Raw genomic sequence first — 112,458 nt, 5'->3', positions numbered from 1 at the left:
AGGACGGTCACGCCGGGGATCCGCGCGCGGACGTCGTTCACCGAGTCCAGGCTGAACCGGCCGTGCACCGAGCAGTGGCCGCGCCAGAGGATCATCTTCGCGTCCCGCAGCTGCTCGGCGGTCAGCCCGCCGTTCGGCCTGTGCGGGTTGTAGACGACGCAGTCGTCCAGCGAGAAGCCCATGTCGCGCACCGCGGTGTTGCGGCCGAGGTGCTGGTCGGGCAGGAAGAGGACCTTCTCGCCCTGCTCGAACGCCCACTCCAGCGCGCGCTTGGCGTTGGAGGAGGTGCAGATGGTGCCGCCGTGCCGGCCGGTGAAGGCCTTGATGTCGGCGGAGGAGTTCATGTACGAGACCGGGACGGTCACGTCGGCTATGCCGGCGTCGGTCAGCGCGTCCCAGCACTCGGCGACCTGCTCGGCGGTGGCCATGTCGGCCATCGAGCAGCCGGCCGCGAGGTCCGGCAGGACGACCTGCTGGGCCTCGGTGGTGAGGATGTCCGCGGACTCGGCCATGAAGTGCACGCCGCAGAAGACGATGAACTCGGCCTCGGGGCGGGCCGCCGCGTCACGGGCGAGCTTGAAGGAGTCGCCGGTGACGTCGGCGAACTCGATCACCTCGTCGCGCTGGTAGTGGTGGCCGAGGATGAAGACGCGGTCGCCGAGTGCGGCCTTCGCCGCCCGGGCGCGCTCGACGAGGTTCGGGTCGGAGGCCGGGGGGAGGTCACCGGGGCAGTCGACGCCGCGCTCGCTGTTCGGGTCGGCCTCGCGGCCGAGCAGCAGCAGAGCGAGCGGCGTCGGAGTGGGGTCGACGCCGGAGGTCTCGGTGATGGTGGTGGTCACGGGCGGGTGCCCTTCTGTGCGGCCGATCGAGCGGTGAAGCCTTTTCGTCTAACTGACGCTATCTATGATAACCGGTTAGCGTCAGAGTGACGATGGCCATCCTGTCGATGTGACGAGAACCGCTCGACGAATCGGACCCCCGGCGGGGTCGGATGCCCGGTTTGGGGGAGTCCGGGCGTGGCCGAATCGATATTTCCAAGCTTCCGGGTATGGCTGAGCCATGAAAGCAATCGTGATCAACCGCTACGGCGGCCCCGAGGTGGTCGAGTACACCGATCTGCCCGATCCCAAGGTCGGCCCGGACTCGGTCCTGGTGGAGGTCCGGGCGGCCGGGGTGAACCCGGTGGACTGGAAGGTCCGGGACGGCGCCCTGGACGGCGTGCTCGACGCGCACTTCCCGATGATCATGGGCTGGGACGCGGCCGGCGTGGTCCGCGCGGTCGGCGGCGGCGTCACCGAGTTCGCCCCGGGCGACGAGGTGTACGGCTACGTCCGCAAGGACGCCGTCGAGCACGGCACCTACGCCGAGCTGGTCTCCGCCCCGGTCCGCACCCTCGCCCGCAAGCCGGCCGCGCTGGACTGGGTGCAGGCCGGCGGCCTGCCGCTGGCCGGGCTCACCGCGCTGCAGGGCCTCAGGGCGCTGCGGCTCGCCGAGGGGGAGACCGTCCTGGTGCACGCCGCGGCGGGCGGGGTCGGCCACCTGGCGGTGCAGCTCGCCCGGGCCTTCGGCGCCCGGGTGATCGGCACCGCGGCCGAGCACAACCACGATTACCTGCGCGGCCTCGGCGCCGAGCCGGTCAGCTACGGCGAGGGCCTGGCCGACCGGGTCCGCGCGCTGGCCCCCGACGGCGTGGACGCGGCCCTCGACCTGGTCGGCCGCGGCGCCGTCCAGGTCTCGGCGGGCCTGGTGGCCGACCCGGGCCGGATCGCCTCGATCACCGACTACGGGGTCAAGGCGCTCGGCGGCCGGTACGTCTGGGTCCGCCCGGACGCCGACGGCCTCGCCGAGCTGGCCGCGCTCGCCGACGACGGCCGGCTGACCGTGACCGTGGCCTCCACCTTTCCGCTGGCCCAGGCCGCCTCCGCCCAGGCGCTCAGCGCCGAGGGCCGTACCCGGGGAAAGATCGTCCTCCTGGTGGCGTGACGGCCTCCAGCCCGTCATCCGTCGGCGGTGACCTCGTTCAGGTCATCCGCCAGAATGGGTGGCGAACCGTTTCGGCAGTGACAGCCGCAGTGGCAGCCGCCGTGGCCGCCGCAGTGACAGTGGCAGCCCGCTGCCGCGACGCGCCGCCGAACCCTCGCACGACCCGTGGAGCCCCGCACCGATGAGCAGCAGCCGAGCGCACGAGGTGGTCGGGACCGACCTGGACGAGACCGACCGGCTCCTGCTCGCCCGGCTCGGCCGCGACGGCCGCGCCTCGTACGCCGAGATCGGCCTGCAGGTGAACCTCTCCGCCACCGCCGTGCGCCGCCGGATCGACCGGCTGCGGGCGCGCGGCGTGGTGCGGGGCTTCACCGTGGTGCTCGACCCCGCCGTCCTCGGCTGGCAGACCGAGGCCTTCGTCGAGGTCTACTGCCGCGAGCGCACCGCCCCCGAGGAGATCCTCGCCAGCCTGCGCCAGTTCCCCGAGGTCATCGCGGCCTGGACGGTCACCGGCGACCCGGACGCCCTGGTCCACCTCAGGGCGGCCGACATGCGCCATCTGGAGGCCGTCATCGAGCGGATCCGGCGCGAGCCCGGAGTCCAGCGCAGCCGCTCCTCGGTGGTCCTCTCCCAGCTGATCGGCTGACGCCCGGGCGGTACGCAGGAATCCTGCGCGGACCCGCCCGAAGACGCTCGAAACCTGCCTGACCAGCCGCGTTCCGACGCGCGGCGAAGCACTCCGGCTGCCTACGCTGATCACGTCCGGTCGTCGCGGTGAAGCCCCCCGCCGACCGGGCCGGATCCACACCCCCCGACACCCCACAGCCGAGAGGGACCCGCCGTGTCCGCAGCCTCCGACCGCATGCACCGGCCCGACAACGAACTGGTCGACCTGGTTTTCGACTACATGCGGGAGCGGCTGCAGTACGACCCCGTCCCGCTCGACCACCCCGGTGACGGCGAGCACCTGCGTACCCAGCTGGCCGGCCTGCTGAACCAGGACGGCAACAACCCGGCCGACGTGCTCAAGCTCTACGACCACGAGCTGTCCCGCGCGGTCATCTCCGCCGACAGCCCGCGCTACCTGTCCTTCATCCCGTGCGCCCCGACCAAGGCCGCGCTGCTGTTCGACATGGTGGTCTCCTGCGCTTCGCTGCAGGGCATCTCCTGGCTGGAGGCGGCCGGCGCGATCGCCGCCGAGAACCAGGTGCTGCGCCTGATCGCCGACCGCGCGGGCATGCCCCAGTCGGCCGGCGGCACCTTCGTCTCCGGCGGCTCGGCGGGCAACCTCTCCGCCCTCGTGGTCGCCCGCGACACCGCCCGCCGCCGCCTCGCCGAGCAGGGTCGTCCCAGCGGTCCGGAGGTGCGGCTGCGGATAGCCGTCGCCGACCAGGTGCACTCCTCGGTCAAGAACACCTTCAACATCATCGGCGTCGAGGCCTTCATGGTCCCGACCGTGAACCGGCAGTTCACCGGCGAGGCCCTGCGCGCCGCGCTGGCCGCCGACCCGAACCCGGAGACGGTGATCGCCGTCGTCGGCACCGGCGGCACCACCAACGAGGGCATCATCGACGACCTCGCGGGCCTGGCCGAGGTCGCCCGCGAGCGCGACCTGTGGTTCCACGTGGACGGCGCCTACGGCGGCGCGGGCCTCTTCGCGCCCTCGGTGCGCGAGCGCTACAACGGCATCGAGCACGCCGACTCCTTCGTGGTCGACCCGCACAAGTGGCTGTTCGCCCCCTTCGACTGCGCCGCGCTGATCTACCGCAACCCGCAGCTCGCCCGCGCCGTGCACACCCAGGACGCCTCGTACCTGGACGTCCTGCACACCGAGGGCGACGAGTGGAACCCCACCGACTACGCCTACCACCTGACCCGGCGCGCCCGCGGCCTGCCGCTCTGGTTCTCGCTGGCCGTGCACGGCGTCCAGGCCTACACCGACGCCATCGAGACCGGCCTCACGCTGGCCCGGGAGACCGCGCAGCTGATCCGCGAGACCGACCACCTGGAGCTGCTGTTCGACCCGCAGCTCTCGGCGGTCTGCTTCAAGCGCACGGGGTGGACCAGTGACGACTACTACCGCTGGTCGCAGCAGCTGCTCGCGGACCAGATCGGCTTCGTCACCCCCACCGGCTGGGACGGCGAGACGGTCGCCCGCTTCGCCTTCCTGCACCCGGGCACCACCATGGAGATGGTCAGGGAGATCCTGGACACCATGGTCTGACCGGGGCCCCGAGGCTCCCGCGCACGGCCCCACCGGGCTCCCGGTGGGGCCTTCGCGCGTTCCCGACCGCCGCTACAGGAACGCCCCGCTCGGCAGGTACGGCATCGGCGGCCGCATCCCGCGCGCCCCGACGAACCCGGCCGCCCGCGGGGTCAGCCCGACCTCCAGCCCGACGTCCAGCGCCCACTCCTGCTCCGCGGTCAGGAACTCCACCCTCGCCTCGACCCCGTCCGGCACCCGGGCCAGCGCCTCGCGCAGCAGCCGGGCGGCGATCCGCTTGCTGGTGGCCGCCAGCAGCCGCACCGCGCCGCCGTCCCGGTAGCAGTAGCCGCTGCCGGCCAGCGCGTCGGCGATCAGCAGCTCCTCGAAGTGCCCCAGCATCAGCTCGTGGTCGGGCCCGTGTGCGGACCCGCGCAGCCGCCGGTCCACCGAGTCCAGCAGGTGCAGGTGGGTGGCGTTGCCGCGGTGCACCGGAATGTCCCCGGGGTCGATCAGCCCGTTCCGGTCCACCCGCCCGGCCAGCCGCATCGCCGGGTGCAGGGTGAACCCGGCCAGCCGGTAGCGGCGCGCCGCGGCGGGGGAGTCCGAGGCGCAGACCATCCCTCGCAGGCAGCCCCGCGCGTGCGTCGCCGCCCGCTCGAGCAGCAGCCGCCCGATGCCCTTGCCCTGCGCGGACGGCCGGACCGCGTACAGGGACGGCGTCCACAGGCCCTCCCGGCGCATCGACAGCACCACCCCGACCGGCTCCCCGCCGATCGACGCCAGCCAGCAGCCCCCGGGGTCGGTGCGCGCCAGGTGCCTGGTCCTGGCCAGCTGCAGGGGCGTCGGCCCCGGCGCCGGTCCGGCCTCGGCGGGGTCGGCGAACGCAGCGGCGGACAGCTCCTGGACGGCCTCCGCGTCCGCGGCGGTGTCCCTGACCGGGCGAAGGATCATGGGCACCATCCTGGCGTCCGACGGGCCGCCGCGGGGCCGGTTCAGCCGGATCCGGGGCTCGGGCGGTGACCGGTCCGGCCAGGGTTGTGCGAGCATGGGGAGCGTAGGGGACACGGGTGGTACACCCGGCCCACGGAAAATCCGCCGCGAAACAGGCCGAAGAAATCCATCGCCGCCCGGGAAATGAATCCGGACGGACGGTGGTTGGCACTGGCGGCAGAACCGTCGTCAAGACCGGGAGAAAGCAGATGACCGTCCAGGACGAGACCACCGTCGAGAGTGGCATCCTCCTTACCGATGCCGCCGCGGCCAAGGTCAAGGCCCTGCTGGAGCAGGAAGGCCGCGAGGACCTCGCGCTGCGCGTCGCCGTCCAGCCCGGTGGCTGCTCCGGCCTGCGTTACCAGCTGTTCTTCGACGAGCGCTCGCTCGACGGCGACGTGCTCAAGGATTTCGACGGTGTCAAGGTCGTCACCGACCGGATGAGCGCCCCGTACCTGGGCGGCGCCACCGTCGACTTCGTCGACACCATCGAGAAGCAGGGCTTCACGATCGACAACCCGAACGCCACGGGCTCCTGCGCCTGCGGCGACTCGTTCAGCTAAGTCGGCTGCGAAAAGGCGGCCCCGGGTGCTCCCGGGGCCGCCTCTTCGTTTTCCTGGCGCCGTAGGGCTCGTACGGCAGGGCTCCTACTGGCCGGCGACGTCCGGGGTCACCGGGTCCGGCCCGGAGTGCGGCTCGGCGTCCAGCGGCAGCTCCTGGCCGCTGGTCTTGTCGACCACCGTCCGCCCGGTCAGCGGCGAGCGCAGATCGGCCGACACCGACTGCCGCTTGGCCAGCGCGTTGCAGACCTGCCCGGGGCCCACCGTGGGCGGCCCCGACACCACGGTGACGTCCACCCGGCCCGGCTGCGACTCGTCCGCCTTCAGCGCGTACTTGGTGCAGACCCCGCCGAAGAAGTAGACGGTCAGCTTGGTGGTGCCGTCCACCCGGTAGGCCACCGGCGGGCGCGCGGGCGCGGCCGAGCCGTTCGGGTTCGGCTCGCCCGGCGCGATCCCGTTGACCGGCGGAGTGCCCGGCGTCGCCTGCCCGGGAGCGGGCGAGCCCAGGGTGGGGGAGAAACCGGTCGGCGGCGTCTGCGGCGGCGTCCCGGCGCCCGCGGGGCTCCCCGTCGGGGCCGCGGACGGGTCGCCGGAGGGCGTCGGGGCCTGCGGGGAGGCACTCGCCGAGGCGGAGCCGGTGGCCGCGCCGCTCGTCGCCGAGTCCGAGGCGGACTTGCCGTCCCCGTTGCACCCGGCCACCGTCACCACCGCCGCCAGCGCCAGACCCGCCAGGGCCATCGCCCGCCGACCGCGCCGGGGCATCGTCTCCAGATCCATCTGCACATCCTCCCGAGAGCTCAGCGGTGCCGCCTCCTCGGCCGCTCCGCGCGGATGTGACGTGCCCCGGACGGATCCGGTTCCGCTCCGATCCGGCCAGATTTCGATCCGGTCCCGCTGTGGTCCGGTCCCGCTGTGGTCCGGCCGGGTCTCGATCCGGCTCCGGCTCAGAAGCCGTACTCGGCCATCCCGGCGACCACCCGCTGCGCCCCGGACGGGACCCGGAAGCCGACGGACGCGGGGGCGGTGGGCTCCGGGCCGGCCGCCAGCAGCGGCCAGAACCGGCGCAGCCGCCGGGAGGAGTCCAGCAGGGCGTCGAGGGTCTCGCCGTCCTCGGCCCGCAGGCCAGGCAACGGGGAGTGTTCGGTCTTCATCGGGCATCGCTCCGATCCAGAGCCGTGGCCGCGCTGCCACGGTCGACGTCGGGGCCCACCCGCGCGGCGGGCCTCCTGGGGCCGACCCTAGGCCGGGCCTCGTCCCGCCCACCAGTGCTACCCGGAGGTAGTACACGTTCGACGGCGACGGGTGCCACCATGGCCGTACGGGCGGCAACTTTCGGCACTCTTGCGGGGGCACCTCCCGGGGCCCGGTACCGTGAGTGGGTTCATCCGCGCCTGCCCGCTGGCCCCACAGCCACCCTGAGGAGACCTTCCGTGCGTATCGCCGTCGCCGGCTCGATCGCCACCGACCATCTGATGACGTTTCCCGGTCGGTTCGCCGACCAGCTCGTCGCCGAGCAGTTGCACACCGTGTCGCTGTCCTTCCTGGTCGACACCCTGGACATCCGCCGGGGCGGGGTCGCCCCGAACATCGCCTTCGGCATGGGTGTGCTGGGGCTGCGCCCGATCCTGGTCGGCGCCGCCGGCGCGGACTTCGCCGAGTACCGCAGCTGGCTGGAGCGCAACAACGTGGACTGCGACTCCGTCCACATCTCCGAGACCCGGCACACGGCCCGCTTCATGTGCACCACGGACCAGGACCACAACCAGATCGCCTCGTTCTACACCGGCGCCATGGCCGAGGCCCGCAGTATCGAGCTGAAGCCGATCGCCGACCGCGTCGGCGGCCTGGACCTCGTCCTGATCGGCGCCGACGACCCGCAGGGCATGGTCCGCCACACCCAGGAGTGCCGCACCCGCGGCTACGCCTTCGCCGCCGACCCCTCCCAGCAGCTGGCCCGCCTGGAGGGCGACGACATCCGCGACATCGTGGACGGCGCCGCGTACCTCTTCACCAACGAGTACGAGGCCGCGCTGATCGAGACCAAGACCGGCTGGAACGCCGAGGAGCTGCTCACCCGCGTCGGCACCCGGATCACCACCCTCGGCAGCAAGGGCGTCCGGATCGAGCGCAAGGGCGAGGCGCCGATCCTGGTCGGCTGCGCCAAGGAGGAGGCCAAGCTCGACCCGACCGGCGTCGGCGACGCCTTCCGGGCCGGCTTCCTCGCCGGTCTGTCCTGGGACCTCGACCTGGAGCGCTCCGCCCAGCTCGGCTGCATGCTCGCCACCCTGGTCATCGAGACCGTCGGCACCCAGGAGTACGAGCTGCGCCCGGCCGGCTTCCTGAAGCGCTTCGAGGACACCTACGGCGCCGAGGCGGCCGCCGAGATCCGCGCGCACCTGGTCAAGTAGTGCGCCGCACGACGAGGTAGGCCGAGCCCCGGTCGCCGCCGTACTCGGCGGCCGGGGCCTCGCCCGCGTACTCCTGCCCGCGCATCTCGCACCAGGCCGGGATGTCCAGCCGGGCCGCCTCGTCGTCCGCCAGCACGGCGACCGTGCCGCCCGGCGGCACCTCGCCGATCCGCTTCGCCAGCTCGATCACCGGCAGCGGGCACCGCTTGCCCAGCGCGTCGATCACCAGCAGCGTGCCCGCCGGGGCGGCCTCGGGCGCCGGCAGGTCCAGCCCGAGCGGTGCCCGGACCCCGGCCACCAGCTCCGGCAGCACCGCGAGGAAGCGCTCCACGTCCGCCTCGGCCGTCCCGTACGGCAGCGAGATCCGGACGTTTCCCTCGGTGAGCACCCCCATGGCCGCCAGCACATGGCTGGGCGTCAGTGTGGAGGAGGTGCAGGAGGAGCCGGAGGAGACCGCGAAGCCCGCCCGGTCCAGCTCGGTCAGCAGCACCTCGCCGTCCACGTACAGGCAGGAGAAGGTGACGATGTGCGGCAGCCGCCGCACCGGGTCGCCGACCACCTCGACCTCGGGCACCAGCCGCGGCACCCGGGCCCGGATCCGCTCCACCAGGGCGTGCAGCCGGGCGTTCTCCTGCTCGGCCTCGGCCCGTACGGCGCGCAGCGAGGCGGCCGCGGCCACGATCGCCGGGACGTTGACGTAGCCGGGCACCCGGCCGCCCTCGCGCTCGTCGGCCGGCAGCGGCGAGGCGTACCGGACGCCCTTGCGCACCGCCAGCACCCCGACCCCGGGCGGGCCGCCCCACTTGTGCGCGCTCGCGGTCAGCAGCGACCAGCCCGCCGGGACGTCCACCCGCCCGGCGCTCTGCGCCGCGTCGACCAGCAGCGGGACGCCGGCCGCGGCGCACGATTCGGCGACCTCGCCGACCGGCTGGACCGTCCCCACCTCGTGGTTGGCGCTCTGCAACGCGGCCAGCGCGGTGTCCGGGCGCAGCAGCGCGCCGAAGGCCGCCGGGTCGACCCGTCCGCCCCGGTCCACCGGGACGACCGTGACCTCGCCCCCGCCCGCCTCGTGGCGCTCGGCGACGTGCAGCACGCTGGAGTGCTCCACCGCGGAGTGCACCAGGTGGCCGCCGCGCCGCCGGTTCCCGGCCAGGGCGCCGAGCAGGCCGAGTTGGACGGCCTGCGTCCCGCTCGCGGTGAAGGCGATCTCGTCGGCCCGCGCGCCCAGCACCGCGGCGACCGTCTCGCGGGCGGCGTCCAGCAGCATCCGGGCCTGCCGGCCGGAGCGGTACAGCCGGGCCGGATCGGCCCAGCCCTCGTCGAGGGCGGCGGTCAGCGCCTGTCGCGCGACGGGGTGCAGAGGGGCCGTCGAGGCCGCGTCGAAGTACACGGTCACATTTAACGACACACCCGGGCCCTTTCCGGTCCGATCGCACGGCTCACCCACCGTCAGTCGATCACCCCGAATGTCCGCTTCGTCCGCGTCCGACGGGTCGTCATGGACGTTGCCCGAGGTCATCCCCCGATCGGGCGTACGGAGCTCTAATGCCTACGATGACCTGCGACGCAGCCCCTTCCGGGCCTGATCGGGCGACCGGGCGGCGCGTTACCGGGGGCTGCCCGTCAGGAGCGCATAAGGCTGGAGTAGGGTTTGGCCCGCATAAGCATTCAAACCGTGCCCGTGGTCGGGTCGCCGGGGAGGCTCACAATCCTCCTCGGGGCGACGCGAAGGCGGGCGAGACTTCGGGAAGGCGCTACGTGAGTCCCAACGGCTCCGACCGCTCGCCGCGGCGCACGATGCGGCGGAAGCTGCCTCAGGCGCTGGCACTGGGCCTCGTCATCGCGACCGCCACCGGCTGCTCGGCCAACGACCTCCCCAGGCTTGGCCTCCCGAGCCCCGTCACCACGGAAGGGCCGTTGGTCCTCCGGATGTGGCAGGGGTCCTGGATCGCGGCGCTGGTGGTCGGCGTACTGATGTGGGGTCTGATCATCTGGAGCGTGATCTTCCACCGGCGCAAGCGCACCGGTGTGGAGGTCCCTCCGCAGACCCGGTACAACGTGCCCATCGAGGCGCTCTACACCGCGGTCCCCATCATCATCGTCTCGGTGCTCTTCTACTTCGTCGCCCGCGACGAGAACAAACTGACGCACGTCTCCGAGAAGCCGCAGCACTACGTCAACGTGGTCGGCTTCCAGTGGAGCTGGGCGTTCAACTACGAGAACACCGAGACTCCCGACCCGGCCAACAAGGACGCCGCGTACGACATCGGTACGCCCAAGGATGTTCCGACGCTCTGGCTGCCGGTCAACGAGACGGTGCAGTTCCGTCTCACCTCGCGTGACGTCATCCACGACTTCTGGCCCGTCAACTTCATGATGAAGATGGACGTCGTGCCGGGCGTGGTGAACAAGTTCGAGGTCACCCCGACCGTCAAGGGCGAGTACATGGGCAAGTGTGCCGAGCTCTGCGGTACCGACCACTCGCGCATGCTGTTCAACGTCAAGGTCGTCGACCGCGCCGACTACGACAAGCACCTGGCCGAGCTTCGCGCCAAGGGCCAGAACGGCTCGGTGCCCTCCGGCCTCATCGGCATGGGAAGTGAAGAGAAGTGACCATCCTCAACGAGCCCGCCGCGGCCGGCGGGGGCGCCGGTGCCGTCACGGTCGGGGCGCAGCGGACCCGGAAGCCGGGTTCGACCATCATCAAGTGGCTGACCACCACTGACCACAAGACGATCGGCACCCTGTACCTGGGCACGTCGTTCGCCTTCTTCCTGATCGGTGGCATCCTCGCCCTGGTCATGCGCGCCGAGCTGGCTCGTCCCGGGACCCAGATCCTGTCGAACGAGCAGTTCAACCAGGCGTTCACGATGCACGGCACGATCATGCTGCTGATGTTCGCGACGCCGCTGTTCGCGGGCTTCGCGAACTGGATCATGCCGCTGCAGATCGGCGCGCCGGACGTGGCGTTCCCGCGTCTGAACATGTTCGCGTACTGGCTGTACCTCTTCGGTTCGACCATCGCGGTGTCCGGCTTCCTGACCCCGAACGGTGCCGCCAACTTCGGTTGGTTCGCCTACTCCCCGCTGTCGGACGCGGTGCACTCGCCCGGCGTCGGCGGCGACATGTGGATCATGGGTCTGGCCTTCTCCGGCTTCGGCACGATCCTCGGTGCGGTCAACTTCATCACCACGATCATCTGCATGCGCGCCCCGGGCATGACGATGTTCCGGATGTCGATCTTCGTCTGGAACGTCCTGCTGACCTCGGTGCTGGTCCTGCTGGCCTTCCCGGTCCTGGCCGCCGCGCTGTTCGCCCTTGAGGCCGACCGGAAGTTCGGTGCCCACGTCTTCGACCCCGCCAACGGCGGGGCGATGCTGTGGCAGCACCTGTTCTGGTTCTTCGGCCACCCCGAGGTGTACATCATCGCGCTGCCGTTCTTCGGCATCGTGTCCGAGATCATCCCGGTCTTCAGCCGCAAGCCGATGTTCGGCTACTCCGGTCTGATCGCGGCCACCATCGCGATCGCCGGTCTGTCCGTGACGGTGTGGGCGCACCACATGTACGTCACCGGGCAGGTCCTGCTGCCGTTCTTCTCCTTCATGACCTTCCTGATCGCGGTCCCGACCGGTGTGAAGTTCTTCAACTGGGTCGGCACCATGTGGAAGGGCTCACTGAGCTTCGAGACCCCGATGCTCTGGACGGTCGGCTTCCTGGTCACCTTCCTCTTCGGCGGTCTGACCGGTGTCCTGCTGGCCTCCCCGCCGATCGACTTCCACGTCTCGGACTCGTACTTCGTCGTCGCCCACTTCCACTACGTGGTCTTCGGCACCGTCGTGTTCGCGATGTTCGCCGGCTTCCACTTCTGGTGGCCGAAGATGACCGGCAAGATGCTGGACGAGCGGCTCGGCCGGATCACCTTCTGGACGCTGTTCATCGGCTTCCACACGACGTTCCTGGTGCAGCACTGGCTCGGCGCGGAGGGCATGCCCCGCCGCTACGCCGACTACCTGGCGTCGGACGGCTTCACCACCCTGAACACCGTCTCGACCATCGGCTCCTTCGTGCTCGGCCTGTCGATCCTGCCGTTCCTCTACAACGTCTGGAAGACCGCCAAGTACGGCGAGAAGGTCACCGTGGACGACCCGTGGGGCTTCGGCCGCTCCCTCGAGTGGGCGACCTCCTGCCCGCCGCCGCGGCACAACTTCCTCACCCTGCCCCGGATCCGCTCCGAATCCCCGGCCTTCGACCTCCACCACCCGGAGATCGCCGCGCTGGACTACCTGGAGAACCACGGTGAGCCGGCCAAGCACCTCGCCGGTGTGACCCCGGCGAAGTACGACGCCCCGAAGCTGGGCAAGGGCAAGCAGGAGGGTGACGCCTGATGAAGGAACAGGGAAAGATCTTCCTGGGCCTGTCGGTCTTCGTGCTGGCCATGGCCATCACCTACGGCCTGTGGACCAACAACTCGGGCCCGGGCCTGGAGGCCGCCGGTACCACCGCGCTCTTCCTCGCCTTCGCCCTCTGTGCCTTCATCGGGTACTACCTGGCCTTCACCGCCCGCCGGGTGGACAGCGGCGCGGGTGACAACCCCGAGGCCGAGGTCACGGACGACGCCGGTGAGGTGGGCTTCTTCGCCCCGACCAGCTGGCAGCCGCTGTCGCTGGCGCTCGGTGGCGCGCTCGCCTTCATGGGCGTGATCTTCGGCTGGTGGCTGATGTTCTGGGCCGCCCCGATCATCGCGATCGGCATCTTCGGATGGGTCTTCGAGTTCTACCGGGGCGAGAACCAGAACCAGTAGGGTTCCGCATCCGACACCAGGGCCGGTCCCCCCGCACGGGGGGACCGGCCCTGCTGCGTCTCCGGGGTGACGGTCTCACTCTCCCGGGTCAACGGAGGGTCCCTCGGATGTCGCTCTGCCGGTAGGCGTTCCTACGATCTGATCAATCGTGCGAACCCCGGAGGCGGTCATGCCCGACAGGTGCGGAATCGCAGCTATAGGCAGCATCTCGCTGACCCTCGTAGTACTGGCCCCGCTGGCCGCCTGCTCGTCCGGCGACGACGAGTCCGCCGGGCCGCACCGGATCGACGCGGCCCCGCTGGTCCACCTCTCGGCGGACGGCAAGGTCGACCCGGCCCAGCCGGTCACCGTGACGGCCGTGCAGGGCAGCCGGCTCACCGACGTCACCGTGGTGGGCCCGGACGGCCGGGTGGTCGCGGGCGAACTCGCCGCCGACCAGCGCAGCTGGCGGACCACCGGCCGGCTGAAGGCCGCCACCACGTACTCCGTCCGCATCGCCGCCGACGACGGCAAGGGCGGCCGCGGCGACACCACCGAAGACTTCAGCACCCTCGCCGCCCAGCGCCTGCTCACCGCCAAGCTCGGCCCGGACTCCTCCGGCAGCGGCGTCTACGGGGTCGGCCAGCCGCTCACCGTGCAGCTCTCCGAGGCGGTGAAGGACCCGCAGGCCCGCCGGGAGGTCGAGCAGGCCCTGACCGTCACCTCCCAGCCCGCCGTCACCGGCGCCTGGTACTGGGTGGACGACAAGAACCTGCACTTCCGCCCGGAGGAGTACTGGCCGGCCGGGACGACCGTCACGCTGGCCTTCGACGACACCGGCAGCCGGATCGCGGACGGCCTCTACGGCGGCGACCGCAGCTCGCTGAAGCTGCGGATAGGCGAGCGGGTCGAGTCGGTGGTCGACGCGGCCGCCCACGAGCTCACCCTGAAGCGTGACGGCGAGGTCGTGCGGACCATCCCGGTCACCACCGGAAAGCCCGGCTTCGACACCCGCAACGGCATCAAGGTGGTGCTCGGCCAGGAGCGGTCCGTCCGGATGAGCGGCGAGACCATCGGCATAGCCGCCGGCAGCTCGGAGTCGTACAACCTCGACGTGCAGTGGGCCACCCGGGTGACCTGGAGCGGCGAGTACGTCCACGCGGCGCCCTGGTCGGTCGGCTCGCAGGGCGTGGAGAACGTCAGCCACGGCTGTACCGGCATGAGCACCGAGAACGCCAAGTGGTTCTACGAGAACACCCGGGTGGGGGACCTGGTGACGGTGGTGAACAGCCGCGGCGCCGGGATGGAGGCGTTCGGCAACGGCTTCGGGGACTGGAACGTCACCTGGACGGACTGGGTCAAGCACAGCGCCGTCGGACAGCCCCTCAGCACCACCGCACCGGCCGGCCAGGCCCCGGCCGCGGGGATGATCCGCCCGGAGGTCTGAGGGCCCGCGAAGCCCCCGCCGGGCCCCGCTGCCAGGCCCCACTGCCGAGCCTTGCTGCCGGGTCCCGTTGCTAGGCCTCGGGGTAGGCCAGCCCCAGCGCGGTGACCACCGCGGCCAGGGCGTCCGCGTGGGAGAGCCCGAGTCGGTCCGCGCGCTCGGCGTACTCGGTGGCGGCCGCGGCGGCCAGCCGGTGCGCGGTGTCCCCGGCGGCGGCGATCAGCGTGCCGCGCCGGCCGTGGGTCTCCACGATGCCGTCCGCCTCCAGCTCCCGGTAGGCCCGGGCGACGGTGCCGGCGGCCAGCCCCAGCTCCTCGGCCAGGGCCCGTACGGTGGGCAGCTTCAGCCCGGTCGGCAGGTCCCCGGTACGGGCCCGCTCCGCGATCTGGGCGCGGATCTGCTCGTACGGGGGAGTGGCGGACGCGGAGTCGACGGACAGCTGCACGGGAAGCTCCTGAGGGCGAGGGCGACGGCGGGTACGGAACCGGAGGATACGGAAAAGCCCGAGGGCCGCTGACCAGATGAACTCTGGTCAGCGGCCCTCGGGGTGACGCGGGTACGGGATCAGTGGTGGCCGTGGCCGCTGGTGATCTCGTGGTGCTCCTCGGCGGTCGGCTTGGGGATCTGGCTGCCCTCGCCGTAGAAGCCGCGGGACAGCTTGGCCCGGGTGCGGGTGACGACGCCGGCCTTGCGGGCCACGCCGTTCTCGTCCGTCTGGGCCGGCAGCTGGACCGGCTGGATCTGCTCGTGCGCGGTGAGCTTGTGCAGGTCCTTCTGCGGCAGCTGGGCGTGCACCTCGATGAACTCGCCGTGCGGCAGGCGCTTGATGACACCCGTCTCGCGGCCGTGCAGCACCTTCTCCTTGTCACGGCGCTGGAGGCCGAGGCACCAGCGCTTGGTGATGATGAAGACGATCACCGGGACGGCGAAGAAGCCGACGCGGACGAAGTAGGTGATCGCGTTGAGCGACAGGTGCAGGTGGGTGGCGAACAGGTCGTTGCCACCACCGATCAGCAGCACCAGGTACAGGCTGATCCAGGCGGCACCCAGGGCGGTGCGGACCGGGGCGTTGCGCGGACGGTCCAGGATGTGGTGCTCGCGCTTGTCACCGGTGATCCAGCCCTCGACGAACGGGTAGACCGCGATCGCGACCAGGACCAGCGGGAAGATCATCAGCGGGACGAACACACCCAGGTTCAGGGTGTGGCCCCACAGGCTGATCTCCCAGCCCGGCATGACACGGATCAGGCCCTCGGAGAAGCCCATGTACCAGTCCGGCTGGGCGTCGGTGGACACCTGGTCGGGACGGTACGGTCCGTACGCCCAGATCGGGTTGATCGAGGCGATCGCCGACATGGCGGCGATGATGCCGAACACCAGGAAGAAGAAGCCACCGGCCTTGGCCATGTAGACCGGCATCAGCGGCATGCCGACGACGTTCTTCTCGGTCTTGCCCGGGCCCGCCCACTGGGTGTGCTTGTGGTAGAAGACCAGGATCAGGTGCGCCACCAGCAGGCCGAGCATGATGCCCGGGATCAGCAGCACGTGGATCGTGAAGAACCGCGGGATGATGTCGGTGCCGGGGAACTCGCCCCCGTAAAGGAACATCTGGACGTAGGTGCCCACCAGCGGGACGGCGAGGATCGCGCCTTCCATGAAGCGGATACCGGTACCCGACAGCAGGTCGTCCGGCAGCGAGTAGCCGAAGAAGCCGTCGAACATGCCCAGGACCAGCAGCAGGAAGCCGAAGACCCAGTTGATCTCACGCGGCTTGCGGAACGCGCCGGTGAAGAACACGCGCATCATGTGCACGAGCATCGCGGCCACGAAGACCAGGGCGGCCCAGTGGTGGATCTGACGGATCAGCAGACCGCCGCGGACCTCGAAGCTGATGTTCATCGTCGAGGCGTACGCCTCGGACATCCCGATGCCCTTGAGCGGCACGTACGAGCCGTTGTAGACGACCTCGGCCATCGACGGCTTGAAGAACAGCGTCAGGTAGACACCGGTCAGGATGATGATGACGAACGTGTAGAGGCAGATCTCGCCCAGCATGAAGGACCAGTGGTCCGGGAAGATCTTCCGCAGGTTGGCCTTGGCGAGGGAGTAGATCCCCAGCCGGCCGTCCGTCCAGTCAGCCGCGGCTTCCCACTTGTTGGTGGGCTTGGCACGCGTACTGGAAGGCTTGGCGGCACCGGTGGTGGTGCTGCTCGCGCTACTCATCGAGCACGCTCCCAGAAGCTCGGGCCGACAGGCTTCGCGAAGTCGCCGGTGGCGACCAGGTTGCCCTTGTCGTCAGTGGTGATCTTCAGCTGCGGCAGGGGGTGACCGGCCGGGCCGAAGATGACGCGCGCGCCGTCCGCCAGGTCGAAGGTCGACTGGTGGCAGGGGCAGAGCGCGTGGTGGGTCTGCTGCTCGTACAGGCTGATCGGGCAGCCGACGTGGGTGCAGATCTTGGAGTAGGCGAGGATGCCCTCGAAGCCCAGCTCCCTGGACTTGTCGTCCTTGATGTCGTCCGGCGCGATGCGCACCAGCATCAGGGCGTCCTTGGCGATCCGCTGCTGGAAGTCCTCGTCGTGCGTGGACAGGCCCTCCGGCATGGCGAAGGTCAGCGAACCGATGGCGATGTCCTCGGGCTTCATCGGCTGCAGGGTGTTCATGTTGACGAGCGGCAGCGGCTTGGCCGGGGTCGCCTCCTTCCAGCCGGTCTCCTGGAGCTTCTTCTCCGGGAGCGGGCCGAGGTCGCGGAGCAGGACCACGCCGGAGAGCGGGACCAGCGCCATCGAACCGATGAGGGTGTTGCGGATCATCTTGCGGCGGCCGAAGCCGGACTCGGCGGCACCGGTCTTGAACTGGTCGATGACGTCCGCGCGGACCTCGTCGGAGGCCTCGATCGGGTGACGCTCGGCCGGCAGCTCGACGTCCGACATCAGGGTGCGGGCCCAGTGGACCGCGCCCGCGCCGATCATGAAGAGGGCGACGCCCAGGGTCAGGCCCAGCGCGAAGTTCATCGCGCTGACCTTGCCCAGCGGGAAGATGTAGACGATCTTGTCCGGGTCGATGGCCACGTACGAGGCGATGAAGCCGACGGTGGCGAGCATCGAGATCACGAACATCAGCGACACCTGGCGCTCGGCCCGCTGCGCGGCCCGCTCGTCGATGTCGGTGCGACGGGGCTCGTGGGCCGGCAGGCCCGGGTCGGCGAAGGGGTTGCCGTGGTCGGCGACCTCGCCGGCGGAGCCGTGCGACTCCGGGAGCTTCTCTTCTGACATGTCGTGGCTCATGACTTCTTGGCCTTGGTGGTGTGGGCGGCGACCCAGATCGCGACCGCGATGAGCGTGCCAAGACCGAAGATCCAGCCGAACAGGCCCTCGGTCACCGGACCGAGGCTGCCGAGCGTGAGACCGCCGGGGTTGGGCTCTTCGCTGGTGGTGTGGCGGACGAAGGCCACGATCTGCTTCTTCTGCTCCTCGGGCATGGTGGTGTCCGGGAACGACGGCATCTGCTGCGGGCCGGTCTGCATGGCCTCGTAGATGTGCTTGGCGTCCACGCCCTCCAGCGACGGGGCGTACTTGCCCTTGGTCAGGGCACCACCCTGGCCGGCGAAGTTGTGGCACTGGGCGCAGTTGGTGCGGAACAGCTCGCCACCCTTGGAGATGTCCTCCGGGTTGGTCGAGGTGTACTGCTCCTCCTTCGGGGTCACCGGGCCGGGACCGAGGGAGGCCACGAAGGCGGCGAGCTGGTCGATCTCGGCCTGCGTGTAGATGTTCTTCTTGCGCGGCACCTGGGCGCCGGGCTGCTGGGCCGGCATGCGGCCGGTACCGACCTGGAAGTCGACGGAGGCGGAGCCGACGCCGACCAGGCTAGGACCGTCACTGCCGCCCTGGCCGTTCAGGCCGTGACAGGAGGAGCAACCGACGGCGAAGAGCTTCTTGCCCTCATCGATCGCGAGCGACTGCGCGGCGACGTCGGCCTGCGCCTTGTCGGCGGGAGCGAACGCGGCGTACAGCCCCCCGGTTGCCGCCAGGGCGAGAAGTAGGACGACCAGCGCCGCCAATGGGTGGCGCCGTCGTGCGGAGAGCTTTTTCACGGAATAACCCCGGTGTCAGGATCTGGTCGACTGGTGGGTGCACCCGGCGGCCGGTCTGGCCGGCACGAGGCTGCCTGTCTAAGGGCTGCGCGCGCGGTCGGTCGGTGGGAGCGTCGGCACCGGCAGAAGCGGCCCGTCGCCGGTGAGGGCGGGGGCCGCAGCCGGTGGCCAGCGACCTGATCAGCTGGTTACTTGATCAGGTAGATGGTCGCGAACAGGCCGATCCACACGACGTCGACGAAGTGCCAGTAGTACGACACGACGATCGCGGCGGTGGCCTGCTCGTGCGTGAAGCGCTTGGCTGCGTACGTCCGTCCCAGGACCAGCAGGAAGGCGATCAGACCACCCGTCACGTGCAGGCCGTGGAAGCCGGTGGTCAGGTAGAACACCGTGCCGTACGGGTCGGAGGACAGCGACAGGCCGTCCTTCTTGACCAGCTCGGTGTACTCGAAGACCTGGCCGCCGATGAAGACCGCGCCCATCATGAACGTGATGATGAACCACATGCGGAGCTTCTTCACGTCACCGCGCTCGGCGGCGAACACGCCGAGCTGGCAGGTGAGTGAGGAGAGCACCAGGACGGTGGTGTTGACCGAGGAGAACGGCACGTTGAGGGCGTGAGCCTTCTCGGTCCAGAACTCGGCTCCCTTGACGGAGCGGAGCGTGAAGTACATCGCGAAGAGGGCCGCGAAGAACATCAACTCGGAACTGAGCCAGACGATCGTTCCGACGCTGACCATGTTCGGCCGGTTGACCGATCCGTGCGCGTGCCCGGTTTCTACTGCTGTTGCTGTCGCCACGACGGACATTATGTCGGTCCCTTATTCCGTCTTCACGCCGGGGGGTGTCCCTCGGAGTGTCCGGTGCGTGCGGTATGCCCGCTTGGGGGGCGACGGGGTGCCCGGATGGGGGCTGAGCAGCGGCGTGTCCCTTTTCTGACGGTTCCTCGGGGCAGCCTACGACCCCGTTGCCCGGCGCGTCGCCGCACGGTCGGAGTAGCCGCGGGAGGTAGGGGGGGAGAGGCCGGGGTCGGCCGTACGGGTGGACCGGGCGGGCCCGGGTGACGGGCCGTCCTCCAGGCGGGTGAGACCAGGGCGCGGCGCCTTGAGCAGGAACGTGCGCGAGGGGCCCTCGGCGGAGGGTGATCGGGAGTAGCATCCGGATCAGGCGAACGTGGTCCGGATCACACTTGAGGGAGCAGGGTCCATGGCGTACACGACCGATGAGACGCTCACCGTCCTCGTCTACAGCGACGATCGCAACACCCGCGAGCAGGTGCTGACGGCGCTCGGCCGCCGGCCTGCCGAGGATCTTCCCGAGCTGTCCTACCTGGAGTGCGCGACCACCCCCGCGGTGCTCAAGGCACTGGAGAAGGGCGGCGTGGACCTCTGCGTGCTGGACGGCGAGGCGGTCCCGGCCGGCGGGCTGGGGCTCGGGCGCCAGTTGAAGGACGAGATCTACGGCTGCCCGCCGGTGCTGGTGCTGATCGGCCGGCCGCAGGACTCCTGGCTCGCCGCCTGGAGCCGGGCCGATGCCGCGATCTCCCGACCGGTGGACCCGGTGGCGCTGGCCGAGGCGGTCGCCACCCTGCTGCGGGCACGGCTGGCGAAGCGGGCTCCGGCCGGCCGCTGAGCGGCGGTGTCTCAGTACTAGAGAAGACAGGGCCGTAGGCGCCCCGCCGCTGGATAGGCTGGCTCCCAACCGTACGGACGTCCCCCGGAGCGGGGGAACCGACAACAGCTGGAGTCAGCCATGGTGAACGTGAACCCTGCGAACGGCGGTAGCGACCCCGCGCAGGTGGTCCGCTCCTGGCCGGACATCCTGGCGGCGCTGTTGCGGGGGGAGGACCTCGACCGCTCGTCCACCGCGTGGGCGATGGACCGGATCATGAGCGGCGAGGCGTCCCCCGCCCAGGTGGCCGGCTTCATGATCGCGCTGCGGGCCAAGGGCGAGACGGTCGACGAGGTCACCGGTCTGGTGGACGCGATGTACGCGCACGCCGAACCGCTGGAGATCCCCGGCCCGGCGGTGGACATCGTCGGCACCGGCGGCGACCGGGCGAAGACCGTCAACATCTCCACGATGTCGGCGATCGTCGCGGCGGCCGCCGGCGCCAAGGTGGTCAAGCACGGCAACCGGGCCGCCTCCTCGTCCACCGGGTCCTCGGACGTGCTGGCGAAGCTCGGCGTGGCGCTGGACCTCTCCGCCCGGCGGGTCGCCCAGGTCGCCGAGGAGGTCGGACTCACCTTCTGCTTCGCGGCGAAGTTCCACCCCTCGATGCGGCACGCCGCCACCGCCCGGCGCGACCTCGGGGTGCCGACGGCCTTCAACATCCTCGGCCCGCTGACCAACCCGGCCAAGGTCACCTCCCACGCCATCGGCTGCTTCGACACCCGGCTGGCCGGGCTGATCGCCGGCGTGCTCGCCCGGCGCGGCTCGACGGCGCTGGTCTTCCGCGGCGACGACGGGCTGGACGAGCTGACCATCACCACCACCTCGCGGGTGTGGGTGGTGCGCGACGGGGTGGTCACCGAGACCTCCTTCGACCCGCGGGAGGTCGGCATCGAACTGGTCGGCATCGAGACGCTGCGCGGCGGGGACCCCGCCTACAACGCCGAGGTCGCGCGCCGGCTGCTGGCGGGCGAGCGCGGGCCGGTGCGGGACGCCGTCCTGCTGAACACGGCGGCGGCGCTGGTCGCGCTCGACCTGGGCGACGCGCCGCTGGCGGAGCAGCTCGCGGCGGGCATGGCGCGGGCGGCGGAGGCCATCGACTCGGGCGCCGCGCAGGACCTGCTGCGGCGCTGGTCGGAGGCCACCAGCCGGAGCTGAAGCGGTAGTTGGGAGCCCGCGCCGGTACGCCGGCGCGGGCTCCCCGGCTGTCCGGATGGTGGATGCCCGTTTGACCACCCGCTGGACCCGACCTAGAGTCTTCGGCAGGTCATGAGTGACAGCGCCAAAGCCCCAGCTTGCTGTCCGGCAACCCTCCGTCCGTGGCGGGGTGCCCTGGGTGAGGACCGGGTCGCCACGGCAAACCGTCCGTGCGGCAAGCGCGGACGCCCGACGATTTGGCACTCCCGGGGTCCCATACCCCCGAAGGAGTGCATCCTCATGTCTCTCTCCACCGAAATCGCCACCGAGATCGGCACCCCCCTCGCGGTCCTCGGCGCCGACGTCCAGGTCCCGCTCGCCAGCGGTGACAAGGTCGGCTACGCGGCGCTCGACTACGCGGCCAGCGCGCCGGCGCTGCAGCGGGTGTGGGACGACGTCGCCGCCTACGCGCCGTACTACGGCAGCGTGCACCGCGGGGCCGGGTACCTCTCGCAGCTGTCCACCGACCTCTTCGAGCAGAGCCGCCGCACCGTCGCCGAGTTCCTCGACCTGCGCGAGGGCGACCAGGTGGTCTTCACCCGGGCCACCACCGACTCGCTCAACCTGCTCGCCGGCGCCGTTCCGGCCGGCACCCGGGTGTTCGCCTTCGAGACCGAGCACCACGCCTCGCTGCTGCCCTGGGCGCACGCCGGACTGGGCGTCACCTACCTGCGCGCGCCGCGCTCGCGGGCCGAGGCGGTGGCCGCCCTGGACGCCGCGCTCACCGAGGCGCCCGAGGGGCCCAAGCTGCTCTGCGTCACCGGCGCCTCCAACGTGACCGGCGAGCTGTGGCCGGTCGCCGAGCTGACCGAGACCGCGCACCGGCACGGCGCCCGGGTGGTGCTGGACGCCGCCCAGCTGGCCCCGCACCACCGGGTCTCGGTGCGCGAGCTGGACGTCGACTGGATCGCCTTCTCCGGCCACAAGATCTACGCGCCGTTCGGCGCCGGGGTGCTGGCCGGCCGGGCGGACTGGCTGGACGCGGCCGAGCCGTACCTGGCCGGCGGCGGAGCAACCCGCACGGTGGCCCGGGAGACGGACGGCTCGGTGGCCGTGCAGTGGCACACCGGCCCGGCCCGGCACGAGGCCGGTTCGCCGAACGTCATCGGCGCCTACGCGATCGCCTCGGCCTGCCGGGCGCTGAGCGAGGCCGGCTTCGACGCGCTGGAGGCCCGCGAGCGGCAGCTGGTCGACCGGCTGACCGCGGGGCTGGCGCGGATCCCCCAGGTCAAGGTGCTGAACCTGTTCGGCGCCGGCTCCGCCCGGGTGGGCGTGCTGTCCTTCGTCGTCCGGGGCTGGAACAGCTCGCACTTCTCGGCCGCGCTGTCCGCCGAGTACGGCATCGGGGTGCGCGACGGCCTGTTCTGCGCCCACCCGCTGGTGCGGACCCTGCTCGGTGACGAGGACACCCCGCCGTCGGAGTGCGGTGCGCCGGAGCCCTCGCTGCCGGGCGAGCGCAGCCTGAACGCGATCCGGGTGAGTTTCGGCGCCGGGACGCCGGACGAGCACATCGACCGCTTCCTGACCGCCGTTCGGGAGCTGGTCACGGACGGCGCGGCCTGGAACTACCGCAACGAGGGCGGGCGTTGCGTCGTGGACACCCGCCGGGAGGGCTGAGGCCCCGGCCCCGCTACTCGTCCAGGCCGAGGGCGAAGGCGGCTTCCAGGTCGTGCTGGGAGTAGGTGCGGAAGGCGATCTGGGTCTCGGTGTGGGCCACGCCCGGGACCTTGTTGAGCCGGCCCGGGATGACCTCGGCCAGGTCGTCGTGGCGGCGCACCCGGACCATCGCCACCAGGTCGTATCCGCCGGTCACCGAGTAGACCTCGCTGACGCCCTCGATGGCGGCGATGGCCTCGGCGATCTCCGGGATGCGGTCGACACTGGTCTTGATCAGGACGATGGCGGTGATCACTGTTCGGGCTCCTTTGTGGGGTGCCGCCAGCGTATCGGGCGTCAGCCGGGTCGTCGCGAGGGGTGGCGAACCACCGTGCAGGTGTAGAGGAAGCCGGCCGAGAAGCCGATCACGTGGACCAGGTAGGCCACCCCGGGGCCCGCCGAATGCACCGACCACCACTGCAGGGCGAACCAGAGGCCGAGCACCAGCCAGGCCGGGAAGCGCAGCGGCAGGAAGAACAACAGCGGGACGAGGGTGGTCACCCGGGCGCGCGGGTGCAGGCGCAGATAGGCGCCCAGGACGGCCGAGATCGCGCCGGACGCTCCGATGAGCACCCGGGTGGAATCCGGCGCGTGCGCCTCGGCGAGCGCGAAGCCGTACGTGGCCAGGCTGCCGGCCGCCAGGTAGAAGACGGCGTACCGGGCCCGGCCCAGCCGCCGTTCGACGGCCGGGCCGAAGACGTGGAGGAAGAGCAGGTTGCCCAGCAGGTGCAGCCAGCCGGCGTGCAGGAAGAGGCCGGTGAGGGCGGACAGCGCCGGGTGCTTGCCCGGGGTCGGGGCGGCCGGGCAGCCGGGGACCGGGTCGGGGGCCTCCGTCAACTGCGCGGCGGTCAGCGGCCGCCCGGTCAGCAGTTCGGCCGGGACGGCGCCCCAGCGCTGCTCGTACCGCTGCTCCGCGCAGACCCGGGCCTGGCCGGTGCCGTACAGCGGATTGAGTCCGGCGGCCGGGCCGAGCAGGAAGACCAGGGTGTTGACCGCGATCAGGGCGTAGGTGACCGCCGGGGCGGCCGCCTCCGGCCGGCCGCCCCGCTCGGCGGTGTGGTCGGGGGCCGCGAGCGCCATGCGGCCAAGCATCCCTCCGGGCGCCGCAGGTGACACGGCGGTTTACGGCAGGTGGACTAGCCCCGCTATTCCGCTGACCGGTGGTCGCGATGGTTGCCCCAGGCAATAGGCTTGGGGCGGGCAATCCCGCCTCCCGCCGCCGATGCCGGGGCTCCGGGGGGAGCGCCTGGCCCACGCAGGGACCACCCGAGAGGACCCCCCGATGACCGTCCCCGCCCTGACCGCCGAGACGCGCTGGCGCTGCACGCTGTGCGGCAACCTCACCCGGTTCGATGTCACCCGCAGCGCGCGGGTCACCGAGTTCCTGCACTTCGACCTGGCCGGCGACTCCAAGGTCGAGGAGACCGAGGTGCTGAGCGAGACCATCGAGTCGGTGCGCTGCCGCTGGTGCAACGCCGTGGACCAGGTCGAGCTGGTGGCCCGCCCGGGTGCCGAGGGCGCGGAGGCCCCGACCGAGCAGGGCTGATCCCCGCCGGTGTGGTGGGCGGTGCGCCGCGCGCCCGTCCGCCGCACGGGACAATACAGACAAGACGCACGGAGCGTGACGACAGGGGGCGGTCGCGGCCGTACCCGCCGGAAACAGGATCGGAGCCGAGGACGTGGTGGACGCAGCGAAGGAGCCCGGCGAAGCGCAGGGGCTTCGGCCCGCTGCGCAGGAGCAGGTGCCGGACGCCGGGACGGGACCGGCGGAGAGCGCTGCGCCCGACACCCCAGACACCCCAGACACTCCAGACACCCCTGACACCTCTGAGTCCCCTGAGCCCTCCGAGTCCGCTGAGCCCGGGTCGGAGCACGTCGCCGAGAAGCTGGACCGGCCGCTGCCCGAGGGGGTGCGCCGACGCGTGGTCGGGCTGGCCTCGGACGCGCTGGGCGGACTGCCGCCGGGCGAGCTCCCGCAGAGCCTGCGTCAGTACGTGAAGTTCACCCCCGCGCGGCGCGCCAAGTACGCGGCCACCGCGCTGGCGGCCGCGCTGGAGGCGGAGCCGGCGTTCCGGGTGCGGATAGCGGAGCGGCTGCGGCTGGGGCAGCCGGACCTGGTGAGGGCGCTGGAGTCGGGCAGTGTCCCGGGCGCCGCCGATCCGATGGACGTCGCCGCCGCCGCCTACCTGGTGCGTTCGGCGGGCTGGAGCCGGCTGGTCGCCGAGGTCGGCGAGGAGGTCGAGCGGGCAGGCGCCGAGGACGCGGCCGCGGAGGCGGCCCGGCTCGCGGAGAAGCTGCAGGCCGAGCTGGCCGAGGTGCGGGCCGCCGCACGGGCGGACCTGGAGCGGCAGCGCGCGGAGTTCGAGGGCGTCCGGCGGGAGGCCGAGTCGCTGCGCAAGAAGGTGCGGTCGCTGGAGAGTGACACCCGCCGGGCGCAGGCCGAGGCGCGCCGCCTGGCCGGGGAGCTGGAGGCCGCGAAGGCGCAGGGCGCGGCCGAGCGCAGTGCGGCCGAGACCGAGGCGCGGCGGCTCAAGCACCGGGTCTCCGAGCTGGAGAACGCCGCCGAGCAGGGCCGCCGGTCGGCTCGCGAGGGACGCAGCGTCGAGGACATGCGGCTGCGGCTGCTGCTGGACACCGTGCTGCAGTCGGCCCAGGGGCTGCAGCGGGAGCTGGCGCTGCCGGTCTCCCAGATCCGCCCGGCGGACCTGGTGGAGGCGGTGGTGCCGGGGGCGGCCTCGCCGCACGACGTGGCGCGGCGCGGGCTGGCCGAGGACGACCCGGCGCTGCTGGACCAGCTGCTGGCGATCCCGCAGGTGCACCTGGTGGTGGACGGCTACAACGTGACCAAGACCGGCTATCCGACGCTGCCGCTGGAGCAGCAGCGGATCCGGTTGCTGGGCGGGCTGGCGATGCTGGCCCAGCGCACCCAGGCGGAGGTCACCTGTGTGTTCGACGGGCAGGACCTGGACGTTCCGGTGATCATGGCACCGCCGCGCGGGGTCCGGGTACGGTTCAGCCGGACCGGGGAGACCGCGGACGAGCTGATTCGCCGTCTGGTGCGGGCCGAGCCGCAGGGCCGTCCGGTGGTGGTGGTCTCCGCCGACCGGGAGGTCGCGGAGGGCGTGCGGAAGGCGGGCGCGCGCCCGGTCGCCTCGGTGCTGCTGCTGAACCGGCTGGCCCGGCCCTGAGCGCGGGCCGCGTAGGATGACTCCTGGTCAGCCTTGGGTCCGTGGTGGTGTGCGGGTCCGGTGAAGTCGGTGTGGGAAACAGAGTTCACGCCTTCGGGGGAGTGGCAAAGCGGATAGATCCGCACTAGGGTCTGGCGTCAAACCTATTTTCCGGAATCTCATCCAATCGGGTGAGTCCGTTGGAAGAAGGAGCCGGTCCCTTGGCCTCCCACCGCCGTCCCAAGCAGCCGAGCCGCGCGCGGGTCTCCGTGCTCACCGCGGCCGCTGCGACCGCGGTCGCACTCTCCGCCCAGGTAGCCGCGCACGCCGCGCCGCAGCCGAACAAAACGGACGTCAAGGCGCAGATCGACCAACTCCAGCAAGAGCAGGAGCAGGCGGCAGAGAAGTACAACGGCGCCACGGAGCGGGCCACGCAGCTGCGCAAGCAGGCCGACCAGCTGCAGGACCAGGTGGCCCGCGGCCAGGAGCAGATGACCCAGCTGCAGGCCGGCCTGGCCGAGGTGGCGGGCGAGCAGTACCGCACCGGCGGCATCGACCCGTCCGTCCAGCTGATGCTCTCCTCCGACCCGTCCGGCTACCTGGAGAAGGCCTCCACCGTCCAGCAGGCCAGCACCACCCAGGCGGAGGCGCTCAAGGGGCTGCTGGACCAGCAGCGCCGGCTGGACCAGGAGAAGACCGAGGCGGCCGCCGTGCTGGCCTCGCTCGACACCACCACCAAGGACCTGAACCAGGCCAAGGCGGACGTCAACACCAAGCTGAAGGCCGCCCAGGACCTGATGAACTCGCTGAGCGCCGCCGAGCGCACCGCGCTGAAGGCCCAGCAGGCGCAGGACGACCGGGCCTCGCGCGGCAGCGACCGGGTCGACCTGAGCAGCCTGCCGCCGGCCAGTGGCTACGCGGCCGTGGCCCTCGCCAAGGCGATGAGCAAGCAGGGCTCGCCGTACGTGTGGGGCGCCACCGGGTCGAGCACCTTCGACTGCTCGGGCCTGATGGTCTGGTCGTACGGCCAGGCCGGCGTCTCGCTGCCGCGCACCTCGCAGGAGCAGGGCCACTACGGCACCGCGGTGCCCGGACTGGCGGCGGCTCAGCCGGGCGACCTGGTCATCTACGGCCCCGACATGCACCACGTCGCGATGTACATCGGCAACGGCATGGTGGTCCACGCGCCGCACACCGGTGACGTGGTGAAGGTGATGAAGGCCGACGCGATGCCGATCAACACCATCCGCCGGGTCTGACGGCCCGACACGCCGAAGGGGTTCGCCCGAGCCCTGTGATCCGCGCCACCCCCGATCGGGGGTGGCGTTCGGGTTTTCGACCGTTTCGCGAGTATCGGGTGAGACCTGATCAGCCTTGCGTGGGGCGGCGGTTACCATCGGTCATTTTCACAAAAGAACTTGGGTAATCTTCCGTCTTTTTTCTGACAAGGATTTGAACCGATCACGGTTCAGTTACTAGGGTCATGCACCGAGCCATCGCAGTGTCGATCACCCAGCCGGGGTGGCGGCGGTGGCTACCGTCGAGTTCGCGAGGCAGCGGGGCAGGTCGAAGCGACTGCCCGACAGGGGAGCCCAGTAGTCGGGGGTGCTGCGCAGCGGAGCCGGGGAACCACGTTCCTCCGGGGTGAATCGGCGCCAGGTCGGCCGCTGGAACGGCCGTGAGGCGTCGTAGGGCATGCTTCCGGCCCGAACCCGTCAGCTCACCCGGTAGGCGGACGTAGGAAGAAGGAGCCCGCCTTCGTGGCGTCCCATCGTCGTCCCAAGCCAGCCGGCCGCGCCCGTGTCTCGATCCTGACCGGTGTCGCCGCCGCAGCCGTCGCCCTCTCCGCGCAGTCCGGCGCCCACGCCGACCCGCAGCCGACCAAGGACCAGGTCAAGGAGCAGGTCGACCAGCTCAACGAGCAGGCCGAGGTGGCGACCGAGCAGTACAACGCCGCCCAGGAGAAGCAGCAGACGCTGGAGAAGCAGGTCTCCGGCCTGCAGGACCAGGTGGCCCGTCAGCAGGACCAGGTGACCGACCTGCAGGGCGGCCTGGCCGAGATCGCCGGGGAGCAGTACCGCAACGGCGGCATATCCCCGACCGTGCAGCTGATGTTCTCGTCCAGCCCGGACAGCTTCCTCAACCAGGCCGGTGCGCTGAACCAGGCCGGCGACACCCAGAAGAACCAGCTGAAGGTGCTCCAGGAGCAGCAGCGCAAGCTCGACCAGGACCGCACCGAGGCCCAGGGCAAGCTCGCCGAGCTGGAGTCGACCACCCAGCAGCTGAAGGCCTCCAAGGACGAGGTCCAGAACAAGCTGAAGGCCGCCCAGGACCTGCTCAACACCCTGACCGAGCAGGAGCGCCAGGCGCTGCGCGCGGCCGAGGAGAAGGCCGCCGCCGACGCCAAGGCCCAGGCCGACGCCGCGGTGAAGGCCCAGCAGGCCGCCGACCGCGCCTCCCGCGACAACAGCCGCACCGACCTCTCCGCGGGCTCGGCCCCGGCCCCGGCCTCGCCGGTCGCCAAGCCGGTCGCCCCCGGCAGCTCGCGCGGTGCAGCCGCGCTCTCCGCCGCCGCCTCCAAGGTCGGCAGCCCGTACGTGTGGGGCGCCACCGGCGCGTCCTCCTTCGACTGCTCCGGCCTGATGGTCTGGGCGTTCAACCAGGTCGGCGTCTCGCTGCCGCGCACCTCGCAGGAGCAGGCGCACGCCGGCACCCGGATCGGCAGCGACCTGTCCCAGGCCCAGCCCGGCGACCTGCTGATCTTCTTCGGGGACGCCCACCACGTCGGCATCTACGCCGGCAACGGCCAGGTGCTGCACGCGCCCAAGCCGGGTGCCTCGGTCCGCTACGAGGCCGTCACCAACATGCCGCTGACCAGCATCGTGCGGGTCTGATCCGTACTCGGCGCTTCCAGGCCCGGTCTTCCTCCACGGAAGGCCGGGCCTGCGGCTTTTTCGGCGGCTCGGGCTGATGTCCGATTACGGGTCAAATATTCGGGTCCGGAGGGGTTTGGACTCGCTTGCCCGGACTCGCTAACGTCTGCCACCGGACTCCCGCTCGACGACCGCCCGCAGTGGGGCGGCGGCGGGGCCGCGCCGCAGGATTGGAGCCGCTGCCACCATGCCCGTGCACCGCCGTTCCCAACTGCTCGTCCGTGCGCTGGTGCTGACGGCGGCGGCCACCACCGCGCTCGGCATGGCGACCGGCGGCAGCGCCCACGCCGCCCCCGGCAGCCCGGACCCGGCCGACCGCAAGGACGTCAAGACACAGGTCGAGCAGCTCTACGACGAGGCCGAGCAGGCTTCGGAGAGGTACAACGCGGCCCAGGAGGCCCAGCGGCGGCTCCAGGGGGAGACCACGATCCTGCAGGGCGAGATCGCCGTCGCCCAGGACCAGCTCAACGAGCTGCGCGGCGACCTGGCGACCGTGGCCGGGGCCGAGTACCGCGGCGGCGGGATGACCCAGACCGCCCGGCTGATGCTGTCCCCCGACCCGGAGGACTACCTCGCCCGCGCCCGAACCATGGGCCAGGCGACGCAGCGGCAGCAGGAGACGCTGCACGAGCTGGTCACCCGCCAGCGCCGGCTCGACCAACGGCGCGCCGAGGCCGCCGGCAAGCTCGCCGAGCTGGACCAGACCCGCCGCTCGCTCGCCGACAGCAAGCAGCAGATCCAGCAGCGGCTGACCACGGCACAGAAGCTGCTCAACGGCCTGGGCGCCGTCGAGCGGGCCAGGATGACCGCCCAGGACGCCCGGGACGCCGAGCAGCGCGCCACCCGCGGCACCGACCGGCTGGACCTCGGCTCCGCCCCGCCCGCCTCCGAGCGCGGGGCCGCCGCGCTGGCGGCCGCGGTCCGGATGGTCGGCGCGCCGTACGTCTACGGGGCCACCGGGCCCCGTGCGTTCGACTGCTCCGGTCTGATGTACTACAGCTGGCGGCAGGCCGGAGTGACCCTGCCGCGCACCTCGCAGGCCCAGGCGTACGCCGGCCAGCGGATCAGCCTCTCCGAAGCGCGACCGGGAGACCTGGTGATCTTCTACCGGGACATGCACCACGTCGGCATGTACGCCGGCGGTGGCGTGATCGTGCACGCCCCCTACCCGGGCGCCAAGGTCCGCTACGAGAGCGTCAACGCCATGCCGGTCTCGGGGGTGGTCCGGCTCTGAGCGCGTCGCCGCCCGGCCCCCACGACCCCCACCCGATAGCGGGCCCCCACGACCCCCACCCGACGGACAGGACCCGCCGCACGCTGTCCCGGCGGGGTGCGCTGCTGCTCGCGGCCGGCGGGCTGGCCCAGCTGTCGCTGCCGCCGGTCGCCCCGGCGGCGGCACCGGCCCGCCAGGCGGCCGACCGGCGCGGCGAGGTGGCGGCGGTGCTGGCGGAGCGGGCGCGCTCGCTGCCGGCCCGGTCGGGGCTGCCGGTGGCCGAGGCGGCCTACCGCAACCTGGTGCTCGCCGCGGGCGGCGGGCCGGACCGGCTGACCGCCGCGGCCGACCTGGCGGTGCGGATCGCCGACTACGACGACTACCCCGTGGTGTACCCGCGCCGGATCGAGCTGGCCCGGGCCGGGGACGGCTGGCGGGTCGAGCGCGAGGAGAGCGCGAGCGGGCCGCCGGCGCCGTGGGACTTCGGCGCGGGGCGGTCGGCGGTCGGCGCGCGCTGCCTGGTGCTCGGGTCGGCCGACGGCCCCGACCCGGCCGGGCTGGTCGCGGTCGGGGACCGGGCGGTACCGGCCGTCGAGGAGGTCTGGGGCGGCGCCTGGCCCGGCCGGCTGCTGCTCGAACTGCCCGGTACCGAGGAGCGGTTCGCCCGGCTGCTGGAGGGCGACCCGGCGGGCTGGGCGGGCATGGCGGCGGTCACCGTGGCCGCCCCCGGCGCGCCCCGGCACACCCCGGCGGACCGGGTGCTGGTCAACCCCGAGGCGTACGGACGGCTCAGCGACTTCGGCCGACAGGTGGTCATCACGCACGAGGCCACCCACGTCGCGACCAGGTCCGACACCCGGGCCTGGACACCGCTGTGGCTCTCCGAGGGCGTCGCCGACTGGACCGCCTACCGCGACTCCGGCCGCGTCCCGCGGCAGATCGCCCCCGAGCTGGCCCGGGACGTCGCCGCCGGGCGGCTGCCCGCCGACCTGCCCGCCGACCGGGACTTCGCCGCCGGCGCCACCGGCATCGCCCAGGCCTACGAGCAGTCCTGGCTGGCCTGCGAGCTGATCGCGGGCCGCTACGGGCCGCAGCGGCTGGTCGCCTTCTATCGGGCGATCGGCGCGGCCGACGGGCAGGGCGAGGACCGCGAGCGCCGTACGGACCGGCTGCTGCGCGCCGAACTGGGTGTCGGCCTGGCCGAGTTCACCCGGCTCTGGCTGGACGAGGTGGCGGCGCTGAAGGACTGAGGCCCGGTGCCCCCCGGGGGGCGACGGCCCGCTCGGTGCCGAGCAGCGGCGCCGCTGCTCAGCGCCGCTGCTCGGCCGGCGTCCCCGGGTGGTCGATGCCGTCCAGCAGGTCCTGCTCGTACGCGATGCCCGGGCGCACCGGGTAGCCCGAGCCGGGCAGCGCGGCGGGCTCGCGGTCCAGCACCACGGTCGCGGGCAGCGGCGCCCCGCCGCGGGTGGAGCGCCAGAGCCGGACGCAGGAGAGCACGGCGGCGGACAGCAGCAGCAGGTTGCGCGCGGCCAGCACGGTGATCGCGCAGGGGTCGCTGGCCAGGACCTGGGTGAACATCGTCGGGAACTCGACCAGCGTCAGCGGGCAGGCGATCAGGATCAGCAGCGCCACGGGCCGCTGGCTGGTGCCGCGTACGGTCAGGCAGACCGCCGCGACGCCGATCAGCCAGACCAGGTACTGCGGGCTGATCACCCGGCTGGTCACCACGAAGATCAGCAGCGCGCACAGCGCCGCGTCGTACATGGTGGCCGCGTTGCGGCGCTTGGAGGTGAAGCGCCACAGCAGCAGCCAGAGGAACCCCAGCACGGTGCCGGCCATCATCACCTTGCTGATCACGCTGACCCACGGTCCGAGCATCTCGGGGGAGCCGTAGTTCATGGTGACCTTGCCGTCCCAGCCCCCGGCGATCCGGGCGAAGTGCAGCGGCAGCGCGCCGACCGACTCGACCTCGATGCCGCGGTCCTTCTGGAAGGCCAGGAAGTCGAAGGCGCCGTTCATGCCGGCCGCGAGCAGGAAGCCGATCGAGACGGCGGTGGCCCCCGCCAGCGTCCAGGAACGGCGGGTCCTGCGACCGGAGGGGGTGCCGATCAGGCCGAGCAGCGGCCAGACCTTGACGATGCCGCCTAGCCCCAGCAGCAGCCCGCCGACCGCCGGACGGCGGATCAGCGCCAGCAGGCCGGCCAGGGCGACCGCGGTGACGATCATGTCGAAGCGGTTGTAGATCATCGGGCCGAGCAGCGGAACGCCCACCACCCACATCCAGGCGCCGGTCAGCGCCCGGCCCCGGCGCAGGCCGGTCCGCACCAGCAGCGCGGCCGCGGCGGCGTCGGCGATCCCGCAGACCACCCAGAACGAGACCAGGTACGACCAGGGCAGCAGGCCCGGCAGCAGGATCACCAGGGCGGCGCCCGGCGGGTACTGCCAGGTCACGTCGTCGAACGGGAAGGTGCCGGTCTGCAGCACGCCGTACCAGGCGTGGTAGATCATCCACACGTCGGCGGTGACATCGCCGCCGGGTGACTTCAGCACGCCGGTGATCAGCAGCACCAGTACGGTGCGGGTGGCCAGCCAGGTCGCGCCGAGTGCGGCGAGCGCCCCGAGCGGGCGGCCGAGCCGGCCGCGCGAAGAACCGGGCTCGGTGGCCGGGGCCAATTCCACTGCGCTCCCTCGTTCGTCTCGGACGTCCTCACCGGAGGCGTCGTACTGACGGACGCCCGGGCCGTGGTGCACAGCGGCCTAGGTACTAGGACTGACCCGGGGGTCAAACGGTTGCCGTGCGCGGTTCCGTTCCCGGCGGGTCATGGTGTTGACCTATCGTACGGATCACCCAGCGGTACACCGAGCACCCCCCGACCGAGCGAGCCGTGGCCTGATGCACAGAACCTTGATCGTCACCAATGACTTCCCGCCCCGTCCGGGGGGTATCCAGGCCTTTGTCCACAACATGGCCGTCCGTCAGCCCGCGGGAAGCATCGTGGTGTACGCCTCGACCTGGCGCGACGGCAGCGAGGTGCGGCGCTTCGACGCCGAGCAGCCGTTCCCGGTGATCCGGGACCGGACGAAGGTGATGGTTCCCACACCCAGGGTCACCCGGCGGGCCGCCGAGATCCTGCGCGCCGAGAAATGCGACTCGGTCTGGTTCGGCGCCGCCGCCCCGCTCGGCCTGATGGCGCCCACCCTGCGCCGGGCCGGGGCCGGGCGGCTGCTCGGCATGACCCACGGGCACGAGGCCGCCTGGGCCCAGCTGCCGGGCTCCCGGCAGCTGCTGCGCCGGATCGGCGCGGGCACCGACGTGCTGACCTACCTGGGCGAGTACACCCGCTCCCGGATCGCCGCCGCGGTCGGGCCGCAGGCCGCGGCCCGGATGGTGCAGCTGCCGCCGGGCGTGGACGAGACGACCTTCCACCCGGGCTCCGGGGGCGCCGAGGTCCGCCGTCGGCTCGGGCTGGCGGACCGGCTGGTGGTGGTCTGCGTCTCCCGGCTGGTGCCGCGCAAGGGGCAGGACACCCTGATCGAGGCGATGCCGCAGATCCTGGCCGACGTGCCGGACGCGGTGCTGCTGATCGTCGGCGGCGGCCCGTACCGGGCGGACCTGGAGAAGCTGGCGGACGCCACGGGCGTACGGGACTCGGTGCGGTTCACCGGCTCGGTGCCCTGGGAGGAGCTGCCCGCCCACTACGGGGCCGGTGACGTCTTCGCGATGCCGTGTCGGACCCGGCGCGGGGGGCTGGACGTCGAGGGCCTGGGCATCGTCTACCTGGAGGCCTCGGCGACCGGCCTGCCGGTGGTCGCGGGGGACTCCGGGGGCGCGCCGGACGCGGTGCTGGAGGGCGAGACCGGGTACGTGGTGCCCGGCGGCTCGGCCCCGGCGGCGGCCGAGCGGATCGTGCGGCTGCTGCGCGACGAGGAGCTGCGGCGGCGGATGGGCGAGGCCGGGCGGCGGTGGGTGGAGCGCTCGTGGCGCTGGGACCTGCTGGCCGGGCGGCTGACCTCGCTGCTGGCGGTGTAGGGCCTGTCTTCGCACGACGCGGGGCCCGTCTCCTTCCGGGAGACGGGCCCCGCGTCTGCTTCAGGGTGGTTACCCGTCGGCGGTCACTTCTGGTAGAGCGCCTCGATGTCGGCCGCGTGGTCCTTCAGGACGAGGTTGCGCTTGAGCTTCAGCGAGGGCGTCAGGTGGCCGCTCTCCTCGGAGAACTCGGTGTCCAGCAGGCGGAACTTCTTGACCGCCTCGGCGTGCGAGACGGCCGCGTTGCCGTCGTCCACCGCGGACTGCAGGGCGGCCAGCAGGTCCGGGTCCTCGGCGAGGTCGGCGACGGTGGCGGCGGCGGGCTTGCCGTTGAGCTCCTTCCACTTGGGGAAGAAGTCCGGGTCGAGGGTGATCAGGCAGGCGATGAAGGGCTTGCGGTCGCCGACCACCATGACCTCGCCGACCAGGGCGTGGGCGCGGATCCGGTCCTCGATCACGGCCGGGGCGACGTTCTTGCCGCCGGCGGTGACGATGATCTCCTTCTTGCGGCCGGTGATGGTCAGGTAGCCCTCGGAGTCCAGCGAGCCGATGTCGCCGGTGGCCATCCAGCCGTCCCTGAGCGTGTCGGCGGTGGCCTGCGGGTTGTTCCAGTAGCCGGTGAAGACGTGCGGGCCCTTGAAGAAGACCTCGCCGTCCTCGGCGATCCGGACCGAGGCGCCGGGCACCGGCTGGCCGACCGTACCGATCTTCGGCTTGTCCCACGGGTTGAAGGCGGTGGCCGCGCAGGTCTCCGTCAGGCCGTAGCCCTCCAGGACGGTGAAGCCGATGCCCCGGTAGAAGTGGCCCAGGCGCTCGCCGAGCGGGGCGCCGCCGGAGATGGCGTGGGTGGCGCGGCCGCCGAGCGCGGCGCGCAGCTTGCTGTAGACCAGCTTGTCGAAGACCGCGTGCTTGATCCGCAGGACCAGGCCCGCGCCGCCCGCGTCCAGCGCCCGGCTGTAGGCGATCGCGGTCTCGGCGGCCTTGTCGAAGATCTTGCCCTTGCCGTCGGCCTGGGCCTTGGCACGCGCGGTGTTGTAGACCTTCTCGAAGACTCTGGGCACGCCCAGGATCAGGGTCGGCTTGAACGCGGCCAGCTCGGCGGTGACGTCCTTGATGTCGGAGACGTGGCCGAGGTTGATCGGGGCCATCGCCGGGGCGATCTCGGCGATCCGGCCGAGCACGTGGGCCAGCGGCAGGAAGAGCAGGACGGAGCTCTCGCCGGTGCGGAACAGCGGGGCCAGGCGCTCGACGATGTTGCCGCACTCGGCGAGGAAGTTGCCGTGCGTCAGCTGACAGCCCTTCGGGCGGCCGGTGGTGCCCGAGGTGTAGACGATGGTCGCGATCGAGTCGGAGTCGGCGGTCGAGCGGTGCTCGGCGACGGTCTCGTCGGAGACCTCGCGGCCGGCCTCGGCCAGCGCGGCGATCGCGCCCTGCTCGATCTGCCAGGTGTGCTTCAGCTCCGGGAGACGGCCGCGGACCTCCTCGACCACCTTGCGGTGCTGGTCGGTCTCGGTGAGCACGGCGACCGCGCCGGAGTCGCCGAGGATCCACTCCACCTGCTCGGGGGAGGAGGTCTCGTACACCGGCACGGTGATGGCGCCGGCCGACCAGATCGCGAAGTCCAGCAGCGTCCACTCGTACCGGGTCCGGGACATGATGGCCACGCGGTCGCCGGGGCGGATGCCGGTGGCGATCAGGCCCTTCGCGGCGGCGTGCACCTCGACCAGGAACTGGGCAGCGGTCAACTCCTGCCACTGGCCGTCCACCTTGCGGCTGAGGACCACGACGTCCGGGTGCCGCTCGGCGTTCTGGTGCACGAGGTCGGAGAGGTTACCGCCGCTCGGTACCTGGTAGAGGGCCGGAAGGCTGAAGTCGAGCAAGACTGCTCCTCGTTCGCGACGCTGCGGGACGGCAGGACGTTACTGCCCGGTAGGCAGCTTCGACCAGGGGGGTCGGCCCCGGTGTTCGAAGTGTCACACCCGGCCGGGTCCGACCAGGCCGTGACCGGGTCGTTCGAATGGCACCCTACGGCAGCCCCACGGTGACCGACCGGTAGCCCACCCGAGGCCCGGCGCCCGCCGACCCGCGGCCGCCCGCAGGACACCGCCCGCGCCGCCGACCGGATCCCCGGTCGCGATAGCCTGCTCCGGGCGGACCGGGCCGAGCGCGCCCCGGACGGACCGGCAGGCAGAGGGACGACGCGGAGGGCCATTCCATGGCGGAGCACACCAGGTCGAGCATCACCATCGACGCGACCCCGGCCACGGTCATGGCCGTGATCGCCGACTTCGCCGCCTACCCGGCCTGGACCGGCGAGGTCCAGGAGGTCGAGGTCCTGGAGACCGGCGAGGCCGGCCGCGCCGCCCAGGTCCGCCTGCTGCTCGACGCCGGCGCCATCCGCGACGAGCACGTCCTCGCCTACACCTGGGACGGCGACCGCGAGGTCAGCTGGACCCTCGTCCGCAGCCAGATGCTCCGCTCGCTGGACGGCTCGTACACCCTCGCCCCGCTGGCCGGCGGCCGTACCGAGGTGACCTACCAGCTCGCGGTGGACGTCAAGATCCCGATGCTCGGCATGATCAAGCGCAAGGCCGAGAAGGTCATCATCGACCGTGCGCTGGCCGGACTGAAGAAGCGCGTCGAGGGCTGACGAGCGGAACGGGGCCGACGGCATGACGGCGACACGCACCATCCTGGTCAGCGGCGACGCGGGCGCGCCCGCGGTGGCCGCCGCCACCGCCCTGCACGCCGCCCGGCGCGGCCACCGCACCTGGCTGCTGGCGGCCGACGACCCGCACCGCACGCTGGACGCCGTCCTCGGCACCCGGCTGGAGCCCGAACCGCTCGGCTACGCACCGGGCCTGACCGTCTCCAGGATCGACGAGCAGGCTGCCTTCCGCTACGCCGTCGGCGAGCTCACCGGCCGGCTCAAGCCCGCCCTCGACCTCCTCGGCGCCGAACAGCTCGACCCCGAGGAGCTCACCGCCCTCCCCGGCATCGCCCGGCTCGCCCTGCTGCGCGCCCTGCCCGCCGCCGACCAGGACGTCCTGGTCGTGCTCGCCCCGCCGCCCGCCGAGCTGATCGCCACCCTCGCCCTGCCCGAGCAGCTGGCGCGCTACCTGGACCGGCTCGTCCCCGAGCAGCGCCAGGCCGCCCGGGCGCTGCGTCCGCTGCTGGCCGGACTGGCCGGGGTCCCGATGCCCGCCGACTGGCTGTACGAGGGGCGCGGCAAGGCCGCCGCGGCGCTCGCCGAGTCCCGCGCCGCGCTCACCGACCCCGGCACCAGCGTCCGCCTGGTCGTCCCGGCCGACGGCCACCCGTACGAGGAACTGCGCCGGATCCGGGCCGGGCTCGCGCTGTACGGGCACCGGCCGGACGCCGTGGTCCTGCACGGCGCACTGCCCGAGGCCGCCGTCGCCTCGCCCGACCCGTGGCTGGCCGCGCTGGCCCGCCGACGGCAGGAGGAGCTGGCCGCCCTCGCCGCCGACACCGACGCCCCGGTCCTGGTCACCGGCCTGGCCGAGGCCACCCTGGAGGCCGTCGCCGACCGCCTGTACGGGGACGGCCCCGGGCCCGAGCGGCTCGACCCGGCGCCCTGGACGGTCGAGGACCGGCTCGCCGCGGACGGCCTGCTGATCTGGCACCTCGACCTGCCCGGTGCCGACCGGGCCGAGCTGGACCTGGTCCGCCGGGGCGACGACCTGGTGGTCGGCCTCGGCGCCCACCGCCGGGTGCTCGCCCTGCCCTCCGCGCTGCGCCGCTGCACGGTGGCCGGGGCCGGGCTGCTGGACGGGGTGCTCTCGGTGCGGTTCGCACCCGACCCTTCGCTCTGGCCGAAGGGCTGACGGGCCGCCCGCCCCTTTCCCGGGCCGGCGTTTGAGGACGGGTGCCGCGGTCGGTCCGGTAGCGTCGGGCCGGAGGGCCGCGGGGTGCGGCCACGGCTGAGGAGGCGCCCGCGATGACCAGCACCGACGACCGCACCGAGCCCGTCGGGGACCATGCCGAGGCGGGCGATCACGGCGGGGCGGGCGAGCAGGCCCACCCGTTCGGGCCGGAGCTCGGCCCGCTGGTGGACGAGGTGCGCCGGTTCGCCACCGCGTTCGGCGAGAAGGCCCAGGAGACCAGCGCCACCACCCTGATCACCCTCTCCGGCCTGGCCGACCGCCTGCGCACCCAGCAGCCTGAGGTGTACACCCACCTCGCCGCCGCCGGCTCCGGGCTGGCCGCCGCGGGCGCCGAGCTGCTGGCCGCCTACCGTGCCGCCGTGGCCGGGCACGAGCACCGCTGGACCGCCGGGCAGAGTGCGGCCGCCGAGAAGATCGACCTCGACGGGCCTGACGAACCGTCCGCCAAGCAGTGAAACCGTAGGTTTCGGAGGGTGATCACGGCGCTCTCGTGCGTCACGAAGAAGGAAATTCGATAAGACTTTTGAAGCATTGCGGCCCGGCTGTCCCAGGATTGTCTTCGGATAATGTATGCGAGGCTGTGTACGGGGACTGGGTTGGGCGGTACCGTTCCGTCCAGCGGGAACGAGTGAATAGCTGAGGGACACATGGCTCTGACCATCGGCGTCGATGTCGGCGGGACCAAGATCGCAGCAGGCGTGGTCGACGAGGCGGGCGAGATCCTGGCCCGGACCAGGGTGCCCACCCCGGCCGACCCGCAGTGGGCGGTCGACGCCATCGCGCAGGCCGTGCGCGAGCTCAAGGAGCAGCACCCCGACGTCACCGCCGTCGGCGTCGGCGCCCCCGGCTTCGTCGACAGCAACCGCTCCACGGTGATCTTCGCGCCCAACATCGACTGGGAGAACGAGCCGCTGCGCGGCCGGATCGAAGAGCTCACCGGGCTGTCCGCGGTGGTCGAGAACGACGCCAACTGCGCCGCCTGGGCCGAGTTCCGCTTCGGCGCGGCCGCCGACCACCAGGACATGGTGCTGATCACCGTCGGCACCGGCATCGGCGGCGGCATCGTCCTCGACGGCCGGCTGCACCGCGGCCGCTTCGGCGTGGCCGGCGAGATCGGCCACCTCAACATGGTGCCGGACGGCCTGCAGTGCGGCTGCGGCGGCAAGGGCTGCTGGGAGCAGTACGGCTCCGGGCGGGCGCTGCGCCGCTACGGCCGGGAGAAGGCTGCGGCCGACCCGGTGCGCGGCCGGCGCATGCTGGAGCTCAACGACGGCGTCGCCGAGACCATCCGCGGCATCCACATCACCGAGGCGGCCGAGGCGGGCGACCCGCTCGCCCTGGAGTGCTACGCCGAGCTGGCCGACTGGCTGGGCCGCGGCATGGCCGACCTCGCCGCACTCTTCGACCCGGGCGTCTTCGTGCTCGGCGGAGGCGTCTCCGACTCCGGCCGCCTGCTGCTCGACCCGGTCGCCAAGGCCTTCGAGTACTACCTGACCGGCGGCGTGCACCGCCCGCGCGCCGAGGTCGTGCTGGCCTCGATGGGCTCCGCCGCCGGCATCGTCGGCGCGGCCGACCTCGCCCGCGTCCCGTAACCGCCCCACCCCTCCCTCCCAGCCCGCCGGCGGCGGTGCGACCGGGCCCCGACCGATCCCGGACGCGCCGCCGCCGTCGCACGTCCCGGCGCCGCCGCGTACGGTCGGACCCAGCGACGACGCACCCGGTGACGACGTACAGGGGAGGGCCATGACCGCCGCGAGGGCGACCCGAAGGAGCGCGACCCAGGCGAGCGCGACCGGAGCGACCGGGACCGGCGCGAGCGCCACGAGTGCGGTGGGTGCCGCGGCCGTCGAACCGTTGCCGCCGGCCGGCCCGCGCCGGCTGCGCCTGCTCAGCTACAACATCCGCTCACTGCGGGACGACCGGCGCGCACTGGCCCGGGTGATCCGGGCCTGCGCGCCCGACCTGGTCTGCGTCCAGGAGTCACCGCGCTACTGGCGCCCCGAGGGCCAGGCCGGGTGGCTGGCCCGGCACACCGGGACGGTCGTCCTGGCCGGCGGCGGCCGCACCGCGGCCGGCCCGCTGCTGCTCGGGCGGCCCGGCGCGGTGGAGGTGCTGGGCGTGCACGACCGGCTGCTGCCCAAGACCCGCGGCCTGCACGCCCGGGGCTTCGCCACCGCGCTGCTGCGGCTGCCCGGCGCGGCGCCGTTCACCCTCACCAGCTGCCACCTGAGCCTGGAACCCGAGGAGCGGTACGGGCAGTTCGAGCTGCTGCTCGACCAGCTCGCGATCGCCGAACACGGCGTCGTGGCAGGGGACTTCAACGAGCACCCGGACGGGCCGGGCTGGCAGCTGCTGGCCTCCCGACTGCAGGACGGATACCCGACCGCGCCCTGGGGCGGCGAGTTCACGTCCGTCCCGGAGCGCCCCTACCAGCGGATCGACGCCGTCTTCGCCACCCCCGGGATCACCGTCCTCGGCTGCGGGGTGCCGCACGGACTGCCCGGCGTCACCGAGGCCGACCTGCGGGCCGCGACCGACCACCTGCCGGTGCTCGCGGTGCTCGAACTCCCCGAGAGCAAGGCGGGCTAGACCACGGCGCCGTGGTCCGGGTCCTCCGGCTCGTCCTCGTCGCGGTCCCGCATCCGGGCCACCAGGGTGACGAAGCCGCCGAGGAAGGCGGTGATCCCGACCCAGGCGGGCCAGCCGGAGATCTCCCGCCAGACCATGGCGTCGACCAGCAGCAGGGCGGGGCCGCCGAGCACGGCGAGCCAGGCGAACTTGGCGGTCACGTCGGCGGCGGGCAGCGGCGGGGGCTCCGGCGGGACGTAGTGGTCCTCGTCGCTCTCCTCGGCCAGCTCGTAGTCGCGCGGGCTCGGACCGGCGGCCGGTAGCACCGGCCGGCCGGAGCGGGGGCGGGGCTGCGGGGCGAGGTCGGACAGGTCGTCCTGGTCGTCGCGGCCGCTGCCGTTCTTGTAGCCGCCCTTGAGCTCGTTCTGCGCCCGGAGGTTCTCGACCTCGGGCCAGTCGGGGTTGTTGAGGTCGACGGGGTCGTCGAACTGGGCGACCAGGGCGGCGAAGATCTCGTCCTGCTCGGCCTGGCTGCGCTCGGGCGCGCGGCGCGGCCGGGGACCGGCGGGGGCCGCCGGTGCGGCGGCGTCCTCGGCGGAGCCCTTGGCGGCGGCGTCCTTCGCGGGTGCGGGTGTGGGTGCGGGCGTCACGGCGCCGTCCACGCCGGTGCGGTCCGTCGGCGCACCGCCCGGGGCGGCGTCGTTCGCCGCGCCGTCGTTCGCCGCGCCGTCGTTCGCCCCGCCGTCCTGCGCCCCGCCGTCGTTCGCTCCGCTGTTCTTCGTCGCGCCGTCCTCGCGGGGAGCTTCGTCCCCGCCGCCCGCCGTGCTGCTCTCGTGCACTTCCGGCCCTTCAGCCATGGTGATCGTCGGATTCGACCCGGGTTGCGCCCGCCGCGTGCGCGGGGGCCAGCTGTCGGATGAAGTCCTGGCTGGCCGCGAATATTTCCGCCGCGTCGTGGTCCAGCGTCGCGACGTGGAAGCTGCGTTGGCACAGCCGCTCCGTCACATCGGTCGAGGATATCCGGGCCAGCACCAGTTCCGAGTTGGCCGGAGAGACGACGTGGTCCTGCGGGCTGTGGAAGAGCAGCACCGGCTGGGTCACCTCGGGAAGGCGGTGCTGGACCTCCCGCCACAGCCGGCTCAGCGACCAGGCGGCGTGCAGTGGCGTCCGGTCGTAGCCGAGCTCGGTCGCGCCGGCCTTGGCGATGTCGTTCGCGATGCCGGGCGTGCTCGGGACGAGGTGGCGCAGCACCGGAAGCAGCACACTCGCGGGGGTGTCCGAGCGCACCGACGGGTTGACCAGCACCAGCCCGGACACCGTCGGGCCGTGCAGCGCGGCGAGCCGCAGCGCCAGCGCGCCGCCCATCGACAGCGCGCAGACGAAGACCTGTTCGCACTCGTCGGCGAGCGTCAGCAGCTCGCGTTCGACCGCGGCGTACCAGTCCTCCCAGCGGGTGAGCTGCATGTCCTGCCAGCGGGTGCCGTGCCCGGGCAGCAGCGGCAGCGAGACGGTGTACCCGGCTGCGGCCAGGTCCTCGGCCCACGGTCGCAGCGACTGCGGCGACCCGGTGAAACCGTGGCAGAGCAGCACTCCCACCGGTCCGCCACGGTGGCGGTACGGTTCTGCACCGGGCAGCAACGGCATGGCGGACTCCTTCGCGGGCGGGTGGCGCTGGGGGAGGGGACGCTGGAGGGGGAAGCTGCAGGAATCCGCATCGTCCCACGCTCCGCGCGGGGTCGTACACCCCCTTCGGCGGGGCCGGGCACAGCGGACGGCCGCGGGGCATTAGGATCGACCGGTCCGCATAACAGGAGGCCCCGGTTGTTCTACCGACTGATGAAGATGATCGTCGCGCCACTGCTTCGGATCTTCTTCCGGCCGTGGATCGAAGGTGAGGAGAACATCCCCACCGAGGGTGCGGCGATCATCGCGAGCAACCACCTGTCCTTCTCGGACTCGTTCTTCTTCCCCGCGCTGATCAAGCGCCGGGTGACCTTCATCGCGAAGGCCGAGTACTTCAACACCCCGGGCCTCAAGGGCCGGCTGACCGCCGCGTTCTTCAAGGGCGTCGGCCAGCTGCCGGTGGACCGCTCGGGCGCGCGCGGCGCCGGCGAGGCCGCGATCCGCAGCGCCATCGCCGTGCTGGAGCGCGGCGAGCTGTTCGGCGTCTACCCCGAGGGCACCCGCTCGCCCGACGGCAAGCTGTACCGCGGCAAGGTCGGCGGCCTGGCCCGGGTGGCGCTGGCCACCGGCGCCCCGGTGATCCCGGTCGCCATGATCGACACCGAGAAGGTGCAGCCGCCCGGCCAGGTGGTCCCGAACTTCGGCATCCGCCCGGGCATCCGGATCGGCCGCCCGCTGGACTTCTCCCGCTACCACGGCATGGAGAACGACCGCTTCATCCTCCGTTCGGTGACGGACGAGGTGATGTACGAGATCATGCGGCTCTCCGGCCAGGAGTACGTGGACATCTACGCGACCGCCGCCAAGCGGCAGATCTCCGACGACAAGAAGAAGGCCGACGCCGAGCGTCGCGCGGCGGCCAAGGCGGAGAAGGCGGAGGCAGCCGAGGCCGAGAAGGCAGCCGAGGCGGAGAAGGCGGCCGAAGCCGAGAAGGCGGCCGAGACGGACAAGGAGACCGGGTCGGCCTGACGGCCCGGCCGGGCCCGGGGGGAGGGGCGGATGACGGACGGCGGCAGAGCCGGCGCGGTGGGCGGTACGGTGGCGGCCGGCGGCATGTCCGTCGAACTCCCGTTGTGGAGGGCCATCTCCTACTTCCGGGTGCTGGCCCTGATCTACGCGTTGCTGCGGTACTTCAACTCGTACCTGCACTTCCTGCACCCCGTCGCCGGCTGGATCTTCCTCGGCGCGCTCACCCTCTGGACCCTCGCCACCACCCGGGCGTTCGCCAACCCGCAGCGCTGCACCTGGTACGTCCTGGGCGTCGACCTCACGCTCGCCGTCACCGGCATCGTGATGAGCGGACTGACCGACGCCCCGGCCCGGATCAGCCACGGCGCGCCCACCCTGCCCACCATCTGGGCCGCCGGTACCGTGCTCGGCTGCGCCGCGAAGGGCGGCTGGCGCCCGGCGGCGGCCGCGGGCTCGGTGATCGGCGTCGCCAACATCCTCGGCCACGGCGGGCCGACCGGCGACAACATCCACAACATCGTGCTGCTGATGGTCGCCGGGTGCGCGATCGGCTACGTGATCGAGCTGGCCCGGGGCAGTGAGGCCACGCTCACCCGGGCGCTCCAGGTCGAGGCGGCCACCCGGGAGCGGGAGCGGCTCTCCCGGGACATCCACGACGGCGTGCTGCAGGTGCTGGCGCTGGTCCAGCGGCGCGGCGCGGAGCTGGCCGCGGTGCCGGACGGCGGCACCTGCGGCACGGACTTCGCCGAGCTGGGCCGCCTGGCCGGCGAGCAGGAGCGCGCGCTGCGGACGCTGATGACCGGCGGCCCGATCCCGGCCCAGCGCCTGCCGCAGCCCGACGCCGCCCAGCCGCGCGACCTCACCGCGCTGCTGCGCCCGTACGCCGACGAGCGGATCACGTTCTCCGCCCCCGGCACCCCGGTGCTGCTGCCCGCCCCGGCGGCGGGCGAGCTCGCCGCGGCGGTCGGCGCGGCCGTGGACAACGTCCGCCGGCACGCCGGGGAGGAGGCCCGGGCCTGGATCCTGGTCGAGGACGAGCCGGAGGCGGTCACGGTCAGCATCCGCGACGACGGCCCCGGTTACGCCCCAGGCCGGCTCGGCGAGGCGGAGCGGGCCGGGCGGCTCGGTGTCTCCCAGTCCATCCGGGGCCGGCTGCTGGACCTCGGCGGCACGGCCGAGCTGTACTCGGCGCCCGGGGAGGGCGTCGAGGTCGAACTGCGTGTCCCGAGGAAGGGTGCTTGATGACCGATCAGCCGACCACCGACCGGCCGGTGCGGGTGATGGTGGTGGACGACCACCCGATGTGGCGCGACGCCGTCTCGCGTGACCTCGCCGAGTCCGGGCTGGACGTGGTGGCCACGGCGGGCGACGGCGAGGAGGCCGTCCGCCGCGCCCGCGCCTGCTCGCCGCAGGTCGTCGTGCTGGACCTCAACCTGCCCGGGCTGCCCGGTGCCGAGGTGTGCCGCCAGGTGGTCGCGCACGACCCGGCGGTGCGGGTGCTGGTGCTGTCGGCCAGCGGGGAGCACCAGGACGTGCTGGAGGCGGTGAAGTCCGGTGCGACCGGGTACCTGGTGAAGTCGGCCGGGCGGGAGGAGCTGCTGGACGCGGTGCGCCGTACGGCCGTCGGTGACGCGGTGTTCACCCCGGGCCTGGCCGGCCTGGTGCTCGGCGAGTTCCGCCGGCTGGCCGCCGAGCCGGCCCCGGCGTCGGCGCCGGCCGCCCCGCAGCTCACCACCCGGGAGACCGAGGTGCTGCGGCTGGTGGCCAAGGGCCTGTCGTACCGCCAGATCGCCGACCGGCTGGTGCTGTCGCACCGCACGGTGCAGAACCACGTGCAGAACACCCTCGGGAAGCTGCAGTTGCACAACCGGGTGGAGCTGGTCCGGTACGCGATCGAGCAGGGCCTGGACGACGAGATCTGACGGGCCCCGGGCGGTGCGTCCGCCCGGGGCCCGTCAACTCCTCACGTCCTCGACCCCTCAGCGCGGTACGGCCGCAGCCTCGCGCAGCAGGCCCGCCACGATGTCCACGCCCTCGCGGGTGAGCACCGACTCGGGGTGGAACTGGAGGCCGGCGAAGCCGGGCCCGCGCAGGGCGTGGACGTCGCCGGTGGCGGCGTCCCGGGCGACCTCGACGCCCGCGGCGGCGAGCCGGGCCGCGTCGGCCTCCGAGCAGCGCGCGGTGAAGGTGTTGTAGAAGCCGACCGTCCGCTTGCTGCCGAACAGGTCGATGCTCTCCTGCGCGCCCTGGTACGGGACGGCCTTGCGGCCCAGCGCCAGCCCGAGTTCGGCTGAGAGCAACTGGTGGCTGAGGCAGACCGCGAGCAGCGGCGCGGTCCGGGCACCGGACCGCGCGGCGGCCAGGGCGTCCGCGACGATCGGCCGCAGCACGGCCATCTTGGGGTCGTCGGCGACGGCCGGGTCGCCGGGGCCGGGGCCGAGCACCAGCGGGCCGCGGTGCGCCGCGACCAGCGCGCGCAGCCCGGGCTCGTCGTAGCGCACGACCGTCACCCGGTGGCCGAGCGAGCCGAGCAGGTGGGAGAGCATCGAGGTGAAGGTGTCCTCGCCGTCGACGACCAGCGTCGGCTCGGCCTCGGTGATCCGGGCCGGGGTCTGCATCCGCAGCCAGAACGGCGCGAGGCCGGCCCGGCGGGCGTCCAGCGCGGCCTGCACCCGGTGGTTGTCGGCGAGCCGGGGGCCGGTGGGGTGGGGCAGCCGGGCGGGCGCGGGCCGGGCACCGATCGCGGTGAGCACCCCGGCGGCCTTGGCGTGGGTCTCGGCGACCTCGGACTCCGGGACGGAGTGGCGCACCAGGGTGGCGCCGACCCGGACGACCAGCCGTCCGGTGGCCGGGTCGATGTCGGCGGTGCGGATGCAGATCGGCGAGTCCAGCAGCTGCCCGCCGCTGGCGGAGCGTCCGATCAGGGCGAGCGCGCCGGAGTAGTAGCCGCGCCCGGTGGGCTCGTAGCGGTTGATGACCCGGGTGGCGTTCTCGACCGGGCTGCCGGTGACGGTGGCGGCGAACATCGTCTCGCGGAGCACGTCGCGGACGTCCAGCGAGGTGCGCCCGCGCAGCTCGTACTCGGTGTGGGCGAGGTGGGCCATCTCCTTGAGCCGGGGCCCGAGCACCTGGCCGCCGAGGTCGCCGACCGTGCACATCATCTTCAGCTCCTCGTCCACGACCATGGTGAGCTCCTCCAACTCCTTGGGGTCGTGCAGGAATTGGAGCAGCGAATCGAGGTCGGAGCCGCCTGCCGGATAGCGGTAGGTGCCGGAGATCGGGTTCATCACGACGGTGCCGCCGCTCTGCCGGACGTGCACCTCGGGGGAGGCGCCGACCAGGACCCGGTCACCGGTGTGCACCAGGAAGGTCCAGTAGGCGCCGCGCTCCTGCTCCAGCAGCCGCCGGAACAGCGTCAGCGCGAGCGCGGGGCTGAAGTCCTCCAGCGTGGCGTGGAAGTCGCGCCGGATCACGAAGTTGGCGCCCTCGCCGTTGCCGATCTCCTCCTCGACCACCCGGCGGACGATCGAGGCGTACGAATCGTCGTCCACGTCGAACGCGCCACCGGCAAGCGAGACCGGCAACTGCGGTAGGGCGGAAGTGAATTCGGCCAACGGTAGAACGTGCTGCTCAGCCACCGTGAGGGCCTGCAGCGGGGTGCCGTCGTCGTGCGCCTCGAAGCCGCGCTCGCGGATCTGCCGGTACGGGACGAGCGCGAGCAGGTCGTGCACCGGGGTGCCGCCGGCCGGGGCACCGCTGCGCACCGGGAGGTCGGCGAGGCGCTCGTAGCTGTCGACGCTGCCCAGCAGCACCTCGACGGTGTCCGGGGCGAGTCGGGGGGTGCGGCGGTGCAGCAGGGCGAAGGCGGGGGCGCCGGGGGCGGTGAGACGGGTGAGCAGGTCGGTGATGGTGGTCACGGTGCGGCTTCCTTCCGGGTGGAGGGCGAGGGCGGTGCTGGATTCCGCTCCCGGAGGGCCGTCAGCTCAGACGCCGACGGCCGCCCCGAGGGGCGGCCGTCGTGTTCGTCTAGGAACGCGCGATCGGTGGGCCACCCTTGGGGGAGGCCCACCACCAGGAGTGGTTGTGGGGCGCGTGCATGGCTCGAGCGTAGCGGATCCGGCAGGACGGGTGAGCGAGGTCACTCCTTTGTCCGAGATGTGTCTCACCCCTCGGGCAATGGTCACGAATCGCTCGGGTCACCCCGTAGCCTTGGCGGTGTGACCGCTACGACTGAGACATCGAGGGCTGCCCACTCCTGGCAGTCCCTGCCCGCGGCGCAGCAGCCTGAATGGCCGGACCAAGAGGCTCTGCGCAAGACCCTTGCCGAGCTCGCCTCGTATCCGCCGCTCGTCTTCGCCGGCGAGTGCGACCAGCTGCGCGCCCGGCTCGGAGCCGTGGCGCGCGGGGAGGCCTTCCTCCTCCAGGGTGGTGACTGCGCCGAGGCCTTCGACGGTGTCTCGGCGGAGCACATCCGCAACAAGCTGAAGACCCTGCTGCAGATGGCCGCCGTGCTGACGTACGCGGCCTCGGTGCCGGTGGTGAAGGTCGGCCGGATCGCGGGCCAGTACTCCAAGCCGCGTTCCAAGTCGACCGAGACCCGCAACGGTGTGACCCTGCCGGTCTACCGGGGCGACTCGGTGAACGGCTTCGAGTTCACCCCCGAGTCCCGCAACCCGGACCCGGAGCGCCTGAAGCGGATGTACAACGCGTCCGCCGCGACGCTCAACCTGGTGCGCGCGTTCACCACCGGTGGCTACGCCGACCTGCGCCAGGTGCACGCCTGGAACCAGGACTTCGTCCGCAACTCGCCGGCCGGCCAGCGCTACGAGCAGCTCGCCCGGGAGATCGACAACGCCCTGGCGTTCATGAACGCCTGCGGTGTCGCGCCGGAGGAGTTCAAGACGGTCGAGTTCTTCTCCTCGCACGAGGCGCTGATCCTCGACTACGAGACCGCGCTGACCCGCGTGGACTCGCGCACCGGCGAGCTGTACGACGTCTCCGGCCACATGGTGTGGATCGGTGAGCGCACCCGGCAGCTGGACCAGGCGCACATCGAGTTCGCCTCGAAGATCCGCAACCCGATCGGCGTCAAGCTCGGCCCGACCACCTCCGTGGACGAGGCGCTCGCCCTGATCGAGAAGCTGGACCCGGAGCGCGAGCCCGGCCGCCTGACCTTCATCACCCGGATGGGCGCGGGCAAGATCCGCGAGCACCTGCCCGCCCTGGTGGAGAAGGTCACCGCCTCCGGCGCCAAGCCGGTGTGGATCTGCGACCCGATGCACGGCAACACCTTCGAGGCCTCCAGCGGCCACAAGACCCGCCGCTTCGACGACGTCCTGGACGAGGTCAAGGGCTTCTTCGAGGTGCACCGCGCGCTCGGCACCCACCCGGGCGGCATCCACGTGGAGCTGACCGGCGACGACGTCACCGAGTGCGTCGGCGGCGGCGACGAGGTCATGGTGGACGACCTGCACCAGCGCTACGAGACGGCCTGCGACCCGCGGCTCAACCGCAGCCAGTCGCTGGACCTGGCGTTCCTGGTGGCGGAGATGTACCGGGGGCAGTGAGCCCCGGGCACTGCCGGCCCCCGGCGGTGCCGGATGTGACGTAAGCCCCTCCGGATTCGGGATTCCCGAGCCCGGAGGGGCTTTTTCGTACCCGGATCGCCGGGTAAGGTGAGGCTTAGTGAACTAAGGCAAGCCTTAGTCAAGATCCACTCCGTACTTCACCCCGGGAGAGACCGCGATGTTCGTGTGCATGTGCCATGCGGTCACCGAGGACCAGGTGAAGAAGGCAATCGACGGGGGTGCCAACACCCCCCGCCAGATAGCGAAGGGCTGCAAGGCCGGCACCGACTGCGGGTCCTGCGTGCGCCGGATCCAGGCGCTGCTCGGCGAGCACGGCGCCCGGCCCTGCCCGACCGCTCGGCTGGCCGCGAAGCTCGGCCTCGCCGAATCGGAGCCGCAGCCCGCGCCCGACGCCATGCCGGCTGCCGCTGTGCCGGCCGCCGCCGTTGCTCCGGCGAGGCTTGCCGCGGGTCCGATCGCCCCGGTGGTCACGCTGCGCGTCGCCTGAGGCCGGATCCCCGGGGTCCAAGCCTGGCGTCTGAGGCCCGGCGCCTGAGGCCCGGCACCTGAGGGCCTCAGGACTCCGGCTGCTCGATGAGCTGGGCGATGTAGAGCGCCTCGCCGAGCTTCTCCAGGAGCTCCAGCTGGGTGTCGAGGTAGTCGATGTGGTGCTCCTCGTCGGCCAGGATGTCCTCGAAGATGTTCGCCGAGGTGACGTCGTTCTTGGCCCGCATCACCACGATCCCGCGCTTGAGCCGGTCGATCGCCTCGACCTCGATCTGCCGGTCGGCCTCGAACATCTCCTTGACCGTCTGGCCGATCCGGACGTGGAACAGCCGCTGGTAGTTGGGCAGCCCCTCCAGGAACAGGATCCGGTCGGTGAGCGTCTCGGCGTGCTTCATCTCGTCGAAGGACTCGTGCCGGGTGTACTTGGCGAGCTTCGTCCAGCCGAAGTTCTCCTGCATCTTGGCGTGCAGGAAGTACTGGTTGATCGCGGTCAGCTCGGCGGTGAGCTGTTCGTTGAGGAACTCGATGACCTCGGGATCGCCCTGCATGGCGGTGCCTCCTGCGCTCGTCCTGGAGTAAGTCCTGCGCTGGGCATCCTGGCACCGTAATGGGAAGTAATTCCAGTAAGTTCACACTCACTAGGACATGTGTCGGAATATCCGATTTGGCCGGAGTCGGCCGGTGGGCGATCGACGGTTGGCCCGTCCGGGCGGGGCGTGAATCCGCGCCAAGGGGCGCGCGTCGGCGTACGTCCGCCGTCTGTCACCATGGATCCATGGGTCAGTCCAAACACGAACCGCTGCCGCCGTCTGACCCGAGGCTCCCCCCGGGCCAGCGCGAACAGCGCGGCTGGCCCGCCCTGCACTACGGGCCGGTACCCCGCTTCAAGCCGCTGACCTGGGACCTCCAGGTGTTCGGCGCCACCGCCTCGGCGGAGAAGCACAGCTGGGACTTCGAGGGCTTCAACGCCCTGCCGCGTACCACCGTCGTCGCGGACCTGCACTGCGTGACCAAGTTCTCCGTGCTCGGCAACGAGTGGACGGGCGTGTCGGCCGCCGCCGTGCTCGACCTGGTGCCCCCGGCGCCCGGCGTCACCCATGTGATGGTCTGGGCCGAGTACGGCTACAGCGCCAACCTGCGGCTCGCCGACTTCGCCGACCCGCGCACCCTGCTCGCCACCCACCGCAACGGCGAGGCGCTGACCGCCGAGCACGGCTTCCCGGTCCGGCTCGTGGTGCCGCAGCTCTACGCCTGGAAGGGCCCCAAGTGGGTCCGCGCGGTGGAGTACATGCGGGCCGACCGGCGAGGCTTCTGGGAGGAACGCGGCTACCACAACCTCGCCGACCCCTGGGGCGAGCAGCGCTACTCCTACCAGGAGGAGCCGGGCGAGGGCCCGCTGCGCTGAGCCCGGCCGCAACGGCCGCAACGGCCGGGGCAGGGGTGCCTAGAAGAGCGAGAAGCGGACCGTCACCGCACTGTGCTGCGGCCGCCGCTCCCCGGCCGCCGGGGACTGGCCGTTCACCTTGACCGCGCCGAACACGTCCCAGCCGGTGGTCTGCATCGTGAAGCCCGCTGCCTGCAGCGCCTTCTGTGCCTCGTCCTTGGTCATCCCGGTGACGTTCGGGACCGGCACCATGCCCTTGCTGACCACCAACGAGACCGCGGCGTTCTCCTGCAGCTGCTGCCCGGCCGCCGGCGAGCTGCTGATCACCGAGCCCTCCGGGACGTTGTCGTCGTACGTCTCGGTCACGCTGCCCTTGGACAGCTGGGCGCCGGCCAGGGCCGCGGCGGCGTCGGCGGCGCTCTTGCCGACGAGGTCCGGCACCGCGACCCGCTTGGGCCCCTTGGAGACGGTGACGGTGATGCTGTCGCTCCGGCGGGTGCGCGCGCCCACCCCGGGGTCGGTGGAGATCACCTGTCCGGACGGGACGGACTCGCTGAACGCCTCGACGAACTTGCCGTGCAGACCCTCCTTGTCCAGGATCCGCTGCGCCTCGGCCCGGTCCTTGCCGAGCACCCCGGGCACCGAGCCGTACAGCCCCTCGGACAGTCCGTAGGTGGCACCGCCGACCGCCAGCACCAGCGCGGTCAGCACGGAGGCCCAGATCAGCGCCTTGCGGGGGATCCGGCGCAGCAGGCCGGGCCGGCGCTCGCGCGCCGGGGCCGGCTCGTCGTACGGGCGCGGCTCGGTGAGCAGCTGGTCCATCAGCTCCGGCGGCACGTCCAGCACGCTGGTGCGCTCCGGCGGCGGGGCGTCGGCGGGCCGCGGCAGCGGCTGGATCACCGAGGTCGGCTCGCTGGTCGGGTAGCGCGGGCTCGGCCGGGTGGAGGCCGGCGGCTCGGCGTCCAGCTCGGCCGGGGTGAGGGTGCGGCGGAGCCGCTGGAGCGCGGCGAGCAGCTCGACCGCGTCGTACGGGCGGGCGTCGGCGACCCGGGCGCAGGCGCCGGCCACTATGGCGTCCAGCTCCGGGCCGACCGCCGGGGCGACCAGGGAGGGGGCGGGGACGTTCTCGTGCAGGTGCTTGTACATGACCTGGACGGGGTTGTCGCCGGTGTGCGGGCGGCGGCCGGTGAGCATCTCGTAGAGCAGGATGCCGGCCGCGTAGACGTCGACCCGCTGGTCGGTGGGGGCGTCCGGGAGGATCTGCTCGGGGGCCAGGTAGGAGACGGTGCCCAGGACCGTGCCGCCGGTGGCGGTGCTGGTCGAGGTGGGCGCGCCGTCGGCGGCGCCGAGCACCCGGACCAGGCCGAAGTCGGCGACCTTGACCAGGCCGCTCTCGGTGATCAGCACGTTCTCCGGCTTGACGTCGCGGTGGACGAGCCCGGCCCGGTGGGCGGCGCCGAGGGCGGCGAGCACCGGCTCCAGGACGTCCAGCGCGGCCCGAACGGAGAGCGCGCCGCGGTCGCGCAGCAGGTCGCGCAGGGTGCGGCCGGGCACGTACTCCATGGCGAGGAAAACGTTTCCGCCGTCCGCGCCCTGGTCGAAGACGTTGACCACATTGGGGTGGGTGAGCTTGGCGACCGCCTTGGCCTCGCGGATGAAGCGGGTGGTGAAGGCCTCGTCCCCGGCCAGCGCGGGGTGCATCACCTTGAGGGCGACCACCCGGTCGAGCCGGGTGTCGGTGCCCTTGTAGACGGTGGACATCCCGCCGGTCGCGATGCGCTGCTCGACCCGGTACCGGTTGTCGAGCAGGGCGCCGATCAGCGGGTCGTGCAGTGCCATGTCCACCCGGCGAGTCTAGTGCCGGGCCGGGCGGCCGGACCCGGAGGACGCCGCCCCGGGGCCCGGCTGTGCCCGGCTTGTGACACGCCGGTGCTTCAGAAGGCAGGCCGCTCCCGGGTGTCCAGGTCGGCCCGGCCGGCCATCGCGGAGGAGGCCTCGGCGTGGAAGCGGCGCGGGATGCGCCCCGCCCGGTGGGCGAGCCGGCCCGCCTCGGCGCCGTGCCGCATCGCCTCGGCCATCAGCACCGGGTCCTGAGCCCGGGTCACCGCGGAGGCCAGCATCACCGCGGCGCAGCCCAGCTCCATCGCCAGCGCGACGTCGGAGGCGGTGCCGGCGCCCGCATCCAGGATCACCGGGACGCCCGCACTCTCCACGATCAACTGGAAGTTGTGCGGGTTGCGGATGCCGAGACCGGAGCCGATCGGCGAGCCCAGCGGCATGATCGCGGCGCAGCCGACGTCCTCCAGCTTGCGGGCCAGCACCGGGTCGTCGTTGGTGTACGGCAGCACCGTGAAGCCGTCGTCGACCAGGGTCTCGGCGGCGTCCAGCAGCTCGATCGGGTCCGGCAGGAGGGTTCGCTCGTCGGCGATCACCTCCAGCTTCACCCAGTCGGTGCCGAGCGCCTCGCGGGCCAGCCGGGCGGTCAGCACGGCCTCGCCGGCGGTGAAGCAGCCGGCCGTGTTGGGCAGCACGCGGATGCCGTTGCGGGTCAGCACGTCCAGGACGGAGCCCTGGGTGCCCGCGTCGACCCGGCGCATCGCGACGGTGGTCAGCTCGGTGCCGGAGGCGAGCAGCGCGCGCTCCAGCACCTCCAGGCTCGGCGCGCCGCCGGTGCCCATGATCAGCCGGGAGGAGAAGCTCGTCCCGGCGATGGTCAGCAGGTCGTCGGCCATCTCAGCCTCCCTGCACGGCGGTGAGGATCTCGACCCGGTCGCCCGCGGTCAGCGGCGTCTCGGACCACGAACTGCGGGGCACCACGGCCTCGTTGAGGGCGGCGGCGACGCCGGAGTTGGCCCGGCTGACGGTGGCCACCACCTCGGCGAGGGTCGTCGCGGCCGGCACCTCGCGGGGCTTGCCGTTGACGGTCAGTGCGATCTCGTCCGGACCGGTTTCGTTCGGTGCGGTCTCGTTCGGGCCGGTTTCGTTCGGTGCGATCTCGGTCATGCCAGGGCCTTCGTGGTGGGGCGAGCGGGGGCGGGGGAGAACCGGGTGGGGGTGAACGGCTGCGCCAGTTCGGGGAGTTCGCCGGTGGCCAGGTACTCGGAGAGCAGGTCGGCGGTCACCGGGGTGAGCAGCACGCCGTTGCGGTAGTGGCCGGTGGCGGCGACCAGCCCGGGCAGTGACGTCGGGCCGAGCAGCGGCGCGTTGTCGGGCGAGCCCGGGCGCAGACCGGCCGAGGTCTCCGCGAGCGGGAGTTCGGTGAGACCCGGGACCAACTCGTGCGCGTCGCGCAGGAGTTCGTACACCCCGCCGGCGGTGACCGTGGTGTCGTAGCCCTGCTCCTCGGTGGTCGCGCCGATCACCAGCTCGCCGTTCTCCCGCGGCACCAGGTAGATGTGCCGGCCGCGCACCACGGCGCGGACGTTGCGGGAGAGGAACGGCCGGTAGGCGTCGGGGACCCGTAGGCGCAGCACCTGCCCCTTCACCGGGCGGATCGCGGGCAGCACGCCCTCGGGCAGACCGGCCAGCCGGTGGCTGTGCGGGCCGGCGGCGAGCACGACCTGGTCGGCGGTCACGGTCTCGTGCGTGCTCAGGCGGGCGCCGACCGCGCGGCCGCCCTCGACCAGCAGCTCAACCGCCTCGGCGGCCCGGACGACGACGCCCGCGCGCTCCCCGGCCGACAGCAGCGCGGTGAGCATCCGCCGGCCGTCCACCTGGTGGTCGTCCGCGACGTGCAGGCCGCCGCGCACCCCGGGGGCGAGCATCGGCTCCAGCCTGCGGGCCTCCCGGCCGGTCAGCCAGGTCGAGTCCAGGCCCAGCCGCCGGTGGAAGGCGTGCAGTTCGCGCAGTTCCTCGCGGTCGTCGGAGTCCAGCGCGACGGCGATCGTGCCGCACTGGCGGTAGCCGGTGTCCTGGCCGCCGCTCGCCTCCGTGAGTTCGGCGACGAAGTCCGCGTACCGCTCGTTGGAGGCCATGCCGAGGCGCAGCAGCGGCTCCTCGCCGTACTGGAGCTCGGTGACCGGGGCGAGCATCCCGGCCGCGACCTTGCCCGCCCCGCCGCCGGGGGTGGGGTCGACCACGACGGTCCGCAGCCCTCGCTGCGCCGCCCGCCAGGCGACGGCGAGGCCGATGATGCCCCCGCCGATCACCAGGACGTCGGGTGGGGCGCCTGATGGCATGCGTGTCAAAGCTGCTCTTCTCCCTTCGCCGGTATGACCCGGATCAGGTTCGGACGGTCGCAGGCCGTGCCAGCCCGCCTCTCAGCCCGGTTCGCCGGGCTCCCGTGATGGTGTCCCCACCATAACGCCGGGGCCCGGCCCGGCCGAAGGGCCGGACGAAGGGTGGACAGGGGGAGGCGGAAGGGGGCCGCTCGGCGCGAGGCCGCGCCTGAACGAAGGGTGGACGGCCCGGAAGCGGTGGCGTCGCGCTGAGTACAGTGACGGGCGTGGCAGAGCTGAGCGGGACGGATCAGGTGGTCGTCGTCGGGGCCGGGCTGGCCGGGGCGCAGTGCGCCCTGAAGCTGCGGCAGGGCGGTTGGCGGGGGCGGATCACGCTGGTCGGCGAGGAGCCGCACGCGCCGTACGACCGGCCACCGCTCTCCAAGGACGTGCTGCTCGGCAAGAGCGACAGCACCACCCTGGACATCGACTACGCGAACCTCGGCATCGAGGTCCGCACCGGCCGCCGGGCCACCGGCCTCACCCCCGGCGTGCTGCACACCGACGACGGCGACCTCCCGTACGGCTCGCTGGTGATCGCCACCGGCGCCGTCCCGCGCGCCCTGCCCGGCGCCGAGCGGGCCCACCTGCTGCACACCCTGGACGACGCGCTGGCGCTGCGCGCGCTGCTGCGCCCCGGCCTGCGGCTGGTGCTGGTCGGCGCGGGCTGGATCGGCGCCGAGGTGTCCACCGCCGCCCGCGAGGCGGGCTGCGAGGTGACCGTGGTCGAGGCGGGCCCGGCGCCGCTGCCCGGCGCGCTGCCGACCGCGATCGGCTCGGCGATGGCCGCCTGGTACGCCGAGGCCGGCGTCGACCTGCGCTGCGGGGTCGGCGTGGCCGCCGTCGAGCCCGGCGCGGTGCTGCTGGCGGACGGCTCGCACCTGCCCGCCGACGAGGTGGTGGTCGGCATCGGCGCCCGGCCCGCGACCGAGTGGCTGGCCGGCTCCGGCGTCGAACTGGACGGGACCGGCGCCGTCGTGGTGGACGCGCGGCTGCGCACCAGCCTGCCCGGTGTCTTCGCGGCCGGGGACTGCGTCAGCTACCCCTCGGCCCGGGCCGGCGGCCGGCTGGCCGTCCAGCACTGGGACCACGCGCTGCAGTCCGGCGAGGCGGCGGCCGCCGCCGTCCTCGGTGCGGACGCGCCGCCGTACGACCCGGTGCCGTACTTCTGGTCGGAGCAGTTCGGGCGGATGGTCCAGTACGTGGGCCGGCACGCCGAGGGCGACGAGCCGCTGTGGCGCGGCAGCCCGCAGGACGGCTCCTGGGCGGTGCTCTGGCTGCGCGACGGGGTGCCGAGCGCGCTGCTGACCGTGGACCGGCCGCGCGACCTCACCCAGGGACGGAAGCTGATCGAACGCGGTGCGGCGCTGGACCCGGCCCGCGCGGCGGACCCCTCGGTTCCGCTGAAGTCGGCGGTCGCCGGGTAGCGGCTGGTGCGCGGCGGGCCGCGGAGGTGGCAGTCTGGTGGCGTGAGTGAGATCGAAAGCAAGATTGAAGCCCTGGTCGCCGAGTGGATGTACCTCCCCGACATCTCCGAGCAGTGGGGGGTGCGCGTCACCGAGGTGCGCGACCTGGTCCGCAGCGGCGGCCTGATCGCCGTCCGGCGGGGCCCGAACAAGTCGCTGCAGGTCCCTGCGGCGTTCATCGACGGCCAGGGGCTGGTCAAGCACCTGTCCGGCACCCTGACCGTGCTGCGCGACTGCGGGTACAACGACGTGGAGATCCTGGAGTGGCTCTTCACCGAGGACCCGTCGCTGCCCGGCAGCCCGATCCAGGCACTGCGGGAGAACCGCGGCACCGAGGTCAAGCGCCGCGCCCAGGCGATGCTGATCTGATGGCGGCGGACACGCCGCGCGCCCGCCTGGCGGACGCGCGCCTCTACCTGTGCACCGACGCCCGCCGCGAGCAGGGCGACCTCGCCGAGTTCCTCGACGCGGCGCTGGCGGGCGGGGTGGACATCGTCCAGCTGCGTGACAAGGGCCTGGAGGCCAAGCAGGAGCTGGCGGCCCTGGAGGTCTTCGCCGACGCCTGCCGTCGGCACGGCAAGCTGCTGTCCGTCAACGACCGCGCCGACGTCGCCCACGCGGCCCGGCCGGACGTGCTGCACCTCGGCCAGGACGACCTGCCGGTGCCGGCCGCCCGGGCGGTCCTCGGCGAGGACGTCCTGATCGGCCGGTCCTGCCACGCCGAGTCCGAGGTGGACGCGGCGGTCGCCGAACCCGGGGTGGACTACTTCTGCACCGGCCCGGTCTGGCCGACCCCGACCAAGCCGGGCCGCCCGGCGCCGGGCATCGGCCTGGTCTCGTACGCGGCGAAGCAGGCCACCGACCGGCCGTGGTTCGCCATCGGCGGGATCGACCTCGGCAACCTGGACGAGGTGCTGGCCGCCGGTGCCCGCCGGATCGTCGTGGTCCGGGCCATCACCGCCGCGGAGGACCCGCGGGCGGCCGCCGCCGAGCTGTCCCGCCGGGTGCGCGCGGCGCTCTGACCGCCGCCGAGGACCGCCTTTGAGGCCGTCGCCGTCCGCCAGTACTTGCGGACGGTGGCGGTCTCGGCCACGTCTTCAGTACTTGCGGATGGTGGCGGCTTCGGCCACGTCTTCAGTACTTGCGGATGGTGGCGGCTTCGGCCACGTCTTCAGTACTTGCGGATGGTGGCGGCTTCGGCCAGTGCCAGCAGCACCCCGCGGGCCCGTTCGTCCACCAGCGGGGCCGCCTGCAGCGCGGCCAGCGACTGCCGCATCAGCTCCTCGATCCGGTGCTCCACCAGCTCGGGCGCGCCGCTGCGGGCGACCAGTTCGCGCAGCCCGGCGACCTCCTCGGGTGCCAGGTCCGGCGCGCCGAGCCGCTCGTCCAGGTGCCGGGCGTCGGCGGTGGGCAGGCCGCGCATCGCGTGCGCGACCAGCAGGGTGCGCTTGCCCTCGCGCAGGTCGTCCCCGGCCGGCTTTCCGGTGACCGCCGGGTCCCCGAAGACGCCGAGCAGGTCGTCCCGCAGCTGGAACGCCTCGCCCAGTGGCAGCCCGAACGCCCCGAGGGCCTCGACCAGCTCGGGTCCGGCCCCGGCCAGCAGTGCTCCGACCTGCAGCGGGCGTTCGATCGTGTACTTCGCGGACTTGTAGTGCAGCACCGTCTGCGCCCGGTCCAGCGCGCCCTCGTCCGTCGAGTCGCCGGCCACCGGCTCCAGCACGTCCAGGTACTGGCCGAGCATGACCTCGGTGCGCATCAGGTCGAACACCGGCTTGGCGGCCAGCACGGCGGCCGGCTCCAGGCCGGAGCGCAGGAACAGCTCGTCGCACCAGATCAGCAGCAGGTCGCCGAGCAGCACCGCGGCCGAGGCGCCGTACTGCTCGCGGTCCCCGCGCCAGCCGCTGTCGCGGTGCAGCGCCTCGAAGCGGCGGTGGATCGAGGGCAGGCCGCGGCGGGTGTCGCTGCGGTCCATCAGGTCGTCGTGCACCAGGGCACTCGCCTGGAGCAGTTCCAGGGCGGCGGCCGCGTTGGCGATCCCGTCGCCCCCCGGGCTGGCCGGGCCGCCGGCGGCCCGCCAACCCCAGTAGCAAAAGGCCGGGCGCAGCCGCTTGCCGCCGTCGAGCAGGAAGTCGCGCAGCGCGTCGGACGCGGGGACCAGCTGGGGCGAGATCTTGCCGAGCAGCGCGGACTGGCCGTCCATGAACGCGGCGAGCGCGGCGTTGACGCGTGTGCGGACGTCCTCCACGTCAATGGGATTGGCCGGCCGGGTGCTGGACGAGGTCACGATGGGGCTCCGCTGGTTCTCTGGGGTGCAGCAAGCGTAGCTGGGCGGCTGGGAACGGGCGTGCGAGCAGCCCTGCGGGGTCAACCGGAATGCCGTCCACTAATTGTCTCAATCCGTGGAATCGGGTTGTCCGGCCTCCATGAGGGGCGGATAGCCTGCCAGCATGGCACTCGGTATCGCTTCCACGAGAACGGATCGCGCACTGACCGTCCGCGAACTCCTGGCGGCCGGCAAGCGCTCCTTCTCCTTCGAGTTCATGCCGCCGCGCACCGAGGTCGGTGAGCAGAAGCTCTGGGACGCCATCCGTCGACTCGAACCGCTCGACCCGAACTTCGTCTGTATGACGTACGGCGCGGGCGGCTCCTCGCGCGAGCGCACGGTCAACATGGTCGGCCGGATCGCCACCGAGACCACGCTGACCCCGGTCGCCCACCTGACCGCCGTCGACCACTCGATCGCGGAGCTGCGCAACATCATCGGCCAGTACGCCGACCAGGGCGTGCGGAACGTCCTCGCCGTCCGGGGTGACCCGCCGGGCGACCCGCTGGGCGAGTGGGTCAGCCACCCCGAGGGCGTCACCTACGCGTACGAGCTGGTGGAGCTGATCAAGGGCATCGGCGACTTCTGCGTCGGCGTCGCGGCCTCGCCGAACATGCACCCGCGTTCGAGCAACTGGGACGACGACATCCGGCACTTCGTGGCGAAGATCCGCTCCGGGGCCGACTACGCGATCACCCAGATGTTCTTCGAGGTGGACGACTACCTGCGGCTGCGCGACCGGGTGACCGCCGCCGGCTGCGAGACGCCGATCATCCCGGAGATCATGCCGGTCACCAACGCCAAGCAGCTGGAGCGTTTCCCGCAGCTCAGCGGCTCGCCCTTCCCCGCCGACCTGGAGGCCCGCCTGCGGGCGGCCATCGACGACCCGGCGGCGCTGCGGGCCGTCGGCATGGAGCACGCCACGGCGATGGCCGAACGGCTCCTGGCCGAGGGTGCGCCCGGTCTGCACTTCATCACGCTGAACCACTCGACGGCGACGCTGGAGATCTACCAGAACCTGGGGCTGCACAAGCGCTGAGCCGCGGCCCGCCGCCTGCGGGTGGTCCTGGCCCGACTGCCGTGCTGACGTCGGGTGTTCACGAGTCCGTCACCGTTCCGACGGGGACGGGCTCGGTCGTGTGCGGCCGGTTCCGGGTGCGGTGGGAACGCGATGCGGTACCCCGGCCGTTGAACCGGTACAGTCGCCGGACACGCGCGGCGTGGACGCGCGGGCACGCGACTGGAGGTAGCGGGCGGATGGGCATCGGATACCTGCTGCTGTACGCCGCGTTGGCGGTGGTGGCGCTCTGGCTGGTCGCCGAGGTGCTGCTGCAGAACCGGGCGCCGCTGCACTGGCGGGCCCTGGCCCTGGTCGGCTTCCTGGGCGTGGCCGCCGGGATGAACCTCGGGTCGGTCGTGGTGATCGGGGTCGGCGCGGTGCTGTTCGCGGTCGGCCAGACCTTCGTGACGCTCTCGGTCAAGCGCGGCTACCGGGACGGCTGGTCCCTGCGGAAGGCCGACGGCAGCCTGCCGGGCCCGCTCGCCAAGGTGCCGCTGCTCGGCGCCCTCACCGGCGGCGGTGCCGCGGTGGCGGCCGTCGCGGTCGCCAAGGAGCGGATCGGCGAGGTCAGCGCCGTCGAGGAGCCTCCGGCCGTCCAGCCGACGCCCGAGGAGCTGCCGGAGGTCGAGCAGACCGCCGCCTTCGCGATGCAGGAGCTTGCCCAGGACGGCATCTACGCCCCCGCGTACTACGAGCAGCAGCAGCAGCAGCCGCAGCAGCAGGCCCAGGACCCGTACGCCACCGCCTACCAGGGCGGCTACGACCAGCAGCAGTGGCAGACCCAGCAGCAGCCCGCCTTCGCCTACGACCAGTCCTACGGCGCCTACCCGCAGCAGCAGGACCCGCAGCAGATGCCGCAGCAGGACCCGTACGGCGCCTATCCGCAGCAGCAGAGCCAGCAGCAGATGCCGCAGCAGGACCAGTACGCGGGCTACCAGCAGCACCAGCAGGCCTGGGACCCGAACGCCCAGCAGCAGCACCAGCAGCACCAGCAGCAGCAGTGGCAGCCCCAGCCCGACCCGCAGACCCAGGGCATCCCGCCGCAGCCGGTCTACGACCAGAACTACGGCTACCAGCAGCAGAACACCTGGCACCAGGGCTGACGCGACCGGACAAGGCGAAAGGGGGCCGATATCGGCCCCCTTTCGCCTTGTCCGGGGCGCGCTTACGCCGGTCCCACCAGGTTGGCGGCGATGCAGGCCGACATGCCGACGCGGGCGAGCCCGCCGCCGGGGTGGGCGGTGCCGCCGATGAGGTACAGGCCGGGGACGGGGGACTCGTTGGCGGTCTTCAGCCAGTCGCCGTCGGTTCCGGCGAGGACGGGCAGGGCGACCGAGCCGCCCGGGGCGCCGGTCTCCCGGCGGGTGTCCTCCGGGGTGCGCACGACCCGCCACAGCACCCGCTCGCGCAGGCCCAGGCCGGCCGCGTCGACGTGGGCGAGCAGCCGGTCGGCGTAGCGCTCGGCGACACCGGGGGCGGTCCAGTCGACGACGCCCTGGGCCGGGACGGTCGCGGTCAGCACCACGCTCTCGTGCGCGTCGTCGGGGCGCAGCGCGGGGTCGTCCGGGCGCAGTACCTGCACGGTGGGGCGCTCGCAGAGCGGGGCCAGGCCGGTCAGGGCCCGCTCCTCGGCGGCGAGGTCGGCCGCGTGCACCACCGTGCGGTGCGCGGTGCCCTCCGGCCGGGGGCCGCGCAGCGCGAGCAGCACGCCGAACCGGCCGGGCGCCCCGGACGGCGTCCACGCCTCGGCGGGCTTCCCCGGCCACTCGGCCAGGCCGTGGCCGAACAGCGCGTCGGAGTCCATCGCCGAGAGCACCAGATCCGCGTCGATCCGGCCATCCGCCGTCTCGACGCCGCGCGCCCGGCCGTCCTCCACCACGACCCGGGTGACGGGCGTGGCGAAGCGGAAGTCGACCCTGCGCAGCTCGCAGCGCCGGTACACCGCCTCCGCCAGGGCGCGCAGGCCGCCCCGGACGTACCAGACGCCGAAGGACTGCTCCATGTACGGCAGCACGGTGGCCCCGGCGGGGGCCAGGCCCGGGGCGAAGCCGTACCGGACCGCGGACTCGAACAGCAGGGCGGTCAGGCCGGGGTGGCCGTCCAGTTGGCGCGCCGCCACGTCGTGCAGTGTCCACGGGACGGCGCGGCGCAGCCGGGCCAGGCCGGTGCGCGGCGGGACGGGGTACGGGTCGGTGCCCAGGAACGCCCGGTCGGCCGGGAGCGGCTCCTCCAGCAGCGGGCGGCGGGTGGCCTCCCAGACCGTCCGGCCGTGGTTCATCACCGCACTCCAGCGGGCGCCCGAGCCGGCCCCGAAGGCCGCGTCCAGGGCCTGGCTGACGCCGCCGCGGGAGGCGTTGGGCAGGGCGACGGCGGTGCCGTCGGGGAACAGGTGCCGGCTCTCCGGATCGACCGGGGCCAGCTCTACCAACTGTTCCAGCGGCTCCTTGCCGGTCTTCAGCGCGAGGTCGCGGTAGACGGCGGGGAGCGCGAGCAGCCCCGGCCCGGTGTCGAAGGCGAAGCCGTCGCGCTCGTAACGGCCGACCATGCCCCCGTACGTGCCGCTCGCTTCGCAGACCGTCACCCGGTGGCCGAGGGTCGCCAGCCGGGAGGCCGCCGCGAGCCCGCTCATTCCTGCGCCGATGATGACGATCCGTGCCATGGCACCCGATCCTAGGGCCCGGCTTCGGGCCCGCCGGTCAGGCCCCCGGCTGCCCGGCGTACGCGCTCCCCACGGCCCGGGCGGCCTTGCGCTCGCGGCGGCGGGCCCGGAAGGCGCGGATCTTGCTGATCGCCAGCCAGACCAGCAGCAGGCCGACGGCCAGGACCACGGCGGCGATCGACGCGGCCAGCCAGGGGTGGAAGATCGCCAGGGTGACCAGGCCGGCCACCGAGAGGTCCTCCGCCATGCTGACCACGATGTTGCTGGCCGGCTCGGGAGATGTGTTGACTGCCATCCGCAGCGAGGCCTTCACCAGGTGGCTGACCAGCGCCGTGGTCCCGCCCATCACACCGGCCGCGACCTCGCTCAGCGAGCCGGGGTCGTTGCTCGCGATCAGCACGCCCACGGTGGCCCCGGCGATCGGCCGGATCACGGTGTGCACGACGTCCCAGACGCTGTCCACGTACGGGATCTTGTCGGCCACCGCCTCCATCGCGAACAGCACGGCGGCCGCGATCAGCACGTCCGTGCGCTCCAGCGCGTGCGGCACCGACTGCGCGTCGGCGAACCGGCCCAGCAGCCCGAGCAGCAGCACCACCGCATAGGCGTTGATTCCGCTGGCCAGTCCGCTGGTGAAGATCAGCGGCAGGATCGTCATGGCCTCCCCCTCCTCGTGAACCCGGGCCGGTTCCGGCCGGCCCCGCCGTACCGTACCGGGACCCGGGACGCCGTGCGGACGTGTGTCGGTTCCGGCGCGGGGGGACTGAGTACGGATACTCAGATCCGCGGTTGAGTACGTGAGCGGATGGCCTGCGACCTGCGGAGACGGGAGAGTAGTGGCACCCGGGAGGAACGGCGCGTCGGGCGCCGCTCCACCCGGGTGGCGGATCCGTCCAACCCTCCGGCCGTGATGGCCAGGGGGACGACGGGGGAGATCCGCGACGGGGCTGGTCACGGTCCCCGCACCGCCGGCACGGGGCGGCGGAGCGGGCCGGGGGGAGACCGGCCACGGGGGAAGTTCGTCACCGCCGCCCATGGGGGGAACGGCGGAGCGACGGAACACGGCGGCGGCGCGGACCGGGGGAGGGTCCGCGCCCGCCGCCGATCCGCGTGTCCGGGGCCAGGCGCCGGAGCGGACGGATTGTCAGTGGTGCCGTTCACGATGGAGGAGCACGGACCACCCGGTCCGCGCGCTGCCTCGGAACGGGGGAGACCATGACCATCAGCCACCCTGAGCCCGTCACCGCCCGCCTCCACTCCGCCGCCCTCCCCGTCACCCCGGGCCCGTCGGGCGCACGCCCCGCGGGCCGGGACGTCCACCCCGTGCCGCGCCGGACCGCCGCGCCGCCGGCCGCCCTCGACCTGCTCGCCGACGCCCACCGCACCCTCGCGCGGGCCCGCGCCCTGGAAGACCCGCTCGAGCGCTACGCCACCGCCCACCTGGCCGCGCTGCGCACGGTGGCGGCCGTCCTGGCCGTGCGCGGCCGCCCGGAGAAGAACCCGCGGCGGCGCAAGGCCATCCGCAGTGCCTGGGAGGTGCTGCCCGAGGTGGCCCCGGAGCTCGCCGAATGGGCGCTCTTCTACGGCGTCGGCGCCCGCCGACGGGCCGCCGCGGAGGCCGGGATCCGGGGCGCCGCGTCGGCCCGCGACGCCGACGACCTGATCCGCAACACCGCCCTGTTCCTGCGTCTGGTCGAGCGGCTGCTGGGCCTGCGGGTGGTCCCGCCCGCGCCGCGGCTGCCGCTGGACGGCGACGAGCGGCCGGGGGTGGAGGGCCCGCGCGCCCGGCGGGCATGAACGCCCGGCGGGCATGAGCACCCGGCGGGCGTGAGCACCCGGCAGGCTTAAGGTGGAGGCATCCTGATCGAACTGCACGTGCCAAGGAGTCCCACCTTGTACCCGACGCGTCCCCGCAGTGCCCTGCGTACCGCCGTGGTGTGGGAGGTGGTGCGGGCAGCCCTGGAGAAGCGGGCGGCCGAGCTGGACCAGCCGGTGCTCGACGTGGTCGACACCGGGGGCGGCACCGGTAACTTCGCCGTGCCGGTGGCCAAGCTCGGCCACCGGGTCACTGTGGTCGACCCGAGCCCGGACGCGCTGTTCGCCCTGGAGCGCCGGGCCGCCGAGGCCGGCGTGACAGACCTGGTGCGCGCCGTCCAGGGCGACACCCAGACGCTGCCCGAGCTGGTCGCCCCCGGCACCGTGGACGCCGTGCTCTGCCACGGTGTGCTCGAGGTCGTGGACGACCCGGCGGAGGCGCTGGGCAGCCTGGCCGGCACCCTGCGCAAGGGCGGCCTGGTCAGCCTGCTGGCCGCCAACCGCAACGGCGCCGTGCTGGCCCGCGCGCTGGCCGGCCACTTCAACGAGGCCCGGACGGTGCTCTCCGCGACCGACGGCCGCTGGGGCGAGCAGGACCCGATGCCGCGCCGCTTCACCGGCGAGGAGCTGGGTCGGCTGGCCGAGGCCGCGGGCCTGCGGGTGGAGTCGGTGCACGGCGTCCGGGTCTTCGCCGACCTGGTCCCCGGGGTGCTGGTGGACACCGAGCCGGGCGCGCTGGAGGCGCTGCTGAAGCTGGAGGAGGCCGCCGCCGAGCAGCCCGCCTTCCACGCCGTGGCGACCCAGCTGCACCTGCTGGCCACCCTGGCCTGAGCCGTCCGTCACCGGGCCTTCGCGGCCTTCGCGAAGCCTTCGCGAGACCTACCGCCGCCGTACGGTTCGCGCACCGTACGGCGGCGGTTCGCGTTCCGGTCGCCCGCCGGTTGTCCGGCCCGGCTGTCCGGCCGGTTTCCGCGCTCCGGCGGCGGAGCTCCCCAGGTCCGGACCGATTCCATCGGGTCGGGCACTTGTCCGGGGCGTGGCGCGTTGGCACGGGTGCGGCCGTGCCCGGTCGAAGTGGCCCGTCCCACGCGGCGCAGACCACTCCGTAACGGGCCTACGGACCGTATGATCTGGGTAAAGCCGGAAAGCATGACAGCCGGATGCGTGGGGCATATGGACGACACGGGCCGGGTCCCCCGCACAGGCGTCCGACCGTGTGCCCCATGGCTGATTGGACTTGCCTCCCCGACCGGGGTGGGCGGACCGGTCGCACCCGCGACCGACGAGTAGGAGGACTCCGTGCCGCTCTCGGAGCACGAGCAGCGACTGCTCGACCAGATGGAGCGAGCGCTGTATGCCGAAGATCCCAAATTCGCGTCGGCGCTTGAGGGAACCGGGCTGCGCACTTACACCCGTCGGCGGGTCTACCTGGCCATCGCCGGATTCGTGGTGGGGATCGGCCTCTTGATGGGCGGCATGGTCGTACCGGATCAGATCTGGGTCAGCGTCGTGGGCTTCCTGGTCATGCTCGGGTGCGCGGTGTTCGCCGTGACGGGCTGGCGCCGCGGGCCCGCGACCCAGGGCTCCGGGCCCCGCCAGGCCGCCGCCCCGCGCCGCAAGGCCGGGATGATGGACCGGGTCGAGCAGCGCTGGCAGCGCCGCCGGGACGAGCAGACCGGCGGCTTCTGAGCCGTCGGGCCGTCCGGCGCGACCGAGACCTAAGACGCCGGGGGCGGGCAGTCGATCGACTGCCCGCCCCCGGCGTCTTTCCGTGTCCGGCCCGGAGCTCAGGACTCCTGAGTGTCCGACGGGGCGGCGTCCGGCCTGGGCCGCCGGGTGAAGACCCGCCGGAGCGGGGCGGTGGCCGCCTCGCCCGTCCGGGCCGCCCGGGTGCCGACGGCCGCCCGGGCCGCCCGCACCGCGTCGGAGGTCCGCCACCACAGCTGCGCCGAGGACGGCGGCAGCAGCAGCGCCCTGGTCCGCCCGGCCCGTCCGACGCTCGCCTGCAGGCCACGCCGGGCGGTGTGGACGTCGGCGGCCAGCGGTGCCGCGGTGGTCTGGCCGGGCGGGGCGTACAGCACCCGCTCGGTGGCCAGCGCCAGTCGGCCGGCGGCAGCCGCCGAGTCCGCGTCCAGGTCCGCCTTCTCGGTGATCCGTCGTGCGGCCGAGCGCGGGGTGCGTGACTCGTCCGGGGGAATTCCGAGGTCCCAGGCGGAGTCGACCAGCTCGTCCCAGGCGGCGAGCACCTGGGCTTCGGTCAGCTCCGCGGACCCGGTCCCGCCGGGGCGGCGCCGCCCGCCGCCGCCGAGCCGGCGACGGCGTACGGCCGTGCGCCAGAGCATCGGGACGAGCAGCAGTGCGATCACCGCCACCACCGCGGCGAGGGCGCCGAGCACCTGCCCGGACAGCAGCCAGGATTCTTCGGCGGTCTTGGCGGCGGTCTTGCCCTTCGGCCCGCAGTCGCCCAGCTGGCGCTGCTTGGCGGTGCAGTCCGAGGCGGCGGACGGCGCCGGGGCGGCCGACGCGGTCTGCGGGGCGGTGGTCGCGTGCTGGGTCGGCGCGGTGGTCGCGGCGCCGGACGTCTCGTTGTAGTGCGTCGCGATGCCGCGGCTCGGGGTCGGCTCGAAGCGCAGCCAGCCGTAGCCCGCGAAGTACAGCTCGGGCCAGGCGTGGTACATCCGGCCGCTCACCGAGTAGACGTTGCCGCCCTTGTTGTCGCCGGGGGTGAACCCGACGGCGACCCGGGCCGGGATCTTCAGCACCCGGGCCATCGCCGCCATGGTGGAGGCGAAGTGCACGCAGAAGCCCCGGCGGTCGCGCAGGAAGACCGCGATGGCGTTGCTGCCGGTGCCCGCGCTGACCGAGGTGTCGTACTTGAAGTCCGGGCCGGTGAACCAGTTCACCAGGGCCATCGCCCGGTCGTAGTCGTTCTGCGCGCCGCCGGTGATCGACCGGGCCTGGTCGGCGACCACGCCCGGCAGGTCGGACGGGACGACGGTGTAGTGGTCCCGGACGTCCTGCGGCGCGATGGGCGCCAGGCGCAGCTCGTTGGCGGTGGGCCGCAGGTCCAGGGCACTGGCGTGGTAGCGCAGCCCGCGGATCGCCTTGTCGTTGCTCGGGATGACGGTGCGGGTCAGCGGGTCGAGCTTCCAGTCCCCGCGGTTGGGGACCTGGACGGCGGCGGCCGGGTAGGGCAGCGGCAGCCAGCTGTTCTCCAGCCGGTCGCTGATCTGGAAGTCGGCCTCGACCCGGGGGACGTTGGCGTTGCGCAGGCCCTCGGGGGCGGGCAGCGACGCCGGGAGGTCGTTGACCGTGGTGCTGCCGAGCCGCCAGCTGGTGCCGTCGAACTGGTCCAGCGAGCCGGTCCGCAGGTAGATCTGGTCGGCCAGCTCGCTGTCCATGGTGTAGCTGAGCAGCTCGGCGTCGGTGGGCTTGGTGATCGCGGCCTCCAGGCTGACCAGCGGGTCGAGGCTGGTCGCCACGCTCCCGCCGGTGCCCTTGCCGGAGCTTCCGCCGGAGCCGGAGTGCAGCAGCCCGGCGTCCCAGTGCGGGAGGACGACCGGGAGCAGTATCGCCACGGCCAGCGCCAGGACGCCGACCTGTCGGCCGCCCGGGCTGACCTTGGAGGAGCTCACGGTGCCGCGGGCGGTGCCGCGGAAGACCCGGCCCCAGCGGGAGACCCGGTCCTGGCCCTCGGCGAAGAGCAGCAGCAGGTAGCCGGCCGCGGCGGCCGCGAACCAGAGCCAGCTGCCGTGGTCCCCGGACAGGCCGTTGCCGATCGAGTAGAGCGCCAGCAGCGGCAGCCCGGCCAGGGCCGAGTGCCGGTAGGTCACCGCGACGGTGTCCACCACGATGGCGATCAGGCCGACCGCCGAGACCAGGATCAGCCGCAGGCCGGCGGTGGGCGGCGCCGGGATCGCGTACTGCTGGATGTCGTCCAGACCGGTGGAGAAGACCTGCTCCAGGACCCGCAGCGAGGACGGCCCGGGCAGCGCACTCCCGGCGAAGCCGATGACCACCAGCAGGAGCAGCACCAGCAGCTGCCCGACCGGCACCGTCCAGCGGTACAGCGGGGAGCGGCGCAGGCCGGCGCCGACCCCGGCGACGACGGTGATCACCAGGACGGCGTGGGTGAGCCAGCTGCGCGAGGTCAGCAGCGGGAGCAGGCAGAACGAGGCGAGGGCGGTGGCCAGCGCCGCGTAGACGGTCAGTTTGGCCCGGGTGGTCACGCGCCGGCCTCTTCTCGGTTGGGGGCGGTCGTCTTGGCGCCTTCGGCGGCCCGCCACAGGTCCGGTACGGAGTCGCCGGCGCGCACCGGAATGACCGTCCAGCCGGCCTCGCGCAGCTGCCGGACCCGGGCCCGGACCTCGTCGCCGCCGGTGTTCGGGGCGAGCATCCGCAGGCCGGCCCAGGTGCCGGTGTCCAGCAGGAAGGCGATCGCCCCGCCGGTACGGCTGCGCAGTCGGCCCAGCCGGGCGGTCTGCGTGTCGTCCAGCTCGCCGAGGACGGCGACCAGCAGGCCCTCGCCGCCGGTGCGCAGCGGCTCCTCGGCGCGGGAGAGCGTGCCGCCGTCGGACAGGTCGGCGACCGCGAGGGCGTCCAGGATCAGCCCGGAGGTGTCGGCGGCGTTGTTGTGGCCGCCCGCGCCGGGCCCGGGCACCGAGAGGCCGGTGTCGGTGAGCAACTGGGTCTGGTAGCCGCGCTCCAGCAGGTGCGTGGCGACCGAGGCGGCGCAGCTGACCGCCCACTCGAAGGAGGAGGCGGGGCCGCTGCCCCGGTGGCCGATCTCGCGGGTGTCCAGCAGGACGGTGGCCCGGGCCCGCTGCGGCTGCTCCTCGCGGCGCACCATCAGCTCGCCGTACTTGGCGGTGGAGCGCCAGTGCACCCGGCGCAGGTCGTCGCCGGGCCGGTACTCGCGCAGGATCACGTCGTCGTCGCCGGCCAGCGCGAGGGTGCGGCTGTGGCTCTCGCCCTGGCCGAGCCACTCGCCGCTGAGCCGGACGAACGGCAGGGCCTGGACCTGGGGGACGACGGTGAGGACGTCGGAGGCGGTGAAGGCGCGGGTCACCTCGCACATCCCGAACGGGTCGGACAGCCGCAGCTGCAGCGGCCCGAGCGGGTAGCGCCCGCGCAGGTCGGAGCGGACCCGGTAGGAGACCTCGCGGTGGCCGCGCGGCTCGACCCGGTCCAGCACGAAGCGCGGGCGCGGCCCGAGCACGTACGGGACCTTGTCCTCCAGGAGCAGCAGGCCGGTGGGCACCCGGGAGACGTTGTCGAGCCGCAGGTGGACCCGGGCCTCCTGGCCGGCGATCGCCCGGCGCGGGCTGAGCCGGCGGCCGCTGGCGACCCGGTACCGGGTGTTGGCGACCACCACCACGGCGACCAGCGGGAGCGCGGCGAGCAGCACGCCAACCCGCAGCAGGGCGTCCTGGTCGAGCAGGTAGGCGCAGACCACCGCGGTGAGGCCGGCGGCGAGGAAGGACCGGCCCCGGGTGGTGAGGCCGTGGAAGCCGGCTCGCAGCCCTGACGCCGAGTCGGACTGGACCACCTCAGCCCCTCCGGACGGCCGGGCCGCCCTGCGGGCGAGGCAGCGGCAGCCGGGCGACCAGGTCGGTCACGATCTGCTCGGAGGTGCGGCGGCTGAGCTGGGTCTCGGCGGTCGGCATCAGGCGGTGCGCGAGGACCGGGACGGCGAGGCGCTGGACGTCGTCCGGGGTGACGTAGTCGCGCCCGTCCAGCGCGGCGGCGGCGCGGGCGGCCCGGACCAGGTGCAGGGTGGCGCGCGGCGAGGCGCCCAGGCGCAGCTCGTGGCTGGTGCGGGTAGCGCCGACCAGGTCGACGGCGTAGCGGCGGACCGGGTCGGCGATGTGCACGGTGCGGACCAGGTCGACCAGCTTGAGGATGTCGGCGGCGTGCGCGACCGGCTGGAGGTCCTCCAGCGGGCTGGCGCCGGAGTGCACGTCCAGCATCGCGAGCTCGGCCTCGGGGCTGGGGTAGCCGATCGAGATCCGGGCCATGAAGCGGTCGCGCTGGGCCTCCGGGAGGGGGTAGGTGCCCTCCATCTCGACCGGGTTCTGGGTGGCCACGACCATGAACGGCGAGGGCAGCTCGTAGCTGGTGCCGTCGATGGTGACCTGGCGCTCCTCCATGGACTCCAGCAGCGCGGACTGGGTCTTGGGCGAGGCGCGGTTGATCTCGTCGCCGACCACGATCTGGGCGAAGATCGCGCCCGGGCGGAACTCGAAGTCGTGCCGCTGCTGGTCGTAGATGTTGGTGCCGGTGACGTCCGAGGGCAGCAGGTCGGGCGTGAACTGGATGCGACGCACGGTGCAGTCGACCGAGCGGGCGAGCGCCTTGGCCAGCATGGTCTTGCCGACGCCGGGTACGTCCTCCAGCAGCAGGTGGCCCTCGGCGAGCAGCACGGTCAGGGCGATCCGGATGGCCTCCGGCTTGCCCTCGATCACGCTCTCGATGTTGGTGCGGATCCGGTCCACGACCGCGGCGAGCTCGGGGAGCCCGACCTGCTGGTACCCGTTCGCCCTCTGCTCGCCCCCCGCAGGACCACCGAGACCGGCCTGATCGTTGTAGCTCGTCACCCGTTTACGCTCCCTGGCACCCTGTGCCCGCCCCGTCCCGAGGCCGGACCCCACCCCATGCTTGACGCGGCCGTCCCGGGGACGGTTCCGATGGCGGATCCGGCGTCGGGGAGGCGGCCTGCGGCCCGGTCGCCCCAGGTGGTTCGGGGTCTGACCGGCAGCCGCATTCTCCCCCGCGCGATGGCCAGAAGTCACCATTCGGCCGACCCCGAATGCCGGTGGGGCGGGGGGCGGGGCCGGAGACCGCCTACCGGATCTCGCGCAGCAGGCCGGTGTGGACGTCGAAGACGAAGCCGCGGACGTCGTCCGTGTGCAGCAGGAAGGGCGAGGTGCGCACGCGCTGCATGGACTGGCGGACGTCGCCGTCCAGGTCGACGAAGGCCTCCACCGCCCACTGCGGGCGCTGGCCGACCTCCAGCTCCAGCTCGCGGCGGAAGTCCTCGGTGAGCCCGAGCAGGCCGCAGCCGGTGTGGTGGATCAGCGCGATCGAGCGGGTGCCGAGGGCGCGCTGGCTGATGGTCAGGGACCGGATGGTGTCGTCGGTGACGACGCCGCCGGCGTTGCGGATGACGTGCGCGTCGCCCAGTTCGAGGCCGAGCGCCGCGAACAGGTCGAGGCGGGCGTCCATGCAGGCCACCACGGCGATCTTCTGCACCGGGCGGGCGTCCATGCCGCCGTCCTGGAAGGTCACCGCGTACTCGCGGTTGGCCGCGACGAAGCGGTCGATGATGGTGGGTCCGGCGGGAGCGGCAGCGGCGTTCGGCGTGGGCCGGTCGGGGGTCACTGTCATGCCGGCGACGTTAGTGCGAATCCGGCGTCCGCGGTGGGGTGAAGAGCTACAGAACAGGAGGCTGTGATCGAGTGCATAGCCACAACGGGAGGGTTTGTCCGGGCTGGTCCCGGATGGGTCGTACGCGGGTCGTGGGGTGGGGGCGCGCGACGATGTCCGAAGGCCCCCGGATCGGGCCGCCGCGGGACCACCCCAACGGCCGCGACCTGCGGTGATCCGTTCCGCCGCCCGGGTGGTGCGCCGGAGCGGACCATTGACTGGCAGGGCCTGGGCGATAGAGTTTGCGGCGCAGTGGAGCACACCCGCCGGAGCCCGTCAACCGGGCCTTCCCGGCCGGTGCGGCCGGTCGACGCGGCCCGTGGCCTCCACCCGCTCCGTGCTCACCTGGCGCACCTTCCCCGGTGCCGGGCGGTCACGATCTTCCCCTCGAGCGGGCGGGGACCACGGGCCGCTTCGTCGTGCCGGGGGACGGTGGGCGAGAATGGTGGCAGCTCCCGGGCCTCGGGCTGCTCCGCACGAAGAAGGGCGCCACCGCGCATGACCACCAACGAACCGGGCCCCAAGCACGTTCCGGTGATGCTGCAGCGGTGCATGGACGCCCTGGCGCCGGCGATCTCGCGCCCCGGCGCCGTGGTGGTGGACGCCACCCTCGGCCTCGGCGGGCACAGCGAGGCGCTGCTCACCCAGTTCCCCGAGGTCCGGCTCGTCGCGGTGGACCGCGACCCGCAGGCACTGAAGCTCTCCGGCGAGCGGCTGGCCCCGTTCGGCGACCGGGCGACGCTGGTGCACGCCGTCTACGACGAGATCCCCGAGGTGCTGGAGCGCCTGGGCATCGACCGCGTGGACGGCGTCCTGTTCGACCTCGGCGTCTCCTCGATGCAGTTGGACGAGGCGGACCGCGGCTTCGCGTACGCGCAGGACGCTCCGCTGGACATGCGGATGGACCAGACCCGGGGGATCAGCGCGGCGGAGGTGCTGAACACCTACAGCCACGGCGAGCTGGCCCGGATCCTCAAGTTCTACGGCGAGGAGCGGTTCGCCGGGAAGATCGCCTCGGTGATCCTCCGGGAGCGGGAGAAGGAACCGTTCACCAACAGCGCGCGTCTGGTCGATCTGGTGCGCAACGCCATTCCGGCGGCGACCCGCCGCACCGGCGGAAACCCGGCCAAGCGGACGTTCCAGGCGCTGCGGATCGAGGTCAACGGCGAGCTGGAGGTCCTGGACCGGGCGATCCCGGGGGCGCTGGACGCCCTCACGATCGGCGGCCGGATCGTCGTGATGTCCTACCAGTCGCTGGAGGACCGCCTGGTGAAGCAGTACTTCGCCGCCGGGGCGACCAACACCGCCCCGCCGGGGCTGCCGTTCATCCCGGAGGAGCACCAGCCCTGGCTCAAACTGATCACCCGCGGTGCCGAGCAGGCCACCGAGGAGGAGATCGAGGAGAACCGGCGCGCCGCGCCCGTACGGCTGCGGGTGGCGGAGAGGATCAGGGACCGAAGCAAGCGGGGCTGACGAACGGTCCGGCGGGGTCCGAAGGGCGGAGGAGAGCGGTGGGGCCGGTGGCCGGTGAGGTCCGGGCGGGGCGGGGAGGACTCCCCGGACAGGGGAGGGCACGCATCACGGTCCGGCCGGGGAAACGCCCGGTCCGGGGGCGCACGCCGTTCGCGGTGCTCGTCGTGGTGCTGCTGGCGGCGGGGCTGCTCGGGCTGCTGGCGCTGAACACCGCGCTCAACGAGGGCTCCTTCGAGCTGTCCCGGCTGCAGAAGCAGACCACCGTGGCGACCGACGAGCAGCAGAGCCTGCAGCACCAGATCGATCAGAGCTCGGCCCCGGACGCGCTGGCCAGGCGAGCCGCCGAGCTGGGCATGGTCCCGGCCGGGGGGATGGCCTTCCTGGACGTCCCGAACGGAGGCAAGGTGGTCGGCACGCCCGGCCCGGCGCAGGACAGCCCGCCGGTGAAGCGCTCCACGGCCGACCCCTGGCCGACCAAGCCCGTGCCGGGCGGCGCCCAGCCGAGCACCGGACCGTCGCCGGCCGCCCAGCCGCCGGCCCCGCCGGCCGTGCCGACGACACCGGCCGCACCGACCACCACGGCGACTCCGACGACGGCGGCCTCGGCCGGCGACTCGGTGATCCAGCTCAACCCGGCCTCGCCCGCCGCGCCGAACGGGGGCCCCGGCCGATGACCACGCCTCGTCAGCCCTCCGGTTCGGGCTCCGGCAACGGCCGCCGCCCGGTGCCTCGGTCCGCCGCGCCGCGCGGCCAGTCCGGCGCCGGTCGGCCGCAGCCCGCCAAGAGCCAGCCCACGCGCGGCCAGCCGGCCAAGGCCCCGTCCCCGAAGGCCCAGCCCCCGAAGGCTCAGCCCCCGAAGGCCCAGCCCCCGCGCGGCCAGTCGGCGGCCAAGGCCCAGCCCGCGAAGGTGCAGCCCGCCAAGGCCGCCGTGTCCCGCAGCGCCCCGCGCACGCCGCAGCAGCGGCGTCCGGAGGGCCGGCCGCCGGCCCGCAGCCAGGCGGCGGTGCGGCCGCGCCCGAAGAGCCGGCTGCCGCAGCGCCCCAAGGCGCTCAAGCTGGCCGAGCCGAAGCGCCGGCTGCGGGTGATCACCGTGGTGATGTCGCTGGTGTTCTCGGTCTTCGCGGGCCGCCTGATCCAGCTCCAGCTGGTCGACTCGGACGCGCTGGCCGCCGACGCCAACACCAACCGCTACCTGAACATCCCGATCACCGCCGAGCGCGGCTCGATAGCGTCCGCCGACGGGGTGGCGCTGGCCGCCACCGTCGACGCGTACGACATCACCGCCGACCCGGCGATGTTCACCCCGGAGGCGACCGGCATCCCGGACGCGCCGGAGCAGGCGGCCGCCCTGCTGTCGCCGATCCTCGGTGTGCCCAAGGAGAGGATCGCCGCCGACCTGCACACCCCCAAGACCCGCTACAAGCGGCTCGCCGCCCAGCAGACCCCGGCCGCCAAGAACCAGATCAGCGACCTCAAGTCGAGCCTGGAGAAGCAGGCCGGCTCGCGGGCCTGCCAGGTCCAGAAGAAGCTGCTCGGCAAGCCCGCCGACCAGGGCGGGCGCACCCGGGTGGACAACGAGTGCGCCAACCCGCTGGCCGGGGTGTTCAACCGGGAGACCCAGAAGCGGGTCTACCCCGCCGACGGGCTGGCCGCCAACCTGGTCGGCTTCGTCAACGGCGAGGGCGCGGGCGCCGGGGGGCTGGAGCTGCAGTACCAGCAGCAGCTGGCCGGCAAGGACGGCCACAGCAGCTACGCCCAGGCCGGCGGACGGCTGGTGCCCACCGCCGGGGGCTCGATGGACCCGGCCGTGCCCGGCAGCGACGTGAAGCTGACCATCAACCGGGACATCCAGTGGGCCGCCCAGCGGGCGATCACCGACCAGGTGGCCAACTCCGGCGCGGAGAAGGGCTACGTGGTGGTCCAGGACGTGAAGACCGGCCAGGTCCTCGCGATGGCCACCGCGCCCGGCTTCAACCCGAACGACCTGAGCCTGTCCAAGCAGGCCCAGCTGGGCAACCCCGCCCTGGTCGACGCGTACGAGCCGGGCAGCACCGCCAAGCTGATGAGCCTGGCCGCCGTCCTGGACTCCGGCAAGGCCACCTGGGACACCAAGGTCACCGTCCCCAACCGGCTGGTCCGGGCCGGCCAGCAGTTCAAGGACGACGTCAACCACGACCCCTGGTACCTGACCCTGGCCGGAGTGCTGGCCAAGTCCTCCAACATCGGCACCATCGAGGCGATCGAGACCCTCGGTGACGGCAACCAGCTCCAGGCCAACAAGGTGCTGGACGGCTACATGCGCAAGTTCGGCGTCGCCCAGCCGACCGGCCTGAACTTCCCCGGGGAGACCCCGGGGATGCTCAAGAAGCCGGAGGACCTGGTCGCTTCGGAGAAGTACAACATCTCCTTCGGCCAAGGCCCGCTGCAGATGAACGCGCTGCAGGCCACGTCGGTCTACTCGACCATCGCCAACGGCGGGGTGCGGGTCGCGCCCAGCATCGTCCAGGGCCTCACCGGCCCGGACGGCAAGTACACCGCGACGCCGCCGGGGGAGCAGACCCGGGTGGTCAGCGACCAGACCGCCAAGACCCTCACCTCGATGCTGGAGTCGGTCGTCGACGACGAGCAGGGCACCGGCGGCAAGGCCGCCATCCCCGGCTACCGGGTCGCGGGCAAGACCGGCACCGCCGACCGGGGCGCCGCCAACGGCGTCGGCTACGACGGCTACACCGCCTCCTTCATCGGCTTCGCCCCCGCCGACGCCCCCCGCGTCACCGTCTCCTGTACTCTCCAGGGCCCGGTCAACGGCCACTTCGGTGGCCAGCTGTGCGGCCCGGTGTTCAAGCAGGTGATGGAGTTCACCCTGAAGACCCTGCAGGTCCCGCCGAGCGGCAGCCAGGCGCCCAACCTGCCCGTCGAGTGGAAGCCGTGAGCGAGCATGAGCGACGAGCGGGCCGGGTCGGCCGACGGTGCGGCGAAGGGCCGGTTTGGCCCTGGGCACCCTTCGGCGGATAGCCTTCCCGCCGTGCCGAAACCCGATCAAACCACCGTGAGTCCGCCCCGCCCGACCGGGACCGCCGCTCTGCCGCTGGCCGAGCTGGCCGTCCGGCTGGGTCTCGCGCCCGTCGAGGGCGGCGCCGTCACCGGCGTCACCCACGACTCCCGCGCGGTCCGCCCGGGCGATGTGTACGTGGCCTTCCCGGGCGCCAACCACCACGGCGCGGCCTTCGCGGCCAAGGCCGCGGAGTCCGGCGCGGTGGCCGTGCTCACCGACCTGGCGGGCGCCGACCTGGCGGCCGACACCGGTCTGCCGCTGCTGGTCGTCGAGCGGCCGCGAGCCGTCATGGGCGAGCTCGCCGCGATCGTCTACGGCCGCCCCTCCGAGCGGCTGCTGATGATCGGGCTGACCGGCACCAACGGCAAGACCACCACCTCGTACCTGGTCGAGGGCGGCCTGCGCGGCGCCGGGCGCCACCCCGGCGTGATCGGCACCGTCGAGATGCGGGTCGGCGAGGAGCGGATCAAGAGCGAGCGCACCACCCCCGAGGCCACCGACCTGCACGCGATCCTCGGCGTGATGGCCGAGCGCGGCGCCGACGCGGTGACCATGGAGGTCTCCAGCCACGCCCTGGTCTTCGGCCGCACCGACGGCGTCGCGTACGACGTCGCGCTGTTCAACAACCTCACGCCCGAGCACCTCGACTTCCACCCGGACATGGAGGACTACTTCCAGGCGAAGGCCCGGCTCTTCCAGCCCGGCAAGTCCCGCCACGGCGTGGTCAACCTGGACGACGAGTACGGCCGCCGGCTCGCCGCCGAGGCCAAGATCCCGGTGACCACCTTCTCCGCCACCGGCGCCGCGGACGCCGACTGGCGGGCCGTGGACGTCCGGCTCGGCCCGGTCGGCTCCACCTTCCGGGTGCTCGGCCCGGACGGCGCCGAGGCCGAGGCGGCCGTCCCGCTGCCCGGCCCGTTCAACGTCGCCAACGCGATCGCCGCGATCACCCTGCTGGTCGCCGCCGGGCTGCCGCTGGAGCAGGCCGTGGCCGGCGTCGCCGCGGTCCCCGGCGTGCCCGGCCGTCTGGAGCGGGTGGACGCCGGCCAGCCGTTCGTGGCCGTCGTGGACTACGCGCACAAGCCGGACGCCCTGCAGGCCGTCCTCGCCTCGCTGCGCGAGGTCACCAAGGGCCGGCTGCACGTCGTCGTCGGCTGCGGCGGCGACCGCGACCCGCACAAGCGCGGCCCGATGGGCGCCATCGCCGCCCGCCTCGCCGACACCGCCCTGCTGACCAGCGACAACCCGCGCAGCGAGGACCCGCTGGCGATCCTCGCCACTATGCTGACCGGCGCCGCCGCGGTGCCGGAGGCCGAGCGCGGGGCCGTCCTGGTCGTTCCCGACCGGGCCGAGGCGATCCAGCTGGCGGTCGCCCGCGCCCAGGCGGGGGACACCGTGCTGGTGGCCGGCAAGGGCCACGAGCTCGGCCAGTACGTACGAGACGAGATCCGCCCCTTCGACGACCGGGAGGTGCTGCGCGAGTCCATCGCGCGGACCACGGCCGTGCGGGGCGACCGAGGAGTAGAGCAGCAGTGATCGCACTGACCCTCGCCGAGGTGGCCGCCGCAGTCGGGGGCACCCTGGACGGCGCCGACCCGGACACCCTGGTCACCGGCCCGGTCGAGGTCGACTCGCGCAAGGTGAGCCCCGGCGGCCTGTTCGCGGCCTTCGTCGGCGAACACGTGGACGGCCACGACTACGCGACCACAGCCGTCGAGGCCGGCGCCGTCGCGGTGCTGGCCTCCCGCCCGGTCGGCGTGCCCGCCGTCCTGGTCGACAGTGTGGTGGAGGCGCTCGGCAGGCTGGCCCGTACCGTGGTCGCCCGCGCCGAGGGCACCGCCGTGGTCGCGCTGACCGGCTCGGCCGGCAAGACCAGCACCAAGGACATGATCGCGCAGCTGCTCCAGCGCCACGGTGCGACCGTCTACCCGCCCGGCTCGCTCAACAACGAGATCGGCCACCCGATGACCGCGCTGCGGGTCGAGGCCGGCACCCGGCACCTCGTCATGGAGATGGGCGCCCGGCACAAGGGCGACATCGAGTACCTCACCTCGATCACCCCGCCCCGGGTCGGCGTGGTCCTGAACGTCGGCACCGCCCACGTCGGCGAGTTCGGCTCCCAGGAGGCGATCGCCGAGGCCAAGGGCGAGCTCGTCGAGGCGCTGCCCGTCGACGGCACCGCGATCCTCAACGCGGACGACCGGCTGGTGCGCGCGATGGCCACCCGCACCAAGGCGAAGGTGGTCCTGTTCGGGGAGTCCCCGGACGCCCACGTCCGGGCGACCGACGTTCGCCTGGACGCCACCGGACGGCCATCGTTCACGCTCACCACCCCGGCCGGTTCCGCGCCCGTGCAACTGCGCCTGTACGGTGAGCACCACGTCTCGAACGCCCTCGCCGCCGCCGCGGTGGCGGTGGAGCTCGGGATGTCCGTCGACGACACCGCCGCAGCCCTGGGCGAGGCGGGTGCGCTGTCCCGCTGGCGCATGGAGGTCGTCGACCGGGCCGATGGTGTCACCGTCGTCAACGACGCCTACAACGCGAACCCCGACTCGATGCGGGCCGCGCTGCGGGCGCTGGTCTCGATGGGGGGTCGCGGCCCGGAGCGCCGCCGCACCTGGGCGGTGCTCGGCGAGATGCGGGAGCTCGGCGAGGAGAGCCTGGCCGAGCACGACGCCATCGGGCGGCTCGCCGTCCGGCTGGACGTCACCAAGCTGGTGGCGGTCGGCGGACGCGAGGCGGCCTGCATGGAACTCGGCGCGAGGAACGAAGGTTCGTGGGGTGAGGAGTCGGTGCTGGTGTCCGACGCGGACGCGGCGGTCGAGTTGCTGCGCAGTCAGCTGCGGCCGGGGGATGTGGTCCTGGTGAAGGCATCCCGTTCGGTGGGGCTGGAGAAGGTGGCCGAGGCCCTCCTGACGGACGGTGCTGCCCGATGATGAAGCAGATCCTCATCTCCGGGATGATCGGCCTGATCCTCTCGCTGGCCGGCACGCCCGCCCTGATCAAGCTGCTCGCCCGGCAGGGCTACGGCCAGTACATCCGCGACGACGGCCCGAAGGCGCACCACAGCAAGAAGGGCACGCCCACCATGGGCGGCATCGCCTTCATCCTGGCGACCCTGATCGCGTACTTCGGCACCAAGGCGATAACGGGCGAGAGCCCGACCGCCTCCGGGCTGCTGGTGCTCTTCCTGACCACGGGCCTCGGCCTGGTCGGCTTCCTGGACGACTACATCAAGGTGGTCAAGCGCCGCTCGCTCGGCCTGCGGGCCAAGGCGAAGCTGGCCGGCCAGTCCATCGTCGGCCTTGCCTTCGCGATCCTGGCCCTGCAGTTCCACGACGACCGGGGGCTCAGCCCGGCCTCGCAGTCGCTGTCCTTCGTGCGCGACTTCAAGTGGTCGATCGGCCCCGTGCTGTTCGTCATCTTCGCCTACTTCATGATCGCCGCGACCTCCAACGGCGTGAACCTGACGGACGGTCTGGACGGCCTCGCCACCGGCGCCTCCGTGATGGCCTTCGGCGCCTACACCTTCATCGGCGTCTGGGAGTACGGGCAGAGCTGCGCCTACACCGTCACCGCGACCGTCAGCTGCTACGACGTCCGCGACCCACTGGACCTCGCGGTGGTCGCGGCCGCCCTGATGGGCTCCTGCTTCGGCTTCCTGTGGTGGAACACCTCGCCCGCCAAGATCTTCATGGGTGACACCGGCTCGCTCGCCCTCGGCGGCGCCCTCGCCGGTCTGGCGATCTGCTCCCGCACCGAGCTGCTGCTCATCATGCTCGGCGGCCTCTTCATGGTCATCACCCTGTCGGTGATCATCCAGGTCGGCTCCTTCCGGATGACCGGCAAGCGCGTCTTCAAGATGGCACCACTGCAGCACCACTTCGAACTCAAGGGCTGGAGCGAAGTCCTGGTCGTGGTCCGCTTCTGGATCATCCAGGGCCTCTGCGTGGCCGTCGGCCTCGGCCTCTTCTACGCGGGATACCGGACCGGATGACCAACCCTGACTTCTCCGAACTGCCCGTCGTCGTCGCCGGACTCGGCGTCTCGGGCATCAGCGCCGCACGCGCCCTGCACGGCCTCGGCGCCCGCGTCACCGTCGTGGACGGCGGCGGCGGGCCTGGCCTGGCCGCCCGGGCCGCCGAGCTGGAGGCGCAGGGCATCACCGTGCGCCTCGGCGACGGCGCGAGCCTGCCCGAGGGCACCGAGCTGATCGTCACCTCGCCCGGCTGGGCCCCGGACAGCCCGCTGTTCGCCGCCGCCGAGGCGGCCGGGGTGCCGGTCTGGGGCGACGTCGAGCTCGCCTGGCGGCTGCGCAAGCCGCTGCCGGGCACCGGCGAGCCCGCCCCCTGGCTGGCCGTCACCGGCACCAACGGCAAGACCACCACCGTCCAGATGCTCGCCTCGATCCTCGCCGCCGCCGGCAAGCGCACCGCCGCCGTCGGCAACGTCGGGGTCTCGGTGCTGGACGCGGTGCTCGCCGAGGAGCCGTACGACGTGCTCGCCGTCGAGCTCTCCAGCTACCAGCTGCACTGGGCGCCCTCGCTGCGCCCGTACTCGGCCGCGGTGCTCAACCTGGCGCCCGACCACCTCGACTGGCACGGCTCGATGGAGGCGTACGCCGCCGACAAGGGCCGGATCTACGAGGGCAACGTCGTCGCCTGCGTGTACAACCTGGCCGACCCGGCCACCGAGGCGCTGGTCCGCGAGGCCGACGTCGAGGAGGGCTGCCGGGCGATCGGTTTCGGCCTCGGCGCCCCGGGCCCGTCGAACTTCGGCGTGGTGGACGGGCTGCTGGTGGACCGCGCCTTCATCGAGGACCGGGCCAAGAACGCGGCCGAGCTGGGCTCCGTCGAGGACGTCAACCCTCCTGCCCCGCACAACATCGCCAACGCGCTCGCCGCGGCGGCGCTGGCCCGGGCGTACGGCGTCGAGCCGAAGGCCGTCCGGGAGGGCCTGCGGGCCTTCCGCCCGGACGCCCACCGGATCGCCGAGGTCGGCGTGGTCCGCGAGGTCACCTACATCGACGACTCCAAGGCCACCAACACCCACGCGGCGGCCGCCTCGCTGGCCGCCTACCGGCCGATCGTCTGGATCGCCGGGGGCCTCGCCAAGGGCGCGACCTTCGACGACCTGGTGCAGGGCGCGGCCGAGCGGCTGCGCGCCGCGGTGCTGATCGGCCAGGACCGGGCGCTGATCCGCGAGGCGCTGGAGCGACACGCTCCGGATGTGCCGGTGATCGAGGCGGCCGAGGGCCAGACTGGCGCGGTGGCGATGGCCGAGGTCGTCCGCGCGGCCGCGTCGCTCGCCCAATCGGGTGACACCGTGCTGCTGGCCCCGGCCTGCGCCTCGATGGACATGTTCACCAATTACGGCGAGCGCGGCGACCTGTTCGCGGCGGCCGTCCGGGAGCTTGCGGACAGCTAGGGCACTGGGCCTCCGGCGAGAGCACAGAACGGGTAGGGGCGTGGCGGGGCAGGGCAGGGCGGAATCCGGCGTTGGCAAGCAGGACGCCGCCGAGCCGTGGCGAGTGATCTCCGCCACCACGACCAAGTACAAGTCGGCCGGTCCGCTGGCCCGCGTCCAGGCCTTCCGGGCCCGGCTCGGGTACTGGCTGGACCGGCCGCTCACGCCGTACCTGCTGGTCGTCGGCAGCACGCTGCTGCTGGTCGTGCTCGGCCTGATGATGGTCTTCTCGGCCTCGCAGATCCTCGCCCTGAACCAGCACCACGCGGCCCAGTACTACTTCCTCAAGCAGCTGATCGCGGCCATCCTCGGCCTGGTCCTGCTGATCGGCTTCGCCTCCGTCCCCGTGGCGGTGCTGCGGGTGATCGTCTACCCGGTGATGTTCGGGGTGATCGGCGCGCTCACGCTGGTCGCCGTGCCCGGCATCGGGGTGCGGATCAACGGCAACCAGAACTGGCTGGATTTCGGCTTCTTCCAGTTCCAGCCCTCCGAGTTCGCCAAGCTCGCGCTGGTGCTCTGGGGCGCCGACCTGCTCGCCCGCAAGCAGAAGGCCGGCACCCTGAACTCCTGGAAGCACCTGCTGGTACCGCTGGTGCCGGGTGCCCTGCTGCTGCTCGCGCTGATCATGTTCGGCGGCGACATGGGCACCTCGATGATCCTGGTGGCCATGGTGTTCGCGCTGCTGTGGATGGTCGGAGCACCACTGCGGCTGTTCGTGGCCACCGTCGGGGTCGCGGTGGTGGTCTGCACCGCGCTGGTCATCACCGTCCCGCACCGCGCGGAGCGACTGGGCTGCATCGGCGTCACCAAGCTCGACCCCGAAGGCGCCTGCTTCCAGGCCCTGCACGGCGTCTTCGCGTTCGCGAACGGCGGTGGCTTCGGCACCGGCCTCGGCGCCGGCGTGGAGAAATGGGGCCAGCTGCCCGAGGCGCACACCGACTTCATCTTCGCCGCGACCGGCGAGGAACTGGGCCTGGTGGGGACGCTGTCGGTGATCGGCCTCTTCGCGGCACTAGGCTACGCGGGTATCCGTGTGGCCATCGGCACGAAGGACCCCTTCGTCAGGTACGCCGCGGGAGCCGCCACCACCTGGATCATGGCGCAGGCCATGATCAACCTGGGGTCGGCGCTGGGACTGCTGCCCATTGCGGGCGTCCCGCTCCCGCTGTTCTCCTACGGCGGTTCCGCCATGCTGTCGGCCATGTCCGCGATCGGTGTGCTGCTGTGCCTGGCACGCAGTACCTCGGGCGCGAAGGCGGCCCTGGCCGCCCGGAACAAGAACTCCCGGATCAGGAAGCGACTGGCCCGGGTGCTGACACGACGACGAACCACAGCGCGCCCGGCCCCCGGGCCGGCACGCAGGGAGCGGTGAATTTCGGTGCATGTCGTACTCGCCGGCGGGGGGACCGCCGGTCACATCGAGCCGGCCATGGCCCTCGCGGACGCCCTCCGCAGGCACGACCCGTCCATCGGGATCACCGCCCTGGGCACCGAGCGCGGTCTGGAGACCCGGCTGGTGCCCGAGCGCGGCTACCAGCTGGAGCTCATCCCGGCCGTCCCGCTGCCCCGCAAGCCCACCCCGGAGCTGATCACCGTCCCCGGCCGGCTGCGCGGCACCGTCCGGGCCGCCCAGGAGATCATCGAGCGGGTCAACGCGGACGCCGTGGTCGGCTTCGGCGGCTACGTCGCGATGCCCGCCTACCTGGCCGCCAAGCGGGCCGGCGTGCCGATCGTGGTGCACGAGGCGAACGCCCGCCCGGGCCTGGCCAACAAGATCGGCGCCCGCTACAGCGACTTCGTGGCGGTCTCCACGCCCGACAGCAAGCTGCGCGACTCCCGGTACATCGGCATCCCGCTGCGCCGCACCATCGCGACCCTGGACCGCAACGCGGCCCGCCCGGAGGCCCGGCACTACTTCGGCCTCGACCAGCGGCTGCCCACCCTGCTGGTCTCCGGCGGCTCCCAGGGCGCCCGCCGGCTCAACGAGACGGTCACCGCGATCGCCCCGCGGCTGCAGCAGTACGGCGTGCAGATCCTGCACGCGGTCGGCCCCAAGAACGAGCTGCCGCAGGTCGCGGACGTCCCCGGGATGCCGCCGTACCGCCCGGTGCCGTACCTGGACCGGATGGACCTCGCCTACGCGGCGGCCGACATGATGCTCTGCCGGGCCGGCGCCATGACGGTGGCCGAGCTGGCGGCCGTCGGCCTGCCCGCCGCCTTCGTCCCGCTGCCGATCGGCAACGGCGAGCAGCGGTTGAACGCCCAGCCGATGGTCAAGGCCGGCGGTGGCCTGCTGGTGGACGACGCCGAGCTGACCCCGGACTGGGTGCTGCAGAACGTGCTGCCGGTGCTCACCGACCCGCAGCGGCTGTGGGACATGAGCCGGTCCGCGGCCGAGTTCGGCCGGCGGGACGCCGACGACCTGCTGGTCGGCATGGTCTACGAGGCGATCCAGGCCCACCGCGGCGGCCGCCGCCGTGGCTGACGGCCGGCTCGCCGACCCGCTCGAAGCGGAGCTGGAGGACGAGGAGTCCGCTCCTCGCCTCCGGCTCTCCCGGCGGGGCATCGTGGTGCTGAGCGTGCTCGGCGCCGCGGTCTTTGGCGGGCTGGCCTGGCTGGTGTTCTACTCGTCGGTGCTGGACGTGCGCAGCGTCGCCGTCCAGGGGACGACCGACGACAAGCTGACGGCGGCCCAGGTCCGCGACGCGATCGGCGGGCTCGGCGACGGCCCGCTGGCCCGGGTGGACCTGGACGACGTCCGGCACCGGGTGGAGGCGATCCCCCGGGTGTCGAAGGCCGAGGTGTGGCGGGGCTGGCCGCACACCCTGCAGGTGAAGGTCGCCCAGCGCAAGGCGGTGGCCGCCGTCAAGGGGGAGGACGGCCGGTTCACCCAGGTGGATGCCGGGGGCGTGAGCTTCGCCACCGAGGCGGCCCCGCCGCAGGGCGTGCCGGTGGTGGAGCTGCGGCTCAGTCAGCAGGCGAACGACGTGGACGGGGTGATCTCCCGTCCGCAGTTGGTCCAGGGCGCGGTGGCGGTGGCCGCCGGGTTGCCGCAGGACGTCGCCAAGCGGGCTGGGGCGGTGCTGGTGCACTCGTACGACGACATCGAGCTGCAGCTCAGCGGGGGTGCGACGGTGCGCTGGGGGAGTCCGGAACAGATCGACCGGAAGGCCCGGGTGCTGGTGGCGCTGCTGAACCAGAAGGGTACGAACTTCGATGTGACCGCTCCGGAGGCGCCGGCGGTGTCGGGATGATCCGGTAGGTTCTGTGCCTGAGGGAGGGGTTGACGCCTCGAAGTGTCGGCCTGAACCTTGGTGGTCACCCCGGTTTCCTAAGCCGGCTGATGATCACATAGGCTCAAAAGAAAAGGGGAAGCTCGGCGTGTTCGTTGAAACACGTGCCAAGAGCCACCTAGTGTCCTGTGTCACCAGACTGTGCCACTTGGTGATGTGACGAAGGCACAGGACTAACCCTAAAGGTCAAGTTTAGGGTTGGGGTCGGCGGTCGGCATTTCGGACATTCAGTCAGAAACCAGGCTCCCTACCCATCGACATCCGTCGGAACGGACCCTCGCCGGGCCGGGCCGACCCGGAAATTCGAGGCGAGAGGCCTTCGACGTGGCAGCACCGCAGAACTACCTCGCAGTCATCAAGGTCGTCGGAATCGGCGGCGGTGGTGTCAACGCCATCAACCGGATGATCGAGGTCGGTCTCAAGGGCGTCGAGTTCATCGCGATCAACACCGATGCGCAGGCCCTCCTGATGAGCGACGCCGACGTCAAGCTCGATGTGGGCCGTGAACTCACCCGGGGCCTCGGCGCCGGCGCCAACCCCGAGGTCGGCCGCAAGGCCGCCGAGGACCACCGCGAGGAGATCGAGGAGGTCCTCAAGGGGGCCGACATGGTCTTCGTGACCGCCGGTGAAGGCGGTGGCACGGGCACGGGCGGCGCGCCCGTCGTCGCCAACATCGCGCGCTCCCTGGGCGCCCTGACCATCGGCGTGGTCACCCGCCCCTTCACCTTCGAGGGCCGGCGCCGGGCCAACCAGGCCGAGGACGGCATCGCGAGCCTGCGCGAAGAGGTCGACACCCTCATCGTGATCCCCAACGACCGGCTGCTGTCCATCTCGGACCGCCAGGTCAGCGTGCTCGACGCGTTCCGCTCGGCCGACCAGGTCCTGCTCTCCGGTGTCCAGGGCATCACCGACCTGATCACCACCCCGGGTCTGATCAACCTCGACTTCGCGGACGTCAAGTCCGTCATGTCGGAGGCCGGTTCGGCCCTCATGGGCATCGGCTCGGCCCGCGGTGAGGACCGCGCCAAGGCCGCCGCCGTGATGGCGATCTCCTCGCCGCTGCTGGAGGCCTCGATCGACGGCGCCCGAGGCGTGCTGCTCTCCATCTCGGGCGGCTCCGACCTCGGCCTGTTCGAGATCAACGAGTCGGCCCAGCTGGTCAGCGAGGCCGCCCACCCCGAGGCCAACATCATCTTCGGCGCGGTCATCGACGACGCGCTCGGCGACGAGGTCCGGGTCACCGTCATCGCGGCCGGCTTCGACGGCGGGCAGCCGCCGGCGATCGTCCGTGACCCGGTGGTCAAGTCCACCGCCTCGGACCGCCCGGCCACCCCGCCGGCCGCCCCGGACCGCCCGGCCAGCCGGCCGTCGTACGGGAGCATCGGCTCGGTGGCGTCCCGTTCGGAGGAGACCCCGGCCGCGTCGACCCGGGCCGAGACCCCGGCCACCACGACCGCCGCCGCCCCGGTGCCGCCGCAGGTGCAGCCGGTCCGGCAGCCCTACGTGGAGAGCCCGGCCGAGGAACTCGACGTCCCGGACTTCCTTAAGTGATCGATCACGCGGTACACGCGGGTGCTCACTTCGCCTTCACCGACCGGTGGGGCGGGGTGAGCACTTCGCCGTACGGGGAGCTCAACCTCGGCGGCGCCGTGGGGGACGACCCGGGGGCCGTCCGGGAGAACCGGGCGCTCGCCGCCCGGGAGCTGGGGATCGAACCGGCCGACGTGGTGTGGATGAACCAGGTGCACGGCGCCGAGGTCGCCGTGGTGACGGAGCGCCAGCCGCTGGGGGCGGCCCCGACGGTGGACGCGGTGGTCACCGACCGGCCGCTCGCCCTCGCGGTGCTGACCGCCGACTGCACTCCGGTGCTGCTGGCCGACCCGGTGGCCGGCGTGGTGGGCGCGGCCCACGCGGGCCGGCCCGGGCTGGCGGCCGGGGTGGTGCCCGCGGTGGTCCGGGCGATGGTCGAACTGGGGGCCGAGCCCGGGCGGATCACCGCCGCCACCGGGCCCGCGGTCTGCGGCAGCTGCTACGAGGTGCCGGCCGAGCTGCGCGCCGAGGTCGCCGCGGTGGTGCCGGAGGCCTTCGCCGAGACCTCCTGGGGGACCCCGGCCCTGGACGTGCCGGAGGGAGTCGCGGCCCAGCTGGCCGCGATGGGGGTCAAGGAGCCGGTGCGGTCACCGGTCTGCACCCTCGAATCCGCCGATCACTACTCCTACCGCCGCGAGCAGCGCACGGGTCGGCTCGCGAGCTACGTCTGGTTGGGCTCCGATCATTGATGACGAATGACATCTACGGACCGTTCCCGGGTGGTCCCGGCCCCTTCTCGCCCGGTCAGGACTGGCTGGGTGCGCTGACGGAGGGCCGACGGGCCCGGTACGAGGAGCTCGGGACCAACCTCGAGGTGGTCGAGCGCCGGATCGCGGCCGCCTGTGCGGCCGCCGGGCGCTCCCGGGACGAGGTCACCCTGATCGTCGTCACCAAGACCTACCCCGCCGAGGACACCGCGCTGCTGGCCGGACTGGGTGTGACGGATGTCGCGGAGAACCGCGACCAGGACGCCGCACCCAAGGCGGAGCAGTGCAGAAACCTTCCTCTTGACTGGCACTTCGTCGGACAGCTGCAGACCAACAAGGTGCGCTCGGTCGTCGGATACGCGAACCACGTGCACTCGGTGGACCGGCTGCGGCTGGTCGAGTCGCTCTCCGCGGCGGTGCTCAAGTCGGAGCGCCCCGAGCTGGGCTGCCTGGTGCAGGTGGCGCTGGACAAGGCGCACGGCGAGGGCGCGCACCGGGCCGGGGTCGCGCCGGAGGACGTCGCGCGGCTGGCCGACGCCATCGCCGACACGCCCGGGCTGCGGCTTGACGGTGTGATGACCGTCGCTCCGCTGGCCGGGCCGCTGGCCGGAGACCCGGCCCGGGCCTTCGATCGGCTGGCGGAAATCGCAACCGGCGTACGGACGGCCCATCCTGCTGCCACCATGGTCTCCGCAGGCATGAGCGGCGACCTTGAGCAGGCGATTGCCGCCGGAGCGACACATGTGCGCGTCGGAACGGCGGTACTCGGAGTGAGGTCACCCCTCAGGTAACGTCACCGGGTAAGTAGATCAGACTGCAGGACAAAATAGGACAGAATCTAGCAGCTCTTCGGAGCGCTAGCGAACCGTGGATCGCAGCTCCGCGGACCCCACTCCACGAACCCTGACAGGCCGTCGGCCTGACGCGCCGTCGTGGATGGACCGTGGAATCCGCAGGCAGGGCCGTACGGCCCCGGCCGCCGGGAGACGGATCCGGTCCCACGGAGTGAGCGAAGCGAGCGACCATCGGACGGGGCGCGGCTTCGCGGAGTAGCCACCGGGCGCCAGCTCGGTGGCCATGAGCGGAGGAGACAGGAGCATGGCCGGCGCAATGCGCAAGATGGCGGTCTACCTCGGCCTCGTGGAGGACGAGACGTACGACGGCCAGGGGTACGACCCCGACGACGACTACGACGCGGACCCCGAGCCGATCCGGACGGGACAGCGGACCGAGGACATCCCCCGGCCGGCCGCCCCGGCCGCCGCCACGCCCGCCCCGGTCTCCTCGATCACTCCGCAGCCGGTGCCGGCGGCGGTGCCGATCCGACAGGAGACCCCGAGGATGGCCCCCGTGTCGTCCATCACACCCGAACGCCGCCACAACCTGGAGAAGAGCGCCCCGGTGATCATGCCCAAGGTAGTGAACGAACGAGAGCCCTACCGCATCACCACGCTGCACCCCCGGACCTACAACGAGGCCCGTACCATCGGGGAACAGTTCCGTGGCGGCACTCCTGTGATCATGAATCTGACCGAGATGGACGACACGGATGCGAAGCGGCTCGTAGACTTCGCCGCTGGACTCGTCTTCGGTCTGCACGGCAGTATCGAGCGCGTGACACAGAAGGTGTTCCTGCTGTCGCCTGCTAACGTCGATGTCACGGCGGAGGACAAGGCTCGGATCGCCGAGGGTGGGTTCTTCAACCAGAGCTGACCCGGCCACGACTTTACGTGTGGATCTGATCAACAGTGGGTTAGCGACAGGTGACGAGGGCGGGCCCGAGGGCTCGGGACCGGGGAGAGGGAAAACGCGATGGACATCGTGTGGGCGGTGCTCTACTACGCCCTGACCGTCTTCCTGGTGTTCCTGCTCGTGCGACTGGTCATGGACTGGGTCTTCCAGTTCGCGCGTTCGTGGCGGCCTGGCAAGGCCATGGTCCTGGTCCTGGAGGCCACGTACACTGTCACGGATCCGCCGCTCAAGCTTCTTCGGCGGCTCATTCCGCCGTTGCGTTTCGGGGGCGTGGCGCTCGACCTGTCCTTCTTCGTACTGATGATCATTGTGTATGTCCTGATCTCGCTTGTGCACCCCTAGTCGTAGGTGAGCGATGCGACAGGATGCCGGTGTGCCGACGATCACGTTGAGGTGAAGAGATGCCATTGACCCCCGAGGACGTTCGGAACAAGCAGTTCACGACCGTCCGCCTGCGTGAAGGCTATGACGAGGACGAGGTCGATGCCTTCCTCGACGAGGTCGAGGCGGAGCTGACGCGCCTCCTCCGGGAGAACGAGGACCTGCGCGCCAAGCTGGCCGCCGCGACTCGTGCCGCCGCGCAGAACCAGGCCAACCTGCGCAAGGAGCCGCCGCAGGACGCCCCCCGTCAGGGTGGCGCCCCCGTCCCGGCCGCCATATCCGGCCCGCCGATCCCCGGCCAGCAAGGCCCGGGCGGCCCGCAGCAGATGGGCCCCGGCGGCCCGCAGCAGCAGATGGGTCAGGGTGGTCCGCAGCAGATGGGCCCCGGTGGCCCGCAGCAGCAGATGGGCAACCAGCCGCTCGGCCTGCCCGCCGGCTCCGCCCCGCAGCTGCCGCCGGCCGGCGGCCAGCAGCAGATGAACCAGACCATGGGCGGCCAGCAGCAGCTGGTCCAGCCGATGGGCGGTCAGATGCTCCAGCCCATGGGCGGCCCCGGTGGCCCGCAGCAGATGGGCAACCCGATGGGCCAGGGTATGGGCCAGGGCATGGGCCAGGGCCAGGGTATGGGCCAGGGCATGGGTCAGCAGCAGATGCAGCAGATGGGCGGCCCCATGGGCGGCCAGCAGCAGATGGGCAACCCGCAGCAGATGGGCGGCCCGCTCGGCGCCCCGATGCAGCAGCAGGGCCCCGGTGGCGACAGCGCGGCCCGCGTGCTGGCGCTCGCCCAGCAGACCGCCGACCAGGCGATCTCCGAGGCCCGTTCCGAGGCCAACAAGATCGTCGGCGAGGCGCGCAGCCGGGCCGAAGGCCTCGAGCGCGACGCCCGTGCCAAGGCCGACGCCCTGGAGCGGGACGCGCAGGAGAAGCACCGCGTCGCGATGGGCTCCCTGGAGTCCGCGCGGGCCACGCTGGAGCGCAAGGTCGAGGACCTGCGGGCGTTCGAGCGTGAGTACCGCACGCGTCTGAAGTCGTACCTGGAGACCCAGCTCCGTCAGCTGGAGTCGCAGGCCGACGACTCGCTCGCCCCGCCGCGGATCCCCGCCACCGCGTCGCTGCCGCCGGCAGCCTCGTCGATGGCGTCGGCCGGTGCCGGTGCGATGGGCAGCGGTGCGCCGAGCTTCGGTGGCAACCAGCCGTCCTTCGGGGGCAGCTCGCCGTCCTTCGGCGGGAACAGCTCCTTCGGCGGCAACACCTCGGCGCCGAGCTTCGGTGGACAGCCCAACGTCGGCAACAGCGGTGCTCCGCAGATGCAGCCGGCCGGGATGACCCAGCCGATGGCGGCCGTCCGGCCGCAGCCGCCGCAGCCGATGCAGCAGGCTCCGGCGCCGATGCGGGGCTTCCTGATCGACGAGGACGGCGACAACTGAGGTTGTAGCAGGGCCTTCTGAGGGCGTCCCCTTTCTGACCTCCGGGTCGGGGAGGGGGCGCCTTCTTGTGTGGGCGGGTGGGGGTGGAGACGGGGCCGGACCGGGGGTTCGGGGGAGGGGCGCGGGGTGGGTGTGGGTATGGCGAAGCCGCCGTCACCCGGGGGTGACGGCGGCTTCGCCGGGGGTCAGGCCTTGCGGAGTTGGAAGGCGAGGCCGAGCGAGTCGTCGGTGAAGGTCTCGGAGTCCCAGTCGGCTGCGCCGGCGGCGAAGTCGGTGGCGAGGACCTCCTCGGCGACGAGGGGGCCGTGTTCGGCGATGGCCTCGGCGGTCTCCTCGGTGGCGGCGCGCCAGCGCAGGACGATGCGGTCGGCGACGTCCAGGCCGGAGTTCTTGCGGGCCTCCTGGATCTGGCGGATGGCGTCGCGGGCGACGCCGAGGCGCTTGAGCTCCGGGGTGATGGCCAGGTCGAGGGCGACGGTGGCGCCGGACTCGTTGGCGACGGCCCAGCCCTCGCGCGGGGTCTCGGTGATGATCACCTCGTCCGGCGAAAGGGTGATCGTCTCGCCGTCGAGCTCGACGCGGGTCTCGCCGTCGGCGCGCAGCTCGGCGGCCAGGCGGGCGGCGTCGGTGGCGGCGACCGCCTTGGCGACGTCCTGCACGCCCTTGCCGAAACGCTTGCCCAGCGCGCGGAAGTTGGCCTTGGCGCTCGTGTCGACGAGTGAGCCCCCGACCTCCGCGAGCGACTCCAGGGTGGAGACGTTGAGCTCCTCGGCGATCTGCGCGCGCAGGTCGGCGGGCAGCTCCTCCCAGCCCTGGGCGGCGACCAGCGCGCGGGAGAGCGGCTGACGGGTCTTCACGCCGGACTCGGCGCGGGTGGCCCGGCCCAGCTCGACCAGGCGGCGGACCAGCGCCATGTGCCGGGAGAGGTCCGCGTCGATCAGCGACTCGTCGGCCTGTGGCCAGGTGGCCAGGTGGACCGAGGCCGGGGCGTCCGGGACGACCGGGACGACCAGGTCCTGCCAGACCTGCTCGGTGATGAACGGGGTGAGCGGGGCCATCAGGCGGGTGACCGTCTCCAGCGCCTCGTGCAGGGTGGCCAGCGCGGCGGCGTCGCCCTGCCAGAAGCGGCGGCGGCCGCGGCGGACGTACCAGTTGGACAGGTCGTCGACGAAGCCGGAGAGCAGCTTGCCGGCGCGCTGGGTGTCGTACGCCTCGAAGGCCGCGTCGACCTCGCGGACCAGGGTGTTCAGCTCGGAGAGCACCCAGCGGTCCAGCTGCGGGCGGTCGGCCGGGGCCGGGTCGCTCGCGGAGGGCGCCCAGTTCGAGGTGCGGGCGTACAGGGCCTGGAAGGCGACGGTGTTCCAGTAGGTGAGGAGGGTCTTGCGGACCACCTCCTGGATGGTGCCGTGGCCGACCCGGCGGGCCGACCAGGGCGAGCCGCCGGCCGCCATGAACCAGCGGACGGCGTCGGCGCCGTGCTGGTCCATCAGCGGGATGGGCTGCAGGATGTTGCCCAGGTGCTTGGACATCTTGCGGCCGTCCTCGGCCAGGATGTGGCCCAGGCAGACGACGTTCTCGTAGCTGTTCTTGTCGAACACCAGGGTGCCGACCGCCATCAGCGTGTAGAACCAGCCGCGGGTCTGGTCGATCGCCTCGGAGATGAACTGCGCCGGGTAGCGCTTCTCGAACAGCTCCTTGTTCTGGTACGGGTAGCCGTACTGGGCGAAGGGCATCGAGCCCGAGTCGTACCAGGCGTCGATGACCTCGGGCACGCGGGTGGCGGTGCCGCCGCAGTCGCGGCAGGCGAAGGTCACCGCGTCGATGTACGGGCGGTGCGGGTCGAGGCCGCTCTGGTCGGTGCCGGTGAGCTCGGTCAGCTCGGCCAGCGAGCCGACGCAGGTGAGGTGGCCCTCCTCGCAGCGCCAGATCGGCAGCGGGGTGCCCCAGTAGCGGTTGCGGCTGAGCGCCCAGTCGATGTTGTTGTTCAGCCAGTCGCCGAAACGGCCGTGCTTGACCGTCTCAGGGAACCAGTTGGTGGCCTCGTTCTCGCGGATCAGCGCGTCCTTGACGGCGGTGGTCCGGATGTACCAGGACGGCTGCGCGTAGTAGAGCAGAGCGGTGTGGCAGCGCCAGCAGTGCGGGTAGCTGTGCTCGTACGGCAGGTGGCGGAAGAGCAGGCCGCGCTCCTTGAGGTCCGCGACCAGGGCCTCGTCGGCCTTCTTGAAGAACTGGCCGCCGACCAGCGGGACCTCGGGGGCGAAGGTGCCGTCGGCGAGCACCGGGTTGACCACCGGCAGGCCGTACTTGCGGCAGGTCGCGAGGTCGTCCGCGCCGAAGGCGGGGGACTGGTGGACGATGCCGGTGCCGTCCTCGGTGGTGACGTAGTCGGCGTTGAGGACGTAGTGCGCGTTCTCGATCTCGACCAGGTCGAAGGGGCGGCGGTAGGCCCAGCGCTCCATCTCGGCGCCGGTGAAGGACTCGCCGGTGGTCTCCCAGCCCTCGCCGAGGGCCTTGGCGACCAGCGGCTCGGCGACGACCAGCTTCTCGTTGCCGTCGGTGGCCACCACGTAGGTGACCTCGGGGTGGACGGCGGCGGCGGTGTTGGAGACCAGGGTCCACGGGGTGGTGGTCCACACCAGCAGGGCGGCCTGGCCGGCCAGCGGGCCGCTGGTCAGCGGGAAGCGGACGAAGACCGAGGGGTCGACCACGGTCTCGTAGCCCTGGGCCAGCTCGTGGTCGGACAGGCCGGTGCCGCAGCGCGGACACCAGGGGGCGACCCGGTGGTCCTGGACCAGCAGGCCCTTGTCGAAGATCTGCCGGAGCGACCACCAGACGGACTGGACGTACGACGGGTCCATCGTCCGGTAGGCCGAGTCCAGGTCGACCCAGTACCCCATGCGGGTGGTCAGCTCGGCGAAGGCGTCGGTGTGGCGGGTCACCGAGTCGCGGCACTTGGCGTTGAACTCGGCGATGCCGTACGCCTCGATGTCCTGCTTGCCGGAGAAGCCGAGCTCCTTCTCGACGGCGAGCTCGACCGGGAGGCCGTGGCAGTCCCAGCCGGCCTTGCGGGCGACGTGGTAGCCCTTCATGGTCCGGTAGCGCGGGAAGACGTCCTTGAAGACGCGGGCCTCGATGTGGTGGGCGCCGGGCATGCCGTTGGCGGTCGGCGGGCCCTCGTAGAAGACCCACTCGGGGCGGCCCTCGGACTGTTCCAGACTGCGCTGGAAGATCTTGTTGTCCTGCCAGAACGACAGGATCTGGTGCTCCAGGGCAGGCAGGTCCACCTGCGCCGGGACGGGGTTGTAGGAGCTGCTCATCGCGGGCGTCTACCTCCGGCGGATGCTGGGACTGGATCCTCCGGAGGGACGAGACGGCCAGGCCGCCCCGCGGTACCACCCTCCTTGGCCGCGGTGCTGCGTTGCGGCCCTCTTGTTTGGGCTTGCTGCCGGGTCTAGTGGACCGCCGCGGGCTTCGCGGTGGCCGTTCTTCCGGCGGCTCCGGGGTGATCTTCCCGTCGTGCACACCCCCGGGCTCGCACCATCCCCGGGTCGCTCGTGGCTGCGTACGTCGGTACTCGTCCCATCTGCGCCTTGCAGGGCCAGTGTATCGGCCGGGCGAGTCGGTTTGTCCAAACCGTTTCGGGCGGGCGGCCTCCGGGGCGGGCGGCCGGGTTGGTGGCCGGGCTGGTGGCGGGGCTGGTCAGGGCGGTGGTCGGGGCGGTGGTTAGGCGGGGGCGATGTGGGCACAACCCTGTCAGCGCGAGGGGCGTGGCGGCTGGGGCGGCTGCCTGGGTGGGATCGTTATGAGGCGTCGGTATGTCATGTTGTGACCGGTTTTGATCGGGATTATCGTTCCGGCACTGGAAGCCGCCGGGAACCGGCGGCTCGATTCGTTCGTAGATGGAGTCGAAGCCATGGCTGAGAAGGGAACCGGCGCGGGTACCGCCACCAAGCGGGCACGCAAGGCCGTGGCGGTCGATCCAGGGGAGGGGACCGTGACCACTACCGCACCGAAGTCCAGCACCGACACCGTCACCGTGCCGCGTGGGGCCGAGTCCGTGGACCCGGCAACGCTGCCGGTCCGGCCCGGCGAGGACCCGTGGACCACCGAGGAGGTCCACGAGCTCCACAACGAGCTGATCGGCGAGCTGGAGCGGCTGCAGAACGAGATCGACGCCGCCGAGGCGGCCATCTCCGGTCTGATGCGCGACTCCAACGACGGGGCCGGCGACGACCAGGTCGACGCCGGGACGAAGAACATCTCGCGGGAGAGCGAGCTGGCGCTGGCCAACAACGCGCGCGACAGCCTCGCCCAGACCGAGCGCGCCCTGGGCCGGCTGGAGGGCGTCGGGTTCGGCACCTGCGAGTCCTGCGGAAAGGCCATCGGCAAGGCCCGGATGCAGGCCTTCCCGCGGGCGACGCTCTGCGTGCAGTGCAAGGCCAAGCAGGAACGCCGCTGAACCGGCTGCCGAACCGGGCGACCGGAGCGACGCGGGGGGTCGGGCTTGCCGTACGCTCGACCCCGTAACGTCGCCTGACTCGTCTGTTCGTGGTTGCGGACGCGGTCGGGTCGGCACTGGCCCACCACCCTCCCCCTCCTACGCCGGGGGAGCTCCATCGGCAGCGGAGCGGATCATCAGTACGCAAGGTTCCCCCCAGACCCGGGACGACGCAGTCCCGTCCCCCGCCGATGGCGTGGAGGTGCCCGTGGCCGAGCCGTCCGAGGCGGCGTCCGTGGACGAACCGACGGTGGCGGAGAAGCCCAAGGGCCCGCGGCGGATCGGGGTACTGCTGGTCATCGCGGTCCTCGCCTTCCTGATCGACCTCGCCAGCAAGCTGCTGGTCGTCGCCAAGCTGGAGAACCACTCGGCGATCAAGGTGATCGGGGACGTCGTCACCTTCCAGGTGATCCGCAACTCGGGCGCGGCCTTCGGCATGGGCCAGGCCCTGACCGTCGTCTTCACGATGATCGCCTCCGCCGTCATCGTGGTGATCTGGCGGATCGCCCGCCGGCTGTACAGCCTGCCGTGGGCGATCGCGCTCGGATTGCTGCTCGGCGGGGCGCTGGGCAACCTCACCGACCGGCTGTTCCGCTGGCCCGGCGTCTTCCGCGGACACGTCGTGGACTTCATCTCCGTCCAGCACTTCGCGGTCTTCAACCTCGCCGACTCGGCGATCGTCTGCGGCGGGATCCTGGTCGTGCTGCTGTCCTTCCGGGGCAGCAACCCGGACGGGACCGTCCACCAGCAGGGTGGCAAGGAGGAGTAGCGCGGCGGCCGCCCGCCCGCCCCGGGAAGGGGCGGGCCGGGTTTCCGGCATACTCGTACGGGTGAGTACCGCAGCGCAGATCCGAAGCCTCCCCGTTCCCGACGGCCTGGAGGGCGAACGCCTCGACGCCGCCCTGGCCCGGATGTTCGGCTTCTCCCGGACCAAGGCCGCCGAGCTGGCCGCCGACGGCAAGGTGACGCTCGACGGCGCCGTGGCCGGAAAGTCGGACCGGGTGACCGGCGGTTCCTGGCTGGAGGTCGAGATCCCCGCCCCCGCCGCCCCGGTGCAGATCGTCGCCGAGCACGTCGAGGGCATGCGGATCGTCCACGACGACGAGGACATCGTGCTGGTCGACAAGCCGGTCGGCGTCGCCGCGCACCCCAGCCCGGGCTGGACCGGCCCCACCGTGATCGGCGGGCTCGCCGCGGCCGGGTACCGGATCTCCACCTCGGGCGCGGCCGAGCGGCAGGGCATCGTGCACCGGCTGGACGTCGGCACCTCGGGCCTGATGGTCGTCGCCAAGTCCGAGCGCGCGTACACCGACCTCAAGCGGCAGTTCCACGACCGGATCACCGACAAGCGGTACCACACGCTGGTCCAGGGGCACCCGGACCCGATGAGCGGCACCGTGGACGCGCCGATCGGGCGGCACCCCAGCTCGGACTGGAAGTGGGCGGTGACCCAGGACGGCAAGGCGTCCGTCACGCACTACGACCTGATCGAGGCGTACCGGGCCGCGTCGCTGCTGGCGATCAAGCTGGAGACCGGGCGCACCCACCAGATCCGCGTCCACATGTCCGCGCTGCGGCACCCGTGCGTGGGCGACCTGACGTACGGGGCCGACCCGACGCTGGCCAAGCGGCTCGGGCTGACCCGGCAGTGGCTGCACGCGGTGTCGCTCGGCTTCGAGCACCCGTCGGACGGGCAGTGGGTCGAGTTCTCCAGCGAGTACCCCGCCGACCTGCAGGGCGCGCTGGACGTCATCGCGGCGGAGAGCTGACATGAGCACTGGCGTGGGGATCGCCATCCGGGTCGCCGAGGGTGACGCCGACCTGGCGCTCGTGCGGGCGGTCCGGCGGGAGGTGTTCATCGTCGAGCAGAACGTGCCGGAGGAGCTGGAGTACGACCGGTACGACGGGACCTCGGTGCACCTGCTGGCGGTGGGCGCCGACGGGGCCGCGCTCGGCACCGGGCGGCTGATCTTCGGCGACCAGGCGCGGGAGCTGACCGGGGGCGTCGAGGGGCGGGTGCTGCTCGGGCGGCTCGCGGTGCTGCCGGCGGCCCGGGGGACCGGGCTGGGGGCGCAGCTCGTGCGGGCGATCGAGGCCGCGGGGGCGGAGCGCGGGGCCTCGGAGGTGGAGCTGCACGCGCAGGTCCACGCGCTCGGGTTCTACGAGCGGCTCGGGTACGTGGCGGAGGGACCGGTGTACGACGACGCCGGGATTCCGCACCGGACGATGACCCGGGTGCTGTAGGCGGCGCTGTAGGCCTTGCGTTTCGCGCGGTTCCCCGCGCCCCGTCGGGGCGCGGGGAATTCGTGTTCGGTGGTGGGCTTCGGTGGTGGGTTTCGGGGGTGGGTTTCGGGGGTGGGGGAGAGGCGAGGCGGAGCCGTACGCAACCCGGGCGTAGTGGGGTGAACCGGGCTCACGGCGGGCCGGCTTCAGGGGTGCTTATCAGGCGCCTACCCGGACGGCGGATACGATCAGCGGCCATGGAGTTCGGTGGGGCATGGCGTCGCTGGCGCGGCCGGGGTACGACGGTCAGGCGAAGGGTGCTGGCCGGTGCGGTCGCCCTGGTGGCGGTGGCCGGGGTGGGCACGGCGACAGTGGCGTCCGGCGGTGAGCAGACGGTCCGACAGGAGGACCGTTTCCTCAGCATGCCGGAGACGCCCGGCAGCACGCAGCAGGTCCAGCTGGACACCTCGTTCTTCACCGCCGGAAGCGGTCCGCGTCCGGCGGTGCTGCTGGCGCACGGCTTCGGCGGCTCCAAGGAGGGCGAGCGCGAACGCGCCCAGCAGCTCGCCCGGCAGGGGTACGCGGTGCTGACCTGGTCGGCGCGCGGGTTCGGCCGCTCGGGCGGCAAGATCGGCCTCAACGCGCCGGACCGCGAGGTCGAGGACGTCCGGCACCTGGTGGACTGGCTGGCCCAGCGGCCCGAAGTGCAGCTCGACGGGCCCGGCGACCCGAAGGTCGGCATCACCGGCGCCTCGTACGGCGGGGCGATCTCGCTGCTGGCCTCCGCGTACGACCACCGGATCGACGCGGTGGCGACCCAGATCACCTGGTGGAACCTGGCGGACGCGCTGTTCCCGCAGGGCGTGCAGGGCTCGGCCGCGGCGGACGGCGTGTTCAAGAAGCTGTGGGCCGGGATCTTCTTCACCACCGGCTCGGCCGGGGACCTCGGGCCGTCCGGCGGTGCACCGCGCGAGGGCGGCGAGGCGAAGCCGATGGCGGACGGGCAGGCCGGGTGCGGGCGGTTCCTGGAGTCGCTCTGCCAGATGTACGACCGGGTCGCCACCGCCGGGCACGCCGACCCGGAGGCCGTCGCGCTGCTGGACCGCTCCAGCCCGTCGTCGGTCGCCGCGCAGCTCAAGGCGCCCACGCTGGTGGTGCAGGGGCAGCAGGACTCGCTGTTCCCGCTCGACCAGGGCGACCGGATCGCGCAGGCGATCGCCGCGAACGGCGCGCCGGTGGCGGTGGACTGGTTCGCCGGCGGACACGACGGCGGGACGGACACCAGCGCGCGGGTCGACGACCGGGTGACGGCCTGGTTCGAGCACTACCTGCGAGGCCGCGGCAACGACACCGGGCCGGCGTTCCGGGTGACCCGGACCGGCGGGGTGGACTCCACCGGCTTCCAGGCCGTGCTGCGCGGGGCCACCGCCGACCGCTACCCCGGGCTCGGCGGGACGGGCTCGCGGGCCGTCGCGGTGACGGGCGGGGAGAAGACCATCGCCAACCCGCCCGGCGGGGCGCCGCCGGGGATCTCGACGCTGCCGGGCATCGGCGCCCTGAGCCAGGCCGCCTCGCTGGGCGCCGGGCTGTCGCTGGACTTCCCGGGGCAGAACGCCGCCTTCGACTCGCCGCCGCTGGACTCGCCGCTGCACCTGACCGGGCAGCCGACCGTGCCGGTGCGGGTGAAGGCGGACCGGCCGGACGCGGTGCTGTTCGCGAAGCTGTACGACGTCGGGCCGGACGGCAAGGCGGTGCTGCCGCAGCAGCTCGCCGCGCCGCTGCGGGTCACCGGCGCGGACGCCGGGCGGACGGTCACCGTGGCGCTGCCGACGGTGGACCACACCTTCCCGGCCGGGCACCGGGTGCGGCTGGTGCTGGCGAGCACCGACCTCGCGTACGCCTCGCCCGTCGAGTCGGCCACCTACCAGGTCGCGCCGGCCGGGGTGATCACCGCGCCGACCGTTCAGGAGCTGGTCACCGAGGCGGCGCCGCTGCCCGCGCGGACCTGGCTGCTGCCGCTGGCCGCCGTGGTGGTGGCCGCGGGCCTGGTGCTGACGCCGCGGCTGCGGCGTCGGCGGGCGGCCGGCGGCCCGGAGTTCGATCCGGAGCTGGCCGCGGTCCCGCTGCGGATCAGCGGGCTGAGCAAGCGCTACAAGGGCTCCCAGGACCGCTACGCCGTACGGGAGTTGGGCTTCCGGGTGGACCAGGGGCAGGTGCTCGGGCTGCTCGGGCCGAACGGCGCGGGCAAGACCACCACGCTGCGGATGCTGATGGGCCTGATCCGGCCGGACGCCGGGGAGATCCGGATCTTCGGGCACCTGGTGCGGCCCGGGGCGCCGGTGCTGTCGCGGGTCGGGGCGTTCGTGGAGGGAGCGGGCTTCCTGCCGCACCTCACCGGGCGGGCCAACCTGCGGCTGTACTGGCAGGCGACCGGGCGGCCGGAGGCCGACGCGTGCTTCGAGGAGGCGCTGGCCATCGCGGGGCTCGGGGAGGCGCTGGACCGCGCGGTGCGGACGTACTCGCAGGGCATGCGGCAGCGGCTGGCGATCGCGCAGGCCATGCTCGGGATGCCGGACCTGCTGATCCTGGACGAGCCGACCAACGGGCTGGACCCGCCGCAGATCCGCGAGATGCGCGAGGTGATGATCCGGTACGCAGCGGGCGGGCGGACGGTGATCGTTTCGAGTCACCTGCTGTCCGAGGTCGAGCAGAGCTGTACGGATCTGGTCGTGATGGACCGAGGGAAGCTGGTGACGGCCGGTGCCGTCAGTGAGATCGTCGGGTCGTCGGAGCTGCTAATGATCGGCGTCGCCGCTTCGTACGACCCGGAGTCGGCGGCCGAGAAGGTGGCCGCGCTGGCCGGGGTCGGCTCGGCGGAGGCCGTCGAGGACGGGCTGCTGGTACGGCTCGACGGCCTGGCCGCGAGCGAACTGCTCGCGGAGCTGGTGCGGCTGGGGGTGCCGGTGCAGAGCGCCGGGCCGCAGCGGCGGTTGGAGGACGCGTTCCTGTCGTTGATCGGAGGTGGCGAGCGATGAGCCAGGTCTCGGAGGTCTCCGCAGTCTCGGCTGACCACGCGGAGGGGTACCGGGCGAGCCGGACGCTGCCGCTGCGGGTGGAGGCGATGCGCCAGCTGCGCCGGCGCCGCACCCTGGTGATCGGCGCGGTGCTGGCCGCCATGCCGTTCGTCCTCCTGGCCGCGTTCCAGATCGGCGGCACCCCGGGCCGACCCGACCGGACCACCTTCATCGAGCTGGCCACCGCCTCGGGCGCCAACTTCGCGGTCACCATGCTCTTCGTGGGCACCGGCTTCATGCTGGTGATCCCGGTCGCGCTGTTCTGCGGGGACACCGTCGCCTCGGAGGCCAGCTGGTCCTCGCTGCGGTACCTGCTGGCCGCGCCCGTGCCCCGGGCCCGGCTGCTGGCCCGCAAGTTCACGGTCGGGCTGGTGTTCTCGGCGGTCGCCGTGGTCATGCTGCCCGCGATCGGACTGGTCGTCGGGACCGCCGCCTACGGGTGGGGCGACCTCAAGCTGCCCGCCGGGGCCAGCCTGCCGGCCGGCGAGGCGCTGCCCAGGATCGCCATCGCGGTGGCCTTCGTCTTCCTGAGCGAGATCGTGATCGCGGCCCTCGCGTTCTGGCTGTCCACGGCGACGGACGCGCCGTTGGGCGCGGTCGGCGGCGCGGTGTTCGCGTCGATCATCACCGGGGTGCTGGACGCCGTCACCGCGCTCGGCGACCTGCGGGAATGGCTGCCGGCGCACTGGCAGTACGCGTGGGCGGACGCGCTGCAGCCGCAACTGGAATGGGGCGGGATGGTGCAGGGCGTCTCGCTGTCGCTCTCGTACGCGGCGGTGCTGCTGGCGCTCGCGTTCCGGGGGTTCGCGCGCAAGGACGTGGTGTCGTAGGGCCCGGACGGTGTCATGGGGCCCGGTGGTGTCGTGGCGGCGGGTGGGACATGGGGGATCATGGGTGGGTAGCTGACCTCTGCAGGTGAAGGACCCCAACCGTGGCCCAGATCGTCCTCTTCCACTCCGCCTACGGGCTGCGCCCCGCCGTGCACGCCGCCGCCGACCGGCTGCGCGCCGCCGGACACACCGTGCACACGCCGGACCTGTTCGACGGGCGGACCTTCGACTCGGTCGAGGAGGCGCAGGAGTTCCAGGAGGAGATCGGCGGCCGCGACGAACTGCTGAAGCGAGCGGTGACGGCCGCCGCGCCGGTGTCCGAGGGCGGGCTGGTGTACGCGGGCTTCTCGCTCGGCGGTGCCGTCGCGCAGAACCTGGCGCTGGCCGACGAGAAGGCGCGCGGGCTGCTGCTCCTGCACGGCACCTCGGACCTGCGGGAGGACGCCGCCACGTCGATCCCCGTCCAGCTGCACATCGCGGAGCCGGACCCCTTCGAGCCGGAGGACTGGCTGAACGCCTGGTACCTGCGGATGCGGCGGGCCGGGGCGGAGGTCGAGGTGCACCGCTACCGGGGGGCCGGGCACCTGTTCACCGACCCGGAGCTGCCGGACTACGACGAGCAGGCGGCGGAGCGGGCCTGGGCGGCGTCGCTGGACTTCCTGGTGGAGGTGGACGGGCAGGAGGACTGACGGGCAGGAGGACTGGCGGGGACCGCAGGACTGACGGGCAGCAGGGCTGACGGGGGCCGTCAGTAGGTCGCGGGTCCGGGAAGGCCAGGTCGAAGCGAAGGCTTCGGTCTGGCCTTCGGCGTTTCCAGGGGTGGAGACCGCCGACGTCGCCGCCGACGTCGCGTGGGGCTGACGAGGCGTCATGTGACCGGTGGAGCGGGAGTGGTGAGGCGCCGGGGGGACGGTCGGGAAGTGGCGGAAGTGCCGGTCGCGCACCGGTTCGCGGGTCGGAAAGACTGTTTCCGGACAGCTACCCACAGTGATCAACAGGGTAGTGGTCCAGACCTCTTGTCGAGCATGTGTCACTCTGCCAGCACGGATGATCGAGCTACGAACTGTTGTTAACCAAACGGCCGCCCCGGCGTCACCGTCCGACGGGTGGTCAGGTTGACCGGATTTCCCACGGCGTCGTTGATCTCCCGGGAAACCACTCCATAGAGTCGCGGTGCACTCCACCTCACCAGTTCGCCGAATCCGCGGAAATGCCGGCGAGCCATTCCCGCGACTAATCATTGGGGCGGCACATGCTTGTTCTCGGAATCACCAACAACGACCTGGCCGGCGCCTGCCTGGTTCAGGACGGAACGGTCGTCGCGGCCGTCAGCGAGGAGCGCTTCTCCCGGATCAAGGACCACAAGGCCTGGCCGGAGCAGTCGATCGACTACGTCCTGAAGGAGGCCGGGGTCACCCTTTCCGATGTCGACCGGGTGGCCTACGGGTGGCAGGCGGGATTCAGCGCCGAAAAGCACCTGCTGCTCTATGTGGACCGCATTTCGGAGGAGGCCAGGCTGCGCCCCGAGGCGCTTCCGCACCTCCGCAAGCGGATATCCGACGAAATTCAGAACGACCGCGAGAAGCGCGGCGAGTTCGATGCCTTCATCGAAGCGAACGGGCTGCGCGGCAAGGTGGTTCACGTCGACCACCACGAGTCGCACGGGCTGGGCGCCTACCTCTGCTCCCCGTTCGACGACGCCCTCGTGGTCACCTGCGACGGCCGTGGGGACTTCCAGTCCCTGACCGTCACGCACTACTTCCCCGGCGGCGAGGAGGTGCTCCAGCGCGAGACCTCGATCGACAGCCTCGGCTACTTCTACGGTCGGATCACCAAGCTGCTCGGCTTCCGCCCCAACCGCCACGAGGGCAAGATCACCGGCCTGGCCGCCAACGGCGACCCGGAGAAGCTCCTCCCGCTGATGCGGCGGATGATCGACGTCGAGGAGAACGGCGCGATCCGCGCCCGCTGCGGCGACTGGTACCAGCCGTCCTACGAGGGCTACTCCGAGGCGCTGCTGGCCGAGATCGCCACCCACGAGCCGGCCGACGTCGCGGCCGCCGCCCAGCGGCACGTGGAGGACCTGCTGACCGCCGTGGTGGCGCGGCACATCGGCCGGGTGCCCAGCGGCAACGTCTGCCTGTCCGGCGGCGTGTTCGCCAACGTCAAGCTCAACCAGCGGATCTTCGAGACCGAGGGCGTGCGGAACATCTACGTGCTGCCGCCGATGGGCGACGGCGGGCTGCCGCTGCAGACCGCCGTGATCGTGGCCCACCGGGAGACCGGCGAGCGCCCGCGGGTGCCCTCGATGGCGCTCGGGCCGGACGCCGCGATCTCCGAGGGCCGGCTGGAGGAGCTCCTGCGGGACTACCCCGAGCTGCGCTACCGGCGGATCGGCGAGTCCATGCAGGAGGTGCTGCTGGGCGCACTGGAGGCGGACCAGGTCATCGGCACCTACCGCGGCCGGATGGAGTTCGGCCCGCGCGCCCTCGGCCGGCGCAGCGTCATCTACGGCACCGCCGACGTGACCATGAACGACTGGCTCAACAAGCGGCTGAACCGTACCGAGTTCATGCCCTTCGCGCCGATCACCGCCGAGGACCTGGCGGCGGACTGCTACGTGGGCTGGGAGCCCGAGCAGCCGTCGGCGCTGTTCATGACGATCACCTACGACTGCCACGAGACGTTCGCCAAGGCCTGCCCGGCGGTGGTGCACGTCGACAACACCGCCCGCCCGCAGATCGTCCGGGCCCAGGACGACCCGTTCCTGCACGAGCTGCTGATGGCCTGGTACGACCGCAGCGGCCAGGCGGCGCTGGTGAACACCTCGTTCAACAAGCACGAGGAGCCGATCGTCGGATCGCACCGCGACGCGCTGGACCCGCTGGCCGACGAGGTGATCGACCTGCTGCTCGTCGACGACGTGTACCTGGTCTGGAAGGACTCCGCCAACACCTTCATGGCGCGGCAGTCCGGCTAGGCCGGTGGCTCGATCGGCCGGGGGGTCAGTCGTGAGGTCAGCCGTGAGGTCTAGTCCAGTTGACCGCCTGGCCGACGAGCATTGAACTATCGTCAGACCGTATGGCATGAACGCCGAGTGAGGAGACCGATGCAGCCGCACGCCGGAACGCGGTACGAGGTCGAGGCCGTCGTCTTCGACATGGACGGGGTCCTGATCGACTCCAGGCCCGTGATCGAGGAGGCGTGGCGGTCGGTGGCTCGGCGCCACGGCCGGGTCCTGGCCGACCCGGAGATCGAGGAGTACGTCCACGGGCGGACCGGCGACCAGACGGTGCGGCTGATCTTCCCCGACCACTCGGACGCCGACCGGAATGCGATCTGGGCCGAGGTCGACACCGTCGAGGAAGAGGCCCCGTACCGGTCCGTCCCCGGCGCCGACGGGCTCGCCACCCGCCTCCGGGACGCCGGTGTGCCGATCGGCCTGGCCACCAGCAGCTGGACCCGGAAGATCGACAACGCGCTGGGCGGGCTCGACCTGCTCGACGTCTTCCGGGTGCGGGTCACCCGGGACGACGTCGAGCGGGGCAAGCCGCACCCGGACCCGTACCTGGCGGCCTGCCGGGGGCTCGGGATCCGGCCGCAGCGCGCGCTGGTCTTCGAGGACTCGGTCAGCGGGGTGCGCTCGGCGGTCGCGGCGGGGGCGGTGTGCGTCGGGATCGGCGGGCCGGCCCTCGTCGAGGCCGGCGCGGTGGTCGCCGTACCGGACTTCACCGCGTTGGTGGTGGCGGACGGCGACGGGGGCGGGGCGATCACGCTGACCGACCCGGACGGGCGGGTCACCGTGGTGCTCGCCGTCGGGCCCAACGGTGGCTGAGGCGCGCCGGGCCGCGTCGAACCCGGCGCTCGTGGACTCGATACCACGGGCGCCGGGGGCCTCGGCCGATCAGGCTGAGGATGTTGAGCACGTTGAGGTCGTTGAGCACGTCGAACGGGCTGAAGCGGCTGAAGCGGCTGACCGGGCTGAACCGGCGGCGCCGGTGATGGCCAGGTCGGCGGCGGTCTCGGCGTTCTGCGTCTTCCTCGTCCTGGGCGTGCTCACCGCCTCGCTCGGCGCTTCGCTCCCCTTCCTGCGGGAGCGCTTCGGCGCCGAGCACGAGGTCGGGCGGGTGGTCTCCGCGTACAACCTCGGCGCGCTCGCGGCGACCGTCTGCATCGGGCTGCTGGGTCGGCGGCTGAACGTCCGGGCGGCGCCGCCCGTCCTGCTCGCGGTCTTCGCGGCGGGCGCGGCCGGGATGGCGGCCAGCCCCGGCTGGACCGCCTACCTCGGCTGCGCGACCGTCACCGGCATCGGGTACGGCGGGCTGGCGCTCACTCTCAACACCGCGTTCGCGCGCGGGTTCGCCGGGAACAGCGTGGTGATGGTCAACCGGCTGAACGCGGTCTTCGGAATCGGCGCCATGCTGGGCCCGCTGGCCGCGGGGGCCGTCGGGCACACGGACATCCGGCTGCTCGCCCTGGCGGCGGCGGTGTGCGCGCTGCCGTGCTTCCTGGTCGGACGGGCGGGGGCGGTGCTCGCCACCCCCGAAGCCGCGTCGGGCGGGCAGCCGTCGCAGGGCGGGCAGGCGGCGCAGGGCGGGCAGGCGGCGCAGGGCGGACAACGCGCGCGGATCGGGCTGGAGTTGCTCCCGTTCCTGCTGGTGGGCCTGGTCTACGCGGGCATGGAGACCAGCATCGGCACCTGGCAGTCGACCCAGCTGGTGCGCGACGGCTGGAGCATGCAGGCCGCGACGACGGCGGCCTCGGGGTTCTGGGCCGGGATGGCCATCGGGCGCCTGGTCCTCCCGCAGCTGACCAGGCGGCTGTCGGGCCGCACCACCCTGCCCGGCTACCTGGCGGCCGGGGTCGGCGCGCTGGCGCTGGCAGCCGTGCCGCACCTCGCGGTGGTGGCCTACCCGCTGGCCGGCCTGGCGCTCGCGCCGGTGCTGCCGACCCTGATCGCCTGGGTCTCCGGCGTGGCGGAGGTGCCGCAGCAGGCGACCTCCGTGCTGACGCTCTGCTGCATGCTCGGCAACGCCGTCGTGCCGGCGGTGGTGGGGGCGCTCAGCGGGTCGGGCGGGGCGGCGGTGATTCCGCTGGTCCTGGCCGGGGCGTGCCTGCTCTGCCTCGGGCTCGCGGGGTGGCTGCGGTCTGCTCGGCAGTAGGCGGGAGTGCTGCGGTCGCGATTGGTGCGCAGGAAGTCGGATGGGCCGACTTCCTGCGCATAATCCGGGGCGGAGTCTGGCCCGGGATCAGCCGTAGTAGTTGTGGATGTTGTAGATGATGTTGGCCCGGAAGTAGTGGCCCTGGATGTCGTAGAAGTTGCCACCCCGGATGGTCATGCCGACACCGTCGGGCTCGGAGTCCACGCGCGGGGCCGACGGGCTGGCGACGTTGTTACCGCGCGGCACACCCTGGGGGGCCGTCGCCTCGGCGGCGTAGGTCAGGCTCTCGGAGGTCAGGATCTGGCCGGTGTTGGCGTCGCGCCAGGCCTCGACCATCAGACCGTCACGGCCGTTGTACGCGATCGACGGGGCGGCGTTGGTGTTGGTGTTCCTGATCTGCTGCCAGTTGTTGTCCCACTGCCAGTAGCGGACGTTCAGGCCCTGGCGGTGGATGCGGTTGTCGGTGCCGCGGTGGAGGACGGTCAGGCGGTTGTCGGGCGAGGTCGAGGCGGCGGCCGCGGACTCCGTCCGGGCGCCGCCCGGCAGTTCGGACCAGGGGCTGAAGTTCCTGTTGACGCCCATGGCGCCCTGGTAGATGCGCTCGTTGGCGCCGACGACGATGAAGTGCAGCAGGTCCGGGGAGGCCGCGATGGCCGGGCTCAGGTCGCGCGGACGGCCGAACCGGAGCCGCCGATGTTCTGCGTGCGGTACTGGATGGCCGAATTCCAGCGCCAGCGCCGGTGGTTGGAATCACCGGGGTGGCGAGGTTCTGGCCCCAGATGTCGCCGTTCTGCCCTTAGGTGTGAGTGAGTGTGAGTATATGTGTGTTGAGGTGTGAGCCGGGGTGGCCGGAGAACGAGAACCGCCCGACCGGACGGTTCCGGGCGGGCGGCGGTGGGCTCGGTGGGCTCGGTGGCGGCTCGAAGGGCTACATCGGGGTGGGCTTGATCATGGCGAAGGCCGCACCCTGGGGGTCGGTGGCGACGGTCATCCGGCCGGCCACCATGTCGAACGGCGGGGCGAGGACGGTACCTCCGCGCTTGACCAGGGCGTCCACGGTGGAATCGACGTCGTCGACCGCGAAGTAGGTCAGCCAGTGCGCCGGGGTGCCGGGCGGGTCGTTGGCGAGGAGGGTGGCGCCGCCGACCGCGCGGCCGCCGACCCGCAGTTCCCAGTACGAGTCCGCGCCGTCCAGCGGCTCGATCTCGATGCCGAACGCCTCGCCGTAGAAGGCTGTCGCGGCCTGGATGTCGCTGGTGTGCAGCTCGTTCCAGGTCAGCGCGCCGGCCTCGTTGACCACCCGGGCGCCGGAGAACTCGCCCGGCTGCCAGGCACCGAACACCGCGCCCTGCCGGTCGGCGGCGATCAGCATCCGGCCCAGGTTGCCGACGTCCACGACCGGGACGAGCAGGGTGCCGCCGGCGGCGACGATCGCGTCCTGGGTGGCCTGGGCGTCGGTGGTCGCCAGATAGCTGTTCCAGACGGTCGGCGGCTCCGGCATCCCCTCGGGGGTCATCGCCGGGCCGATGCCGGCCACGGCCTTGCCGTCGAGCTCGCAGACCGCGTAGCCGCCGAACTCGGCCGGGCCGGGCCGGCCCTGCCAGCCGAGGAGGTCCCGGTAGAAGTCCAGCGCGGCCTGCTGGTCCTTCGCCATCAGATCGACCCAGCACGGAGTGCCGGTCGGGTACGGGGTGGTGACTTCAGGCATTTTGACCCTTTCTGGTGGGTTTACTGCCGGTCACGATTTCGTCGCGGGAGGTGAATCGCCACTCGACACGCCGCCGTGGCCGTGGGGGCGGTGGACGGCCGGCACGCTGCGCAGGAAGTCGGACCGGCCGACTTCCTGCGCAGTCCGGAGGCCAACGGGCCCTCACAGGTTCTGGTGGCCGACGGTGCGGTGTTGGGTGTCGTACTCGTCGAGGGTGTTCATGTGGGAGGCGGCGGGGACGGGGATGGCGTAGGCGGTGAAGGTGGTGCCGGGGATGGTGGCGGTGGTGGCGGTCGTGGGTGCGGCGTTGCCGAAGGTCATGGTGGCGTCGGCGACGTTCGCGGCGGGCTGGGCGGTGAAGAGGCTCGCGCCGTTGGGCAGGTTCTGCTGGCCGTAGATGCCGCTGGGGCCGGTGTCGATGGGGCTCCTGACGCCGGCGCAGTCGCCGTACGGGCTGCTGACCAGGCCGTTGTAGGCGGTCCGGAGGCAGACCAGGCCACCGGTGCTCCTCCCACCGGGTGCGTAGCCGGCGGGGGCGGTGGGGTAGTAGGTCAGCGTCACCGACCAGGTGGCGCCGTCCAGCACACCGCTGCCCACGGTCGTCGACAGCTCGCCCGCGACCGGGGGCGGCGGCGCGGCGGCGAACTCGGACCGCGGTGGTCCCGCCGGGTCCCGCGGGTCCGAGGAGAGCGCGAGCACGCCGGCCACGGCGCAGGCCAGGGCGCCGGCCGCGACGCCGGCCAGCGCCCGGCGGCGACGGGTGCGCCGGGCCCGGCCCGACCGCAGGATCTCGGCGACCGGCGCGGGCGACGGGGTGACTCGCCCGGCCGAACGGGCGAGGGCGTCATGGAGTCGATCGGTCATGGGGTCGCTCCCAACAGGTCGGCGGCGTGGTCGAGCAGGGTGGGGTCGGCGCGCAGCCTGGTCAGCGCCCGGGACGCCTGGCTCTTCACCGTGCCGATGCTGCACCCGAGTTCGTCGGCGACCTGCTCCAGGCTCAGGTCCTCCCAGTAGCGCAGTACCACCACGGCCCGCTGGCGTTCGGGCAGCCCGGCGAGGGCCGCGACCAGCAGGTCTCGGTCCTCGCCGCCGTGGGCGGCCGCCGGCGCCGGGGTGTCCGGCAGGAAGGGCGTCAGCAGGTGGCTGACCCTTCGTCGCCGGTACCGGCTGCGGTTGTTGTTCACCAGCGCGCGCCGCAGGTAGCTCGCGGCGGTGTCCGGGTCGATCCGCCGCCAGTGCGGATACGCCTTCGCGAGGGTGGTCTGCACCAAGTCCTCGGCCTCGTGGAAGTCGCCGGTGAGCAGATAGGCGGTCTGCACCAGCGCCCCCCACCGGGCCACCACGAACTCGCTGAAGCCGGCGTCCTCGCCTGCACGCTGTGGGCCGCTGCGCACGGAAATGGGTGTCCTTCGGGTCGGTGAGGGGTCAGAAGTTCCGGTGGCCGACGGTGCGGTGTTGGGTGTCGTACTCGTCGAGGGCGCTCATGTGCGAGGCGGCGGGGACGGGGATGGCGTAGGCGGTGAAGGCGGTGCCGGGGACGGTGGCGGTGGCGACGGTGGTGGGTGCGGCGTTGCCGAAGGTCATGGTGGCGCCGGCGACGTTCGCGGCGGGCTGGGCGAGGAAGAGCCTGGCGCCGTTGGGCAGGTTGTGCTCGCCGTACATGCCGCTGGGGCTGGTGTCGGTGGGGCTCTTGACGCCGGCGCAGTCGCCGTACGGGCTGGTGACCCGGTCGTTGTAGGCGGTCCGCAGGCAGACCAGGCTGCCGGTGGTCTTCTCGCCGGGCGCGTAGTCGGCGGGGGCGGTGGGGTAGTAGGTCAGCGTCACCGACCAGGTGGCGCCGTCCAGCACACCGCTGCCCACGGTCGTCGACTGCGGCGCGGCGGCCGGCCCCGAGGCGACGGGTGCGGCGGTGGGGGAGCTCTTCGGCGTGGCGGGCGCGGCGGCGGCCGAGGCCTTCGCGGCGGCGATCGCCGAGGCGAGCGGATTGACGTCGGCCGGGGGGCTCGCGGGGGTGGAGTCGGCGTTGGCGGACGTGCTCAGGGCGAGGCCCGCCAGCGCGACGACGGTGGCGGCCGCGGCGGCTGCGGCGAGCTTCTTGGTCCGTGCCTGGGTCATGGTTCTCCTCGATCGCGCAGGGGATGAATGGCCGGAGCGGCGCCTCTCCATCCGTGAGTACTCCCGCTCTGCCGAACGGGTTGCACGCGTCGATCACCGGATCACCGGATCACCGGAGCGGTACGGTACAGCGCCTCCCGCTGGGGGCGCGTCTGCGGCGGGGTGTGCCGTCAGGAGGGCGGGCGCGAGTGGCGCCGCACGTGCGTGGCTCAGTGCGGGGCAAGCTGCTCGCGGTGCTGCGGGAAGTGCGCGATGAGGTGGACCAGTTGTGGACGGACTGGTCGTGGGCAGAAATGGCTGAGCCGGTCGCCCCGACTGTCCACGGAATTCCGGGATAGCGGGGCGACCGGCCGAGAAAAGACGATTACCGGATGACCGCGGCAAATTCCTCGAAGCTGATCTGCTCGTCGTCGTTCTCGTCGGCGATCTTGAAGAGCGCCTCGGCGTTGGCCTCGCTCACCTTGGGGTTCTTCTGGAGGTGGGTCTTGAGCTCCATGGCGCTGATGAAGCCGTCACCGTCGGTGTCGATCTCGTCGAACTGGGCCTTCTTGTGGGCGTCGCCGCTCATGGGATTCCTTTCGTAGGGGTGTTTTTCCGCCACATGGGAGCATAGAGGAGAAATGTGCAATTCGGCTGCGATCGATTTTCTGAGATTTAATGACTTTCGATTTCCAGGTTGCGTTATCGCCGGCGGCCGGTGCCGACGGGTTATCGGTGGAGCGGCGTGCGCCCAGGTCGGCACCCGGGGCGTGATCCGGTGGGCGTAAGCGCCCGCCTCAACTCGCTTTCACCCGCAGGAGTTGCGTGTCGGCGAGGTGGTTGACGAATGGCGGCGGCCGAGGTCGTCGGGGGCCTTCGACGGGCGTGACGGCCGCGTGCCCTGCGGCGGACACGTGACGAGGGTGGTTGGGGGCCGTACTCGGTGTAGAGCTGGATCGCCTGGGCGGTCACGTCGCCGGCGCGCAGGGCGGCGAGCCGGACGGCCATGCCGATGCCGGAGGAGACCCCGGCCGAGGTGATGATCCGGTCCTGCCCACGGACCCGGGCTGTTCGCCGTACGGTCGAAGCATGGACGCACGTGCGCGACTGCTCTCCGTCAACGTCGGCAGGCCCCGGCCGAACCCGTGGAAGAAGGGCATCGGGCTGACCGGCATCGACAAGCACCCGGTGGACGGCCCGGTCGCGGTTGCCGCGCCCGGGCCGAAGGGAACCGGCGCGGTCGGCCTGGCCGGAGACCGGGTGTACGACCTGCGGAACCACGGCGGCGACGACCAGGCGGTGTACGCCTACGCCCGAGAGGACCTCGACGGCTGGCAGGAGGAACTGGGCCGGGACCTGGGCAACGGCTCGTTCGGAGAGAACCTGACTACGGTCGGCCTGGACGTGAACGGCGCGCTGATCGGCGAGCGCTGGCGGATCGGCCCGGACGTCGTCCTGGAAGTGTCCTGCGCGCGCATCCCCTGCGGCACCTTCCAGGGCTGGCTGGCGCGCGAAGGCTGGATCCGGCGCTTCACCGAGGCGGCCCTGCCCGGCGCCTACCTGCGGGTGATCGCGCCGGGCGAACTGCGTACTGGGGATGCGGTGGAGGTGGTGCACCGCCCGGACCACGACGTCACGGTGGCCCGGTCGTTCCGCGCGGTGACAACCGAACCGCGGCTGCTGCCAGGCCTGTTGGCGGCGGAGGCGCTGCCGGAGGAGATCAAGGACCTGGTGCGCCGGCGGACCCGGGCCTAGGGCCAATGCCGGTGACTTTGTGGTCTGTGTGTCGTTGGTTGTGGTGTGGCGAGGGTGGGGCAGGTCAAGTCGTGTGCGGGTGAGCGGTTGTCGGATC

At 72.6% G+C, this 112,458-nt stretch carries 101 protein-coding genes and 3 riboswitches (1 of these 104 only partly in view); of the genes, 65 read left to right on the top strand and 36 right to left on the bottom strand.

The genetic code is table 11. The annotated features are described in order from the left end of the window. On the bottom strand, window positions 1-839 hold the 5' portion of the coding sequence (gene nadA, locus ACZ52J_RS24000; RefSeq protein WP_360492497.1) for a quinolinate synthase NadA. Its footprint begins 346 nt before the window's first position; the window shows 839 of its 1,185 coding nt (coding positions 1-839); the start codon lies at window positions 837-839; the stop codon falls past the left edge of the window. A 220-nt stretch (window positions 840-1,059) separates the two neighbouring features. Here nadA and ACZ52J_RS23995 point away from each other — a divergent pair, with 220 nt between their 5' ends. The 3 genes from ACZ52J_RS23995 (at window position 1,060) to ACZ52J_RS23985 (ending at window position 4,207) form a co-directional block, all read left to right on the top strand. Next, a complete protein-coding gene (locus ACZ52J_RS23995; protein ID WP_465621534.1) occupies window positions 1,060-1,983 on the top strand; it encodes an NADP-dependent oxidoreductase in 924 nt (307 codons plus the stop codon). A gap of 181 nt (window positions 1,984-2,164) precedes the next feature. Then, a complete protein-coding gene (locus ACZ52J_RS23990; RefSeq protein ID WP_360492491.1) occupies window positions 2,165-2,629 on the top strand; it encodes an Lrp/AsnC family transcriptional regulator in 465 nt (154 codons plus the stop codon). 195 nt (window positions 2,630-2,824) lie between these two features. Further along, window positions 2,825-4,207, top strand: coding sequence for a pyridoxal phosphate-dependent decarboxylase family protein (locus ACZ52J_RS23985; RefSeq protein ID WP_465621532.1), 1,383 nt, complete (start codon window positions 2,825-2,827; stop codon window positions 4,205-4,207). A 72-nt stretch (window positions 4,208-4,279) separates the two neighbouring features. Here the strand turns inward: ACZ52J_RS23985 and ACZ52J_RS23980 are convergent, their stop codons facing one another. Beyond that, window positions 4,280-5,140, bottom strand: a complete 861-nt coding sequence (locus tag ACZ52J_RS23980; protein ID WP_465621530.1) for a GNAT family N-acetyltransferase — start codon at window positions 5,138-5,140, stop codon at window positions 4,280-4,282. A gap of 248 nt (window positions 5,141-5,388) precedes the next feature. Between ACZ52J_RS23980 and erpA the strand changes: the two genes are divergently transcribed. After that, the gene (erpA, locus tag ACZ52J_RS23975) at window positions 5,389-5,742 is read left to right on the top strand and encodes an iron-sulfur cluster insertion protein ErpA (RefSeq protein ID WP_189915188.1); all 354 of its coding nucleotides are present in this window, start codon (window positions 5,389-5,391) and stop codon (window positions 5,740-5,742) included. An 84-nt stretch (window positions 5,743-5,826) separates the two neighbouring features. On the opposite strand, the gene ACZ52J_RS23970 is transcribed toward erpA, so the two are convergent. Together ACZ52J_RS23970 and ACZ52J_RS23965 are read right to left on the bottom strand one after the other, a co-directional pair. Next, entirely contained in the window at window positions 5,827-6,516 is a 690-nt protein-coding gene (locus ACZ52J_RS23970) for a hypothetical protein (protein WP_360492482.1), read from the bottom strand. 167 nt (window positions 6,517-6,683) lie between these two features. Further along, window positions 6,684-6,890 carry a hypothetical protein gene (locus tag ACZ52J_RS23965; RefSeq protein ID WP_360492479.1) on the bottom strand — a complete coding sequence of 69 codons (207 nt, stop codon included), beginning with the start codon at window positions 6,888-6,890 and terminating at the stop codon, window positions 6,684-6,686. A 279-nt stretch (window positions 6,891-7,169) separates the two neighbouring features. On the opposite strand from ACZ52J_RS23965, the gene ACZ52J_RS23960 reads away from it, so the two are divergent. After that, window positions 7,170-8,147, top strand: a complete 978-nt coding sequence (locus ACZ52J_RS23960) for a carbohydrate kinase family protein (RefSeq protein WP_360492477.1) — start codon at window positions 7,170-7,172, stop codon at window positions 8,145-8,147. Here the strand turns inward: ACZ52J_RS23960 and ACZ52J_RS23955 are convergent. Beyond that, complete coding sequence (locus ACZ52J_RS23955; RefSeq protein ID WP_465621527.1) at window positions 8,140-9,537, bottom strand: aminotransferase class V-fold PLP-dependent enzyme; 1,398 nt, start codon at window positions 9,535-9,537, stop codon at window positions 8,140-8,142. The genes ACZ52J_RS23960 and ACZ52J_RS23955 overlap by 8 nt on opposite strands. Before the next feature lie 368 nt (window positions 9,538-9,905). Here ACZ52J_RS23955 and ctaC point away from each other — a divergent pair, with 368 nt between their 5' ends. The 4 genes from ctaC to ACZ52J_RS23935 all read left to right on the top strand — a co-directional run bounded on the left by ctaC (window position 9,906) and on the right by ACZ52J_RS23935 (window position 14,374). Continuing rightward, a complete protein-coding gene (gene ctaC / locus ACZ52J_RS23950) occupies window positions 9,906-10,760 on the top strand; it encodes an aa3-type cytochrome oxidase subunit II (RefSeq protein ID WP_465621525.1) in 855 nt (284 codons plus the stop codon). Beyond that, window positions 10,757-12,532 (top strand): aa3-type cytochrome oxidase subunit I, encoded by a 1,776-nt coding sequence (gene ctaD, locus ACZ52J_RS23945; protein WP_396287785.1) that lies wholly within the window; start codon window positions 10,757-10,759, stop codon window positions 12,530-12,532. Before ctaC ends, ctaD begins: the two co-directional genes overlap by 4 nt. Further along, a complete protein-coding gene (locus tag ACZ52J_RS23940; protein WP_360492469.1) occupies window positions 12,532-12,948 on the top strand; it encodes a cytochrome c oxidase subunit 4 in 417 nt (138 codons plus the stop codon). The genes ctaD and ACZ52J_RS23940 overlap by 1 nt, the downstream gene beginning before the upstream one ends. Before the next feature lie 169 nt (window positions 12,949-13,117). Next, a complete protein-coding gene (locus ACZ52J_RS23935; RefSeq protein ID WP_465621522.1) occupies window positions 13,118-14,374 on the top strand; it encodes a L,D-transpeptidase in 1,257 nt (418 codons plus the stop codon). A 70-nt stretch (window positions 14,375-14,444) separates the two neighbouring features. On the opposite strand, the gene ACZ52J_RS23930 is transcribed toward ACZ52J_RS23935, so the two are convergent. The 5 genes from ACZ52J_RS23930 to ctaE form a co-directional block, all read right to left on the bottom strand. Next, on the bottom strand, window positions 14,445-14,816 hold the full coding sequence (locus ACZ52J_RS23930) for a GntR family transcriptional regulator (RefSeq protein ID WP_465621520.1): 372 nt from the start codon (window positions 14,814-14,816) through the stop codon (window positions 14,445-14,447). A gap of 119 nt (window positions 14,817-14,935) precedes the next feature. Further along, window positions 14,936-16,594: a cytochrome bc1 complex cytochrome b subunit gene (qcrB, locus tag ACZ52J_RS23925; RefSeq protein ID WP_465621518.1), complete on the bottom strand. Its 1,659-nt coding sequence runs from the start codon at window positions 16,592-16,594 to the stop codon at window positions 14,936-14,938. Next, window positions 16,591-17,643: a cytochrome bc1 complex Rieske iron-sulfur subunit gene (gene qcrA / locus ACZ52J_RS23920; protein ID WP_465621516.1), complete on the bottom strand. Its 1,053-nt coding sequence runs from the start codon at window positions 17,641-17,643 to the stop codon at window positions 16,591-16,593. Before qcrA ends, qcrB begins: the two co-directional genes overlap by 4 nt. 8 nt (window positions 17,644-17,651) lie before the next feature. Beyond that, on the bottom strand, window positions 17,652-18,461 hold the full coding sequence (gene qcrC / locus ACZ52J_RS23915) for a cytochrome bc1 complex diheme cytochrome c subunit (protein ID WP_360492457.1): 810 nt from the start codon (window positions 18,459-18,461) through the stop codon (window positions 17,652-17,654). 188 nt (window positions 18,462-18,649) lie between these two features. Beyond that, window positions 18,650-19,270 carry an aa3-type cytochrome oxidase subunit III gene (ctaE, locus tag ACZ52J_RS23910; protein ID WP_196949465.1) on the bottom strand — a complete coding sequence of 207 codons (621 nt, stop codon included), beginning with the start codon at window positions 19,268-19,270 and terminating at the stop codon, window positions 18,650-18,652. Window positions 19,271-19,667: 397 nt separating this feature from the next. Between ctaE and ACZ52J_RS23905 the strand changes: the two genes are divergently transcribed. The 3 genes from ACZ52J_RS23905 (at window position 19,668) to ACZ52J_RS23895 (ending at window position 22,946) form a co-directional block, all read left to right on the top strand. Further along, window positions 19,668-20,093 carry a response regulator gene (locus tag ACZ52J_RS23905; RefSeq protein ID WP_360492454.1) on the top strand — a complete coding sequence of 142 codons (426 nt, stop codon included), beginning with the start codon at window positions 19,668-19,670 and terminating at the stop codon, window positions 20,091-20,093. A gap of 120 nt (window positions 20,094-20,213) precedes the next feature. Beyond that, window positions 20,214-21,290, top strand: coding sequence for an anthranilate phosphoribosyltransferase (gene trpD, locus ACZ52J_RS23900; protein WP_465621513.1), 1,077 nt, complete (start codon window positions 20,214-20,216; stop codon window positions 21,288-21,290). Between the two features lie 107 nt (window positions 21,291-21,397). After that, window positions 21,398-21,517: riboswitch (SAM riboswitch) on the top strand. A 52-nt stretch (window positions 21,518-21,569) separates the two neighbouring features. Then, a complete protein-coding gene (locus ACZ52J_RS23895; RefSeq protein WP_465621511.1) occupies window positions 21,570-22,946 on the top strand; it encodes an aminotransferase class V-fold PLP-dependent enzyme in 1,377 nt (458 codons plus the stop codon). A 13-nt stretch (window positions 22,947-22,959) separates the two neighbouring features. Here ACZ52J_RS23895 and ACZ52J_RS23890 read toward each other — a convergent pair whose 3' ends face one another. After that, window positions 22,960-23,241 carry an Lrp/AsnC ligand binding domain-containing protein gene (locus ACZ52J_RS23890; protein WP_030240061.1) on the bottom strand — a complete coding sequence of 94 codons (282 nt, stop codon included), beginning with the start codon at window positions 23,239-23,241 and terminating at the stop codon, window positions 22,960-22,962. A gap of 41 nt (window positions 23,242-23,282) precedes the next feature. After that, window positions 23,283-24,065 carry a rhomboid family intramembrane serine protease gene (locus ACZ52J_RS23885; protein WP_465621509.1) on the bottom strand — a complete coding sequence of 261 codons (783 nt, stop codon included), beginning with the start codon at window positions 24,063-24,065 and terminating at the stop codon, window positions 23,283-23,285. A gap of 202 nt (window positions 24,066-24,267) precedes the next feature. Here ACZ52J_RS23885 and ACZ52J_RS23880 point away from each other — a divergent pair, with 202 nt between their 5' ends. The 6 genes from ACZ52J_RS23880 (at window position 24,268) to ACZ52J_RS23855 (ending at window position 31,548) form a co-directional block, all read left to right on the top strand. After that, window positions 24,268-24,531: a hypothetical protein gene (locus tag ACZ52J_RS23880; RefSeq protein WP_360492442.1), complete on the top strand. Its 264-nt coding sequence runs from the start codon at window positions 24,268-24,270 to the stop codon at window positions 24,529-24,531. 340 nt (window positions 24,532-24,871) lie between these two features. After that, window positions 24,872-26,173 (top strand): NYN domain-containing protein, encoded by a 1,302-nt coding sequence (locus ACZ52J_RS23875; RefSeq protein ID WP_360493015.1) that lies wholly within the window; start codon window positions 24,872-24,874, stop codon window positions 26,171-26,173. A gap of 200 nt (window positions 26,174-26,373) precedes the next feature. Next, window positions 26,374-27,411 carry a C40 family peptidase gene (locus tag ACZ52J_RS23870; RefSeq protein WP_360492439.1) on the top strand — a complete coding sequence of 346 codons (1,038 nt, stop codon included), beginning with the start codon at window positions 26,374-26,376 and terminating at the stop codon, window positions 27,409-27,411. Window positions 27,412-27,748: 337 nt separating this feature from the next. Further along, window positions 27,749-27,902: riboswitch (cyclic di-AMP (ydaO/yuaA leader) on the top strand. Window positions 27,903-27,912: 10 nt separating this feature from the next. Beyond that, window positions 27,913-29,046 (top strand): C40 family peptidase, encoded by a 1,134-nt coding sequence (locus ACZ52J_RS23865; RefSeq protein WP_360492436.1) that lies wholly within the window; start codon window positions 27,913-27,915, stop codon window positions 29,044-29,046. Between the two features lie 226 nt (window positions 29,047-29,272). After that, window positions 29,273-30,319 (top strand): C40 family peptidase, encoded by a 1,047-nt coding sequence (locus ACZ52J_RS23860; protein ID WP_465621506.1) that lies wholly within the window; start codon window positions 29,273-29,275, stop codon window positions 30,317-30,319. A gap of 206 nt (window positions 30,320-30,525) precedes the next feature. After that, on the top strand, window positions 30,526-31,548 hold the full coding sequence (locus tag ACZ52J_RS23855) for a hypothetical protein (RefSeq protein ID WP_465621504.1): 1,023 nt from the start codon (window positions 30,526-30,528) through the stop codon (window positions 31,546-31,548). A 58-nt stretch (window positions 31,549-31,606) separates the two neighbouring features. Here the strand turns inward: ACZ52J_RS23855 and ACZ52J_RS23850 are convergent, their stop codons facing one another. Then, window positions 31,607-32,977: a glycosyltransferase 87 family protein gene (locus ACZ52J_RS23850; protein WP_465621502.1), complete on the bottom strand. Its 1,371-nt coding sequence runs from the start codon at window positions 32,975-32,977 to the stop codon at window positions 31,607-31,609. 214 nt (window positions 32,978-33,191) lie between these two features. Between ACZ52J_RS23850 and ACZ52J_RS23845 the strand changes: the two genes are divergently transcribed. Then, complete coding sequence (locus tag ACZ52J_RS23845; RefSeq protein ID WP_465621500.1) at window positions 33,192-34,328, top strand: glycosyltransferase family 4 protein; 1,137 nt, start codon at window positions 33,192-33,194, stop codon at window positions 34,326-34,328. Between the two features lie 83 nt (window positions 34,329-34,411). Here the strand turns inward: ACZ52J_RS23845 and ACZ52J_RS23840 are convergent, their stop codons facing one another. Continuing rightward, the gene (locus ACZ52J_RS23840) at window positions 34,412-36,205 is read right to left on the bottom strand and encodes an AMP-dependent synthetase/ligase (RefSeq protein WP_465621498.1); all 1,794 of its coding nucleotides are present in this window, start codon (window positions 36,203-36,205) and stop codon (window positions 34,412-34,414) included. A gap of 335 nt (window positions 36,206-36,540) precedes the next feature. On the opposite strand from ACZ52J_RS23840, the gene ACZ52J_RS23835 reads away from it, so the two are divergent. The 5 genes from ACZ52J_RS23835 to ACZ52J_RS23815 all read left to right on the top strand — a co-directional run bounded on the left by ACZ52J_RS23835 (window position 36,541) and on the right by ACZ52J_RS23815 (window position 40,819). Next, window positions 36,541-36,975, top strand: coding sequence for an SRPBCC family protein (locus ACZ52J_RS23835; RefSeq protein WP_465621496.1), 435 nt, complete (start codon window positions 36,541-36,543; stop codon window positions 36,973-36,975). A gap of 22 nt (window positions 36,976-36,997) precedes the next feature. After that, window positions 36,998-38,170 carry an ArsA family ATPase gene (locus ACZ52J_RS23830; protein ID WP_465621494.1) on the top strand — a complete coding sequence of 391 codons (1,173 nt, stop codon included), beginning with the start codon at window positions 36,998-37,000 and terminating at the stop codon, window positions 38,168-38,170. A gap of 113 nt (window positions 38,171-38,283) precedes the next feature. After that, window positions 38,284-38,685 carry a DUF5304 family protein gene (locus ACZ52J_RS23825; protein WP_360492416.1) on the top strand — a complete coding sequence of 134 codons (402 nt, stop codon included), beginning with the start codon at window positions 38,284-38,286 and terminating at the stop codon, window positions 38,683-38,685. A 192-nt stretch (window positions 38,686-38,877) separates the two neighbouring features. Continuing rightward, complete coding sequence (locus ACZ52J_RS23820; protein WP_360492413.1) at window positions 38,878-39,822, top strand: ROK family glucokinase; 945 nt, start codon at window positions 38,878-38,880, stop codon at window positions 39,820-39,822. Between the two features lie 151 nt (window positions 39,823-39,973). Beyond that, window positions 39,974-40,819, top strand: a complete 846-nt coding sequence (locus tag ACZ52J_RS23815) for an endonuclease/exonuclease/phosphatase family protein (RefSeq protein ID WP_465621491.1) — start codon at window positions 39,974-39,976, stop codon at window positions 40,817-40,819. Here the strand turns inward: ACZ52J_RS23815 and ACZ52J_RS23810 are convergent. After that, window positions 40,816-41,637, bottom strand: a complete 822-nt coding sequence (locus tag ACZ52J_RS23810; RefSeq protein ID WP_465621489.1) for a hypothetical protein — start codon at window positions 41,635-41,637, stop codon at window positions 40,816-40,818. The genes ACZ52J_RS23815 and ACZ52J_RS23810 overlap by 4 nt on opposite strands. A gap of 10 nt (window positions 41,638-41,647) precedes the next feature. Continuing rightward, window positions 41,648-42,442: an alpha/beta hydrolase gene (locus ACZ52J_RS23805; protein ID WP_465621487.1), complete on the bottom strand. Its 795-nt coding sequence runs from the start codon at window positions 42,440-42,442 to the stop codon at window positions 41,648-41,650. Window positions 42,443-42,619: 177 nt separating this feature from the next. Between ACZ52J_RS23805 and ACZ52J_RS23800 the strand changes: the two genes are divergently transcribed. Genes ACZ52J_RS23800 through ACZ52J_RS23790 form a run of 3 tightly spaced genes read left to right on the top strand, consistent with a single transcriptional unit; the run spans window position 42,620 to window position 45,372 of the window. Continuing rightward, window positions 42,620-43,450, top strand: coding sequence for a lysophospholipid acyltransferase family protein (locus ACZ52J_RS23800; RefSeq protein WP_360492401.1), 831 nt, complete (start codon window positions 42,620-42,622; stop codon window positions 43,448-43,450). Window positions 43,451-43,480: 30 nt separating this feature from the next. Then, a complete protein-coding gene (gene macS / locus ACZ52J_RS23795) occupies window positions 43,481-44,692 on the top strand; it encodes a MacS family sensor histidine kinase (protein WP_465621484.1) in 1,212 nt (403 codons plus the stop codon). Beyond that, window positions 44,692-45,372: a response regulator transcription factor gene (locus ACZ52J_RS23790; RefSeq protein WP_360492395.1), complete on the top strand. Its 681-nt coding sequence runs from the start codon at window positions 44,692-44,694 to the stop codon at window positions 45,370-45,372. The genes macS and ACZ52J_RS23790 overlap by 1 nt, the downstream gene beginning before the upstream one ends. A gap of 57 nt (window positions 45,373-45,429) precedes the next feature. On the opposite strand, the gene ACZ52J_RS23785 is transcribed toward ACZ52J_RS23790, so the two are convergent. Next, window positions 45,430-47,367, bottom strand: coding sequence for an anthranilate synthase family protein (locus ACZ52J_RS23785; RefSeq protein WP_465621482.1), 1,938 nt, complete (start codon window positions 47,365-47,367; stop codon window positions 45,430-45,432). 300 nt (window positions 47,368-47,667) lie between these two features. On the opposite strand from ACZ52J_RS23785, the gene ACZ52J_RS23780 reads away from it, so the two are divergent. Continuing rightward, the gene (locus ACZ52J_RS23780; protein ID WP_465621480.1) at window positions 47,668-49,017 is read left to right on the top strand and encodes a class II 3-deoxy-7-phosphoheptulonate synthase; all 1,350 of its coding nucleotides are present in this window, start codon (window positions 47,668-47,670) and stop codon (window positions 49,015-49,017) included. Between the two features lie 178 nt (window positions 49,018-49,195). Continuing rightward, complete coding sequence (locus ACZ52J_RS23775) at window positions 49,196-49,525, top strand: (2Fe-2S)-binding protein (protein WP_465621478.1); 330 nt, start codon at window positions 49,196-49,198, stop codon at window positions 49,523-49,525. 67 nt (window positions 49,526-49,592) lie between these two features. Here the strand turns inward: ACZ52J_RS23775 and bfr are convergent, their stop codons facing one another. Then, entirely contained in the window at window positions 49,593-50,072 is a 480-nt protein-coding gene (gene bfr, locus ACZ52J_RS23770) for a bacterioferritin (RefSeq protein WP_045692153.1), read from the bottom strand. Between the two features lie 227 nt (window positions 50,073-50,299). On the opposite strand from bfr, the gene ACZ52J_RS23765 reads away from it, so the two are divergent. Continuing rightward, a complete protein-coding gene (locus ACZ52J_RS23765) occupies window positions 50,300-50,929 on the top strand; it encodes a sulfite oxidase-like oxidoreductase (RefSeq protein ID WP_360492384.1) in 630 nt (209 codons plus the stop codon). Between the two features lie 39 nt (window positions 50,930-50,968). Here the strand turns inward: ACZ52J_RS23765 and pknB are convergent, their stop codons facing one another. The 4 genes from pknB to thiO all read right to left on the bottom strand — a co-directional run bounded on the left by pknB (window position 50,969) and on the right by thiO (window position 55,086). After that, window positions 50,969-52,747: a Stk1 family PASTA domain-containing Ser/Thr kinase gene (gene pknB, locus ACZ52J_RS23760; protein WP_465621657.1), complete on the bottom strand. Its 1,779-nt coding sequence runs from the start codon at window positions 52,745-52,747 to the stop codon at window positions 50,969-50,971. 95 nt (window positions 52,748-52,842) lie between these two features. Continuing rightward, on the bottom strand, window positions 52,843-53,640 hold the full coding sequence (locus tag ACZ52J_RS23755; protein WP_360492381.1) for a thiazole synthase: 798 nt from the start codon (window positions 53,638-53,640) through the stop codon (window positions 52,843-52,845). 1 nt (window position 53,641) lies between these two features. Next, window positions 53,642-53,842 (bottom strand): sulfur carrier protein ThiS, encoded by a 201-nt coding sequence (thiS, locus tag ACZ52J_RS23750; protein ID WP_360493009.1) that lies wholly within the window; start codon window positions 53,840-53,842, stop codon window positions 53,642-53,644. A gap of 65 nt (window positions 53,843-53,907) precedes the next feature. Beyond that, window positions 53,908-55,086, bottom strand: a complete 1,179-nt coding sequence (thiO, locus tag ACZ52J_RS23745) for a glycine oxidase ThiO (RefSeq protein ID WP_465621476.1) — start codon at window positions 55,084-55,086, stop codon at window positions 53,908-53,910. A gap of 3 nt (window positions 55,087-55,089) precedes the next feature. Continuing rightward, window positions 55,090-55,202, bottom strand: a riboswitch (TPP riboswitch). A gap of 141 nt (window positions 55,203-55,343) precedes the next feature. Between thiO and ACZ52J_RS23740 the strand changes: the two genes are divergently transcribed. The 3 genes from ACZ52J_RS23740 to thiE are packed head-to-tail and all read left to right on the top strand — an operon-like array spanning window position 55,344 to window position 57,613. Beyond that, window positions 55,344-56,552 (top strand): NAD(P)/FAD-dependent oxidoreductase, encoded by a 1,209-nt coding sequence (locus tag ACZ52J_RS23740; protein WP_465621474.1) that lies wholly within the window; start codon window positions 55,344-55,346, stop codon window positions 56,550-56,552. 42 nt (window positions 56,553-56,594) lie between these two features. Further along, window positions 56,595-56,960: an Rv2175c family DNA-binding protein gene (locus ACZ52J_RS23735; RefSeq protein WP_360492372.1), complete on the top strand. Its 366-nt coding sequence runs from the start codon at window positions 56,595-56,597 to the stop codon at window positions 56,958-56,960. Beyond that, window positions 56,960-57,613, top strand: coding sequence for a thiamine phosphate synthase (thiE, locus tag ACZ52J_RS23730; RefSeq protein WP_465621471.1), 654 nt, complete (start codon window positions 56,960-56,962; stop codon window positions 57,611-57,613). Before ACZ52J_RS23735 ends, thiE begins: the two co-directional genes overlap by 1 nt. A gap of 149 nt (window positions 57,614-57,762) precedes the next feature. Here the strand turns inward: thiE and ACZ52J_RS23725 are convergent, their stop codons facing one another. Further along, on the bottom strand, window positions 57,763-58,875 hold the full coding sequence (locus ACZ52J_RS23725; RefSeq protein WP_465621469.1) for a polyprenyl synthetase family protein: 1,113 nt from the start codon (window positions 58,873-58,875) through the stop codon (window positions 57,763-57,765). Between the two features lie 163 nt (window positions 58,876-59,038). Here ACZ52J_RS23725 and metF point away from each other — a divergent pair, with 163 nt between their 5' ends. Then, window positions 59,039-59,953 (top strand): methylenetetrahydrofolate reductase [NAD(P)H], encoded by a 915-nt coding sequence (metF, locus tag ACZ52J_RS23720; protein ID WP_360492364.1) that lies wholly within the window; start codon window positions 59,039-59,041, stop codon window positions 59,951-59,953. A gap of 218 nt (window positions 59,954-60,171) precedes the next feature. Beyond that, window positions 60,172-61,077: a hypothetical protein gene (locus ACZ52J_RS23715; protein ID WP_465621467.1), complete on the top strand. Its 906-nt coding sequence runs from the start codon at window positions 60,172-60,174 to the stop codon at window positions 61,075-61,077. Between the two features lie 62 nt (window positions 61,078-61,139). Here ACZ52J_RS23715 and ACZ52J_RS23710 read toward each other — a convergent pair whose 3' ends face one another. Together ACZ52J_RS23710 and ACZ52J_RS23705 are read right to left on the bottom strand one after the other, a co-directional pair. Then, complete coding sequence (locus tag ACZ52J_RS23710) at window positions 61,140-62,633, bottom strand: phytoene desaturase family protein (protein WP_465621465.1); 1,494 nt, start codon at window positions 62,631-62,633, stop codon at window positions 61,140-61,142. 37 nt (window positions 62,634-62,670) lie between these two features. Next, window positions 62,671-63,291: a DUF4126 domain-containing protein gene (locus ACZ52J_RS23705; RefSeq protein WP_360492355.1), complete on the bottom strand. Its 621-nt coding sequence runs from the start codon at window positions 63,289-63,291 to the stop codon at window positions 62,671-62,673. 563 nt (window positions 63,292-63,854) lie between these two features. Here ACZ52J_RS23705 and ACZ52J_RS23700 point away from each other — a divergent pair. From ACZ52J_RS23700 to ACZ52J_RS23690, 3 genes are all read left to right on the top strand, one after another. Beyond that, window positions 63,855-64,430 carry an SAV_6107 family HEPN domain-containing protein gene (locus ACZ52J_RS23700; RefSeq protein WP_465621655.1) on the top strand — a complete coding sequence of 192 codons (576 nt, stop codon included), beginning with the start codon at window positions 63,855-63,857 and terminating at the stop codon, window positions 64,428-64,430. Between the two features lie 96 nt (window positions 64,431-64,526). Then, window positions 64,527-65,279, top strand: coding sequence for a methyltransferase domain-containing protein (locus tag ACZ52J_RS23695; protein WP_465621463.1), 753 nt, complete (start codon window positions 64,527-64,529; stop codon window positions 65,277-65,279). Window positions 65,280-65,747: 468 nt separating this feature from the next. After that, the gene (locus ACZ52J_RS23690; RefSeq protein ID WP_360492347.1) at window positions 65,748-66,137 is read left to right on the top strand and encodes a DUF3040 domain-containing protein; all 390 of its coding nucleotides are present in this window, start codon (window positions 65,748-65,750) and stop codon (window positions 66,135-66,137) included. A gap of 98 nt (window positions 66,138-66,235) precedes the next feature. Here the strand turns inward: ACZ52J_RS23690 and ACZ52J_RS23685 are convergent, their stop codons facing one another. From ACZ52J_RS23685 to ACZ52J_RS23670, 4 genes are all read right to left on the bottom strand, one after another. Then, window positions 66,236-68,677, bottom strand: a complete 2,442-nt coding sequence (locus tag ACZ52J_RS23685) for a transglutaminase TgpA family protein (protein WP_465621462.1) — start codon at window positions 68,675-68,677, stop codon at window positions 66,236-66,238. Further along, window positions 68,674-69,996 (bottom strand): DUF58 domain-containing protein, encoded by a 1,323-nt coding sequence (locus ACZ52J_RS23680; protein ID WP_360505357.1) that lies wholly within the window; start codon window positions 69,994-69,996, stop codon window positions 68,674-68,676. Before ACZ52J_RS23680 ends, ACZ52J_RS23685 begins: the two co-directional genes overlap by 4 nt. Before the next feature lies 1 nt (window position 69,997). Then, entirely contained in the window at window positions 69,998-70,942 is a 945-nt protein-coding gene (locus ACZ52J_RS23675) for an AAA family ATPase (RefSeq protein ID WP_360505465.1), read from the bottom strand. A gap of 349 nt (window positions 70,943-71,291) precedes the next feature. After that, the gene (locus tag ACZ52J_RS23670; RefSeq protein ID WP_360505359.1) at window positions 71,292-71,834 is read right to left on the bottom strand and encodes a beta-class carbonic anhydrase; all 543 of its coding nucleotides are present in this window, start codon (window positions 71,832-71,834) and stop codon (window positions 71,292-71,294) included. A 537-nt stretch (window positions 71,835-72,371) separates the two neighbouring features. Here ACZ52J_RS23670 and rsmH point away from each other — a divergent pair. The 16 genes from rsmH (at window position 72,372) to ACZ52J_RS23590 (ending at window position 91,017) form a co-directional block, all read left to right on the top strand. Then, a complete protein-coding gene (rsmH, locus tag ACZ52J_RS23665) occupies window positions 72,372-73,346 on the top strand; it encodes a 16S rRNA (cytosine(1402)-N(4))-methyltransferase RsmH (RefSeq protein ID WP_360505361.1) in 975 nt (324 codons plus the stop codon). A 155-nt stretch (window positions 73,347-73,501) separates the two neighbouring features. Further along, window positions 73,502-74,020 (top strand): cell division protein FtsL, encoded by a 519-nt coding sequence (ftsL, locus tag ACZ52J_RS23660; RefSeq protein ID WP_465621460.1) that lies wholly within the window; start codon window positions 73,502-73,504, stop codon window positions 74,018-74,020. Beyond that, complete coding sequence (locus ACZ52J_RS23655; protein WP_465621458.1) at window positions 74,017-76,278, top strand: peptidoglycan D,D-transpeptidase FtsI family protein; 2,262 nt, start codon at window positions 74,017-74,019, stop codon at window positions 76,276-76,278. The genes ftsL and ACZ52J_RS23655 overlap by 4 nt, the downstream gene beginning before the upstream one ends. Before the next feature lie 93 nt (window positions 76,279-76,371). Beyond that, window positions 76,372-77,937 (top strand): UDP-N-acetylmuramoyl-L-alanyl-D-glutamate--2,6-diaminopimelate ligase, encoded by a 1,566-nt coding sequence (locus tag ACZ52J_RS23650; protein WP_465621456.1) that lies wholly within the window; start codon window positions 76,372-76,374, stop codon window positions 77,935-77,937. Then, entirely contained in the window at window positions 77,934-79,337 is a 1,404-nt protein-coding gene (locus ACZ52J_RS23645; protein ID WP_360505369.1) for a UDP-N-acetylmuramoyl-tripeptide--D-alanyl-D-alanine ligase, read from the top strand. The genes ACZ52J_RS23650 and ACZ52J_RS23645 overlap by 4 nt, the downstream gene beginning before the upstream one ends. Continuing rightward, entirely contained in the window at window positions 79,337-80,398 is a 1,062-nt protein-coding gene (gene mraY / locus ACZ52J_RS23640; RefSeq protein ID WP_360505467.1) for a phospho-N-acetylmuramoyl-pentapeptide-transferase, read from the top strand. Before ACZ52J_RS23645 ends, mraY begins: the two co-directional genes overlap by 1 nt. Further along, entirely contained in the window at window positions 80,395-81,828 is a 1,434-nt protein-coding gene (gene murD / locus ACZ52J_RS23635; RefSeq protein ID WP_465621454.1) for a UDP-N-acetylmuramoyl-L-alanine--D-glutamate ligase, read from the top strand. Before mraY ends, murD begins: the two co-directional genes overlap by 4 nt. Window positions 81,829-81,934: 106 nt before the next feature. After that, window positions 81,935-83,239, top strand: coding sequence for a putative lipid II flippase FtsW (ftsW, locus tag ACZ52J_RS23630; protein WP_360505469.1), 1,305 nt, complete (start codon window positions 81,935-81,937; stop codon window positions 83,237-83,239). A 6-nt stretch (window positions 83,240-83,245) separates the two neighbouring features. After that, window positions 83,246-84,352 (top strand): undecaprenyldiphospho-muramoylpentapeptide beta-N-acetylglucosaminyltransferase, encoded by a 1,107-nt coding sequence (murG, locus tag ACZ52J_RS23625; protein ID WP_030239918.1) that lies wholly within the window; start codon window positions 83,246-83,248, stop codon window positions 84,350-84,352. Beyond that, complete coding sequence (locus ACZ52J_RS23620; RefSeq protein ID WP_465621452.1) at window positions 84,345-85,121, top strand: cell division protein FtsQ/DivIB; 777 nt, start codon at window positions 84,345-84,347, stop codon at window positions 85,119-85,121. Before murG ends, ACZ52J_RS23620 begins: the two co-directional genes overlap by 8 nt. A 363-nt stretch (window positions 85,122-85,484) precedes the next feature. After that, on the top strand, window positions 85,485-86,711 hold the full coding sequence (gene ftsZ / locus ACZ52J_RS23615) for a cell division protein FtsZ (protein ID WP_465621450.1): 1,227 nt from the start codon (window positions 85,485-85,487) through the stop codon (window positions 86,709-86,711). After that, complete coding sequence (gene pgeF, locus ACZ52J_RS23610) at window positions 86,708-87,439, top strand: peptidoglycan editing factor PgeF (RefSeq protein ID WP_360505377.1); 732 nt, start codon at window positions 86,708-86,710, stop codon at window positions 87,437-87,439. The genes ftsZ and pgeF overlap by 4 nt, the downstream gene beginning before the upstream one ends. Continuing rightward, entirely contained in the window at window positions 87,439-88,248 is an 810-nt protein-coding gene (locus tag ACZ52J_RS23605; RefSeq protein ID WP_360505379.1) for a YggS family pyridoxal phosphate-dependent enzyme, read from the top strand. The genes pgeF and ACZ52J_RS23605 overlap by 1 nt, the downstream gene beginning before the upstream one ends. 307 nt (window positions 88,249-88,555) lie before the next feature. Continuing rightward, the gene (locus ACZ52J_RS23600; RefSeq protein WP_360505471.1) at window positions 88,556-89,170 is read left to right on the top strand and encodes a cell division protein SepF; all 615 of its coding nucleotides are present in this window, start codon (window positions 88,556-88,558) and stop codon (window positions 89,168-89,170) included. A 99-nt stretch (window positions 89,171-89,269) separates the two neighbouring features. Further along, window positions 89,270-89,551 carry a YggT family protein gene (locus tag ACZ52J_RS23595; protein ID WP_030060143.1) on the top strand — a complete coding sequence of 94 codons (282 nt, stop codon included), beginning with the start codon at window positions 89,270-89,272 and terminating at the stop codon, window positions 89,549-89,551. A 59-nt stretch (window positions 89,552-89,610) separates the two neighbouring features. After that, window positions 89,611-91,017 (top strand): DivIVA domain-containing protein, encoded by a 1,407-nt coding sequence (locus tag ACZ52J_RS23590; protein ID WP_465621449.1) that lies wholly within the window; start codon window positions 89,611-89,613, stop codon window positions 91,015-91,017. A 185-nt stretch (window positions 91,018-91,202) separates the two neighbouring features. Here ACZ52J_RS23590 and ileS read toward each other — a convergent pair whose 3' ends face one another. Continuing rightward, window positions 91,203-94,334, bottom strand: a complete 3,132-nt coding sequence (ileS, locus tag ACZ52J_RS23585) for an isoleucine--tRNA ligase (protein ID WP_465621448.1) — start codon at window positions 94,332-94,334, stop codon at window positions 91,203-91,205. A 596-nt stretch (window positions 94,335-94,930) separates the two neighbouring features. Between ileS and ACZ52J_RS23580 the strand changes: the two genes are divergently transcribed. The 10 genes from ACZ52J_RS23580 to ACZ52J_RS23535 all read left to right on the top strand — a co-directional run bounded on the left by ACZ52J_RS23580 (window position 94,931) and on the right by ACZ52J_RS23535 (window position 106,804). Then, entirely contained in the window at window positions 94,931-95,476 is a 546-nt protein-coding gene (locus ACZ52J_RS23580) for a TraR/DksA family transcriptional regulator (protein WP_465621446.1), read from the top strand. Window positions 95,477-95,648: 172 nt separating this feature from the next. Continuing rightward, complete coding sequence (gene lspA, locus ACZ52J_RS23575) at window positions 95,649-96,284, top strand: signal peptidase II (protein WP_465621654.1); 636 nt, start codon at window positions 95,649-95,651, stop codon at window positions 96,282-96,284. A 61-nt stretch (window positions 96,285-96,345) separates the two neighbouring features. Continuing rightward, window positions 96,346-97,284: an RluA family pseudouridine synthase gene (locus ACZ52J_RS23570; protein WP_360505388.1), complete on the top strand. Its 939-nt coding sequence runs from the start codon at window positions 96,346-96,348 to the stop codon at window positions 97,282-97,284. A 1-nt stretch (window position 97,285) separates the two neighbouring features. After that, window positions 97,286-97,759, top strand: a complete 474-nt coding sequence (locus ACZ52J_RS23565) for a GNAT family N-acetyltransferase (protein ID WP_465621444.1) — start codon at window positions 97,286-97,288, stop codon at window positions 97,757-97,759. 236 nt (window positions 97,760-97,995) lie between these two features. Next, window positions 97,996-100,773 (top strand): alpha/beta fold hydrolase, encoded by a 2,778-nt coding sequence (locus tag ACZ52J_RS23560; RefSeq protein WP_465621442.1) that lies wholly within the window; start codon window positions 97,996-97,998, stop codon window positions 100,771-100,773. Then, on the top strand, window positions 100,770-101,642 hold the full coding sequence (locus tag ACZ52J_RS23555; protein WP_465621440.1) for an ABC transporter permease: 873 nt from the start codon (window positions 100,770-100,772) through the stop codon (window positions 101,640-101,642). The genes ACZ52J_RS23560 and ACZ52J_RS23555 overlap by 4 nt, the downstream gene beginning before the upstream one ends. Before the next feature lie 101 nt (window positions 101,643-101,743). After that, window positions 101,744-102,331, top strand: a complete 588-nt coding sequence (locus ACZ52J_RS23550; protein WP_360505396.1) for a dienelactone hydrolase family protein — start codon at window positions 101,744-101,746, stop codon at window positions 102,329-102,331. A gap of 563 nt (window positions 102,332-102,894) precedes the next feature. Then, window positions 102,895-104,622 carry a carbamoyltransferase family protein gene (locus tag ACZ52J_RS23545; RefSeq protein ID WP_465621438.1) on the top strand — a complete coding sequence of 576 codons (1,728 nt, stop codon included), beginning with the start codon at window positions 102,895-102,897 and terminating at the stop codon, window positions 104,620-104,622. A gap of 129 nt (window positions 104,623-104,751) precedes the next feature. Then, a complete protein-coding gene (locus tag ACZ52J_RS23540) occupies window positions 104,752-105,477 on the top strand; it encodes an HAD family hydrolase (protein ID WP_465621436.1) in 726 nt (241 codons plus the stop codon). A gap of 166 nt (window positions 105,478-105,643) precedes the next feature. Further along, window positions 105,644-106,804: an MFS transporter gene (locus ACZ52J_RS23535; RefSeq protein ID WP_465621435.1), complete on the top strand. Its 1,161-nt coding sequence runs from the start codon at window positions 105,644-105,646 to the stop codon at window positions 106,802-106,804. An 87-nt stretch (window positions 106,805-106,891) separates the two neighbouring features. Here ACZ52J_RS23535 and ACZ52J_RS23530 read toward each other — a convergent pair whose 3' ends face one another. From ACZ52J_RS23530 to ACZ52J_RS23505, 6 genes are all read right to left on the bottom strand, one after another. Then, window positions 106,892-107,386, bottom strand: coding sequence for a hypothetical protein (locus ACZ52J_RS23530; protein WP_465621433.1), 495 nt, complete (start codon window positions 107,384-107,386; stop codon window positions 106,892-106,894). Between the two features lie 346 nt (window positions 107,387-107,732). Then, complete coding sequence (locus tag ACZ52J_RS23525; RefSeq protein WP_465621431.1) at window positions 107,733-108,512, bottom strand: VOC family protein; 780 nt, start codon at window positions 108,510-108,512, stop codon at window positions 107,733-107,735. 162 nt (window positions 108,513-108,674) lie between these two features. Continuing rightward, window positions 108,675-109,376, bottom strand: coding sequence for a hypothetical protein (locus ACZ52J_RS23520; RefSeq protein ID WP_465621429.1), 702 nt, complete (start codon window positions 109,374-109,376; stop codon window positions 108,675-108,677). Continuing rightward, window positions 109,373-109,906: a SigE family RNA polymerase sigma factor gene (locus ACZ52J_RS23515; protein WP_465621427.1), complete on the bottom strand. Its 534-nt coding sequence runs from the start codon at window positions 109,904-109,906 to the stop codon at window positions 109,373-109,375. The genes ACZ52J_RS23520 and ACZ52J_RS23515 overlap by 4 nt, the downstream gene beginning before the upstream one ends. 31 nt (window positions 109,907-109,937) lie before the next feature. Further along, window positions 109,938-110,627: a hypothetical protein gene (locus ACZ52J_RS23510; protein ID WP_465621425.1), complete on the bottom strand. Its 690-nt coding sequence runs from the start codon at window positions 110,625-110,627 to the stop codon at window positions 109,938-109,940. Window positions 110,628-110,991: 364 nt separating this feature from the next. Then, window positions 110,992-111,195, bottom strand: coding sequence for an EF-hand domain-containing protein (locus tag ACZ52J_RS23505; RefSeq protein ID WP_360505410.1), 204 nt, complete (start codon window positions 111,193-111,195; stop codon window positions 110,992-110,994). Between the two features lie 500 nt (window positions 111,196-111,695). On the opposite strand from ACZ52J_RS23505, the gene ACZ52J_RS23500 reads away from it, so the two are divergent. Next, window positions 111,696-112,361, top strand: a complete 666-nt coding sequence (locus ACZ52J_RS23500) for an MOSC domain-containing protein (protein WP_465621423.1) — start codon at window positions 111,696-111,698, stop codon at window positions 112,359-112,361. Window positions 112,362-112,458 lie beyond the last annotated feature (97 nt).

It is taken from the genome of Kitasatospora sp. NPDC034035, from assembly GCF_055575755.1.
Note: the sequence above shows the minus strand (reverse complement) of the source record. Positions and strands in the feature narration are given on the sequence as shown.

What these genes read in the sequence shown, in the direction of transcription:
- ACZ52J_RS23995 (WP_465621534.1), top strand. Translation starts at nt 1,060, where the DNA reads ATGAAAGCAATCGTGATCAACCGCTACGGCGGCCCCGAGGTGGTCGAG.
- ACZ52J_RS23990 (WP_360492491.1), top strand. Translation starts at nt 2,165, where the DNA reads ATGAGCAGCAGCCGAGCGCACGAGGTGGTCGGGACCGACCTGGACGAG.
- ACZ52J_RS23980 (WP_465621530.1), bottom strand. Translation starts at nt 5,140, where the DNA reads ATGATCCTTCGCCCGGTCAGGGACACCGCCGCGGACGCGGAGGCCGTC.
- erpA (WP_189915188.1), top strand. Translation starts at nt 5,389, where the DNA reads ATGACCGTCCAGGACGAGACCACCGTCGAGAGTGGCATCCTCCTTACC.
- ACZ52J_RS23970 (WP_360492482.1), bottom strand. Translation starts at nt 6,516, where the DNA reads ATGGATCTGGAGACGATGCCCCGGCGCGGTCGGCGGGCGATGGCCCTG.
- ACZ52J_RS23965 (WP_360492479.1), bottom strand. Translation starts at nt 6,890, where the DNA reads ATGAAGACCGAACACTCCCCGTTGCCTGGCCTGCGGGCCGAGGACGGC.
- ACZ52J_RS23940 (WP_360492469.1), top strand. Translation starts at nt 12,532, where the DNA reads ATGAAGGAACAGGGAAAGATCTTCCTGGGCCTGTCGGTCTTCGTGCTG.
- ACZ52J_RS23935 (WP_465621522.1), top strand. Translation starts at nt 13,118, where the DNA reads ATGCCCGACAGGTGCGGAATCGCAGCTATAGGCAGCATCTCGCTGACC.
- qcrB (WP_465621518.1), bottom strand. Translation starts at nt 16,594, where the DNA reads ATGAGTAGCGCGAGCAGCACCACCACCGGTGCCGCCAAGCCTTCCAGT.
- qcrA (WP_465621516.1), bottom strand. Translation starts at nt 17,643, where the DNA reads ATGTCAGAAGAGAAGCTCCCGGAGTCGCACGGCTCCGCCGGCGAGGTC.
- ctaE (WP_196949465.1), bottom strand. Translation starts at nt 19,270, where the DNA reads ATGTCCGTCGTGGCGACAGCAACAGCAGTAGAAACCGGGCACGCGCAC.
- ACZ52J_RS23905 (WP_360492454.1), top strand. Translation starts at nt 19,668, where the DNA reads ATGGCGTACACGACCGATGAGACGCTCACCGTCCTCGTCTACAGCGAC.
- trpD (WP_465621513.1), top strand. Translation starts at nt 20,214, where the DNA reads ATGGTGAACGTGAACCCTGCGAACGGCGGTAGCGACCCCGCGCAGGTG.
- ACZ52J_RS23895 (WP_465621511.1), top strand. Translation starts at nt 21,570, where the DNA reads ATGTCTCTCTCCACCGAAATCGCCACCGAGATCGGCACCCCCCTCGCG.
- ACZ52J_RS23885 (WP_465621509.1), bottom strand. Translation starts at nt 24,065, where the DNA reads ATGGCGCTCGCGGCCCCCGACCACACCGCCGAGCGGGGCGGCCGGCCG.
- ACZ52J_RS23880 (WP_360492442.1), top strand. Translation starts at nt 24,268, where the DNA reads ATGACCGTCCCCGCCCTGACCGCCGAGACGCGCTGGCGCTGCACGCTG.
- ACZ52J_RS23860 (WP_465621506.1), top strand. Translation starts at nt 29,273, where the DNA reads ATGCCCGTGCACCGCCGTTCCCAACTGCTCGTCCGTGCGCTGGTGCTG.
- ACZ52J_RS23845 (WP_465621500.1), top strand. Translation starts at nt 33,192, where the DNA reads ATGCACAGAACCTTGATCGTCACCAATGACTTCCCGCCCCGTCCGGGG.
- ACZ52J_RS23835 (WP_465621496.1), top strand. Translation starts at nt 36,541, where the DNA reads ATGGCGGAGCACACCAGGTCGAGCATCACCATCGACGCGACCCCGGCC.
- ACZ52J_RS23830 (WP_465621494.1), top strand. Translation starts at nt 36,998, where the DNA reads ATGACGGCGACACGCACCATCCTGGTCAGCGGCGACGCGGGCGCGCCC.
- ACZ52J_RS23825 (WP_360492416.1), top strand. Translation starts at nt 38,284, where the DNA reads ATGACCAGCACCGACGACCGCACCGAGCCCGTCGGGGACCATGCCGAG.
- ACZ52J_RS23820 (WP_360492413.1), top strand. Translation starts at nt 38,878, where the DNA reads ATGGCTCTGACCATCGGCGTCGATGTCGGCGGGACCAAGATCGCAGCA.
- ACZ52J_RS23815 (WP_465621491.1), top strand. Translation starts at nt 39,974, where the DNA reads ATGACCGCCGCGAGGGCGACCCGAAGGAGCGCGACCCAGGCGAGCGCG.
- ACZ52J_RS23805 (WP_465621487.1), bottom strand. Translation starts at nt 42,442, where the DNA reads ATGCCGTTGCTGCCCGGTGCAGAACCGTACCGCCACCGTGGCGGACCG.
- macS (WP_465621484.1), top strand. Translation starts at nt 43,481, where the DNA reads ATGACGGACGGCGGCAGAGCCGGCGCGGTGGGCGGTACGGTGGCGGCC.
- ACZ52J_RS23790 (WP_360492395.1), top strand. Translation starts at nt 44,692, where the DNA reads ATGACCGATCAGCCGACCACCGACCGGCCGGTGCGGGTGATGGTGGTG.
- ACZ52J_RS23775 (WP_465621478.1), top strand. Translation starts at nt 49,196, where the DNA reads ATGTTCGTGTGCATGTGCCATGCGGTCACCGAGGACCAGGTGAAGAAG.
- bfr (WP_045692153.1), bottom strand. Translation starts at nt 50,072, where the DNA reads ATGCAGGGCGATCCCGAGGTCATCGAGTTCCTCAACGAACAGCTCACC.
- ACZ52J_RS23765 (WP_360492384.1), top strand. Translation starts at nt 50,300, where the DNA reads ATGGGTCAGTCCAAACACGAACCGCTGCCGCCGTCTGACCCGAGGCTC.
- pknB (WP_465621657.1), bottom strand. Translation starts at nt 52,747, where the DNA reads ATGGCACTGCACGACCCGCTGATCGGCGCCCTGCTCGACAACCGGTAC.
- ACZ52J_RS23755 (WP_360492381.1), bottom strand. Translation starts at nt 53,640, where the DNA reads ATGGCCGACGACCTGCTGACCATCGCCGGGACGAGCTTCTCCTCCCGG.
- thiO (WP_465621476.1), bottom strand. Translation starts at nt 55,086, where the DNA reads ATGCCATCAGGCGCCCCACCCGACGTCCTGGTGATCGGCGGGGGCATC.
- thiE (WP_465621471.1), top strand. Translation starts at nt 56,960, where the DNA reads ATGGCGGCGGACACGCCGCGCGCCCGCCTGGCGGACGCGCGCCTCTAC.
- metF (WP_360492364.1), top strand. Translation starts at nt 59,039, where the DNA reads ATGGCACTCGGTATCGCTTCCACGAGAACGGATCGCGCACTGACCGTC.
- ACZ52J_RS23715 (WP_465621467.1), top strand. Translation starts at nt 60,172, where the DNA reads ATGGGCATCGGATACCTGCTGCTGTACGCCGCGTTGGCGGTGGTGGCG.
- ACZ52J_RS23710 (WP_465621465.1), bottom strand. Translation starts at nt 62,633, where the DNA reads ATGGCACGGATCGTCATCATCGGCGCAGGAATGAGCGGGCTCGCGGCG.
- ACZ52J_RS23705 (WP_360492355.1), bottom strand. Translation starts at nt 63,291, where the DNA reads ATGACGATCCTGCCGCTGATCTTCACCAGCGGACTGGCCAGCGGAATC.
- ACZ52J_RS23670 (WP_360505359.1), bottom strand. Translation starts at nt 71,834, where the DNA reads ATGACAGTGACCCCCGACCGGCCCACGCCGAACGCCGCTGCCGCTCCC.
- rsmH (WP_360505361.1), top strand. Translation starts at nt 72,372, where the DNA reads ATGACCACCAACGAACCGGGCCCCAAGCACGTTCCGGTGATGCTGCAG.
- ACZ52J_RS23655 (WP_465621458.1), top strand. Translation starts at nt 74,017, where the DNA reads ATGACCACGCCTCGTCAGCCCTCCGGTTCGGGCTCCGGCAACGGCCGC.
- mraY (WP_360505467.1), top strand. Translation starts at nt 79,337, where the DNA reads ATGAAGCAGATCCTCATCTCCGGGATGATCGGCCTGATCCTCTCGCTG.
- murD (WP_465621454.1), top strand. Translation starts at nt 80,395, where the DNA reads ATGACCAACCCTGACTTCTCCGAACTGCCCGTCGTCGTCGCCGGACTC.
- ACZ52J_RS23605 (WP_360505379.1), top strand. Translation starts at nt 87,439, where the DNA reads ATGACGAATGACATCTACGGACCGTTCCCGGGTGGTCCCGGCCCCTTC.
- ACZ52J_RS23600 (WP_360505471.1), top strand. Translation starts at nt 88,556, where the DNA reads ATGGCCGGCGCAATGCGCAAGATGGCGGTCTACCTCGGCCTCGTGGAG.
- ACZ52J_RS23595 (WP_030060143.1), top strand. Translation starts at nt 89,270, where the DNA reads ATGGACATCGTGTGGGCGGTGCTCTACTACGCCCTGACCGTCTTCCTG.
- ACZ52J_RS23590 (WP_465621449.1), top strand. Translation starts at nt 89,611, where the DNA reads ATGCCATTGACCCCCGAGGACGTTCGGAACAAGCAGTTCACGACCGTC.
- ileS (WP_465621448.1), bottom strand. Translation starts at nt 94,334, where the DNA reads ATGAGCAGCTCCTACAACCCCGTCCCGGCGCAGGTGGACCTGCCTGCC.
- ACZ52J_RS23580 (WP_465621446.1), top strand. Translation starts at nt 94,931, where the DNA reads ATGGCTGAGAAGGGAACCGGCGCGGGTACCGCCACCAAGCGGGCACGC.
- ACZ52J_RS23565 (WP_465621444.1), top strand. Translation starts at nt 97,286, where the DNA reads ATGAGCACTGGCGTGGGGATCGCCATCCGGGTCGCCGAGGGTGACGCC.
- ACZ52J_RS23560 (WP_465621442.1), top strand. Translation starts at nt 97,996, where the DNA reads ATGGAGTTCGGTGGGGCATGGCGTCGCTGGCGCGGCCGGGGTACGACG.
- ACZ52J_RS23555 (WP_465621440.1), top strand. Translation starts at nt 100,770, where the DNA reads ATGAGCCAGGTCTCGGAGGTCTCCGCAGTCTCGGCTGACCACGCGGAG.
- ACZ52J_RS23545 (WP_465621438.1), top strand. Translation starts at nt 102,895, where the DNA reads ATGCTTGTTCTCGGAATCACCAACAACGACCTGGCCGGCGCCTGCCTG.
- ACZ52J_RS23540 (WP_465621436.1), top strand. Translation starts at nt 104,752, where the DNA reads ATGCAGCCGCACGCCGGAACGCGGTACGAGGTCGAGGCCGTCGTCTTC.
- ACZ52J_RS23535 (WP_465621435.1), top strand. Translation starts at nt 105,644, where the DNA reads ATGGCCAGGTCGGCGGCGGTCTCGGCGTTCTGCGTCTTCCTCGTCCTG.
- ACZ52J_RS23530 (WP_465621433.1), bottom strand. Translation starts at nt 107,386, where the DNA reads ATGGGCGTCAACAGGAACTTCAGCCCCTGGTCCGAACTGCCGGGCGGC.
- ACZ52J_RS23525 (WP_465621431.1), bottom strand. Translation starts at nt 108,512, where the DNA reads ATGCCTGAAGTCACCACCCCGTACCCGACCGGCACTCCGTGCTGGGTC.
- ACZ52J_RS23520 (WP_465621429.1), bottom strand. Translation starts at nt 109,376, where the DNA reads ATGACCGATCGACTCCATGACGCCCTCGCCCGTTCGGCCGGGCGAGTC.
- ACZ52J_RS23510 (WP_465621425.1), bottom strand. Translation starts at nt 110,627, where the DNA reads ATGACCCAGGCACGGACCAAGAAGCTCGCCGCAGCCGCCGCGGCCGCC.
- ACZ52J_RS23505 (WP_360505410.1), bottom strand. Translation starts at nt 111,195, where the DNA reads ATGAGCGGCGACGCCCACAAGAAGGCCCAGTTCGACGAGATCGACACC.
- ACZ52J_RS23500 (WP_465621423.1), top strand. Translation starts at nt 111,696, where the DNA reads ATGGACGCACGTGCGCGACTGCTCTCCGTCAACGTCGGCAGGCCCCGG.